General features: G+C 73.6%; 99 protein-coding genes (2 of these 99 running past the window's edge). 48 read left to right on the top strand and 51 right to left on the bottom strand.

Annotation, left to right across the window (positions count from 1 at the left end):
• The 5 genes from ACZ7LE_RS12120 to ACZ7LE_RS12140 form a co-directional block, all read left to right on the top strand.
• A protein-coding gene (locus ACZ7LE_RS12120; protein WP_470403522.1) for an MFS transporter crosses the window boundary here: on the top strand, nt 1-1,110 show its 3' portion. 348 nt of this gene lie to the left of the window's left edge; only the last 1,110 of its 1,458 coding nucleotides appear in the window; its start codon lies off the left edge, out of view; its stop codon occupies nt 1,108-1,110.
• Between the two features lie 86 nt (nt 1,111-1,196).
• Entirely contained in the window at nt 1,197-1,520 is a 324-nt protein-coding gene (locus ACZ7LE_RS12125; RefSeq protein ID WP_253837102.1) for a DUF2277 domain-containing protein, read from the top strand.
• A gap of 125 nt (nt 1,521-1,645) precedes the next feature.
• Nucleotides 1,646-3,013: a cystathionine beta-synthase gene (locus ACZ7LE_RS12130; protein WP_470403523.1), complete on the top strand. Its 1,368-nt coding sequence runs from the start codon at nt 1,646-1,648 to the stop codon at nt 3,011-3,013.
• Nucleotides 3,014-3,049: 36 nt separating this feature from the next.
• Nucleotides 3,050-4,213 (top strand): cystathionine gamma-synthase, encoded by a 1,164-nt coding sequence (locus ACZ7LE_RS12135; RefSeq protein WP_470403524.1) that lies wholly within the window; start codon nt 3,050-3,052, stop codon nt 4,211-4,213.
• A 109-nt stretch (nt 4,214-4,322) separates the two neighbouring features.
• Nucleotides 4,323-4,580, top strand: coding sequence for a hypothetical protein (locus tag ACZ7LE_RS12140; RefSeq protein WP_470404546.1), 258 nt, complete (start codon nt 4,323-4,325; stop codon nt 4,578-4,580).
• A 24-nt stretch (nt 4,581-4,604) separates the two neighbouring features.
• Here the strand turns inward: ACZ7LE_RS12140 and ACZ7LE_RS12145 are convergent, their stop codons facing one another.
• Entirely contained in the window at nt 4,605-4,850 is a 246-nt protein-coding gene (locus ACZ7LE_RS12145) for a hypothetical protein (protein ID WP_377230620.1), read from the bottom strand.
• A gap of 140 nt (nt 4,851-4,990) precedes the next feature.
• On the opposite strand from ACZ7LE_RS12145, the gene glgX reads away from it, so the two are divergent.
• The 3 genes from glgX to ACZ7LE_RS12160 all read left to right on the top strand — a co-directional run bounded on the left by glgX (nt 4,991) and on the right by ACZ7LE_RS12160 (nt 10,024).
• Nucleotides 4,991-7,141 (top strand): glycogen debranching protein GlgX, encoded by a 2,151-nt coding sequence (gene glgX, locus ACZ7LE_RS12150; protein ID WP_470403525.1) that lies wholly within the window; start codon nt 4,991-4,993, stop codon nt 7,139-7,141.
• A 70-nt stretch (nt 7,142-7,211) separates the two neighbouring features.
• Nucleotides 7,212-8,972, top strand: coding sequence for an alpha-amylase family protein (locus ACZ7LE_RS12155; RefSeq protein WP_470403526.1), 1,761 nt, complete (start codon nt 7,212-7,214; stop codon nt 8,970-8,972).
• A gap of 56 nt (nt 8,973-9,028) precedes the next feature.
• The gene (locus ACZ7LE_RS12160; RefSeq protein WP_470403527.1) at nt 9,029-10,024 is read left to right on the top strand and encodes a PPK2 family polyphosphate kinase; all 996 of its coding nucleotides are present in this window, start codon (nt 9,029-9,031) and stop codon (nt 10,022-10,024) included.
• 68 nt (nt 10,025-10,092) lie between these two features.
• On the opposite strand, the gene zapE is transcribed toward ACZ7LE_RS12160, so the two are convergent.
• The 6 genes from zapE to gndA form a co-directional block, all read right to left on the bottom strand.
• On the bottom strand, nt 10,093-11,154 hold the full coding sequence (gene zapE / locus ACZ7LE_RS12165) for a cell division protein ZapE (protein WP_470403528.1): 1,062 nt from the start codon (nt 11,152-11,154) through the stop codon (nt 10,093-10,095).
• A 63-nt stretch (nt 11,155-11,217) separates the two neighbouring features.
• The gene (locus ACZ7LE_RS12170; RefSeq protein WP_470403529.1) at nt 11,218-11,868 is read right to left on the bottom strand and encodes a hypothetical protein; all 651 of its coding nucleotides are present in this window, start codon (nt 11,866-11,868) and stop codon (nt 11,218-11,220) included.
• Between the two features lie 15 nt (nt 11,869-11,883).
• Complete coding sequence (locus tag ACZ7LE_RS12175) at nt 11,884-12,306, bottom strand: DUF805 domain-containing protein (protein WP_470403530.1); 423 nt, start codon at nt 12,304-12,306, stop codon at nt 11,884-11,886.
• Between the two features lie 5 nt (nt 12,307-12,311).
• On the bottom strand, nt 12,312-12,767 hold the full coding sequence (locus ACZ7LE_RS12180) for a DUF805 domain-containing protein (RefSeq protein ID WP_470403531.1): 456 nt from the start codon (nt 12,765-12,767) through the stop codon (nt 12,312-12,314).
• A gap of 197 nt (nt 12,768-12,964) precedes the next feature.
• A complete protein-coding gene (locus tag ACZ7LE_RS12185; protein ID WP_470403532.1) occupies nt 12,965-14,266 on the bottom strand; it encodes a carboxylate--amine ligase in 1,302 nt (433 codons plus the stop codon).
• Nucleotides 14,263-15,699 (bottom strand): NADP-dependent phosphogluconate dehydrogenase, encoded by a 1,437-nt coding sequence (gene gndA, locus ACZ7LE_RS12190; protein WP_470403533.1) that lies wholly within the window; start codon nt 15,697-15,699, stop codon nt 14,263-14,265. The genes ACZ7LE_RS12185 and gndA overlap by 4 nt, the downstream gene beginning before the upstream one ends.
• 167 nt (nt 15,700-15,866) lie before the next feature.
• On the opposite strand from gndA, the gene ACZ7LE_RS12195 reads away from it, so the two are divergent.
• The 7 genes from ACZ7LE_RS12195 (at nt 15,867) to ACZ7LE_RS12225 (ending at nt 25,910) form a co-directional block, all read left to right on the top strand.
• The gene (locus ACZ7LE_RS12195) at nt 15,867-16,535 is read left to right on the top strand and encodes a DUF3000 domain-containing protein (RefSeq protein ID WP_470403534.1); all 669 of its coding nucleotides are present in this window, start codon (nt 15,867-15,869) and stop codon (nt 16,533-16,535) included.
• On the top strand, nt 16,532-17,797 hold the full coding sequence (locus ACZ7LE_RS12200) for an HRDC domain-containing protein (protein WP_470403535.1): 1,266 nt from the start codon (nt 16,532-16,534) through the stop codon (nt 17,795-17,797). Before ACZ7LE_RS12195 ends, ACZ7LE_RS12200 begins: the two co-directional genes overlap by 4 nt.
• Before the next feature lie 33 nt (nt 17,798-17,830).
• Entirely contained in the window at nt 17,831-18,883 is a 1,053-nt protein-coding gene (locus tag ACZ7LE_RS12205; protein ID WP_470403536.1) for a lipid II:glycine glycyltransferase FemX, read from the top strand.
• Nucleotides 18,884-19,193: 310 nt separating this feature from the next.
• Nucleotides 19,194-20,444: a thiolase family protein gene (locus ACZ7LE_RS12210; RefSeq protein WP_470403537.1), complete on the top strand. Its 1,251-nt coding sequence runs from the start codon at nt 19,194-19,196 to the stop codon at nt 20,442-20,444.
• Between the two features lie 3 nt (nt 20,445-20,447).
• The gene (locus tag ACZ7LE_RS12215; RefSeq protein WP_470403538.1) at nt 20,448-22,601 is read left to right on the top strand and encodes a 3-hydroxyacyl-CoA dehydrogenase NAD-binding domain-containing protein; all 2,154 of its coding nucleotides are present in this window, start codon (nt 20,448-20,450) and stop codon (nt 22,599-22,601) included.
• A gap of 80 nt (nt 22,602-22,681) precedes the next feature.
• A complete protein-coding gene (locus tag ACZ7LE_RS12220) occupies nt 22,682-24,514 on the top strand; it encodes a potassium channel family protein (RefSeq protein ID WP_470403539.1) in 1,833 nt (610 codons plus the stop codon).
• 49 nt (nt 24,515-24,563) lie between these two features.
• Nucleotides 24,564-25,910, top strand: a complete 1,347-nt coding sequence (locus ACZ7LE_RS12225) for an APC family permease (RefSeq protein WP_470403540.1) — start codon at nt 24,564-24,566, stop codon at nt 25,908-25,910.
• On the opposite strand, the gene pdxR is transcribed toward ACZ7LE_RS12225, so the two are convergent.
• The gene (pdxR, locus tag ACZ7LE_RS12230) at nt 25,855-27,285 is read right to left on the bottom strand and encodes a MocR-like pyridoxine biosynthesis transcription factor PdxR (protein ID WP_470403541.1); all 1,431 of its coding nucleotides are present in this window, start codon (nt 27,283-27,285) and stop codon (nt 25,855-25,857) included. The genes ACZ7LE_RS12225 and pdxR overlap by 56 nt on opposite strands.
• 104 nt (nt 27,286-27,389) lie before the next feature.
• Here pdxR and ACZ7LE_RS12235 point away from each other — a divergent pair, with 104 nt between their 5' ends.
• Nucleotides 27,390-29,105: a tetratricopeptide repeat protein gene (locus ACZ7LE_RS12235; protein ID WP_470403542.1), complete on the top strand. Its 1,716-nt coding sequence runs from the start codon at nt 27,390-27,392 to the stop codon at nt 29,103-29,105.
• An 83-nt stretch (nt 29,106-29,188) separates the two neighbouring features.
• Nucleotides 29,189-29,821, top strand: coding sequence for a metallophosphoesterase (locus ACZ7LE_RS12240; RefSeq protein ID WP_470403543.1), 633 nt, complete (start codon nt 29,189-29,191; stop codon nt 29,819-29,821).
• 120 nt (nt 29,822-29,941) lie between these two features.
• Here the strand turns inward: ACZ7LE_RS12240 and ACZ7LE_RS12245 are convergent, their stop codons facing one another.
• Nucleotides 29,942-30,172 carry a helix-turn-helix domain-containing protein gene (locus ACZ7LE_RS12245; protein ID WP_470403544.1) on the bottom strand — a complete coding sequence of 77 codons (231 nt, stop codon included), beginning with the start codon at nt 30,170-30,172 and terminating at the stop codon, nt 29,942-29,944.
• 238 nt (nt 30,173-30,410) lie between these two features.
• Here ACZ7LE_RS12245 and ACZ7LE_RS12250 point away from each other — a divergent pair, with 238 nt between their 5' ends.
• Nucleotides 30,411-31,181, top strand: coding sequence for a class I SAM-dependent methyltransferase (locus ACZ7LE_RS12250; RefSeq protein WP_470403545.1), 771 nt, complete (start codon nt 30,411-30,413; stop codon nt 31,179-31,181).
• On the opposite strand, the gene ACZ7LE_RS12255 is transcribed toward ACZ7LE_RS12250, so the two are convergent.
• The 5 genes from ACZ7LE_RS12255 to ACZ7LE_RS12275 all read right to left on the bottom strand — a co-directional run bounded on the left by ACZ7LE_RS12255 (nt 31,182) and on the right by ACZ7LE_RS12275 (nt 38,575).
• Nucleotides 31,182-31,928, bottom strand: coding sequence for a metallophosphoesterase family protein (locus ACZ7LE_RS12255; RefSeq protein ID WP_470403546.1), 747 nt, complete (start codon nt 31,926-31,928; stop codon nt 31,182-31,184).
• Between the two features lie 31 nt (nt 31,929-31,959).
• Entirely contained in the window at nt 31,960-32,652 is a 693-nt protein-coding gene (locus ACZ7LE_RS12260; protein ID WP_470403547.1) for a hypothetical protein, read from the bottom strand.
• A gap of 77 nt (nt 32,653-32,729) precedes the next feature.
• The gene (locus tag ACZ7LE_RS12265; RefSeq protein ID WP_470403548.1) at nt 32,730-33,611 is read right to left on the bottom strand and encodes a hypothetical protein; all 882 of its coding nucleotides are present in this window, start codon (nt 33,609-33,611) and stop codon (nt 32,730-32,732) included.
• Nucleotides 33,612-33,747: 136 nt separating this feature from the next.
• On the bottom strand, nt 33,748-36,276 hold the full coding sequence (locus ACZ7LE_RS12270; RefSeq protein ID WP_470403549.1) for a tetratricopeptide repeat protein: 2,529 nt from the start codon (nt 36,274-36,276) through the stop codon (nt 33,748-33,750).
• Between the two features lie 79 nt (nt 36,277-36,355).
• A complete protein-coding gene (locus ACZ7LE_RS12275) occupies nt 36,356-38,575 on the bottom strand; it encodes a DEAD/DEAH box helicase (RefSeq protein ID WP_470403550.1) in 2,220 nt (739 codons plus the stop codon).
• 63 nt (nt 38,576-38,638) lie between these two features.
• Between ACZ7LE_RS12275 and ACZ7LE_RS12280 the strand changes: the two genes are divergently transcribed.
• Complete coding sequence (locus ACZ7LE_RS12280; protein WP_470403551.1) at nt 38,639-39,283, top strand: MSMEG_1061 family FMN-dependent PPOX-type flavoprotein; 645 nt, start codon at nt 38,639-38,641, stop codon at nt 39,281-39,283.
• 68 nt (nt 39,284-39,351) lie between these two features.
• On the top strand, nt 39,352-40,029 hold the full coding sequence (locus ACZ7LE_RS12285; protein ID WP_470403552.1) for a hypothetical protein: 678 nt from the start codon (nt 39,352-39,354) through the stop codon (nt 40,027-40,029).
• A 1-nt stretch (nt 40,030) separates the two neighbouring features.
• Here the strand turns inward: ACZ7LE_RS12285 and ACZ7LE_RS12290 are convergent, their stop codons facing one another.
• On the bottom strand, nt 40,031-40,711 hold the full coding sequence (locus ACZ7LE_RS12290) for a GNAT family N-acetyltransferase (protein WP_470403553.1): 681 nt from the start codon (nt 40,709-40,711) through the stop codon (nt 40,031-40,033).
• A 416-nt stretch (nt 40,712-41,127) separates the two neighbouring features.
• Here ACZ7LE_RS12290 and ACZ7LE_RS12295 point away from each other — a divergent pair, with 416 nt between their 5' ends.
• Complete coding sequence (locus tag ACZ7LE_RS12295) at nt 41,128-41,499, top strand: helix-turn-helix domain-containing protein (protein ID WP_470403554.1); 372 nt, start codon at nt 41,128-41,130, stop codon at nt 41,497-41,499.
• A 79-nt stretch (nt 41,500-41,578) separates the two neighbouring features.
• Here ACZ7LE_RS12295 and ACZ7LE_RS12300 read toward each other — a convergent pair whose 3' ends face one another.
• The gene (locus tag ACZ7LE_RS12300) at nt 41,579-42,670 is read right to left on the bottom strand and encodes a carboxylate-amine ligase (RefSeq protein WP_470403555.1); all 1,092 of its coding nucleotides are present in this window, start codon (nt 42,668-42,670) and stop codon (nt 41,579-41,581) included.
• 32 nt (nt 42,671-42,702) lie between these two features.
• Nucleotides 42,703-44,598, bottom strand: a complete 1,896-nt coding sequence (gene dxs, locus ACZ7LE_RS12305) for a 1-deoxy-D-xylulose-5-phosphate synthase (RefSeq protein ID WP_470403556.1) — start codon at nt 44,596-44,598, stop codon at nt 42,703-42,705.
• A 173-nt stretch (nt 44,599-44,771) separates the two neighbouring features.
• Here dxs and ACZ7LE_RS12310 point away from each other — a divergent pair, with 173 nt between their 5' ends.
• The gene (locus ACZ7LE_RS12310; protein ID WP_470404547.1) at nt 44,772-46,223 is read left to right on the top strand and encodes a GuaB1 family IMP dehydrogenase-related protein; all 1,452 of its coding nucleotides are present in this window, start codon (nt 44,772-44,774) and stop codon (nt 46,221-46,223) included.
• Nucleotides 46,224-46,245: 22 nt separating this feature from the next.
• On the opposite strand, the gene ACZ7LE_RS12315 is transcribed toward ACZ7LE_RS12310, so the two are convergent.
• Both ACZ7LE_RS12315 and ACZ7LE_RS12320 read right to left on the bottom strand, forming a co-directional pair.
• On the bottom strand, nt 46,246-48,345 hold the full coding sequence (locus ACZ7LE_RS12315) for a HelD family protein (RefSeq protein ID WP_470403557.1): 2,100 nt from the start codon (nt 48,343-48,345) through the stop codon (nt 46,246-46,248).
• Between the two features lie 104 nt (nt 48,346-48,449).
• Nucleotides 48,450-48,878 (bottom strand): DUF1801 domain-containing protein, encoded by a 429-nt coding sequence (locus ACZ7LE_RS12320; protein ID WP_470403558.1) that lies wholly within the window; start codon nt 48,876-48,878, stop codon nt 48,450-48,452.
• An 86-nt stretch (nt 48,879-48,964) separates the two neighbouring features.
• Between ACZ7LE_RS12320 and ACZ7LE_RS12325 the strand changes: the two genes are divergently transcribed.
• Nucleotides 48,965-49,855 (top strand): aminoglycoside phosphotransferase family protein, encoded by an 891-nt coding sequence (locus ACZ7LE_RS12325; RefSeq protein WP_470403559.1) that lies wholly within the window; start codon nt 48,965-48,967, stop codon nt 49,853-49,855.
• 13 nt (nt 49,856-49,868) lie between these two features.
• Here the strand turns inward: ACZ7LE_RS12325 and ACZ7LE_RS12330 are convergent, their stop codons facing one another.
• From ACZ7LE_RS12330 to ACZ7LE_RS12345, 4 genes are read right to left on the bottom strand one after another with little or no spacing between them, the layout of a single operon-like run.
• Nucleotides 49,869-50,801 (bottom strand): threonine/serine dehydratase, encoded by a 933-nt coding sequence (locus tag ACZ7LE_RS12330; protein ID WP_470403560.1) that lies wholly within the window; start codon nt 50,799-50,801, stop codon nt 49,869-49,871.
• A gap of 50 nt (nt 50,802-50,851) precedes the next feature.
• Nucleotides 50,852-51,538 (bottom strand): NUDIX hydrolase, encoded by a 687-nt coding sequence (locus tag ACZ7LE_RS12335; RefSeq protein WP_470403561.1) that lies wholly within the window; start codon nt 51,536-51,538, stop codon nt 50,852-50,854.
• 55 nt (nt 51,539-51,593) lie between these two features.
• Complete coding sequence (locus tag ACZ7LE_RS12340; protein WP_470403562.1) at nt 51,594-52,376, bottom strand: alpha/beta fold hydrolase; 783 nt, start codon at nt 52,374-52,376, stop codon at nt 51,594-51,596.
• Between the two features lie 51 nt (nt 52,377-52,427).
• A complete protein-coding gene (locus ACZ7LE_RS12345; protein ID WP_470403563.1) occupies nt 52,428-53,060 on the bottom strand; it encodes a TetR/AcrR family transcriptional regulator in 633 nt (210 codons plus the stop codon).
• 80 nt (nt 53,061-53,140) lie between these two features.
• Between ACZ7LE_RS12345 and ACZ7LE_RS12350 the strand changes: the two genes are divergently transcribed.
• The 6 genes from ACZ7LE_RS12350 (at nt 53,141) to ACZ7LE_RS12375 (ending at nt 63,168) form a co-directional block, all read left to right on the top strand.
• The gene (locus ACZ7LE_RS12350) at nt 53,141-54,082 is read left to right on the top strand and encodes an alpha/beta hydrolase (RefSeq protein WP_470403564.1); all 942 of its coding nucleotides are present in this window, start codon (nt 53,141-53,143) and stop codon (nt 54,080-54,082) included.
• Nucleotides 54,083-54,198: 116 nt separating this feature from the next.
• On the top strand, nt 54,199-54,816 hold the full coding sequence (locus ACZ7LE_RS12355; protein WP_470403565.1) for a hypothetical protein: 618 nt from the start codon (nt 54,199-54,201) through the stop codon (nt 54,814-54,816).
• Between the two features lie 353 nt (nt 54,817-55,169).
• Nucleotides 55,170-56,231, top strand: coding sequence for a multicopper oxidase domain-containing protein (locus tag ACZ7LE_RS12360; RefSeq protein ID WP_470403566.1), 1,062 nt, complete (start codon nt 55,170-55,172; stop codon nt 56,229-56,231).
• Between the two features lie 34 nt (nt 56,232-56,265).
• Entirely contained in the window at nt 56,266-60,246 is a 3,981-nt protein-coding gene (locus tag ACZ7LE_RS12365) for a ThuA domain-containing protein (RefSeq protein ID WP_470403567.1), read from the top strand.
• Between the two features lie 29 nt (nt 60,247-60,275).
• Nucleotides 60,276-62,162, top strand: coding sequence for a cupredoxin domain-containing protein (locus ACZ7LE_RS12370; RefSeq protein ID WP_470403568.1), 1,887 nt, complete (start codon nt 60,276-60,278; stop codon nt 62,160-62,162).
• Between the two features lie 118 nt (nt 62,163-62,280).
• Complete coding sequence (locus ACZ7LE_RS12375) at nt 62,281-63,168, top strand: arginase family protein (RefSeq protein WP_470403569.1); 888 nt, start codon at nt 62,281-62,283, stop codon at nt 63,166-63,168.
• 252 nt (nt 63,169-63,420) lie between these two features.
• Here ACZ7LE_RS12375 and acnA read toward each other — a convergent pair whose 3' ends face one another.
• The 4 genes from acnA to ACZ7LE_RS12395 form a co-directional block, all read right to left on the bottom strand.
• Nucleotides 63,421-66,165 (bottom strand): aconitate hydratase AcnA, encoded by a 2,745-nt coding sequence (acnA, locus tag ACZ7LE_RS12380; protein ID WP_470403570.1) that lies wholly within the window; start codon nt 66,163-66,165, stop codon nt 63,421-63,423.
• A gap of 131 nt (nt 66,166-66,296) precedes the next feature.
• Nucleotides 66,297-67,127 (bottom strand): SGNH/GDSL hydrolase family protein, encoded by an 831-nt coding sequence (locus ACZ7LE_RS12385; RefSeq protein WP_470403571.1) that lies wholly within the window; start codon nt 67,125-67,127, stop codon nt 66,297-66,299.
• 47 nt (nt 67,128-67,174) lie between these two features.
• A complete protein-coding gene (locus ACZ7LE_RS12390; protein ID WP_470403572.1) occupies nt 67,175-68,575 on the bottom strand; it encodes a class I SAM-dependent RNA methyltransferase in 1,401 nt (466 codons plus the stop codon).
• Nucleotides 68,576-68,647: 72 nt separating this feature from the next.
• Complete coding sequence (locus tag ACZ7LE_RS12395; RefSeq protein WP_470403573.1) at nt 68,648-70,645, bottom strand: APC family permease; 1,998 nt, start codon at nt 70,643-70,645, stop codon at nt 68,648-68,650.
• A 96-nt stretch (nt 70,646-70,741) separates the two neighbouring features.
• Here ACZ7LE_RS12395 and ACZ7LE_RS12400 point away from each other — a divergent pair, with 96 nt between their 5' ends.
• Entirely contained in the window at nt 70,742-71,395 is a 654-nt protein-coding gene (locus tag ACZ7LE_RS12400) for a potassium channel family protein (protein WP_470404548.1), read from the top strand.
• Nucleotides 71,395-72,060: a potassium channel family protein gene (locus ACZ7LE_RS12405; RefSeq protein ID WP_397396733.1), complete on the top strand. Its 666-nt coding sequence runs from the start codon at nt 71,395-71,397 to the stop codon at nt 72,058-72,060. Before ACZ7LE_RS12400 ends, ACZ7LE_RS12405 begins: the two co-directional genes overlap by 1 nt.
• A 1-nt stretch (nt 72,061) precedes the next feature.
• On the opposite strand, the gene ACZ7LE_RS12410 is transcribed toward ACZ7LE_RS12405, so the two are convergent.
• The 4 genes from ACZ7LE_RS12410 to dut form a co-directional block, all read right to left on the bottom strand.
• The gene (locus ACZ7LE_RS12410) at nt 72,062-72,799 is read right to left on the bottom strand and encodes a DUF3159 domain-containing protein (protein WP_470403574.1); all 738 of its coding nucleotides are present in this window, start codon (nt 72,797-72,799) and stop codon (nt 72,062-72,064) included.
• A gap of 5 nt (nt 72,800-72,804) precedes the next feature.
• Nucleotides 72,805-73,191 carry an OB-fold nucleic acid binding domain-containing protein gene (locus ACZ7LE_RS12415; protein WP_357476834.1) on the bottom strand — a complete coding sequence of 129 codons (387 nt, stop codon included), beginning with the start codon at nt 73,189-73,191 and terminating at the stop codon, nt 72,805-72,807.
• A gap of 15 nt (nt 73,192-73,206) precedes the next feature.
• A complete protein-coding gene (locus ACZ7LE_RS12420) occupies nt 73,207-73,932 on the bottom strand; it encodes a DUF3710 domain-containing protein (RefSeq protein WP_397396739.1) in 726 nt (241 codons plus the stop codon).
• Between the two features lie 125 nt (nt 73,933-74,057).
• Nucleotides 74,058-74,534 carry a dUTP diphosphatase gene (dut, locus tag ACZ7LE_RS12425; RefSeq protein ID WP_470403575.1) on the bottom strand — a complete coding sequence of 159 codons (477 nt, stop codon included), beginning with the start codon at nt 74,532-74,534 and terminating at the stop codon, nt 74,058-74,060.
• Between the two features lie 77 nt (nt 74,535-74,611).
• Between dut and ACZ7LE_RS12430 the strand changes: the two genes are divergently transcribed.
• Complete coding sequence (locus ACZ7LE_RS12430; protein ID WP_470403576.1) at nt 74,612-75,055, top strand: DUF3093 domain-containing protein; 444 nt, start codon at nt 74,612-74,614, stop codon at nt 75,053-75,055.
• Nucleotides 75,056-75,152: 97 nt separating this feature from the next.
• On the opposite strand, the gene ACZ7LE_RS12435 is transcribed toward ACZ7LE_RS12430, so the two are convergent.
• Together ACZ7LE_RS12435 and ACZ7LE_RS12440 are read right to left on the bottom strand one after the other, a co-directional pair.
• Nucleotides 75,153-75,452 (bottom strand): DUF4193 domain-containing protein, encoded by a 300-nt coding sequence (locus ACZ7LE_RS12435; RefSeq protein WP_020014531.1) that lies wholly within the window; start codon nt 75,450-75,452, stop codon nt 75,153-75,155.
• Between the two features lie 310 nt (nt 75,453-75,762).
• A complete protein-coding gene (locus ACZ7LE_RS12440) occupies nt 75,763-76,626 on the bottom strand; it encodes an inositol monophosphatase family protein (RefSeq protein ID WP_470403577.1) in 864 nt (287 codons plus the stop codon).
• 120 nt (nt 76,627-76,746) lie between these two features.
• On the opposite strand from ACZ7LE_RS12440, the gene sepH reads away from it, so the two are divergent.
• Nucleotides 76,747-77,925 (top strand): septation protein SepH, encoded by a 1,179-nt coding sequence (sepH, locus tag ACZ7LE_RS12445; protein WP_470403578.1) that lies wholly within the window; start codon nt 76,747-76,749, stop codon nt 77,923-77,925.
• Nucleotides 77,926-77,944: 19 nt separating this feature from the next.
• On the opposite strand, the gene ACZ7LE_RS12450 is transcribed toward sepH, so the two are convergent.
• Genes ACZ7LE_RS12450 through ACZ7LE_RS12460 form a run of 3 tightly spaced genes read right to left on the bottom strand, consistent with a single transcriptional unit; the run spans nt 77,945 to nt 80,380 of the window.
• Nucleotides 77,945-78,577, bottom strand: coding sequence for a thymidine kinase (locus ACZ7LE_RS12450; protein ID WP_285103576.1), 633 nt, complete (start codon nt 78,575-78,577; stop codon nt 77,945-77,947).
• A gap of 22 nt (nt 78,578-78,599) precedes the next feature.
• Nucleotides 78,600-79,805, bottom strand: a complete 1,206-nt coding sequence (locus tag ACZ7LE_RS12455; RefSeq protein ID WP_470403579.1) for an alkaline phosphatase family protein — start codon at nt 79,803-79,805, stop codon at nt 78,600-78,602.
• On the bottom strand, nt 79,802-80,380 hold the full coding sequence (locus ACZ7LE_RS12460) for a DUF5998 family protein (RefSeq protein ID WP_357476849.1): 579 nt from the start codon (nt 80,378-80,380) through the stop codon (nt 79,802-79,804). The genes ACZ7LE_RS12455 and ACZ7LE_RS12460 overlap by 4 nt, the downstream gene beginning before the upstream one ends.
• A gap of 124 nt (nt 80,381-80,504) precedes the next feature.
• Between ACZ7LE_RS12460 and ACZ7LE_RS12465 the strand changes: the two genes are divergently transcribed.
• A complete protein-coding gene (locus tag ACZ7LE_RS12465) occupies nt 80,505-80,834 on the top strand; it encodes a CU044_2847 family protein (protein ID WP_470403580.1) in 330 nt (109 codons plus the stop codon).
• Nucleotides 80,831-83,323 carry a substrate-binding domain-containing protein gene (locus tag ACZ7LE_RS12470; RefSeq protein WP_470403581.1) on the top strand — a complete coding sequence of 831 codons (2,493 nt, stop codon included), beginning with the start codon at nt 80,831-80,833 and terminating at the stop codon, nt 83,321-83,323. Before ACZ7LE_RS12465 ends, ACZ7LE_RS12470 begins: the two co-directional genes overlap by 4 nt.
• Before the next feature lie 4 nt (nt 83,324-83,327).
• Here ACZ7LE_RS12470 and ACZ7LE_RS12475 read toward each other — a convergent pair whose 3' ends face one another.
• Together ACZ7LE_RS12475 and ACZ7LE_RS12480 are read right to left on the bottom strand one after the other, a co-directional pair.
• A complete protein-coding gene (locus ACZ7LE_RS12475) occupies nt 83,328-86,129 on the bottom strand; it encodes a GNAT family N-acetyltransferase (protein WP_470403582.1) in 2,802 nt (933 codons plus the stop codon).
• Nucleotides 86,130-86,194: 65 nt separating this feature from the next.
• Nucleotides 86,195-86,650, bottom strand: coding sequence for a hypothetical protein (locus tag ACZ7LE_RS12480; RefSeq protein ID WP_397396757.1), 456 nt, complete (start codon nt 86,648-86,650; stop codon nt 86,195-86,197).
• A 175-nt stretch (nt 86,651-86,825) separates the two neighbouring features.
• On the opposite strand from ACZ7LE_RS12480, the gene ACZ7LE_RS12485 reads away from it, so the two are divergent.
• From ACZ7LE_RS12485 to ACZ7LE_RS12495, 3 genes are all read left to right on the top strand, one after another.
• Entirely contained in the window at nt 86,826-89,303 is a 2,478-nt protein-coding gene (locus ACZ7LE_RS12485; RefSeq protein ID WP_470403583.1) for a DNA gyrase/topoisomerase IV subunit A, read from the top strand.
• 89 nt (nt 89,304-89,392) lie between these two features.
• Complete coding sequence (locus ACZ7LE_RS12490; RefSeq protein WP_470403584.1) at nt 89,393-89,776, top strand: YciI family protein; 384 nt, start codon at nt 89,393-89,395, stop codon at nt 89,774-89,776.
• Between the two features lie 17 nt (nt 89,777-89,793).
• A complete protein-coding gene (locus tag ACZ7LE_RS12495) occupies nt 89,794-91,029 on the top strand; it encodes a DUF6596 domain-containing protein (protein WP_470403585.1) in 1,236 nt (411 codons plus the stop codon).
• Between the two features lie 10 nt (nt 91,030-91,039).
• On the opposite strand, the gene ACZ7LE_RS12500 is transcribed toward ACZ7LE_RS12495, so the two are convergent.
• On the bottom strand, nt 91,040-92,614 hold the full coding sequence (locus tag ACZ7LE_RS12500) for an HNH endonuclease signature motif containing protein (protein ID WP_470403586.1): 1,575 nt from the start codon (nt 92,612-92,614) through the stop codon (nt 91,040-91,042).
• Between the two features lie 300 nt (nt 92,615-92,914).
• Between ACZ7LE_RS12500 and ACZ7LE_RS12505 the strand changes: the two genes are divergently transcribed.
• Both ACZ7LE_RS12505 and ACZ7LE_RS12510 read left to right on the top strand, forming a co-directional pair.
• Complete coding sequence (locus ACZ7LE_RS12505) at nt 92,915-93,382, top strand: GNAT family N-acetyltransferase (protein ID WP_470403587.1); 468 nt, start codon at nt 92,915-92,917, stop codon at nt 93,380-93,382.
• Nucleotides 93,379-93,903 (top strand): O-acetyl-ADP-ribose deacetylase, encoded by a 525-nt coding sequence (locus ACZ7LE_RS12510; RefSeq protein ID WP_470403588.1) that lies wholly within the window; start codon nt 93,379-93,381, stop codon nt 93,901-93,903. Before ACZ7LE_RS12505 ends, ACZ7LE_RS12510 begins: the two co-directional genes overlap by 4 nt.
• Here the strand turns inward: ACZ7LE_RS12510 and ACZ7LE_RS12515 are convergent.
• From ACZ7LE_RS12515 to ACZ7LE_RS12525, 3 genes are read right to left on the bottom strand one after another with little or no spacing between them, the layout of a single operon-like run.
• Complete coding sequence (locus ACZ7LE_RS12515) at nt 93,893-94,582, bottom strand: HAD hydrolase-like protein (protein WP_470403589.1); 690 nt, start codon at nt 94,580-94,582, stop codon at nt 93,893-93,895. The genes ACZ7LE_RS12510 and ACZ7LE_RS12515 overlap by 11 nt on opposite strands.
• A gap of 20 nt (nt 94,583-94,602) precedes the next feature.
• Complete coding sequence (locus ACZ7LE_RS12520; protein ID WP_470403590.1) at nt 94,603-96,225, bottom strand: multicopper oxidase family protein; 1,623 nt, start codon at nt 96,223-96,225, stop codon at nt 94,603-94,605.
• Nucleotides 96,222-96,686 (bottom strand): hypothetical protein, encoded by a 465-nt coding sequence (locus tag ACZ7LE_RS12525; protein WP_470403591.1) that lies wholly within the window; start codon nt 96,684-96,686, stop codon nt 96,222-96,224. Before ACZ7LE_RS12525 ends, ACZ7LE_RS12520 begins: the two co-directional genes overlap by 4 nt.
• Before the next feature lie 131 nt (nt 96,687-96,817).
• Between ACZ7LE_RS12525 and ACZ7LE_RS12530 the strand changes: the two genes are divergently transcribed.
• Nucleotides 96,818-98,047, top strand: a complete 1,230-nt coding sequence (locus tag ACZ7LE_RS12530) for a sensor histidine kinase (RefSeq protein WP_470403592.1) — start codon at nt 96,818-96,820, stop codon at nt 98,045-98,047.
• 8 nt (nt 98,048-98,055) lie between these two features.
• Nucleotides 98,056-98,715 carry a response regulator transcription factor gene (locus tag ACZ7LE_RS12535; protein WP_470403593.1) on the top strand — a complete coding sequence of 220 codons (660 nt, stop codon included), beginning with the start codon at nt 98,056-98,058 and terminating at the stop codon, nt 98,713-98,715.
• A gap of 44 nt (nt 98,716-98,759) precedes the next feature.
• Here ACZ7LE_RS12535 and fgd read toward each other — a convergent pair whose 3' ends face one another.
• On the bottom strand, nt 98,760-99,761 hold the full coding sequence (gene fgd / locus ACZ7LE_RS12540) for a glucose-6-phosphate dehydrogenase (coenzyme-F420) (RefSeq protein WP_470403594.1): 1,002 nt from the start codon (nt 99,759-99,761) through the stop codon (nt 98,760-98,762).
• A 67-nt stretch (nt 99,762-99,828) separates the two neighbouring features.
• Entirely contained in the window at nt 99,829-101,052 is a 1,224-nt protein-coding gene (locus ACZ7LE_RS12545; protein WP_470403595.1) for an MFS transporter, read from the bottom strand.
• Between the two features lie 93 nt (nt 101,053-101,145).
• Here ACZ7LE_RS12545 and ACZ7LE_RS12550 point away from each other — a divergent pair, with 93 nt between their 5' ends.
• The 3 genes from ACZ7LE_RS12550 to ACZ7LE_RS12560 all read left to right on the top strand — a co-directional run bounded on the left by ACZ7LE_RS12550 (nt 101,146) and on the right by ACZ7LE_RS12560 (nt 104,290).
• A complete protein-coding gene (locus tag ACZ7LE_RS12550; protein ID WP_470403596.1) occupies nt 101,146-102,036 on the top strand; it encodes a LysR family transcriptional regulator in 891 nt (296 codons plus the stop codon).
• A 93-nt stretch (nt 102,037-102,129) separates the two neighbouring features.
• Nucleotides 102,130-103,668: a WXG100 family type VII secretion target gene (locus ACZ7LE_RS12555; protein WP_470403597.1), complete on the top strand. Its 1,539-nt coding sequence runs from the start codon at nt 102,130-102,132 to the stop codon at nt 103,666-103,668.
• A 28-nt stretch (nt 103,669-103,696) separates the two neighbouring features.
• Complete coding sequence (locus tag ACZ7LE_RS12560; protein WP_470403598.1) at nt 103,697-104,290, top strand: hypothetical protein; 594 nt, start codon at nt 103,697-103,699, stop codon at nt 104,288-104,290.
• On the opposite strand, the gene ACZ7LE_RS12565 is transcribed toward ACZ7LE_RS12560, so the two are convergent.
• Genes ACZ7LE_RS12565 through ACZ7LE_RS12575 form a run of 3 tightly spaced genes read right to left on the bottom strand, consistent with a single transcriptional unit; the run spans nt 104,287 to nt 108,798 of the window.
• Nucleotides 104,287-105,273 (bottom strand): hydroxymethylglutaryl-CoA lyase, encoded by a 987-nt coding sequence (locus ACZ7LE_RS12565; RefSeq protein WP_470403599.1) that lies wholly within the window; start codon nt 105,271-105,273, stop codon nt 104,287-104,289. The two genes, ACZ7LE_RS12560 and ACZ7LE_RS12565, sit on opposite strands and share 4 nt — an antisense overlap.
• Nucleotides 105,266-107,239, bottom strand: coding sequence for an acetyl/propionyl/methylcrotonyl-CoA carboxylase subunit alpha (locus ACZ7LE_RS12570; protein WP_470403600.1), 1,974 nt, complete (start codon nt 107,237-107,239; stop codon nt 105,266-105,268). Before ACZ7LE_RS12570 ends, ACZ7LE_RS12565 begins: the two co-directional genes overlap by 8 nt.
• Nucleotides 107,239-108,798: a carboxyl transferase domain-containing protein gene (locus tag ACZ7LE_RS12575; RefSeq protein ID WP_470403601.1), complete on the bottom strand. Its 1,560-nt coding sequence runs from the start codon at nt 108,796-108,798 to the stop codon at nt 107,239-107,241. The genes ACZ7LE_RS12570 and ACZ7LE_RS12575 overlap by 1 nt, the downstream gene beginning before the upstream one ends.
• A gap of 72 nt (nt 108,799-108,870) precedes the next feature.
• Here ACZ7LE_RS12575 and ACZ7LE_RS12580 point away from each other — a divergent pair, with 72 nt between their 5' ends.
• A complete protein-coding gene (locus ACZ7LE_RS12580; protein ID WP_470403602.1) occupies nt 108,871-109,458 on the top strand; it encodes a TetR/AcrR family transcriptional regulator in 588 nt (195 codons plus the stop codon).
• On the opposite strand, the gene ACZ7LE_RS12585 is transcribed toward ACZ7LE_RS12580, so the two are convergent.
• Nucleotides 109,424-110,599: an acyl-CoA dehydrogenase family protein gene (locus ACZ7LE_RS12585; RefSeq protein ID WP_470403603.1), complete on the bottom strand. Its 1,176-nt coding sequence runs from the start codon at nt 110,597-110,599 to the stop codon at nt 109,424-109,426. The two genes, ACZ7LE_RS12580 and ACZ7LE_RS12585, sit on opposite strands and share 35 nt — an antisense overlap.
• A gap of 60 nt (nt 110,600-110,659) precedes the next feature.
• Between ACZ7LE_RS12585 and ACZ7LE_RS12590 the strand changes: the two genes are divergently transcribed.
• Both ACZ7LE_RS12590 and ACZ7LE_RS12595 read left to right on the top strand, forming a co-directional pair.
• Nucleotides 110,660-111,442 carry an enoyl-CoA hydratase-related protein gene (locus ACZ7LE_RS12590; RefSeq protein ID WP_470403604.1) on the top strand — a complete coding sequence of 261 codons (783 nt, stop codon included), beginning with the start codon at nt 110,660-110,662 and terminating at the stop codon, nt 111,440-111,442.
• A gap of 184 nt (nt 111,443-111,626) precedes the next feature.
• On the top strand, nt 111,627-112,439 hold the full coding sequence (locus ACZ7LE_RS12595; RefSeq protein ID WP_470403605.1) for a TrmH family RNA methyltransferase: 813 nt from the start codon (nt 111,627-111,629) through the stop codon (nt 112,437-112,439).
• On the opposite strand, the gene ACZ7LE_RS12600 is transcribed toward ACZ7LE_RS12595, so the two are convergent.
• The 3 genes in view from ACZ7LE_RS12600 to ACZ7LE_RS12610 are tightly spaced (at most 26 nt apart) and all read right to left on the bottom strand, a layout consistent with a single transcriptional unit that may run on beyond the window.
• Nucleotides 112,436-113,566: a GNAT family N-acetyltransferase gene (locus ACZ7LE_RS12600; RefSeq protein ID WP_470403606.1), complete on the bottom strand. Its 1,131-nt coding sequence runs from the start codon at nt 113,564-113,566 to the stop codon at nt 112,436-112,438. The two genes, ACZ7LE_RS12595 and ACZ7LE_RS12600, sit on opposite strands and share 4 nt — an antisense overlap.
• 26 nt (nt 113,567-113,592) lie before the next feature.
• The gene (locus ACZ7LE_RS12605) at nt 113,593-114,693 is read right to left on the bottom strand and encodes a GNAT family N-acetyltransferase (RefSeq protein WP_470403607.1); all 1,101 of its coding nucleotides are present in this window, start codon (nt 114,691-114,693) and stop codon (nt 113,593-113,595) included.
• 9 nt (nt 114,694-114,702) lie between these two features.
• On the bottom strand, nt 114,703-114,868 hold the final stretch of the coding sequence (locus ACZ7LE_RS12610; protein ID WP_470403608.1) for a helix-turn-helix domain-containing protein. It continues 728 nt past the right edge of the window; 166 of the gene's 894 nt are visible here — the last part of the coding sequence; its start codon lies off the right edge, out of view — the gene reads right to left on this strand; it ends in the stop codon at nt 114,703-114,705.

Raw genomic sequence — 114,868 nt, forward strand, 5'->3', positions numbered from 1 at the left:
GTCACCGGCCGCGGCCTGCAGGGCCTGGCCACCGGGTTCATCCCGCTCGGCATCAGCATGCTGCACGACCTGCTGCCCAAGGAGCGCACCGCCGGCGCCATCTCCCTGATGAGCTCGTCGCTCGGCATCGGCGGCGCGCTCGGCCTGCCGTTCGCCGCCGCCGTCGCCGAGTTCGCGAGCTGGCGCATCCTGTTCTGGCTCATCGCCGTCTGCGCCGTCGTGGTCGGCGTCGTCGTCTGGCGGGCGATCCCCGCCCCGGCGACCGAGGCGAAGGTGCGCGCCCCGTTCGACTACGTGGGCGTGCTGGGCCTGGCCGCGGGCCTGGTGGCCCTGCTGCTGGCCGTCTCCAAGGGCGCCGAGTGGGGCTGGGCGAGCCCGCTGGTGCTCGGTCTGTTCGCCGGCTCCGTGGTGGTGCTCCTGGCCTGGGGCTGGTGGGAGCTGCGCACGCGCGACGCCCTGGTCGACCTGCGCACCACCGCACGCCCCGCCGTGCTGCTCACCAACGTGGCCTCGATCATGATCGGGTTCGCGATGTACGCGCAGTCCCTGATCCTGCCGCAGCTCATGCAGGCGCCGGCCGCGACCGGCTTCGGGCTGGGCCAGTCGATGCTGCAGATGGGCCTGTGGATGGCGCCGTCGGGCATCGCGATGACCCTCATGTCGCCGGTGGGCGCCAGCATCACCCGGGCCCGCGGGCCCAAGACGACGCTCGTCCTGGGGGCCCTGGTCATGGCGCTCGGCTACGGCCTGTCCACGCTGTTCATGGACACGCTCGTGGGCCTGTCGGTCACGGCGTTCGTCGCGGCGGCGGGCGTCGGCTTCGCCTACGGCGCGCTGCCCGCGATCATCCTCGGCTCCGTGCCCGCCTCCGAGAAGGCGGCGGCGAACGGCTTCAACGCCCTGATGCGCTCGATCGGCACCTCGGTGTCGGCCGCCGTGATCGGCGTGGTGCTGGCCCGGATGAGCACCACGTTCGGCGAGCACACGCTGCCCACCGAGGGCGGCTTCCGCGTAGCCCTGCTGCTCGGCTGCGGCATGGCGGTGGTGGCCGCGGCCATCGCCGCCACGGTCCCGGCCAAGGGGCTGCGCGAGACCTCCGGCGGGCACTGACCCGCAGGTCCTCGCCTCGGCCGTTCCGGTCGCGGGCCGGACGGCGCCCCCTCCCCCGGGGGCGCCGTCCGGCGTACGGTCTAAGCATGTGCCGAAACATCACCACGCTGCGCGGCCTCGAACCGGCCGCCACCGACGAGGAGATCACCGCCGCCGCGCTGCAGTTCGTGCGCAAGGTCACGGGCGTGACCAAGGTGAGCGACGCCACCCGCGACCCGGTGGAGCGCGCCACGGCGGAGATCGCGGACATCGTCACGCGCCTGCTCGACGAGCTGCCCGAACGTCGTCAGCCACCCAAGACCGTGCCGCCGCTGCGCCGCGCGGAGGTCCAGGCGCGCATCGCGCAGCGCATCAAGGACCGTGAGGAGCATGAGCGGATGCACGAGCTGGGCATCGCGCACTCGCACTGAGCGGCCCGCCCCGCTACAGTTGCGACGTGCTCGCACACCTCTCCTGTTGCTGTCACTGACACCCCACCCCGGTCCGTCAGTCCCCCGCGCGCGCCGTCGCACGCGCAGAACAGGAAGAGAAACAGGTGCAGTACGTCAATTCTGTCGTTGACCTTGTCGGCAACACCCCCCTGGTCCGGCTCAGCCACGTGACCGAGGGCGTGACCAGCGCGACCGTGCTCGTCAAGCTCGAGTACCTCAACCCCGGCGGCTCCTCGAAGGACCGCATCGCGGGCCGGATCATCGACGCCGCCGAGCGCGAGGGCAAGCTGCTGCCGGGCGGCACCATCGTGGAGCCCACGTCGGGCAACACGGGTGTGGGCCTGGCCCTGGTGGCGCAGCAGCGCGGCTACCGCTGCGTCTTCGTGCTGCCCGACAAGGTGGGCGAGGACAAGCGCAACGTGCTGACCGCCTACGGCGCCGAGGTCGTCGTCACGCCGACGGCGGTGGCGCCCGACAGCCCCGAGTCGTACTACTCGGTGAGCGACCGGCTGGTCCGCGAGATCCCCGGCGCCTTCAAGCCCGACCAGTACTCCAACCCGAACGGCCCCCGGTCGCACTACGAGACCACCGGCCCGGAGATCTGGCGGGACACCGACGGCCGCGTCACGCACTTCGTCGCCGGCGTCGGCACGGGCGGCACCATCACCGGCACCGGCCGCTACCTCCGCGAGGTCTCGGGCGACACGGTGCGCATCGTCGGCGCCGACCCCGAGGGGTCGGTCTACTCGGGCGGCACCGGCCGGCCCTACCTGGTCGAGGGCGTGGGCGAGGACTTCTGGCCCACCGCCTACGACCCGAGCGTGCCGCACGAGATCATCGCGGTGAGCGACGCCGAGTCGTTCGCGATGACCCGGCGCCTCGCCCGCGAGGAGGGCATCCTCGTGGGCGGCTCCAGCGGCATGGCCGTGGTCGCCGCCCTCAAGGCCGCGCGCGACCTGAGCGCCGACGACGTCGTGGTGGTCCTGCTGCCCGACGGCGGCCGCGGCTACCTCGGCAAGATCTTCAACGACACCTGGATGCGGTCCTACGGCTTCGCGCCCGCCATCGAGGACCACACCGTCGCGGACGTGCTGGCCGCCAAGGCCGACCGCACCCCGCCCCTGCTCTACGTGCACCAGACCGACACGGTGCGGGAGGCGATCGACCGGATGACCCGGTCCGGCGTCTCCCAGCTGCTCGTGCTGACCGCGGAACCGCCCGTGGTGCTCGGCGAGATCGCCGGCGCCGTGCACGAGGACGAGCTGCTCGACGGGGTGTTCGCCGGCAAGGCGAACCTGTCGGACGAGGTGGGTGGCCTGATCGGCCGGCCCCTGCAGCTCATCGGCGTCAACGAGCCGGTCGGGACGCTGCGCGCGGCCCTGGCCGACGAGACCGCACTGCTCGTGACCGACGGCGGCAAGGCCCTCGGCGTGGTCTCCCGCTCCGACCTGCTCGACTACCTCGCGGTCTGACCCGCACACACCCTTCGAAGAGAGACCTGACCTGCCATGACCGACGCCCGACCGAGCCGTTTCGACACGCTCGCCATCCACGCGGGACAGCACACCGACCCGACCACCGGCGACGCGATCCCCGCGATCCACGTCACCTCCACCTACGCCCAGGACGGCATCGGCGGGCTGCGCGGCGGGTACGAGTACTCGCGCGGCGGCAACCCCACCCGCACGGCCCTTCAGGAGCAGCTCGCCGCGATCGAGGGCGGCGCGCACGGCATCTCGTTCGCCTCCGGCCTGGCCGCCGAGGACGCCCTCCTGCGCGCCGTGGTCGCCCCCGGGGACCACGTGCTCGTGCCGAACGACGTGTACGGCGGCACGCACCGCCTGATCCGCACCGTGCACGGCAAGGCGGGCGTCGCGCACACGACCGTGGACACTGCCGACCTCGACGCCGTGCGCGCCGCCGTGCGGCCGGAGTCCAAGGTGCTGTGGGTGGAGACGCCGTCGAACCCGCTGATGAAGATCAGCGACATCCCCGCGCTGGCCGAGCTCGCGCACGAGCACGGCCTGCTGCTGGTGGTCGACAACACGTTCGCCTCCCCCGCCCTGCAGCGGCCCCTCGACCTGGGCGCCGACGTCGTGGTGCACTCCACGACCAAGTACCTCGGCGGGCACTCCGACGTCGTGGGCGGCGCCGTCGTCGTGGGGGCGGGGGCCGACGAGCTCGCGGAGCAGGTGCGCTACGTGCAGTTCGCCGCGGGCGCCGTCTCCAGCCCGTTCGACGCGTTCCTCACCACGCGCGGCATCAAGACGCTGTCGGTGCGCATGCAGCGGCACTCCGAGACGGCGCAGACGCTCGCCGAGCGCCTGGTGCACCACCCCGCCGTCGCCCGCGTGCTGTACCCGGGGCTGCCGGACCACCCGGGCCACAAGATCGCCGCCCACCAGATGACGCGGTTCGGCGGCATGATCTCGCTGGACCTCGCGGGCGGGGAGCAGGCCGCGCGCACGTTCGCCGAGTCGACCGAGGTGTTCCTGCTGGCCGAGTCGCTCGGCGGCGTGGAGTCGCTGGTCAACTACCCGAGCGAGATGACCCACGCGTCGGTGCGCGGCACGGAGGCCGAGGTCTCGCCGTCGATCGTCCGTCTGTCGGTCGGCCTGGAGGACGTGACGGACCTCCTGGACGACGTCCTGCAGGCCCTGGACCGCATCTGACCCACCCCCTTCGCTGAGTGCTGGGTATGTGCGGTCCCCAGGCCTTCCGGACCGCAGATACCCAGCACTCAGCGGCGCTTAGGGTGGGGGCGTGACCGAACATGCTCCCGTGAGCGCTGCGATGCACCGCGCCAAGGCGGACGCCCGCGCCTCCCACACCACCGTGGGACAGGTGCGGCACCTGCCGGGCGACCGCGAGGAGATCGACTGCGCCTGCGGCATGACGCTGACCAACGGGCCGCAGTGGTCGCTCGACGAGCACATCCGGCTGCACCGCGCGGAGGCGCGCTACCTGGCGCTGAGCGAGGTGGCGCCCGCGGGCATGCCGCGGCTCATCCCGGTGGACCCGGCGCGGCTGCCCCGCTGACGCCGCGCCCCCTCACGAGGGCCGTCAGAGCTCGTCGGGGTCGTCCCAGGACACGCCGCTGGACGAGCCCGAGATCGGGTCGAGCTCGCAGCCGGCGAGGTTGCGCGGGGCCTTGGAGACGTCACCGCCGCCGAGCAGGCCACGACGGGTGGCGACGCGGCGGGCGACCGGCGGCGCGATGTGGGCGTAAGAGGCGTTCGACTCGTCGATGAGGTCGGTCGGGACCGAATCGGCCGAGTCACTGGTGGGCTGGGGTTCCCCCGTGATCATGGTCCCATTCTCGCAGGAACTGGGGGTTCGCCGCATCCGCTTGGCACAGTATTTCGAATCCACGCCAAGCCTCCACGACCACGGCACGCCCACCACGAGATCTCCCCCCACGTCCCCCCGCGGGGTGTGATGATCGTCCGATGCAGACGTGGCCGGGCCGCCCCTACCCCCTCGGGGCGACGTTCGACGGTACGGGGACGAACTTCGCGCTCTACTCCTCCGTCGCACAACGGGTGGAGCTGTGCCTCCTGGCGGACGACGACACCGAGACGCGCGTCGAGGTCACCGAGACGGACGCGCACGTGTGGCACGTGTACCTGCCCGGCGTCGGGCCCGGGACGCGCTACGGGTACCGGGTGCACGGGCCGTACGACCCGGCGTCGGGCCACCGCTGCAACCCGGCCAAGCTCCTGCTGGACCCGTACGCCAAGGCCGTGGACGGCGACCTGGACGGCGACCCGTCCCTGTTCTCGTACCCCTTCGCGGACGTGGAGCAGGCCACCACGGGCACGACGCCGGACGCCGCCGACTCCCTGGGCCACACGATGGTCTCCGTGGTGGTCAACCCGTTCTTCGACTGGGGCCACGACCGCCCGCCGGCCACGCCGTACCACGAGACGGTGATCTACGAGGCGCACGTCAAGGGCCTGACGATGCGCCACCCCGACGTGCCCGACGAGCTGCGCGGCACCTACGCCGGGCTGGCCCACCCCGCGGTGATCGAGCACCTGCGCGACCTGGGCGTCACCGCGATCGAGCTCATGCCCGTGCACCAGTTCGTCACCGACCCGTCGCTGGCCGCCAAGGGCCTGACGAACTACTGGGGCTACAACACGATCGGGTTCTTCGCCCCGCACAACGGGTACGCCGGCTACGGCAGCCGCGGCCAGCAGGTCATGGAGTTCAAGGCCATGGTCAAGGCGATGCACGAGGCGGGCATCGAGGTGCTGCTCGACGTCGTCTACAACCACACCGCCGAGGGCAACCACCTGGGCCCCACCCTGGGCTTCCGCGGCATCGACAACGCCGCCTACTACCGCCTGGTCGACGGCGACGACGCGCACTACTTCGACACGACGGGCACCGGCAACTCGCTGCTCATGCGCTCCCCCGCCGTGCTGCAGCTCATCATGGACTCGCTGCGGTACTGGGTGGAGGAGATGCACGTCGACGGGTTCCGCTTCGACCTGGCGGCCACGCTCGCCCGCCAGTTCCACGAGGTCGACCGGCTGAGCGCCTTCTTCGACATCGTGCACCAGGACCCGGTGATCTCCCAGGTCAAGCTGATCGCCGAGCCGTGGGACCTGGGCGACGGCGGCTACCAGGTGGGCGGGTTCCCGCCGCTGTGGACCGAGTGGAACGGTCGGTACCGCGACACGGTGCGCGACTTCTGGCGCGGCGAGCCGGCCACCCTGCCGGAGTTCGCCTCCCGCCTGACCGGGTCCAGCGACCTGTACGAGCACAGCGGCCGGCTGCCGAGCGCGTCCATCAACTTCGTCACCGCGCACGACGGCTTCACGCTCGCCGACCTCACGGCGTACAACGAGAAGCACAACGAGGCCAACCGCGAGGACAACCAGGACGGCGAGAACCACAACCGGTCCTGGAACTGCGGCGCCGAGGGGCCCACGGACGACCCCGAGATCAAGGAGCTGCGCGCCCGGCAGCGCCGCAACCTGCTCGTGACGCTGATGCTGAGCCAGGGTGTGCCGATGATCGCGCACGGCGACGAGCTCGGCCGCACCCAGCAGGGCAACAACAACGCCTACTGCCAGGACAACGAGCTCACGTGGGTGGACTGGGGCGGCCCCGACGGCCTGGACGCCGAGCACGCGGCCCTCCTGGACTTCGCCCGGCAGGCCGTCCGGCTGCGCCGCGACCACCCGATCCTGCACCGCCGCCGGTTCTTCGACGGGAAGGTCTCGCCGAACGCCGCCGGCGGGCCGGCGGACGTCGAGTGGCTCGACCTGACGGGCGCCCGGATGGACGACACGGACTGGCAGCAGGCCTACGCCCGGACCGTCGCCGTCTTCCTCAACGGCGACGCGATCACGGAGACGGGGCGCCGCGGCGAGGCGGTGGTCGACGACTCCTTCCTGCTGCTGCTCAACGCCCATTTCGAGGCGCTGGACTTCACGTTGCCGCCCGCCGGCTACGGCGCGTCGTGGACCGTGGTCCTGGACACCGACGGCAGCGCCGAGCCGGGGACGACGCTCCAGGCGGGCACCGGTCTGTCCGTGACGGGTCGCAGCGTGGTCGTACTGACTCGCCCATCCGGAACACCGGGCTAGGCTGTCGGCCGTGACCGGACCGAGGAGTGGAACCGGAGGCAGCACACCACCGCCCCGCCCGGGCCCTGACATGCCCGTTCCCGGGCCCAGACCCGTGGTGTGGGCCCCGCGCGCCCGCATCATCGAGGTGCTCGTGCCGTACGACCCGTACGAGGAGCCCGAGCACATGCCGCTGCGCCTCGTGGGCGCCGGCGAGCCCGGGTACTGGGGCGCCGACAGCGTGCTCGGGCACGGCACCGACTACGGCTACTCCGTGGACGGCGGCCCCCTGCTGCCCGACCCGCGCAGCGTGTGGCTGCCGCAGGGCATCCACGGGCCCACCCGCGTCTTCGACCCGGCCTTCGAGTGGACCGACGGCACGTGGTCCCCGCCGGACCTCTCCACGAGCGTGCTCATGCACGTCGACATCGAGACCTTCACCCCCGCGGGTACCCTGGACGCCGCAGCCGAGCTGCTGCCCACGATCGCCGGCCTCGGCGTGCACGGCGTCGAGCTCGCGCCGGTCGCGGCCTTCGACCCGGCCCTCGGCCCCGCCCGCGGCGTGCGCCTGTACTCGGTGCACGAGCCGTACGGCGGCCCGCGGGCGCTGCAGCGCTTCGTCGACGCCGCCCACTCCGCCGGGCTCGCCGTCGTGCTCGACATCCCGTACCGCTGGGCCGTGGCCGACGAGCTCGGTCTGGAGGCCTACGGCCCCTACCTGACGGGCGGCGGCGGCCGCCCGCGCGTGGCCCGGACCGAGCTCGGCGACGCGGGCGAGTACGCCCTGCAGGCCATGCGCCCCCGGACCGGCCAGGTACCCCTGGACCGGCCGCGGACCGGCCCCATCCAGCTCCGCACCGGCCAGGTGCCCACGATCGGCACGCGGGCGGGCAAGGTGCCGTCGTCGCCGACCGTGCGGACCGACTACGTGGGCGACCGCATCAACCTCGACGGCAGCGGCAGCCGCGGCCCCCGGGACTTCCTCGTGGACGACGCGCGGCACTGGCTGCGCGAGTACCACGTGGACGGCCTGGTGCTCGACGTGGACGCGCTCGTGGACCGCTCCCCCACGCCCTTCCTCGGCGAGCTGGCCGACTACGTCGTCGGCCTGGGCGAGCAGCTCGAGCGCCGGTTCAGCCTGCTCGTGGACGGTCCGGGCCGGAGCGACCGGCTCACCACGATCCTGCTGCGCATCCTGTCCGGGCCGGGCAAGACCGAGGACATCCAGGCGCTGCAGATGCTCGCCGACCTGGTGCACCCGTCGGTGCGCCGCGCCACCCGCCAGAACGGCGGACGGCGCAGCCGGGTCCGGTCCGGTGCCAGCGTGGTGGAGGACATCACCCGGCTGCCCGCGGCGCAGCTCACGGTGCCGTGGGCCGGCGAGGAGAGCCCCGCGACGGCGCTGCTCGGGGTGGACGACGTCGACATCCGGGCCAGCGTGCTGGCCACCGTGATCCTCGCGGGCAACCCGCTGGTGCTCGACACGGTGCACGTGCCCGTGGTGCCGCGCAACGCCAACGAGCAGCGGCTCATGAGCTGGGCGCACGACCTCATCGCGATCCGCCTCGCGATCACCGACGAGCTGGACCTCCCCCTGGAGATCCGGACCACCGCCGACCGCTCGGTCGTCGCGGTGCTGCGCGGCAGCCTGGCGTTCGTGCTCAACACGGGACACGGCCTGGCCGCGCTGCGGCTCGGGAGCCTCCTGCGGCCCGCCGAGGGCGCCAGCCGGGCCCCGCTGCCCGGCGCGTTCCGGCTGGCCGCCGCGTGGGAACCGGGGGCGACCCGCCTGGTGGGCGACACCCTCACCGTCCCGCCCCGGATGACGGCCGTGCTGCGCGCGGACACCTGACCTGGGAACCTGGGTTCGGGGACCGGCACCGACCGGTCGCGCGAAGGAGGCGTCCGATGGCGAAGAAGCCGGGCAGGTCGACCGGAAAGCACGCGGGGAAGAGCGCGGGCAAGGCCCCGGGCAAGAGCGCGGGCAAGGGCGGCGGCAAGGGCGGCGGCAAGGCCGCCGGGAAGGACGCTGGGGAGTCCGCGCCGCCCCGGGAGCCGGGCGACCGGTGGGAGACGCCGGCGGCCGACGTCCTGCGCTGGGTGCGCGGCACCGACCTGAGCGCCCTGGACCAGGCCGGCACGCCCGGCTGGGCGGGCGACCGGGCCGACGGCGAGAAGCTCATGGCCACCCGCGGCGAGGAGCTCGCCGACCTGCAGGAGCGCCTCTTCGCGCACGGCCGCACCGGCGGTGACCGGTCCGTGCTGCTCGTGCTGCAGGGCCTGGACACCTCGGGCAAGGGCGGCATCGTGCGGCACGTGGTGGGCATGGTGGACCCGCAGGGCGTGATGCACCGCGGGTTCGGCGTGCCGACGCCGGAGGAGCAGCAGCACGACTACCTGTGGCGCATCCGCAACGCCCTGCCCCGCCCCGGCTACCTCGGGGTCTTCGACCGGTCGCACCACGAGCAGGTCCTGGTGGTCCGGGTGGACCGGCTGGAGCCGGTCCGGGTCTGGCGCAAGCACTTCGCCGAGCTGAACGCGTTCGAGGCCGAGGTCGCGGCGTCGGGCACCGCGATCGTGAAGGTGACGCTCGTCGTGTCGCCCGACGAGCAGAAGAAGCGTCTGGCCAAGCGGCTGGACCGGCCGGACAAGCACTGGAAGTACAACCCGAGCGACATCGACGTGCGGCTCAAGCTCCCGCAGTACCTGGCGGCCTACCAGGAGATGCTGGACCGCACCTCCACGAAGGAGGCGCCCTGGTACGTGGTGCCGGCCGACCGGAAGTGGTACGCCCGCCTGGCCGTCACCGAGCTGCTGACCGACGCCCTGCGGTCGCTGGACCTGGGCTGGCCGCCCGCCGACTTCGACGTGACGGCGGAGAAGGCGCGGCTCGCGGCGACGTGACGCCACTGGTCGTGCCCGTCCCCGCTGGTCGAGCCCACCCCCGCTGGTCGAGCTTGTCGAGACCCGGCTCAGTTCGGGCTCGGGACGAGCCTGCGCCCCTCCTCGGCCAGCGCGCCCAGCCGGGACAGCGCCCGGTAGTACTTCTTGCGGTACCCGCCGGCGAGCATCTCGTCGGTGAACAGGCCGCGGGTGTCCCCCGCGCCGGCCAGCAGCACGGGCACGTCACGGTCGTAGAGCCGGTCCACGAGCACCACGAGGCGCAGGGCGACGGCCTGCGCCGTCACCGGGTGCACGCCCGTGAGGGCGACCACCGAGACGCCGTCGAGCAGCGCGCCGTAGCGGCTGGGGTGCACGGTCGCGAGGTGCTCCAGCAGGTCGTCGAACGCGTCGAGCGTGGCGCCCGGGCGGTCGGCGGCCGCCGTCACCTCCTCGACGGTCAGCGGCTCGGGGTCGGTGACGACGTCGCGGTGGCGGTAGTCCTCGCCGTCGACCCGCAGCGTCTCGAAGCGGTCGGACAGCGCCTTGATCTCCCGCGCGAAGTCCTGGGCGGCGAACCGGCCCTCGCCGAGCGCGCCGGGCAGCGTGTTGGACGTCGCGGCCAGCGCCACGCCGCGGTCGGCCAGCTCGCGCATGAGGCGCGACATGAGGGTCGTGTCGCCCGCGTCGTCCAGCTCGAACTCGTCGATGCAGACCAGCTTCTTCGCGGCCAGCGCCTCGACGGTCGGGAGGAACCCGAGGGCCCCCACGAGGTTGGTGTACTCGACGAACGTGCCGTACGCGGCAGCACCCGACCCGAGGGCCTCGCCCACGGCGTGGGCCAGCGAGGTGAGCAGGTGCGTCTTGCCGACGCCGAAGCCGCCGTCGAGGTACACCGCCGGGGCCGGGCGGCGGCGCGCGAACAGGCCGCGCCGCGGGGCCGTGATCTCCTGCGCGATCTCCGTCAGGCGGGCCAGGGCGCGTCCCTGGCTGGGGTGCGCCGGGTTGGCGCGGTAGGTCGCGAACCGCGCGGCGGCGAAGTGCCGGGGCGGTACGAGGTCGGTGACGAGCCGGTCGACGGGGACCTGCGGCCGGACGGCGCTGAGGGCCTGGGTGGCCCGGGCGGTCTGGGTCTCGGTGGCGGGGGCTGTCACGAAGCAGAAGATTACCGGCGGCTCAGGTCACCGGGCGTGCCACGAGAGCAACGTCACACGCGGTCACACGTGCACGACGGCGGGCGCGCCGGGCTGGTCGAGCACCTCGCCGAGGGCGTGGACCACCTGGGCCGGGGTCCGCGTCTGGGCCGGGTCCTCGTTGCGGTCGTCGCCCGCGACGGCGTGGTCGATGACGAGCTCATGGAAGCGCACGGCAGCGGACGGCCGCTGCTCCGCCTCCAGCCGCAGCACCTGGACCAGCATCGCGAGCCCGGCCCCGGTCACGCTGATCACGCCGGACCCGGCCATGGCCTCGCGGGAGGCGGAGCCGTTGAGCACGACGTACGGGTCGCCGGGTTGCAGCAGCGGGACGAGCGCGCGGGCCGCGTCGAGGTGGGCGGTGAGGTGGGAGGCCAGCGTCGCGGTCCACCGCCCCGGGTCGTCGTCCAGCAGGGCGGCGCCCTTGTGCCAGCCGCCGATCGACGCCACGACCGCCCCCGGCAGCGGGACGCCGGCCCGGCCGCAGGCGGCGCGGACGGCGTCGGGCAGGTCGGCGAGGGTGTCGTACCGGACGGGGAGGACGCCGTCGGCGTCGGGCAGCGGGCTGCGGGCCGCGGCGAGCACCGCGCGCCCGTCGGCAGCCAGGCCTTGGGCGACCCGGCTGCCGACGTAGCCGCTGGCCCCGACCACGAGGACGGGGCGGGGACCGGTCATACGGCTCAGACTAGGTCAGAGCGCGACCGGCTGCGGCACGGCCCTCGGGTCCGGCCCGAACCGGTTGGGTCCGGGCTCACCCGGCAGGGCGAGCAGCACGACGACGATGATCCCGCCGACGAGCGGGACCAGGCACAGCAGGTAGAACCAGCCGGACTTCCCGGTGTCGTGCAGGCGCCGCACGCCCGCGGCGAGGAGCGGCACGAACGCACCGAGCGCGACGATCCCGACGAGGGCCGAGCCGATCGACCCGAGCACCCCCGGCTCCTGCGTGACCGGGTCCATCATGACCAGGGCCGGGATCAGGAGCGCCACGAAGATCACGGCGTTCACGATCGCGAGCGCGAGGTAGAAGAACCAGTACTCGGAGGCCCGGGCGCGGCCGGTGAAGTCGGCGTACCTGCGCAGGCAGGTCCGGACGGAGTCGACGATCGACACGTGGGTCAGACCGCGGCGGCCTGGTCGACGGCCTTGGGGTCGGGGCCGAACTGGTTCGGGCCCGGGGTGCCGGCGGAGGCGCCCCAGACGATCAGCAGGATGAAGTTGACGAACGGGATCAGCAGGAGGAACGCCAGGGCGCCCGACTTGCCGGTGTCGTGCAGGCGGCGGACGATCACGGCGAGCGTGGGCAGCAGCACCGCCAGGCCGACGAGCGCGACGACGACGTAGCCGACCGTCAGGGAGCCGGGCATGGCCGGCACGGTGGTGCTGCCGGCGTTGGCGGCCTCGATGACGGCCGTCCCGTACGCGGTGAGGCCCGGCACGATCAGGACCAGGTAGAGCACCGTCACGACGATCACGACGGCCAGGTAGAACCACCAGAACTCGGAGCGCCGGGCACGGCCGCTGAACGTGGCGTACTTCGACAGCACGGTCCGGATGGACTCGATGAACGACATCAGGAAAAAGCCTCTCTCACGGTTCTTACCGGAAATCTCCAGCAAGTGCGCACACAGTGTCCCGATCAGTCAATAAGTGCGCAAGGTTTAAATCCGGGCAGAAGTACCCATGGGTGAGAAAAGACCCCCGAACGTGTCAGACGCTCAGGTCCTCGGAGGGGCCTGAGCGTCTGACACGCCGGACGGAACCGCCGGGATCAGTAGCCCGTCGCGGTGGGCTCCGGGTAGTACTGCGCGTACTTGCGGCGGTAGTTCTGCGTGATCGCCTCGACGATGAGCCGGCGCTTGAGGCCGGAGTCGCCGTCGTACTTCAGCGGGTTGACCACGTCGCCGCTCGCCTTGAGCGCCTTGAGCCGGTGCTTCAGCTCGGGGTCGAGCACGTACTTGGACAGCAGGCCGAAGGGCACCACCGTGTACAGCACCTCGCGGACCGCCCGCACGGGGCGGATCGGCCGGTGCAGCACCCAGTCCTCGACCAGCACCCGGGCGACGTTGGCCCCGCCCGCCGTCACGTAGTAGTTGTTCCGGCCGATGCGGGGGTTCACCTCGAAGTACACGTGCTTGCCCGTGCGCGGGTCGAGCTTGTAGTCGAAGTTGGCGAATCCCACGTAGCCGGTCAGGTCGAGGAACCTGGTGGCCGCGTCCATGGCGTCGTCGTACGCCTCGACCAGGATCGCGGCCGGGATGCCGAGCGTGCCCGGCGTGTGCTCCTCCAGCAGCACCCGGCCCGTGGCCAGGAGCGTCACCTCGCCCGACGTGTCGCGGTACGCGGTCAGGGACCGCATCTGCGTCTCGTCGCCCGGGATGAACTCCTGCACCAGGAACGTGCCCGGGTAGTTGGCGTCGGCCAGGTGGCCCAGGATCACGTCGAGCTCCTCGCGGGAGTCGATGTGGTGGATCTTCGCCTTGCCGGGGAAGTCCACGTAGTACCACTCGGCGCTGTTGGACGGCTTGCCGACCACGGGGTACTGCAGGTCCACCGCGAGCGCCGGCACCGCGGCGCGGCCGCCCTCGGCCACCAGCTTGGCGACGTCGACCGGCACGGTGCGCGGCGTCGGGATGCCGAGCTGGTCGCAGACCTGTGCGAAGCCCTCCTTGCTGCTGACCTGCTCCAGGACCGGCAGCGACGGGTACGGCAGCACGTAGCCCGCCGCCTCCAGCCGCTCCCGGTTCAGGATGACGGTGCGCACGTGCCAGTCGGCGTTCGTCAGCAGCACCAGGGTCTTGTCCCGGTGCTGCTGGGCGATGCCCTCCAGGGTGGAGAGGAACACGTCGACGTCGTCCAGGCCGGGCACCACCACGTTCTCGGCGATCGCCGAGTCCTGCATGGCGCGCGTGGCCACCTTGGACAGCACGACGGCGTGCGTGCGGTACTGCTCGTGGAACGCACGCACCAGGGCGTACATCCCGACGTCGCCGCCGATCCCCACCACCAGCATCTCGGGAGCCGTCTGCTCCCCGCCGCCTACCGGTCCCTGCTCAGCGGGGAAACCCCTCACGCCTCGGCCTCCGTGCGGTCGCCGGACCACTCCGTGTGGAAGGTGCCCTCGCGGTCGACCCGCTTGTAGGTGTGGGCACCGAAGAAGTCGCGCTGCGCCTGCACCAGGGCGGCGGGGAGCCGCTCGGCGCGGACGCCGTCGTAGTACGCCAGGGACGAGGAGAACGCGGGCGTGGGCACGCCGTTCTGGGCCGCACCGGCGACGACGCGCCGCCAGGCGGGCAGGCCGCTCGCGACGGCGTCGGTGAAGTACGGGTCGGCGAGCAGCAGCGGCAGGTCCGCCTGGCGCTCGTAGGCCTCGGTGATGCGGTTCAGGAACCGGGCGCGGATGATGCAGCCGCCGCGCCAGATGCGGGCCATGGCGCCCCGGTCGATGTCCCAGCCGAACTCGGCGGCGGCCGCCGCGATCTGGTCGAAGCCCTGCGAGTAGGCGACGACCTTGGAGGCGTACAGGGCCTGGCGGACGTCCTCGATGAACGCGTCCCGGTCCTTGACCTCCCAGGCCTGCGCGTGGGCGGGCAGCGCGGCAAGACCGGCCGCACGCTGCGGCACGGAGCCGGACAGTGCGCGGGCGAACGTGGCCTCGGCGATGCCGGTGATGGGCACACCCAGGTCCAGGCCGTTCTGCACCGTCCAGCGGCCGGTGCCCTTCTGCTCGGCCTGGTCCAGCACGATGTCGACGAACGCCTTGCCCGTGTCCGCGTCCACGTGCTGCAGCACGTCGGCGGTGATCTCGATGAGGAACGACTCCAGGTCGCCCGTGTTCCACTGCGCGAAGATCTGCCCGATCTCCGCGGCCGAGGCACCCAGTCCCTGACGCAGCAGGTCGTAGGCCTCCGCGATGAGCTGCATGTCGGCGTACTCGATGCCGTTGTGCACCATCTTGACGAAGTGCCCGGCGCCGTCGGAGCCCACGTAGGTGCAGCACGGGGTGCCGTCCACCTTCGCGGAGATGTCCTCCAGGATGGGCCCGAGCGACTTGTACGACTCGCGCGTGCCGCCCGGCATGATGGACGGGCCGTTCAGCGCGCCCTCCTCGCCGCCGGAGACGCCGGTGCCGACGAAGTGCAGGCCGTGCTCCTTGAGGGCGGCCTCGCGCCGGATCGTGTCCGGGAAGTGGGCGTTGCCGGCGTCGACCACGATGTCGCCCTCCTCGAGGAGGGGCACCAGCTCGTCGATGACGGCGTCCGTGGGACCGCCGGCCTTGACCATGATGACCACCTTGCGCGGCCGCTCGAGCGACGCGACGAAGTCCGCCATGGACTCGCTCGGGACGAACTTGCCGTCGTCACCGTGCTCCGCGACCAGCGACTCGGTCTTCGCGTACGAACGGTTGTGGACCGCCACCGTGTATCCGTGACGTGCGAAGTTCCGCGCGAGGTTGCGACCCATCACCGCCAGCCCGGTGACGCCGATCTGTGCTGTGCCTGACACGTTCTTGCTCCTTCTGCAGTGGAAGACGGGCCGGCGCCCGCGATGCGCGCGCCGCGACCCGCTTGCCAGCCTAGTGCCCTGGCCCGCTTCGCCACCGCGCAGATCACGATCCGGCGTCAGCCGCGCGCCTCCCCGTGGCGGCGCCGCCACGGACGTACGGTGAAGTGGTGACCAGCGGCCCGCCCACCGGTGTTCCCGTCGACTTCGCAGCAGCCCTCGCTGACCTGCGCGGCGCGGCCCTGCGCGCCGAGGTACGCCTCACCGAGATCCCCGCCCCGCGCCGCGTGGCGCCGTTCAGCGTGGCGCTCTCGGGCGACGTCCTGCCGGGCGCGCCGCCGGGCCGGCGCGAGCCGGACCGGCCCGACGAGCACGACCACGACACCGACCCGCTCGCGACCGGCCGTTTCGTCGTGCTGCACGACCCCGCGGGCCAGGAGGCCTGGCACGGTACGTTCCGCGTGGTGACCCTGGTGCGGGCCACGCTGGAGCCCGAGATGGCGGCCGACCCGATGCTGGCCGACGTCGCCTGGTCCTGGGTGGGCGAGTGCCTGGAGTCCGCGGGACTGGTCCCGGGCACCGACACGCTGGCCGCCGGCGGCACGGTCACCCGCGTGCTGTCGCACAGCTACGGCGCCCTGGACGGCACGCCCGACGCCGTCGACCTGGAGATCCGTGCGTCGTGGACACCCGTCGACACCCGGCTGGGAACGCACCTGCGCGCCTGGGCCGCACTGCTCACCATGGCCGCGGGAGTGCCGCCGCTGCCCGAGGGCGTCGCGGCTCTCACCAGGCGTTTTACCGACCGATCCAGGCAACGCCATACGGTAGGCCCATGACCACCACGGAGCGAGGAGTCCCTGCGGAGACATCGACGCCCGTGCCGCCACCCGTCACCCCCCTGACCGAGCCCGCCGACGGGCTGCCCGATGTCGTGGCGACGCCGGGCGCGTTCGCACGCGTCGTCGAGGCGTTCGCCGCTGGCTCGGGTCCCGTGGCAGCCGACGCCGAGCGTGCCTCCGGGTACCGCTACGGGCAGGCGACGTACCTGGTCCAGGTACGGCGTGCCGGTGCGGGCACGGCACTGATCGATCCCGTCGGCGTGCCCGACCTGGGCGCGCTGGGCGAGGCAGTGGGCGACGCCGAGTTCGTGCTGCACGCCGCCTCCCAGGACCTGCCGGGACTCGCCGCGCACGGCCTGCACCCGGCCCGCGTCTTCGACACCGAGCTCGCGGCGCGGCTGCTCGGCATGGAGCGCGTGGGCCTGGCCGCCGTCGTGGCCGAGGTGCTCGGCCTGGGGCTGGCGAAGGAGCACTCCGCCGTCGACTGGTCCACCCGCCCGCTGCCGGAGGACTGGCTGCGCTACGCCGCCCTGGACGTCGAGGTGCTGGTCGAGCTGCGCGACCGGCTCGCCGAGCGCCTGGCGGCGGCCGGCAAGACGCAGTGGGCCGCGCAGGAGTTCGAGGCGGTGCGCACCGCCGCCCCGCCGACGCCGCGCGTCGACCCGTGGCGCCGCACCTCCGGCATGCACGTGCTGCGCAACCCACGCCAGGTCGCCGCCGTGCGGGCGATGTGGGCCGCCCGGGACGCCAGCGCCCAGGCGCGCGACATCTCGCCGGGCCGGGTGCTGCCCGACCGCGCGATCGTCGCGGCGGCCAAGGCCATGCCGAGGACGGCCGGCCAGCTCGTGCTGCTGCCCGAGTTCGCGGGCAAGGGCACCAAGCGCCGGGCCGCCTACTGGCAGAAGGCGATCGACGACGCCCGCGCCCTGCCCGACGCCGAGCTGCCGTCCGTGCGGGGCCCGCGCTCCGACGGCCCGCCGCCACCGCGCACCTGGGGCGACCGCGACGCCGTCGCCGCACGCCGCCTCACCCTCGCCCGGGAGCTCGTTGCCGCGCTGTCCGAGGAGCTGAGCATCCCGGTGGAGAACCTGCTGCAGCCCGACGCGCTGCGCCGGCTGTGCTGGACGCCGCCGACGCCCGCGGACGCCGCCGGGATCGCCGAGTTCCTGCGCGGACGCGGCGCCCGCGAGTGGCAGGTCGGGCTCCTGGCCGAGGGTCTGGAGCGGGCGTTCACGCAGGCCGCGCAGGAACCGGTGTGAAAGCCCCGCGCCGACCCCAGTAGAGTCGTCCCCATGCCAGCCCTGTCGGAGCCCATCACGCTCGCCGTCGACGTCGTCACCGATCCTTCGACCTGGGACCGCGAGGTGCTCGCCCTGGGCGGGCACCCGCTCCAGCTGTGGGGCTGGGGCGAGGTCAAGGCGGCCGGGAGCTGGCGCGCGCACCGGCTGCGCGTCACCGAGGACGGCTCGACCGTCGGCCTCGCGCAGCTCCTCGTGCGGCCGCTGCCGGCCCAGTTCAGGGCGCTGTCCTACGTGCCGCGCGGCCCCGTCGTCGCGCACCACGACGGCGAGACCGCCCAGGCGGTCTTCGGCGTGGGCGACACCGCGACCCGCAACGCCGTGACCAACACGGTGGTGGAGTGGGCGCGCGAGAACGTGGGCGGCGTCGGTATCACCATCGAGCCGGACTGGCCCGCGGGCACCCAGCTCGACCTGGCCGGACGGCGGTACGCGCCCAACCAGATCCTCATCCCGAGCACGCTGATCCTGGACCTGACCCGCCCGGCCGACGAGCTGCTGGCGGACATGCGCAAGTCCACGCGGTACGAGATCCGCAAGGGCTCGCGCGCCGGGCTGGACATCCGCCGGGTCACCGAGGACGCCGAGGTGCTGCGGGTGCTCGACGTGTACAAGGAGACCGCGCAGCGCGCCGGGTTCGCCATCCACGCCGACGAGTACTACCTGGACATCAACCGGCAGCTCGGCGACAAGTCGGTGCTGGTGGCCACCTACATCGACGACGTGCCGGTGTGCTTCGCGTGGTGCGTCAACTCCGCGAGCACCTCGTTCCTGCTGTACGGCGGCGGCAACGACGCCGGCCGCAAGGCGACGGCCACCGCGCCGACCTATTGGCGCACCGTTGAGATCGCCCGCGAGCAGGGCCTGGTGCGGTACGACATGAACGGCCTGCTCAACGACGGCATCAGCGACTTCAAGAAGAGCTTCGCCAAGCACACGGACGAGCTCGTGGGCTCGATCGACGTGTCGTTCTCGCGCTGGTACACCACCTGGAACAGCGCGCTGCCGACGGCCAAGAAGGTGGTCCGCAAGCTCCGCGGCAACTGAGGCGGGACGCGCGGCGGGCGGCGGGCGGCGCGTGCCGCCGCCAGGTCGGATGATCGGTAGAAGGTCAGGTGGTCGGCAGCTCGGGCTGCCGACCACCTGACCTTTTGCCGACCGCTCGGCCTTGCCCTGTCGCGCCCTGCCACACTCCGCCGCGCGCCCCGCCGCGCCGCGCGAGACCGCGTTTCAGAAACGCCCGGACCCGGTCTCAGATCGTGCGTGCTTTTTACCGGTACTCGCGGTAGCGTGTATCTCGATCCAGCGGCGTCGCTCATGGACGCCGCCGTCCCGAAAACCCCCAGGAGTTCTGCTGATGACCGCAGCCCCGGAAACACCGCGTGCCCGCCGCGCCGTACGCGACGTCGTCTTCGTCGACGGCGCCCGGACGCCGTTCGGCAAGGCCAAGCCCGACGGCATGTACGCGCAGACGCGTGCCGACGACCTGATCGTCAAGGTGGTGCGCGAGCTGCTGCGGCGGCACCCCGAGCTCCCCCCGGAGCGCATCGACGAGGTGGCGATCGCCGCCACCACGCAGCAGGGCGACCAGGGGCTCACCCTCGGCCGCACCGTGGGCATGCTGGCCGGCCTCCCCCAGTCCGTGCCGGGCTACGCCATCGACCGCATGTGCGCCGGCGCCATGACGGCCACCACGACCACGGCCGCGGGCATCGCGATGGGCGCCGCCGACGTCGTGATCGCGGGCGGCGTGGAGCACATGGGCCGCCACCCGATGGGCTTCGACGCCGACGTCAACCCCCGGTTCGTGGCCGAGAAGCTCGTGGACCCGCAGTCCCTGAACATGGGCGTCACCGCGGAGAACCTGCACGACAAGTTCCCGCAGCTCACCAAGGAGCGCACCGACCGGTTCGCCGTCGAGTCGCAGGCCAAGTACGCCAAGGCGCTGGCCAACGGGAACATCGACCCGGACCTGGTCCCCGTCGCCGTCCGCTCCGCGGAGCTGGGCTGGGGCCTGGCCACCGCCGACGAGCTGCCCCGCCCGGAGACCTCCTTCGAGTCCATCCAGGGCCTCAAGACGCCGTTCCGCCCGGGCGGCCGCGTCACCCCCGCGACGTCGTCCCCGCTGACCGACGGCGCCACGGCCGCGATCCTCGCCTCGGGCGACGTCGCCGCCGAGCTGGGCCTGCCCGCGAAGATGCGCCTGGTGTCGTACGGGTACGCCGGCGTGCCGCCGGAGATCATGGGCTACGGCCCCGTGCCGTCGACCGAGAAGGCGCTCAAGACCGCCGGCCTGACCATCGACGACATCGGCCTGTTCGAGCTGAACGAGGCGTTCGCCGTGCAGGTGCTGTCCTTCCTGGACCACTACGGCATCGCCGACGACGACCCGCGCGTGAACCCCTACGGCGGCGCGATCGCCATGGGCCACCCGCTGGCCAGCTCCGGCGTGCGCCTCATGACGCAGCTCGCCCGCCAGTTCGAGCAGCACCCCGAGGTCCGCTACGGCCTGACCGCCATGTGCGTGGGCCTGGGCCAGGGCGGCAGCGTCATCTGGGAGAACCCGCACCACGCCGACTACTCCGGCCACACGGACGAGGAGAACTGACCCGTGCCTGAGACCACCACCCCCAACGCTCCGGCGGAGCGCGTCACCCACTCGCTCGTCCGTGACGTGACCCTGCCCGGCGGCGCCGGCGTCCTCGCGCTGGTCACGCTCGACAACGGCCTGGACCACACCAAGCCGAACACGCTCGGGCCGGCCGGCATGGCCGAGCTCAAGGCGGCCCTGGAGGTCGTCCGCACCCGCGCCGAGGCTGGCGAGCTCGCCGCCGTCGGCGTGACCGGCAAGCCGTACTTCCTCGCAGCGGGCGCCGACCTCAAGGGCGTCACGTCCCTGAACGGCCACGCCGAGGCCGTCGAGCTGGGCCGCATGGGCCACGCCGCGTACACGATCCTGGGTGACCTGCGCGCCACCACGGGCGTGCCGACGTTCGCGTTCGTGAACGGCCTGGCGCTGGGCGGCGGCCTCGAGGTCGCCCTGAACTGCGACTACCGCACCGTGGCGTCCGACGCCGCCGCGCTCGGCCTGCCCGAGACCGGCATCGGCCTGGTGCCCGGCTGGGGCGGCGCCTACCTGGTGCCGCGCCTGGTCGGCGTGGAGAAGGCGATCGAGGTCATCCTCACCCGCCCGGCCGCGAACAAGCCGTTCAAGCCCGCCGAGGCGCTGCAGATCGGCCTGGTCGACGCGCAGTTCGACGCCGCCGACTTCCTGGAGCAGTCCATCATCTGGGCCGCCAAGGTGGTCACGGGCGAGATCGAGGTACCCCGTCGGGAGCTCGACCCGCAGCCCGTGTGGGATGCCGTCGTCGGGGCCGCGAAGGCCCAGCTCGACGCCGTGGTCGGCACCTCCCGCCCCGCCCCGGGCCGCGCGCTGGAGCTGATCGCCGCCGCACGGAACTCCTCGCGGACGGACGCGTTCGCGGCCGAGGACGAGGCCCTCGCGGACCTGATCATGTCCGACGAGATGCGCGCCAGCATCTACGCGTTCAACCTGGTGGGCGCCGGCAAGAAGCCCGTGGGCGCGCCGGACCCGCAGCTCGCGCGGCCGATCACCCGGGTCGGCGTCGTGGGCGCCGGCCTGATGGCCGCCCAGATGGCGTTCCTCTTCGCCCAGCGCCTCGGCGTGCCCGTCGTCATGCGCGACCTCGACCAGGAGCGCGTGGACAAGGGTCTGGCCTTCGTCCGCGAGACGGCCGAGAAGCTGGCCGGCCGCGGGCGCCTGACCCCGGAGGCCGCCACCCGCATCGTCTCCTCGGTGTCCGGCACCACGGACATCGGCGAGTTCGCCTCGTGCGACTTCGTCATCGAGGCCGTCACGGAGGTGATGGGGCTCAAGAAGAAGGTGTTCGCCGAGCTGGAGGGCGTCATCGCCCCCGAGACCATCCTGGCGACCAACACCTCGGCGCTGTCCGTCACCGAGATGGCGGCCGACCTGGCCCACCCGGAGCGCGTGGTCGGCATCCACTTCTTCAACCCCGTGGCCCAGATGCCGCTGGTCGAGGTGATCAACGCCGACAAGACGTCGCAGGAGGCCCTGGCCACGGCGTTCGCCGTCACCAAGAAGCTGCGCAAGACCGCGGTGCTGGCGGGCGACCGCCCGGGCTTCGTCGTCAACCGCCTGCTGCTGCTGGTGATGGGCAAGGTCATGGACGCCATCGAGAACGGCACGCCCGTCGACGTCGCGGACCGCGCGCTCGCGCCGCTCGGCTTCCCCATGCCGACGTTCGAGCTGCTGGACCTGGTCGGCCCCGCCGTGGGCCTGCACGTGCTCACCTCGCTGCGCGAGGACCTGGGCGACCGCATCCCGGCCTCCCCCGGGCTGCAGAAGCTCGTGGCCGACGGCACCCGCGTGGTGCTCGACGCGCCGGCCAAGGGCCTGCCCAAGCCCGTCGACCCGGCGATCCAGGCCGTGTTCGGCGAGGCCCTCGTCGCGGGCGAGACCGGCCACCACGGCCAGGTCGTGCTCGACGGCGACGGCGTGCTCGACGCGGTGCTCACCACCCTGACCACCGAGATCGGCCTCATGCTCGAGGAGGGCGTGGTGCCCGGGCCGCAGCAGATCGACCTCGCCATGATCCTCGGCGCCGGCTGGGGCTTCCACACGGGCGGCATCACGCCGTACCTGGACCGCACCGGCTACAGCGAGAAGGTCCTGGGCCGGCGGTTCCTGCCGGACGGCGTGGCGAACGTCCCCGCCAGCTAGCCGTACCGACCCGGGACCCTCCGACGGCGGGCACGCATCGTGCGTGCTCGGTGTCGGAGGGTCCCGCTACGCTCGCGCCCATGACGGATGCCACGTCGGGCACGAGAGCGCACTACGTCGTCGTCGGCGACGGTCCCCTCGCCTTCCGCCTCACCCGGGCGCTGAGCACGCGCTTCCGGGGCACGGTCACCGTGCTGGTGCCCGACCGCGCGTCGCGGTACGCCCAGGAGATGGCCGTGCTGGAGAGCGTGGACGTCCTCGGGGCCGAGCGCGTCGACGAGAAGGCCCTCCGGGCGGCGGGCGCCGACCGGGCCACCGCGGCCGCCCTCGTGGACCAGGACGACGGCGGCAACGTGGCCCTCGCGCTCCTGCTGCGCGAGACCTGGCCCGCGCTGCACGTCGTGGTCCGCATCTTCGACGAGTCGCTGGGCCGGCACCTGGAGCACGACCGCTGCACGGTCCTGTCGTCGTCGGCGTTCGCCGCCCCCGAGATCGTCGGCGCTGCGCTGCGGCGCCAGGTCCGGCTGCCGGTGCGGCACCGCCGCCTCGTCACCGTCTCGGACGAGGAACCGTCCCTGCCCACCCGCATGGTCCTGTTCGCGACCGACGGGGCCGACACGGTGGTGGCCCTGCCGAGCGAGCGCGAGCTGGCGGCGCTGACGCCCAAGGTGCTCCTGGCGGACGCCGGCGAGGGCGACGTGCTGCCCGAGGTCCGGGCGGAGCTGGAGCCCGACGAGGACGAGGTGGACCCGCACCGGCGCCGCCGGTTCGGCGAGTACCTGCGGACCCTGTCGCTCACGTCCGGCCGGAACCTCCTGCTCGCCGCCGGGGTGCTCCTGGTGGTGGTGCTCGTCGGGGCGGTGACGATCAAGCTCGCCACCGGAGCGTCGCTGCTCGGGGCGCTGTACGAGGCGGTGCTGCCCTCCCTGGCGGGCAGCGACCCCGACCACGACGCGCACCCGGTCGTGAAGGTCACGCAGGTGGCGCTGACGGTCGTGAGCGTCGCCGTCATCCCCTGGGTCACGGGTGTGGTGGTCGACGGCGTGGTGCGCACCCAGCGGCTGCTCGACACCGGCTCCCCGCTGCACGCGATGTCCGACCACGTGGTCGTCGTCGGCATGGGTGACCTCGGTACCCGCATCGTGCGCTCCCTGGACCGGCGCGGCGTGCCGGTGATCGCCGTCGACGTCGACGAGTCCGCCCGCGGCATCGCGGTGGCGCGCGCCCGGGACGTGCCGGTGGTGATCGGTGACGCCCGGCGGGCCACGACCCTGCGCGGCGCGTACGTCGGGGCCGCCCAGGCGATCGTCGTGGTCACGAGCGGCGGCGCCACGACCATCGGGATCAGCTTCGCGGCCCGCTCGATCCCCCGGGCCAAGGACGCGCCGCCGAGCCTGCGCACCGTCCTGCGGGTGTTCGACCGGGACCTGGCCCGGCGGATCCGGCGCGAGATCCCCGACTCGGTGGGGCTCAGCTCGTCGTTCCTGGCCGCGCCGTCCTTCGCGGCCGCGATGATCGGCCAGGAGGTCAAGGCCACCATCCCGTACCGGGACCGGGTGCTCGTCCTCGCCGAGATCCTGGTCGAGCGGGGCAGCGTCCTGGACGGCGCGCACAGCAGCGACGTCGGCCTCGACGAGGGCGGCGCCGCGAGCGGTGACGCGCCCGCGGCCGGGAGCCCGGACGCGGATCCGGACGGCGACGGGCCGCCCGCGCGCAGCCGCCTGCTCGCGGTCGACTCGGTGACCCACTCGAGCGGCGGGGGCGGGCGCATGTTCGAGCCGTCGCAGGGCCGCACGCTCAACCCGGGCGACCGGGTGTTCGTCATCGCGACCACCGCGGGCCTGCTCCACCTGCGCGACCTGGCGCGCGCCCCGGCGAGCCTGTCCACGGCGGCGAGCGGCCTGAACGACTGACCCGATATCGGACCGTTCGCCGGTCCACCGCGCGCCTAGGGTCAGGACCATGCAGAACGGTCTCAGCGTCCCCCAGGGCGCGGCGCTCACCCTCGGCGCCATGCTCGGCACCGGCGTCATCTCGCTCCCGGCCCTCGCGGCCGGCGTGGCCGGCCCGGCCTCGCTCGTGGCGTGGGCGGGTCTCGTGCTCCTGTCCGTCCCGCTCGCCACGACGTTCGCCGCCCTCGGCGCCCGCCACCCCGACGGCGGCGGCGTGGCCACCTACGCCCGGCTCGCGTTCGGCGAGCGGGCGTCCACCATGGTCGGCTGGGCGTTCTACGCGACCATCCCGGTGGGCGCGCCCGCCGCGGCGGGCTTCGCGGGCGCCTACGTCGCGGACGCGACCGGCGGCGGGGCCGGCACCGCCCTGGTCACGACGGTGGCCATCATCGCGGTGTGCGCCGTCATGAACTGGTTCGACCTGCGCGTCTCCGGCACGGCACAGCTCGTCATCGCGGGCTCGGTGGCGCTGCTGCTGGCCGTGGCCGTGGTGGTGGCCCTGCCGCACGCCCAGCCGGGCAACCTCACGCCGTTCGCCCCGCACGGGTGGGGCGCGGTCGGCTCGGCGGCGGCGCTGCTGGTCTGGGCGTTCGCCGGCTGGGAGATCCTGGGCTCGCTGTCCGCCGAGTACCGCCACCCGTCCCGGGACATCCCGCGGGCCACGGCCATCGCCGTGGCCGTGGTCGGCGTGCTGTACCTCGGCGTCGCGTTCGCCACGGTCGCGGTGCTCGGCCCCACCCCGGGCCCGGCGCCGCTGTCCGACCTGCTGGTGCTCGGGTTCGGCGAGCACGCCCGGCCGGTCACCACGGTGGTGGCGGTGCTGCTGACCGTGGGCGCCATCAACGTCTACTTCGCGGGCGGCAGCCGGATGGGCGCGGCCCTCGCGCGGGACGGCGCCCTGCCGGGCTGGCTCGCGAGCGCGCCGGGCCGCACGCCGCGCCGCTCCCTGGCCCTCATCACGGTCGTCGCGCTCGGCACGACAGCGGTGCTCGCCGCGACGCACCAGTCCACCGACGCGATCCTGCTCATGGCGACCGCGACCTTCTCCCTGCTCTACGTGGTGGGGACCGCGGCGGCGCTGCGGCTGCTGCCCCGCTGGGGCATCGCCTGGTGGTGCGCGGCCGTGTCGCTGGTGGCCGCGCTCGGCCTGCTCGTGATGACCGGGGCGCACATGACCGGGCCCGTGGTCGCCGCCCTCGGCGGGCTCGCCTGGACGGCCTGGCGCCGGCGCCGGGCGCGGGTCACGGCAGCCGCCGCGGCGTCTGCCATCCCGCGCGACGGGACACCGGTCGCGGCACCCGTCACGGCTCCAGCAGGCGACCCAGAGCCTGGATGCCTGGCCGGATCGAGCTCGTGACCGCGGCACCGATGCCGAGCACGAGGCCGTCCCGGTGCGGACCGGTCGCGAAGGAGGCCAGCGAGTCCAGCGCGACGGACTTCCGCAGGGCCCGGGCCACCAGCGCGGTCGAGGTCAGCGGGGCGGCGTCGGCGAGGTAGGCCGCGGCGTGCAGGCCCGCCGCCGCCGGGACCGGCTCGACCGGCAGCCCGGCCAGCGCGTCCAGGAGGATCTCGGTCCGCTCCGCGTAGACCGCCGACGCCTTGCGGACGTGCCGGGCCAGCAGGCCGTCGTCGATGAGGCGCGCGAGCGCGCCCTGCACGTGCACGGCCCCGTGCCCGTCGGTGAGCTGGCGCGCGGCGAGCAGCGCCTCGCGCAGCGACGGCGGCGCCACCAGGTAGCCCACCCGCAGGCCCGGCAGCAGCGACTTCGAGAACGTGCCCACGTAGACCACACGGCCGTCCCGGTCCAGGGCCTGCAGGGACTCGAGCGGCCGGCGGGCGCGGCGGAACTCGCTGTCGTAGTCGTCCTCGATCACCGCGGCGTCGTGCCGCGCGGCGTGCGCCAGGAGGGCGCGACGCCGGGCGAGCGACAGCGGCATGCCGAGCGGGAACTGGTGCGACGGCGTGGTGTAGACCAGCCGGGCACGCGGCGGGATCTCGTCGACGACCAGGCCCTCGGCGTCGACCGGCACGGGCACCACCCGCGCCCCGTGCAGCGCGAACAGCTCCCGGGCCTCGGGATACCCCGGGTCCTCGACGGCGACGACGTCCCCCGGTTCGAGCAGCACGCGCGCCACCAGGTCGAGGGCCTGCTGGGCGCCGGTGGTCGCGAGGACGTCGTCGGGCCCGGCGCTGACCCCGCGGGCCCCCGACACGTAGCGGGCCACGGCCGCGCGGAACCGAGGCAGGCCCGCCGGGCCGGCGTAGGAGCCTGCCGCGGCCCCGCCCGCGCGCGACTCGGCCGCCAGCAGTCGCCGCCAGGTGTCGAACGGGAAGAGGCTCGCGTCCGGGATGCCCACCCGGAAGTCGTGGGCGGGGGGCGGCACGTCGCCGCTGGCGGGCTGCACGGTCCACCGCCAGCCCGCGCGCGGCCGCAGCACGCCGGGGCTGCGCCGCCGGGCGGGCACCGCGTCGCGCGCGGCCGCGGTCGCGAACGTCCCGGCGCCGGTCCGCGTCTCCAGGAAGCCCTCCGCGACGAGGCGCTCGTACGCCGTGGCGACGCTGGCGCGCGAGACGCCGAGGTCCCGCGCGAGGTCGCGCGTCGACGGCAGCCGCTCCCCCGCCGGCACGCGGCCCGTGGTGAGCGCGGCGTGCAGGGCGCGATAGATCGCGTCGGTACGTCCGGTCCGGTTGCTGAGATCGACGGCGAGGTCCACCTGCCGATCATGGCTCATCGGGCGGTCCGGCTCGTCACAGTTCGGACTCAGCGAACAAATCACCCGGCCAACCAGTCGTTTTCGGGCTTTTCGCCCGGCGGTCGGCCCTAGCATCCCGGCGTATGAGCACCGATACCGCACCGGAGAGGGCCTCGGACGAGGACCCGTCCGGCGCGACGTCCGAAGAGCCCGACACGACCGACGAGACCGTCTCCGAGCTGCTGACCGAGGCGGCGGCGCGGGCCGCGGTCCCGGGGGCGGCGGTCCCGGGGGCGGCACCGGCCGCGGCTTCGTCCGCTCCGTCGTCCGAGACGTCCTCCGGCGCGACGCCCGAGGGGACGCCCGGGGCGGACGAGCCCGGCGGCCCGACCGGTGCGCCCGACGAGCCCGCGGACCCGGGCGACCTGCCGCCGTCGGCCCGCCCGCTGACCGCCGCGCTGCTCAACCTCAGCGGCCTCGGGCTGGGTTACCTGCACCTGCGGGCGTGGGTCCGCCTGGCCGTCGCGCTGGCGGCGACCGCGGGGCTCGCCTGGGTCGCACTGCCGATCGGGCGCGACCCGATCGCCGTCTGGTGGGCGGTGGGTCACGTGGGCGCGCTCGCCCTGTTCGCGCTGGACGCCGCGCTCCTCGCCCGACGGCGGGCACGACGCGCGACCCGGCGCCGGACGGTCTGGACGCCCCGCACCGCCGGCCGGGTCGCCTGGGCGACGCTCGCCGTCGTGCCGCTGCTCTTCGCCGGCTACGTGGTGACGCAGCACGAGGTGCTGGAGGAGTACCTCGCCTACGACCTCGACCAGGCTCAGGAGAGCCTGCAGGGCGCCGGCTCGGTGTTCGGGCCGTTCCGGGAGGAGTACGACGGCGCGTACGCGACGTACGTGCGGACGGTGGAGGAGCACCCCGGCACGCGCGCCGCCGACCGGGTCCCCGGGCTCGTCGACGACCTGTACGCGCAGGCCAAGGGCAAGGACGCGTGCAACGCGCTGACCGTGGTACGGCACTTCGCCGAGCCGGGCACCCCCGGACCGCTCCAGGGTGTCGCCGAGGCCGACGTGCCGGGCGCCCTGCACGACTGCGGCATGCGCTCCGCCGACCTCGGCCAGTTCCCCACCGCGAAGAAGTACCTCACCGAGCTCCTGGCGGACCACCCGGTGAGCGACCCGGCCGCCGCGCTGCCCGGCGACCTGGAGAAGTGGCGGGACGGGCTGCTCAAGGACCTGGCCGGCAAGGACGGCTGCGACGACACCGTGCACGTGACGGGGTCGACGGGCTTTCTCGCGGGTTTCGACTCGGGCAAGGTCAGCGCCCTGGCGGACAAGGCGCGCAAGCAGGTGCCGGCCGGGCTGCTGAGGTGCGGTGTGCAGCAGCTCGAGCGCAGGCAGTACGCGGCGTCGGCCCAGAACCTGGCCGGCCTGCTCGAGTCCTACCCGAGGGCCAAGGAGGCCGAGTACGCCGAGCGGGTCCAGATCGCCGCGGGCATCGCCCTGGTGGACCCCAAGGCGGGCGTCAAGGTGCCGGCCCGCGACGAGCCCGAGGGCACGATCACGCTGACCGTCTACAACTACAGCCCCGACGAGTTCGAGATGGTCTACACCGGGCCCGCGACCGGCGTCGTCGCCATCGAGGCGTGCGACGACTGCGAGTACATCCCGGAGGGTGACGACCCCGAGTGCAGCGCCTACTCGCTGACGCACCCGAGCACGACGGTCACCCTCCCGAAGGGCGACTACATCACGGCCACCCGCGCGGACGGCATCGTGCAGGGCTGGCTCGGCAACGAGGTCGACAAGGTGAGCTACACCGCCAGCGGCGGGCTCTGCACCTGGACCTATGAACACTGACCGCTGACGGCCGCGCCGGCCGGTCCCGTGCCGTCGAATTGGAGTTCCCTCGGCGGCACGGGACCGGTTGAATACGTTCCGACATGACTACGTACTACACGTCCGACCTGCACTTCGGGCATCTCAACATCATCCGGTTCTGCGACCGCCCGTTTCCCGGCGTGGGCGCCATGGACGCCCGGCTCGTGCAGCTCTGGAACGAGACCGTCACCGAGGACGACACGGTGTGGGTGCTGGGGGACGTCGCGCTCGGTGCCCTCGACGAGTCCCTCGCCAACATCGGGCGACTGGCGGGGCACAAGGTCCTCGTGCCCGGCAACCACGACCGCTGCTGGGAGGGCGAGCGCGCGCTGCGCAAGGGCGAGCCCGAGGCGCGTGAGCGGCGTCGGACGAAGGAGCGTGAGCGCTACCTGGCGGCGGGCTTCGCCGAGATCCACGACCGGCCGGAGCCGGTCACGTCGGACGGCCACACCTTCGAGCTGTCCCACTTCCCCTTCGAGGGCGACTCGCACGGCGAGGACCGGTTCGTCGAGTACCGGCCGGCGGACCGGGGCGGCTGGGTGGTGCACGGCCACGTGCACGACACCTGGCGGCAGCGGGGCCGGCAGATCAACGTCGGCGTCGACGCGTGGGGCGGCCGACCGGTCGCGGCCGCCACGATCGCGGACCTGATCGCCGAGGGGCCCCGCGACCTGGAGCCGCTGGCCTGGACATGACAAGAGCGCACGTTCGCAGGTGATGAACGTGCGCTCAGGCGTCAGGTGCGCGGCATCGCAGGTTCGCGGCCCACGCACTGCGTCAGCGGATACGCCAGGGCGTCGTCCGCGACGCGGGGGTCATGCGGATACGAGAGACTCCGCGTCGCGGTGTTCCCGGTTGAACTTGTACGACTCGATCTCCGCCGCGCTGAACATCAGGTCTGCACCCACCATGTGGTAGTCGATCTCACCGGCCTCGAGCAGGTCGATGACGTGCAGCTTCGAGACTCCCAGCAACCGCGCGGCTTCGAGCGTGGTGAGGTCCTCGTGCGGGCTGTCGGCTTCTGCTTCCAATGTGATTTCGTTCACACAGCCAGTCTTGCGCGTTCGGGTGCCCGGAGTCCAGTCGAATCGGTGCGAGTTTCGATATCGGCCGGTGATTCTTTTCTCCACGAACAGCCGAAGGGTGGAGATCGCTCACCTGCGTGAAAGCGGGCGTCGCCAAGTTGTGACACCATAAGCGCCATTCGGCCGAGCAGAATTTCCGATTCGGCGTTTTCCAGTCAACTGTCGGATCGAAACGATCCATCGCGCACGAGGGGGATGGATGGCGACGCCGTCCGCAGTGCCCGTACTGATTCCGTCTGCCAATGGCGCACCTCCCGACCTGTGGCACATTCTTGATATCAATCGTGCCGCGTACGACATGCTCGCAGGGACATATCAGGGGACGACCCGGAGCCGTCAAGAGAACGCCAAGAAATGGCTGGTCCAGCGGCTGCCAGGAACCACTGCAACCAGTCGACCGACAGCCTTGGACATCGGCTGCGCGGACGGTACCCACTCACGTGTGCTCTCCTCGCTCGGATATGACGTCACCGGCATCGACTTCTCGGAGCGGATGATCTCCGCCGCCCGCAGGCTCGCTGCCGACCCGACCCTCCCGAACAAGCCGCACTTCCTGCACGGGGAGTTTCTGGCAGGCCAGTACGTCGACACCGCGGGGCGGGACGTGCACCTCGACGGCACTCAGTTCGACCTCGTTCTCGCCACGGCCTTCGTCCATCTCTTCCCGGAGGAGTACGACGAGGACGCCGTGCACAAGGTGCTTGCCCACGTGGCACCGCGGGGCTCCGCGCTGATATCGACGACTGCCTCGGAGTCGCCTTGGCGGGGCCTGGAGACAAAGACGGGAGCCGATGGGCTCACCACCCAGCGCTGGAGGAACCGCTACACGCTCGAGCACTTCGTGTGGCTCGTCCGCAGAGCCGCCCGTGACATCTATGGCGCCAGGGTGTCAGTGCGGCCTTGGGTGATCTTCGACCCGGACTCTGACGAGAAGCAGTGGGTTGACATCTCTGTCACCCGTCTCGCCTGATCACACCTGTTGCACGCCGCGGTAGACAGCGGTGCGAAGCTCCACGGCGTACGGTTCGAGCGCCGGCATCTCCAGCCGTGTCGCAGCAGCGATCTCGGCCTCGACGTCGTACGGCACTCGTACGAACTGCAGGCCGAACGGCGCCTGGCCGAGCTCGTCCATGACCCCCTCGAGGATCGCGTAGCTCGGGACTGGTTCGTCCAGGGGGTTTCCGACGCTCCCGACGTTGAAAAGGGTCCGTCCCCGATCGATCTCGACGAAGGCGTCATGAATGTCGCCGTAACCGACTATCGAGGGCTTGTCCCCGCTTCCCGTCATGGGGGTGTTGCTGAACATGCCAAGAAACTCCTCCGCGGTGTGACGTGCGTGAACGCGCACATGCGGACTTGTCGCGGAAGCGTGGAACAACCTGATGCGGCGCCCGCTGATCAACAGGTCGTGGCTCAGCGGTAGCGCGCGCAACCAGTCACGCTGGTCCTGGCGCAGCTCGTCGCGCCACCAGATCATCTCGGGTGACGACTCGTCCTCCCACACCGGCAGGTGATCGTCCCAGTTGCCGCGGATGTTGACGTCGCAGGCCTTGTCGCACCGGTCGACGACCTCGCTCCCCCGCGGCCCCTTACCCACGAGATCGCCGAGGTTGATGATCCGCTCAATTCCGCGTGACGCGATGTCGTCGAGCACCGCGTCGAGGGCAGTCACGTTGCCATGGACGTCGCTGATCAGGGCAATTCGCTCCAAAGACACGCTCTGGATCGTCCCACACCTGGGCCGGACGTCACGTCTCGAGCCGATATCCGAGCAGGCGGTCAACCTCACGCAGAACGTGTGACACATAGGGGCGATTGCCTCGCGGGCTGTCGAACCCCGAGGCAACCAGGCGAACCCAGGCCGGTCGACGACGAAATACGTGGAACTCGATATAGCCCTTCGGCTGCTCGGACCAGGGGTCGGCTATGGTCGCACTGTGCTGCACCCAGGCCTTGTAGGTGTGCACCCTGACAGCCCCGGGCAGATCATCGGCGTCGAGCAGGTCGACCAGGGCCAACAGCTTGGCGTGGGCTCTCTTTGCGCGCACGACGAAGGCGAGCTCGTCGTAGAAGTCGTTCATCAGCTCATGGAGCCGTCTCTGCCTGGACAACCACTCGGGATCGACCATGACGAAGTCGACGCGCACACCGCGACCGACAGCCTCCACGATGTGGTCCACCTCCATGGTGACCCCCGTCAGGCCGACGCCGAAGCAGAGCACCCGCTCATTCGCCGCACCCCACACCTCCCGCAGATCGGTCTCCCGGCTGTAGTCACCGCCGACCGCCTCGATGCCTCGCATCCTGCGCCGCTCCTCGTCCCGGCGACGCGAGGACTCGATCAGCTCGCGGTACACCCAGAGCGGCGCCACCACCACGACCACCGCCGTCATGCAGTAGACGATGACGCGCGCCGCCTGCTCGGGTACGACGTCCGGCACGAACGTCAGAGCAAGGTTCGACGCTATCCCGAGCGCCACGACAACCAGGCCGCCCCGAGCCCACACTCCGCGTTCCGTCACAGGACCGTCTCCGGACGCCCGCCCTCCTCGCCGAGCACGACGCCCTCGTCGCCCGGCCCCAGGGCGGGCGGCCGCCGCTGACCGGGCACTGGATGCCCCACCGCGAGCGCGAGCGAGTGCAGCACGTGCTGCAGGATCGGCGGGTTCAGGTCGTCGTCGCCGTCGTACTGCTTCAGCCCGATGCCGAGGCGCTCGATCGACTTGCGGTAGAGGTGGAACTCCACGTAGCCGGAGGCCTCGGGCGTGCCGGGGTCCCGGATCGAGCCGCTGTACTGGACGGTGGTCCGGTAGGTGTGGATGTTCAGCTGGCCCCTTCCGGCCTCGTTGATCTGCCGGGCGAGTCCCTCCAGCCGGTCGTGCGCCTGGAGCACCTGGCCGATGAACGCCTCGTCCCGGTCGTAGTACCCGTCGATGGTCGCGGCGATGGCCGGGTGGTCCACGAGCCACTCCGGGTCCACCTTGATGACGTCGACGTCCACCCCACGGTTGACCATCGCCCAGATCAGGTTGGGGTCGCGTGCGACGCTCGTCATGCCGAAGCCGAACACGACGACCTGGCGGCGTGCCGACCGCCAGATGTCGAGCGACGCGTTCCGGTGCTCGCGGTCCGCGCTGACCCATTCGATACCGCGGTACTGGCGCAGCTCGTCGACGAGCCGGGCCCGCTCCAGCTCGGCCTCGCGCTGCACGCGCTGGCGTGCGGCGAAGGTCTGCTCGAACAGGTAGACGACGGCTATGACTCCCGTCGCCACGGCCGTGGTCCAGACGATGGCGACCGTCACGCGGTGCGGCATCACGTCGGGAACGAACGTGAGTGCGAGGTTCGACATCGCGCCGAGCGCGACGACCAGCAGACTTCCCCGTGCCCAGTTCTGCATGTGGACCACCCCCAGGGCTCGCGCACAACGACCTGGTCCTTTTCCTTCGATGCTAAGGCAACGGATTGGTCAAGTCTACATATTTACGAAACATCAGTTTCGTATGGCGCGTCCCCGGTACGGTCTTGCCACACCCCTAGGCCGCGACCAGTCCCCCGAGCTCCAGCGCCTCGGCCCGCGCCCGCCGCGCCTCGTCGAACCGCTCCTGGTCGTGGAGCGCGAGCGCCAGGGTCCGCAGCGCCTCCACGAGACGCGGGCGGTACTTTGCGGCGTTCTCGGCCAGGAGCTCCCGCAGCAGGGCGACGGCCTCGCGCACCAGCTCGACCGCCTCGTCGCCGAGCCGGAGGACGGCGAGGAGCGCGCCCAGGTTGCTCAGCGACTGGGCGAGCCGGGCCCGGTACCGGTGCGGGTCGGCGTCGGCCAGGCCGCGCCACGTCCTGGTCGCCTCGTGCTCGGCGTCGAGCGCCTCCTGCGACCGGTGCAGCCGGGAGTGGGTGACGCCGAGGGCCGACAGCGCCTCGGCCAGCTCGGGGACGTACCGCCCCGGGTCCTCCGCGGCGAGTCGCCGCAGCACCTCGACGGCCTCCTGCTGGAGCTCGCGCCCCTCCTCCCACCGGCCCGCGTCGGAAAGCCGGACGCTCAGCGCCTGGAGGGAGCGGGCGAGGTCCGCCAGGTAGCGACCCGGGTTCTCCTGGGCGGTCCGCCGGCGGACGGCGACGGCGTCCATGAGGTGCGCCGTCGCGTCGCCGGTCCGGCCCAGCGCGGTGAGCACACTCCCCAGCGCCTCCAGCGCGTCGCCGAGGCCGGGCAGGTGCGCGTCGGGGGCGACCGCGACCAGGCGGCGCCGGAGCTCCAGCGCCTCCTCGGCGGGGGCCTGCGCCTCCGCGCCCCGGTCCAGCTCCAGCAGCCGGCGCGCCACCTCGGTGAGCGAGCGGGCCAGGGGCGCGGCGCACCGCTCGGGGCCGCGGCGGGCGAGCTCGCGCCACAGCGCGACCGCCTCGCGGCTCGGCCCGAGCGCGACCAGCGGCTGCCCCAGCTCGGCACGCGTCGCCGCCGCGGCCGTCTCCGCGGCGGCCAGGTCGAACGCGACCGCGTCCGGGTGGTCCGCCGCGACCAGGCGGAGCAGGCACCCGGCCTCCTCCTGGCAGGGCAGCGCGTCGGCCGGGCGGCCCTGGGCGGCGCAGGTGGCGCCGAGGTGCGCCAGCACGGCCGCCAGCCGGGGCCGGTACCGCCGCGGGTCGGACTGGGCCGCCTCGCGGAGCAGGCCGGCCGCCTCCCGCTCGTACGGTTCGGCGTCGGCGGCCCGGCCCACGTCGCCCAGCGCGAGACCGGCGTCGGCCAGGGCGTCGGCGCGGCGCGCGACGTCGTCGCGGCCGGTGGCGGCGAGCGTGCGCAGCGCGACCTCGGCGCGCAGCTCGCCGAGCGTGAGCGACGGGCGCGGGAGGACCCCCGTGACGGTGCGCAGCGTGTCGGCGTCCGCGGGGAGCGCGGCGACCGCCGCACCGAGCAGGTCGAGGGCGGCGTCGAGGTCGCCGGTGCGTCCGTCGAGGCGGTCCACGACGATCCCGGCCGTGCGCAGCGCCGCCCGGCGGACCGCGGGCGTGCCGGCCCCGGACAGGCACGCGCCGAGCAGCTCGGGCACGTCGGTGAGCTCCGCGAGCAGGTGGGGGTCCACCAGGCGGGCCGGCAGCGCCCGCTGCGGGTCCAGGTCGAGCAGCCACCGGCCGACGTCGTGCTCCGCGCCCGGCCGCAAGCCCGGCAGGACGGCGGCGACGCGACGCACGAGGCGCTCCGCCGTGTCCGCCGTCCGCACGCCGGTCAGGGTGGCCGTGGCGACGAGACCGTCCAGTGCCTCCGGCAGGAGGCCCGCCTCGCCGAGCAGCCCGGCCTCCTCGGCGGAGCGGTACCAGGTCCAGCGCTCGTGCTCCAGCAGCTCGTCGAGGGCGTCGGAGACGTCGACGGGCACCGGGCCGCCCTGACCCCGCGCCTGCGCGCGCAGGACGGCGCACAGCGCGGCCGCCTGCAGGTCGAGCATCCGGGCGCCACCCGGGACCGAGGCCACCGAGACCTGCGGCGCGCGCAGCCCCAGGGCGTCCGCGTACGGCTCGACTAAGGCCGCCACGACCCGCGCGTCGACCTGCCCGGGCAGCACCGCGGCGGGGAGGTCCTCCCGCGCCCGGCCGGCCTCCAGCAGCACGCGGACGGCCAGGTCGGTCGCCGCGAGCCGGTCGAACCACGGGCCCGCGCCCCGCGCGACCAGCACGATGCGCAGGGCGCCGTTGCGGCCCCGGGCGGCGTCGGCCAGCAGGGCGGCCAGCGCCGGCCCGCGCGTGTCGGCGTCGTCGACCAGCAGGAGGGCCGGTGCGCCGTCGGGGACGGCGGCCAGGGCGCGCGGCTCGGCGCCGTCGGGCACGTTCAGGCAGGTCCAGCCGGCGCGGGCCATGTGCTGGGCGAGCTCGCGGGCGAGCCGGGTCTTGCCCACCCCGCCCGGGCCGGTGACCAGCCGGACCCCCACCGGTTCGGGGCTGGTGCACCACACGACGAGCGAGGCGTGCTCGGCGCGCCGGCCGACGAACGGCACGACGTGTCGTTCCGGCACGAGCAGCCGTCCGGGCGACATCGTGTGCGCGAGCGCCGTACGGCGGCGTGGCGACAACGTGGACACACCGTCAGTGAACCCCAATCCCACCCGAAGCGGTTATCACACCGAAATGGGCGGGCACGGGGCATCTCGTGGTGCGGCGTCAGGGTGCGTCGCGCAGCCGCTCCTGCTCCTCGGCGAGGATGGTGCGCGACAGCGTGGCCTCGGACGACGCGGCCTCCGCCGGCGCGGCCACGTCGACCGCGGACGGCGAGGCGTCGGTGATCTCGGACTGCCGCGCGAACTCCTCGAACAGCGCCGACTTGGACCCGAGGATCTCCATCATCCGCTGGTCCACGGACTGCTCGACCAGGAGCCGGTGCACCTGGACGGTGCGGGTCTGGCCCATGCGGTGGGCGCGCGCCACGGCCTGCGCCTCGATGGTGGGCTTGACCTGCGGCTCGCAGAAGATGACGACGCTCGCGGCCTGCACGTTGAGCCCCACTCCCCCGGCGGTGATCTGGCTGACCAGCACCGACGGTCCACCCGGAGTCGACAGCGCGTCCACCATCGTCTGCCGCTCCGGCACGGGCACCGACCCGGTCAGCGGCCCGACGGCGAGGTCGCCGAGCAGGTCCATGACCTGCTGAAGGACCGACAGGAAGTAGGAGAAGACGATGACGCGGCGGCCGGCGTCGACCGCCTCGGTGACGAGCTCGCGCAGGCGGACCAGCTTGGCCGAGTCGTCGGCCGCGGAGACGGCGAACGCGGCGCGGCGCATCTTCATGAAGTTCCCGGCGAGCACGGCGTCGCGGTAGGCGGCGCCGTCGACCGGGCCGAACTGCTCCCACTCCTCGACCTGCACCATCTCGGGCAGCTCGGTGAGCACGTCCTCCTGGTTGCGGCGCAGGTAGGCGGGCGCGACGATCCGGCGGAACGCCTTGGCTCCCGAGAGCCCGGCGTTGGGGTCGAGCTGGCCCGCCACCTCCGGCTGCAGGTAGCCCACCATGTTCTTGAACTCGGCGACCTTGTTCTCCATCGGGGTGCCGGACAGGAACAGGACGCGGTCGGACCGGTCGGCCCACCGCCGTACCTCGCGGCCGCGCAGCGTCTCGGGGTTCTTCACGTAGTGGGCCTCGTCCACGACCAGGAGCGCGGGCCGCAGGTCGTAGGGCAGGTCGAGCCGGCCGAGGACCTCGAAGGTCGTGACGGCCACGCCGCCGTCGGTCACCCAGCGCGCCGCGGCCTGCTCCCGGTCGGTGCCGTGCAGCACCACGGCCCGCAGGTCGGAGTGCTGCTCCACCTCGCGCTTCCAGTTGGTGACGACGCTCGCGGGGCACACCACCAGCACGTGCGTGCCGCCCGTCGCCACCAGGTGCGCGGCCACCGCGATGGACTGCATGGTCTTGCCCAGCCCCATCTCGTCGCCGAGGATGGTGCGCCGCTGCACCAGCGCGTACTTCGCGCCGAACTGCTGGTAGCCGCGCAGGTTGGCCCGCAGCAGGGTCCGGTCCAGGGGTTGCGCCTCGACGCGCCGCACGACGTCGGCGGGCAGGCCGCCCTCCGCGGCCTCGTGGTCGTCGCCCAGGTCCGCGACCTGCGAGAGCAGCCCGTAGTACTCGGCGGACCGCGCCTCGAAGTCGGCCCACACCTCGCCACCCTCCGGCGGCTGCCCGACGGCGGCGCGCACCGCCCGCGCGTCGTCGGTCAGGCGCGCGGCCTCCACCTGCTCCGCGAGCGCCGAGACCGCCGCGAGGGCGGCGGCCTTCCGGTCGGCGGGCGCGACGAGCCGGCGCCAGACGCTGGTGGCGAGGCGGGCGGGCTCGAGGTGCGCGGGCACGACGTCGGCCACGCGGCGGGCCTCGTCGAGGTGCCGGTGCCGGGCGTCGGTGGCCAGGCCGAACGCGTACAGGGACTGGACGAGCACGGTGGCGTACGGGTCGTCGGGGTCGACGTCGATGCGGAAGCGCAGGTCGGCGTCGACCTCGTCGGCGAGCTCGCGGGCGGCGGAGGTGGCGAGCTTTGCGGTGCCCGCGCCGATGCCGGCCTCCACCAGCCGGTCGGTCCCCGCGACGAGCACCTGGGTGACGTGCTGGTAGCCGGCCTTCTCCAGGACGGCGACGCGCAGCTTCTTGCGCCGCTCCTCCAGCGCCGTGACGGGGACTGTGCGCAGGTCGGCGTGGACGCGGACCTCACGGGTCGCCGTGTACGCGTCGCGCACGCGCTCGCGCAGGCCGAGGTCGGCGGTGGTGAGCAGCCGGGCGTCGTCGAGCAGGGACTCGGCCTGCTCCAGGACGCGGCGGGCCGCGCGTGCCTTCCACGGCCGCGGCGGGCCGGCGGCGGGGGCTGGTGCAGGGCTGGGGAGGGTCGTCTGCTCGGTCATGGCGCTGCGAGCGTACCCGGATGGTCTGACATGCCCCATTTACGACGGGTCTAGGTTGGGGGCATGACCAACGAGCAGAGCAAGTTCGGCGGGACGCCCGTCACGACGGTCGAGGAGCTCCGCGAGATCATCCCGCCGCCGCTGGGCGCCGCGGCGGGCAAGGTCCGCCCGGCCCTGCACGAGCTGGACCGGCAGTGGCTCCAGGACGCGCCCCTGTGCCTGGTCGCGACGTCGGACGCCGCGGGCAACCTCGACGTCTCACCGAAGGGCGACCCGGCCGGGTCGCTGGTGCGGGTGCTGGACGACCGCACGATCGCGATCCCCGAGCGTCCCGGGAACCGGCGCACCGACGGCTTCCTGAACGTGCTGGCCAACCCGCACGTCGGCCTGATCTTCGTGATCCCCGGCCGCGGGGACACGCTGCGCGTGAACGGCCGGGCCCGTCTCGTGCGCGACGCGCCCTACCTCGCCGACCTCCAGGTGCACCGCAACGTGCCGGTGCTCGCGCTGGAGGTGGACGTCGACGAGGTGTTCCACCACTGCTCCAAGGCGTTCCTGCGCTCGAAGACCTGGGACCCCGTGACATGGGGGCAGGAGTCGGTACCCCGCCGCGCGGTCATCTCGCGGACCCTGGAACGCAAGGACGCCAGCCTCGCGGAGCTCGACGCGTACTACGGCCCGGGGTACGCCGAGACCATCTACGGCTGAGCGCCCGGGCCGGGGTGAACTTCGCGGCTCTGGTTGGCAGTCCCCGGGCACGGAGGGACGATGCGAACATGTCCGCGCCTCCTCCGGAACAGCCCGCACCCGGCCCTACCCCGCCGCAGCCCGCGCCGGGCGGGGGCCGGCCCTACCCCGCCCCACGACCGCGGCGGACCGGCCCCAAGGTGCTCACGTTCACTGCGATCGGCGTCCTGCTGGTGGGTGTGATCGTGGCCGTGGTGGGCTTCGCGGGGGCCGCCCGGGGCATCGTCGAGCTGGTGCCGACGGACCTCGTCACCAGCGAGGGGACGGCCGGCAGCGACGCGCTCGCCCTGGGACCGTCCACCACGCCCGTGGCCTTCGACGTCCAGGAGCGGGGCGCCTACCTCGTCCTCGAGGTCTCGCAGGACTCGTCGACCAGCCTGCCCACCTCGTCGGTGGGCGCCCAGGGACCGAGCGGCCCGGTGCGCATCAGCCGGCCGGACCAGTCCGGCTCCCTGGAGGTCAACGGCTGGACGGTGCACCCCGTCGGGGTGCTGGTCCCCGACGAGGAGGGTACACACGCGATCGTCGTCGACCCGCGGGTCGCGACCGACGACGTGAGCATCGCCGTGAGCGGCCCGTACAACGCGGAGAGCGTGGCCGGGATCGGCGGCAGCGGACTCGTCCTCCTGCTCGGCCTCCTCATCGGGGGGCTGGGCTTCCTGCTGCTGATCGGCGGCATCATCTGGTGGGCGCTCGCCAAGAAGTAGGTCACGCCGGCGTGGCCGGCCCCTGCTCCGCCATCCCGAGCATCGCCCGGACCGGGGCCACACCCGCGAGCGTGACGTCGGGCCGGTGCAGGTCCGGGCGCGCCACCCACAGGTCGCGGGTCATCCGGTAGCGGTTCTCCGTGGCCGCCGTGCCCTGCCGGTCCACGCGCGCGACGCCGTTCGGCGCGTAGCCGAGCGACCGCGTCACGCCGTTGGACTCCGGGTTGTCGTCGAACGCCTCGGTCGTGGCGACGGCGGCGTCGAACCCCTCGAACAGCAGGTGCAGCGCCATCAGCCGCATGCGCTTGCCGAGGCCCTGGCCGTGGTGGGCCAGGCCGAGCCACGAACCGGTCCCGGCGGAGCGGGTCGCGGTGAACGCCGTGGCCGCCACGCTCTGGACGCCCACGGGCTCGCCGTCGCGGAACACGGCGAGCTCGAGCGCCCAGGCCTGGGGTGACGCCTTGCCGCGTGACGCCCAGTGGTACTGCAGGAAGCCGCGACGCACCTCGTCCGGCTCGCCGAGGTTCCACGGGACGAGGAACGGGCTCCGCCCCGGCGGATGGACACCCGCCACGGCGACGTCGGCCAGGCGGACGAGCTCGGCGTCGTCGGGCAGGCGCAGCTCGAGGTCGCCGCTGGTGACCCGGAGCCCGAACGGCGGGAAGGCTGTGGCGAGATCCATCGCCCGACCGTTCCAGGTCACGCCGCGCGCGGGCAACCTGAAAACCGGGACGCGGGCCCGGCCCCGGGAGGCCGGGGCAGCACCATCTCGGGCGTGTCGCGGAGCCGACGGCGTGTCGCGGGGGGGGCAAGCTGCACCCGGACGAGGGGTGTCGGTTTCGGTGAACTTCGGCCGTCGGGGGCCCGCGGAATCCACCTCAGCCGAACAGTCCACCCGAGCCGAACTTGCCGGGGCTGGGATGTACGGGGTTCAGCCGGCCCGACACCCCTCACCCGGGTGTGCATCACCACCGGGCGCGGTCACTCGCGGCCTCCGATCCCGGCACCGGCCGTCCCAGGCGACGCCCGTTCCGCACCACAGCCGGTCGACCCTGTGGACAGGCTTCACGCACGCACGTCGCCGGGCAGGCTGGTCGCATGGCACGCACCAACTACGACCCGCTCGACCGCGACCCGCTCTTCGACGGCACCCTCGACCCCGATCTCGACGACGACGTCGACGCTCCCGTCGTCACCCCGCGACGCGCTCCGACCCTCTACCTCGACGGCCTGGCGCTGGTGTGCGCGGCCGCCGTCCGGTTCGAGGCCGCACGACGGGGCCTCAGCCAGCGGCAGATCGCCGCAGAGGTCGGGCTGTCGCGGGCCGCCGTCTCCGAGCGGTTCCGCGGTCGGACCGCCTGGACGCTGGACCAGGTCGGCATGCTCGCCCAGCTCTTCGGCTGCGACGTCGCCGTGCTGGTCACCGAACCGCGCAAGCCGGCGCGGGAGCTGGCCGGGAACTACGGCTGAGCCCCGCTCACTCCACCCCGCTCACTCCACCCCCGGTCACTGCACCCCGCTCACTCCACCCCCGGTCACTGCACCCCGCTCACTCCAGGGTGGCGTCCGCCGCGTGCAACGCCACCGCGCCGAGGTCGCCGTCGGCCTGGGCCGCCCAGGCGTGCTGGCGCGACGCGCCGTTGCCCCGGGCCCAGAGCCCGCCGAGCAGCTCGGTCACGGTGTCGAGGTCGCCGAGGTCCACGAGGACGTCGCGGACGTGCTCCACGAGCGCGCCCACGACGTCGTGCGCCGGTGCCGGCCGCCAGGTCCGCGGGTCCACGAGGTCGCCGGAGAGCCCCGAGCGGCCCGCCCGCCAGAGCGCCGTGCGCAGGATCTCGACGGGCGGTTCGGGCGGCGGCTCGCCGGACGCCGCGGCGCGCGCCGCCGTCTCCACGAGGCCCCGCGTTAGCGCGGCCAGCAGCGTCGCCGTGTCGGCCGAGAGGCACACGTCGGCGACCCGGATCTCGACGGTCGGGTAACGCGCCGATAGGCGGGCGTCGAAGTAGACCATCCCCTGGTCGAGGATGGTGCCCGTCGCGACGAGACCCGCGACGGCGGCGTGGTACGCCTCCGGCGTCCCGAATGTCCGGGTCGGACCCGCCGTGGGCCAGCGCGACCAGACCTGCGAGCGGAAGCTCGCGTAGCCGGAGTCGTCGCCCATCCAGTACGGCGAGTTCGCCGACAGCGCCAGGAGCGGCGCGAGCCACGGCCCGATGCGGTCGAGCACGGCGACGCCCTCGGCGTCGTCGGCCACGGAGACGTGCACGTGGCAGCCGCTGGTGAGCTGCTCACGGGCCGTCAGGCCGAACTCGGCGCGCGCCTGGAGGTAGCGGAGCTTGCCGACCGTCGTCCCGGCGAACGCGAGCGGCGACGTGCCGAGGGCCGCGATCCGCGCGTCGTGCCGCTCGGCGGCGGCCTGGGCCCCGGCCCGGCCCTCACGGATCGCAGCGGCGACGTCCTCCAGCGTCGAGCGCGGCGGCGTGGCCGTCTCGATCTGCTCCTCCATGAACTCGTGCTCCAGCGGGCCGTCATCCGGCTCCGCCGTCCCCAGCACGTCCTGGGCGCGCGCGATCGGCCGGCCGTCGTGCCCCACGAGCATGAGCTCTTCCTCGACGCCGACGGTGCGCCTGCTCGCCGTCACCGCACCTGTCGCAGCGCCCGTCACAGTGCTCGTCACAGCAGGGCGAGCGCCGCGAGGGCGTCCCGGGTGGCGTCCGCCGCCGTCATGCGCTGCGCCCGGACGATGTGGTCACGGCTCGCGTGGTCCAGGAACTGGACCGGGAGGCCCATGTGCACCTGGGGCGTGCCGATGCCCTGCTCCCCCGCGCGTTGCGCCAGCATGTCGCCGACGCCGCCGTCGACCACGCCGTCCTCGACCGTGACCACCAGGTCGTGCTCGCCGCAGAGCTTGACCAGGTTCTCCGGCACGGGCAGCACCCACGTCGGGGAGGCCACGGTGGCCTCGACGCCGTGGGCCGCGAGCGCCGCGCCGGTCTCCATGGCGCAGGCCGCCATGGAGCCCACGCCGACGACGAGCACCTTGCGGGTCACCGTGGCCTGGGCGCGGTTCGCGTCCGGGGAGAACCGGCCCACGACGTCCACGCCGTCGAGCTCCTCGACCGCGGGGATGTCGTCGCCGACCGCGCCCTTCGGGTAGCGAACCACGGTGGGCGCGTCGTCGACGTCGACGGCGGCGCGCAGGGCGGCGCGCAGGGTCGTCTCGTCGCGGGGTGCGGCCAGGCGCAGGCCGGGCACGATGCGCAGCATCGCCATGTCCCACATGCCGTTGTGGCTGGCGCCGTCGTCGCCGGTGATGCCGGCGCGGTCCAGGACGAAGGTGACGCCGGCCTTGTGCAGGGCGACGTCCATGAGGACCTGGTCGAACGCGCGGTTCAGGAACGTGGCGTAGACGGCGACGACGGGGTGCAGCCCGGCGTAGGCCATGCCGGCGGCCGACGTCGCGGCGTGCTGCTCGGCGATGCCGACGTCGAAGGTGCGCTCGGGGAACTGCTCCTGGAAGGGCGCGAGGCCCACGGGGTGCAGCATGGCGGCGGTGATGGCGACGACGTCGGACCGGCGGCGGCCGATCTTGACGATCTCGTCGGCGAAGACCTTGGTCCAGCCGAACCGGCTGGCGGCGACGGGCAGCCCGGTCTCGGGGTGGATGACGCCGACGGCGTGGAACCGGTCGGCGATGTCGTCCTCGGCGGGCTTGTAGCCGCGGCCCTTCTCGGTGATGGCGTGCACGATCACGGGGCGGCCGTACGCCTTGGCGCGGCCGAGCGCGCGCTCGAGCGCCTCGGTGTCGTGGCCGTCGACGGGCCCGATGTACTTGATGCCCAGGTCCTCGAACAGGCCCTGCGGGGCGACGACGTCCTTGAGGCCCTTCTTCAGGCCGTGCAGCCAGCGCCACGCGAAGCGGCCGGGCGCACCGGAGCGGTGCAGGGCGCGCGTGCCCCAGCTCAGGAAGGCCTCGTACCCGCGCGTGGTGCGCAGGGTGTCGAGGTGGTTGGCGAGCCCGCCGATGGTCGGTGAGTAGGACCGGCCGTTGTCGTTGACGACCACGACGAGCTTGCGGTCCCGGCTCTCGGCGATGTTGTTCAGCGCCTCCCAGGCCATGCCGCCCGTGAGGGCGCCGTCGCCGATGACGGCCACGACGTGGTCGTCCTTGCCGCGCACCTGGTTGGCCTTGGCGATGCCGTCGGCCCAGGACAGGGCGGTGGAGGCGTGGGAGTTCTCCACGACGTCGTGCTCGGACTCCGCGCGGCTCGGGTAGCCGGACATGCCGCCGCGCTTGCGCAGGTCGGAGAAGTCGTGGCGGCCGGTCAGGAGCTTGTGCACGTAGGACTGGTGGCCGGTGTCGAACACGAGGGTGTCGCGCGGCGAGTCGAAGACCCGGTGCAGGGCGATGGTCAGCTCGACGACACCGAGGTTGGGGCCGAGGTGCCCGCCGGTGCGCGAGACGCTGTCCACCAGGAAGCGGCGGATCTCCTCGGCCAGCTCCGGCATCTGCCCGGGCGTCAGCGCCCGGACGTCCTCGGGCGAACGGATGTCGCTCAGCAAGCCCATGCGCGTCCTTTCGTCGTGCCCGGTGAGGGGCGAATCGGGGCCCCACTCTAAGGGGAACCGACCACTCCACTGTGCCACGACAGGGGTGCCTCCCGTGCCTGTCTCCGATACCTCCACAACGATGTGGCCGGACTCATAGGCACAGGCAGGCAAACTCTTTACTCTTGGTGAACGTGCGATTCCTCGACGAGCAGGCTCCGGCAACCGACCTCACCTATGGCGACGTGTTCCTCGTCCCGTCACGCTCGGACGTCACGTCGCGGTTCGACGTCGACCTCGCGTCCGACGACGGCACCGGCACCACCATCCCCGTCGTCGTCGCGAACATGACCGCGGTGGCCGGCCGGCGCATGGCCGAGACGGTCGCGCGGCGCGGCGGTATCGCGATCATCCCGCAGGACGTCCCGGCCGACGTCGTGGCCGGCGTGGTCGCGGACGTCAAGGCCAAGGACCCCGTCATCGAGACGCCGGTGGTGGTCGCCCCGCAGGACACCGTGCACAGCGTGCTGACCCTGCTGGGCAAGCGTTCGCACGGCGCCGCCGTCGTGGTGCAGGACGACCGGCCCGTGGGCGTCGTGACCGAGTCCGACTGCGCCGACGTGGACCGGTTCACCCGGGTGTCCGAGGTGATGTCCGCCGAGCCACTGCTGCTTCAGGCCGCCCTGCTGGACGGCCCGGGCGGGCTGGAGGCGGCGTTCGACGTGCTGCACTCCGCACGGCTCGACCTCGCGCCCGTGGTCCGCGACGGCCTCCTGGCCGGGGTGCTGACCCGCAAGGGCGCGCTGCGGTCCTCGATCTACTCCCCCGCGCTGGACGCGGCGGGCAGCCTGCGCGTCGGCGCGGCGGTGGGCATCAACGGCGACGTCGCCGCCAAGGCCAAGGACCTGCTCGCCGCGGGTGTGGACGTGCTCGTGGTCGACACCGCGCACGGCCACCAGACCAAGATGCTCGCCGCCCTGGAGGCCGTGCGGTCCGTCGACCCGGACGTGCCCGTCGTGGCCGGCAACGTGGTCACGGCCGACGGCGTGCGCGACCTCGTGGCGGCCGGCGCCGACATCCTCAAGGTCGGCGTGGGCCCGGGCGCCATGTGCACCACCCGCATGCAGACCGGCGTGGGGCGGCCGCAGTTCTCCGCCGTCCTGGAGTGCGCGGCCGCCGCACGCGAGCTCGGCAAGCACGTCTGGGCCGACGGCGGGGTGCGCCACCCCCGCGACGTCGCCCTCGCGCTGGCCGCCGGCGCGTCGCAGGTGATGGTCGGCTCCTGGTTCGCCGGCACGTACGAGTCGCCGGGCGACCTGAAGGACGACGGCACGGGCCGGCTCTACAAGGACTCGTTCGGCATGGCCTCGGCCCGGGCCGTCGCCGCGCGCACCGCCGGGAGCGGATCGGCGTTCGCCCGGGCGCGCAAGGCCCTGTACGAGGAGGGCATCTCGACCGGCAAGATGTACCTCGACCCGGCCCGGCCCGGCGTCGAGGACCTGCTGGACGAGATCACCTCCGGCCTGCGCTCCTCGTGCACCTATGCCGGGGCCCGGTCGCTCGCCGAGTTCTCCGAGCGCGCCGTCGTCGGCATCCAGTCGGCCGCCGGCTACCAGGAGGGCATGCCGGTCGCGACGAGCTGGTGAGCGGCCCGGCTGCGCCTCCGGCTCAGACGACGCCGACGACGACGAGGTTGCGCGTCGGGCGCGTCAGCGCCACGTAGAGGTCGCGCTCCCCGCCCGGCCGCGCGGCGGTGATCCCGTCGGGGTCGGCGACCACCACGGCGTCGAACTCCAGGCCGCGGACCTGGGAGACGGGCACCACGCGCACCCCGGTGCCGTCCAGCGCACCGGCGACCTCGGACACCCGCGCGTCCGCGGCGACGACGGCCACCAGGTCGTCCGGCGCTGCGACGGTGAGCGCCTCCGCCTCCCGCACGACGGCGGCGACCAGCTCGCCGGGCGCTGCCGTGACGCGCCGGGGCTCGTCGCCGTGCCGCACCGCCCGGGTGGGCGCCTGGTCGGGGGCGATCCGGGCGAGCAGCGGCGCCGCGACGTCCAGCACCTCGGCGGTGGTGCGGTAGCAGACGGTCAGGGTGCGCACGTCGGCGCGCCGGGCCAGGTCGGCGCCCAGGGCGTCGGCCCACGAGGCCGCCCCGGTCGCCGGCCCGGCCTGCGCCAGGTCGCCGACCACGGTCATCGAGCGGCCCGGGCACCGGCGCAGCACCGAGCGCCACTGCATCGCCGTCAGCTCCTGCGCCTCGTCCACCACCACGTGCCCGTAGATCCGGGCGGGCGGGCCGTCGAGCAGGTGCTCGGCCTCGTCCAGCAGGGGCAGGTGCGCCGCGGTCCAGGCCGGGGTACCGCCGTCGGACGGCGTGCGCCCGGGGTCGGCCAGCCGGGAGTCCGACAGCCCGGGGTCCGTCAGCTCGGGGTGCGCGTCCAACAGGTCCAGCACCACGTCCTGGGCCACCAGGTGCGGCCAGGCGTCCTCGACCGCCCGCTCCAGGGCCACGTCCTCGGCGAGCTCGGCCTGCAGCGCGCCCGGGTCCAGCTCGGCCACGGCGGCGGCGTGCCCGAACCTGCCGCCGTCGTCGGGGGCGAAGCCGAGGCGCGCCAGGTCGCCGGCCGCCGCCTTGTCGACGTCCACGCCACCGGTGAGCACCTCGATGTCCTCGTCCAGCTTGGCGAGGAACACGCGGGCGCGCGCCTGCACCTCGTCGGCCACCCACTCCACGACGAGGTCCTTGAACAGCGCCCGGGCCTGGTTGTGCGGCAGGCCGGTGCCGCCGGCGGTCTCGCGCGCCTCGGCGAGCGCGTGCTCGTCCAGCGTGACCGGGTCGCCGTCGACCAGCACGGTCAGGGTGCCGGACGGCGCCTGGTGGTCCCGCACGATCTGGGCCAGCTCGTCGGCCAGCCGGGCGTCGCCGGCGGCCCGGCGCAGCTCGTGACCCGCGGCCGCGGGCTCGGCCAGGCCGAGGGCGTCCGCCACCAGGCGGTCGGCGGTGCTCATCGCCACGTCGTTCTCGCCGAGGGAGGGCAGCACCTCCGCGATGTAGTCGAGGAACCTGGTGCCCGGGCCGAGCACGAGGACGCCGTCGGTCCGCGCCTCGTCGAAACCCGCCAGGACGTACGCGGCGCGGTGCAGCGCGACCACGGTCTTGCCCGTGCCCGGGCCGCCCTCGACGACGGTGACGCCGCGGTGCGGGGAGCGGATGATCGCGTCCTGCTCGGCCTGGAGCGTGGCCACGACGTCGCGCATGCGGCCGGTGCGGCGGGCGCTGATGGCCTCCAGCAGCGGCCCGTCCCCGACGACGTCGTGCGGCCCCGGCTCGGTGCCGTCCAGGATCTCGTCGCTCACGCGGGACACCCGGCGGCCGTCCAGGGCCAGGTGCCGGCGGCGGCGCAGGCCCATCGGGTGGGCGGCGGTGGCGGCGTAGAACGGGCGCGCGGCCTCGGCCCGCCAGTCGACGAGGAGCTGGTCGTCGCCGTCGCTCAGCCCGGTGCGGCCGATGTGCAGCGTGCGCCCGTCCTGGCCGTCGATCCGGCCGAAGCAGAGGTGGTGCTCGGCGGCGCCCAGGGTGCGGGCGCGCCGGCCCAGCATGGCCACCCGCACCTCGCGCGTGTAGGCCTCGGCCGGGTCCGTCGACGAGGCGCGGACGGCGTCGTCGAGGTCGACGCGCACGCGCTCGGTCTCGCGGTCGAGCCGGGCGTACAGGGCGTCGACGTACTGCTGCTCGGCGGACTGCTCGGTCTGGCGTGGCTGCACCGGGTCTCCTCGTTGTCGGAACCTGGTGTCAACGCGATCGTGCCGCAGAACGTTCCCGGGGGTGCACCGCGCTCGGGCGTGCCGCGCGGCTCAGGGCTCCCGGTTCAGGATTCCCGCGCCCGCTGCCCGAACGTCCCGGCGGTGACCGTCGCCCACGACCGGCGCAGGATGTCCTCCAGCACCGCGAGGTCGACCTGCCCGAGGTCCTTCAGGTACAGGCAGCCGACGCCGGTGGTGTGCGGGCCGAGCCGGGCCAGCAGCTCCGCGTACGCGCCGACGCCGTCCGGCAGGTAGATGGTGCTGGCGGCCTTGCGCGGCGCGAAGCTCGCGGCGGGTGCGTCCCCGGAGTGCCCGGTGGGGTACTCGTAGTGGTACTCGCCGAAGCCGACGACCGACGTGCCGAACATCCGCGGCGCCTGCCCCGTGACCCGTTCCATGAGGTCGCGCAGCGTCTGCGCGTCGCGACGCCGGACGGCGGGCGTCACGGCGTCGAGGTACGCGGCGGGGTCGGCGTCGGTCCACGTGGTCGGCATCGCCCCAGTATCCCGTTCGCCACGGCGCACCGCACCGCACCGATAGGGTGAACGGTTCCGCCGTCCCACCAGCGAAGGAGTCCCCCGTGGTCGCCGCCGACCTCGACGTCACCGTCGACCTCGCCCGGTCCCTCCTGGCCGAGCAGCACCCCGACCTCGCCGACCGGTCCCTGGAGCTGGTCGCGAACGGCTGGGACAACGTGATGCTCCGGCTGGGCGACGACCTCGCCGTGCGCCTGCCCCGACGCGAGCTCGGGGCGCAGCTCCTGTGCAACGAGCACCGGGTGCTCCCCCTGCTCGCGCCCCGGCTGCCCGTCGCCGTCCCGGACCCGGTCCGCGTCGGTACGCCCAGCGCGGCGCTCGGCTACCCGTGGCCGTGGGGCGTCGTGCGGTGGGCCGACGGCGTCGCGGCCGCGACCGTCCCCGCGGCGCGGCGCACCCCCTGGGCCGAGCACCTGGCCCGCGTGTTCGTGGCACTGCACCGGCCGGCTCCGGCCGACGCCCCCGAGAACTCCTTCCGCGGGGTCCCGGTCGCGGCGCGGGACGCGGCGTTCGAGAAGCGCGTCGCGCTCCTGCCGGAACGGGTGCGGCCGCGCGCCCGCGAGATCTGGGCCGACGCCCTGGCGGCGCCCGTCTTCGACGGCACCCCCGTGTGGCTGCACGGCGACCCGCACCCGGCCAACCTCGTGGCCGACGGCGACCGCCTCTCGGCCGTCATCGACTTCGGGGACGTGACCAGCGGCGACCCGGCCTCCGACCTCGGCACCGTGTGGCTCACCTTCGACGCGGAGGGCCGCGAGCGCTTCCGGGCCGTGGTGGACGCCGAGGCGCGCGACGGCCGCGGCTGGGACGCCGGGATGTGGCGCCGCGCGCAGGGCTGGGCCGTGCTCTACGCCGCGATCTGCTTCGCGTACCCCGACACCCACCCGGTCATGGTGGGCGTCGGGGAGCACGCGGTGGAGCAGCTCCTCGGCTGACCCCGCCGGGCCCTCAGAACTGCACGGCCGTGGTGTTCGCCCCGCAGACCAGCACCGCGACCCGCTCCCCCGGCTCGGGCACGTAGGTCCCGGACAGCAGCGCGGCGAGCGCCGTCGCGCCGCCCGGCTCGGCCACGACACGGGCCGCCTCCCACAGGGAGAGCTGGGCGGAGGCGATGGCCTCGTCGCTGACCAGCACGGACTGCGCCACGAACTGCTGGGCCAGCGGGAACATGAGCCCGCCCACCTGCTTCGGCGCGAGCGAGTCGGCGGCGATCCCCTCGGTGGGCGCGTCCACCGGCTCGCCCGCCGCGAGCGCCCGGTGCAGCGTGGGCGCGCCCTCGGGCTCCACGGCCACGACCTTGACGTCGCCGCGGAACCAGGCGGCGATGCCGCCGATCAGCCCGCCGCCGCCCACGGCGACCAGGAGGGTGTCGAGGTCGGGCAGGTCCTGGGCGATCTCCAGGCCGAGCGTGCCCTGTCCGATCAGCGTGGCCGGCTGGTCGTAGGCGTGCACGGTCATGGCCCCGGTTCCGGCGACGAACTCCTCGCTCGCGGCCAGCGCGTCGGCGTACCGGTCGCCGCCCACGACGAGCTTGGCGCCGTAGCCGCGGATGCGCTCGGCCTTGGCCGGGGAGGTCACGCTCGGCACGAAGATGGTCGCGGGGATGCCGAGCCGGGCCGCGGCGTAGGCGACGGCGGCGCCGTGGTTGCCGCCCGAGGCGGCGACCACGCCGGCGTCGGGCACCTGGCGGGTCAGCAGGCTGGTGAACGCGCCACGTGCCTTGAACGAGCCCGAGTGCTGGAGGCACTCGAGCTTGAGCGCGACGGGCTGCGCCGGCCGGCCGAAGTCGGCCAGGTCGACCTCCAGCACGGGGGTGCGGCGCACGTGCGGGCGGATCAGGGCCTCCGCGGCGCGGATCGCGTCCCGGGTCACCTCGGTCATCGGTCTCTCTCCTCGGGCATCGGACTCGGACTCGGACTCGGACTCGGACGTCATGAGATTCCCAGTTCCCGGTCGCGGTCCCAGGCCTCGGTCCACCCGAGCTGGTCGAACATGGCGTCCAGGATCCCGGCGGTGAACCCCCACACGAGGTGCGTCAGGTCGCCGTCGTGCACGTGGAAGCCGGGGCCGCGCCAGGTCTGGTTGCCGCGGCGCAGCACGGTGGTGAACCGGTTGGCGGGGTCGAGCAGGTCGGCCACGGGGGCGCGGAAGACGTGCGCGGACTCGGCGACGTCGACCACGCGCACCGGCGTGGGCCGGGCCCACCAGCCGAGCACGGGCGTGACCACGTGGTTGCTGACGGGCATGGGCAGCTCGCCGAACGCGCCGAGCACCTCGACGCCGGAGGCGTCCAGGCCGGTCTCCTCGACGGCCTCGCGCAGGGCCGCCGCGACGGCGTCCTCGCCGTCGTCGGCGCGGCCGCCCGGGAAGGCGACCTGCCCGGCGTGGCTGCGCAGCGTCGCGGCGCGCGCCAGCAGCAGGACGTCGAGGTCGGCGGGCACCGCGAGGTCGTGGTCGTCGCGCTCGGTCGCGAGGTCGTCGAGCACGCCGAACAGCACGAGGACGGAGGCCGGGCGCGCGCCGCCGGTGAAGTCGCCGCGCGCGTGCCGCCACGGGCCCTCGAAGCCCCGCTCGGCGAGGGCGACCAGCTGCTTGCGCGCGGATGCGGAGGAGCTCACCGACCGACCTTAACCCCGGCCGCGGACCCTCCCGGACGCGCGCCGGGGGAACGGGTCACCAGAGGAACGACCGCACGGCCGTCGCCACGGCCGACGGCCGCTCCCGGTGCACGGCGTGCCCGGCGCCCACCACGACGCGCGCCCGCACGCTCGGGTTGCGGATCATCAGCTCGACGCCGGTGCGGGGCTGGAACAGCGCGCCGCGGGCGGGGTCGGCGCCCAGCACGAGCGTCGGGACGGTCAGGCGGGTGACGACGGCGGTGTGCCGCCAGGGTGCGTTGTCGCGCAGGGTGTGCGCCACGGCCGCGGCGTCGGCGGCCTTCGCGGCGGCGGCCACGGCCGCCGCGTCCCTCCGGTCCCAGGCCGCGTGCGCGCCCTGCACCGACCGGGTCGACGGCGGGTTCGTGGCGTCCCGGATCTCCGCCTCGGCGACGGCCTCGAACCGGTCCTCCTCGACGTCGAGCGCGGGGTCGAGCAGCACGAGCCGGCGGGTGAACCGCCGGTCGGCGTCGGCGGCCAGCGCGCCGAGCAGGCCGCCCAGGCTGTGCCCCACCACGAGGTCCCAGCCGGAGCCCAGCGCGCGGACGTCGGCGACGTGGTCGGCGAGCAGGTAGGAGTCGGCCCGGGGGCTGGCCCCGTGCCCGCGCAGGTCCGGGGCCACGACCTCGTAGCCGTCGTCGGCGAGGGTCTCGGCGAGCCGCCACCAGGTGGCCCCGGCGGACACGATACCGTGCAGGAGCAGCGCCCGGCCCGGGCCGGCGCCCCATCTGGTCGTGACGAGCTCGACGGCCGCGGGTGGTTGGGAGGTGCCGCCGGGAACTTCCTGCCACATCGCCATGAACAGAGGGTAACGACGGTATGTATACGGGTTTGAAACAATTGAACGTTTCTACCGTAATGCGGCGAGATCAGCGCCGCGCGCCGCCAGCACGCCGCGCACCCCTTCGATCGTCCGGGCGTAGACGCCGTCGTCGCCGAACAGCAGCGACCTGTCGTTCGCGGCGTAGAGCAGCGCGTCGATCTCGAACACGACCTGAGGCGCGTCGGTCTCCGGGGCCAGCTCGCCGGCGGCGACCGCGAGCCGCACCTGGTGCTCCAGGTAGGACTCCCAGGACCGCTGCGCGGCGACGACGGCGTCCCGCACTGCGCCGTCGCGCATGTCGAACTCGATCTCGACCGTGCGGAAGAAGCACCCGCCGCGGAACACCCGCGCCCGCGAGTACTCGGTCCAGGCCCGTACCAGCGCCCAGACCCGGTCCAGGCCGCGGGCGGCGGACCGCGCCGGGACCACGACGTGCTCCGTGTAGATCTCGGCCGCCCGCTCCACGGCGGCGAGCTGCAGCTGCTCCTTGGACCCGAACAGCCCGGCGATCGCGCTCTTGTTGACGGGGGCCGACGCCGCCAGCGCGCCGAAGGACAGCGCGTCCAGCCCGCGCACGGACGCCTCCTGGACGGCGTCGTCCAGCACGGCGCGGCGCGTACGGTCGCCGCGCAGGCGGCGCAGATCGGTCGGCGAGCTCACGAAAGAGAGTGTACGACCGTTCGCTCATTGGATAGTGTGCGAACGTCCGTACAGATACTTCTCGCCTCCCGGAGGTCCCCGTGCCCCAGACCCAGCACGCAGCCCGCGCCCTGTTCCGCACCCTCGGCCGCGTCGCGCCGCCGGCCGCCCTGGCGCTCGGCGCGGCCACCTACTGGCGGGTCGGCGCACCGGCCCCGGTCCGGCCCGCCGACCAGGCCGTCCACGACTCGGCGCGGCGCACCGCGATCGAGCACCGCCCGACGTTCCGCCACGGCCGGGACGGCCGCCTCGGCGCGGGCGGGACCGCCACGGTCGCCACCTACTCCTGGGGCGACCCGGGCGCGCCCGCGGTCCTGCTGGTCCACGGCTGGCGCTCCCGCGCGTCGGCATTCGGGCGCGTCATCGAGGACCTCACCGCAGCGGGCCTCCGGGTCGTCGCGTACGACGCGCCGGGCCACGGGGCCTCCGGCGGGCAGCGGCGCACCGGGCTCGACGACCTGGCCGTCATCCGCCGGCTGTCCGACGCCGAGGACGCGCCGTGGGCCGGCGTCGTCGGCCACTCGCTCGGGGTGCTCGGCGCGGGCATCGCGTTGCACGAGGGCGTCCGGGCCGAGCGGTTCGTCGCGATCTCCGGCCTCACCTCGGTCCGGGTCACGACCGACTGCTTCGTCCGGCAGGCCGGGCTCCCCTGGGCGCTGCGCGACGCCTTCGCGAGCGCCGTCCAGCGGCACGGGCTGCCCGACCACCCGGGCGTCATCGAGCGCTTCGACCTGGTGCGGCACACCGTCCCCGCCTCCGTACCGACCCTCTGGCTGCACGACGACGGCGACCGGGTGAACCCGCACCACCTGTCGGTCCAGCTCCACGAGGCACATGCGGGCTCGAGCGAGCTGTTCACCACCACCGGGCTCGGGCACAACAAGATCCTCGGCGACCGGGCGGTCCGGTCCAGGGTCCTCGACCACCTCGCGGCGCCGGCCCGCACCGATCGCGTGCCGGCCCACCGGCCGCCCGCGCGGTGAACGCCGCGTGAACTCCTGCCGACATCACCAGACGGATACCGGAAACCTTCTCTGACCTGCAAAGACGTCGTACCCTGCTGTCCGGTTTATACCCATTTCAAACCGGAGGTACGACGATGGAGCACACGAGCGACGGCGCCCTCGCAGCGACGGTGGTCAGCGTCCTGGCGGCCCTCTGGTTCGCCTGGACCGTGCGACACTCCGGGCCGTGGTCCCGACTCCTGCCCGTGGCGGGCGTGGTGCTCGCCGTCGTCGTCGCGGCGCTCGGCGCCCTGGTCGCGGCCCGCGCCTGGCCCGACGGCAGCGTGGTGACCGGCCGGGTCGTGAGCATCTACGTGGCGGCGCTCCTCGTGCACGGCGGCCTGACCCGGCTGTGCACCGGCATGATCGCGAGCAGGTACCGCAGGGCGCGGGCCGCCGCCAAGGACGCGGACAAGGCCGGCGTGACCACCGGCAAGTCCCGGCTGCACGTGATCCCGACGGTCGTGGCGGTGTCCACGGCGATCCAGGTGGGCGTCGTCGCGAACACGCTTGCCGTGCCGAACCTGTACCTCGGCGCCGCGGCCGGGCTCGCGGCCGCGCTCCTCGCCTGGCCGCTCGGCTGGATCCTCCGCCTGGTCACCCGGCCGCGCGGCCACCGCTCCACCGCCGCGCTCGCGCACCCGCTGACGGGCCTGCTGACGGGGACCACCCTGGTCGCGACCGCGGCGTGGCTGCTGCTCGCGCTCGCCTGAGGCGGCTCGACCCGCCACGACCCGCCCCACTCCGACCCACCGAAATCTTTGCTTGGTCGCATAGACGAATCCTGTCGCCGTTTGTCCACCTTTTGCTTGACAGTCGGCATAAGTCCTCCTATGTTCGGGAAGTCACCCGGTGGAGTACGTCCTGCCACGGGGGCGTGGCCGCCGTCGCCGACGACCACGTGACGCACCCCTGGAGGGAACGACGATGAGGTCCACCTTCGTGACAACGCTGTCACTCACCGCGTCGACGCCACCGGCCTCGCGCGCCTGAGCCCGTCCCCTCCCGCACTTCTGTCTCGCCGGGACGGCACTCCCGCCTGCCCGACGGTGTCGAACGGAGACCCATGCCCGAGAACAGCACTGACGCCCCAACCCAGTCCGGCGGCGTGTCCCGCCGCTCGATCCTGACCGGTACCCTCGCCGGGCTCATGGCGCCGACGGCGGCGCTGGCGCTCGGCTCCGACTCGGCCGCCGCCGTGTCCACGGCGGCCCTGGGCACGACCCGGCACATCACCGTGTACGCCGAGGCGCTGCCCGGCGGCCAGTACGGCTACGGGCTCACGCCCGGGAAGGCCACCATCCCCGGCCCGGTGCTGGAGATGTGGGAGGGCGACACCCTCCAGGTCGAGCTCGTGAACACCACCGACAAGCGCCTGTCGATCCACCCGCACGGCGTGGACTACGCGACCGACTCGGACGGCAGCCCCTTCAACGACTCGTTCAACGAGCCCGGCGAGACCCGCACCTACGTCTGGAAGAGCCACAAGCCGAAGCAGCGCACCGACGGCACCTGGATGGCAGGCTCCGCGGGCTACTGGCACTACCACGACCACGCGATGGGCGGGGAGCACGGCACCCCCGGGCTCCGCGCGGGCCTGTACGGCGCCCTCGTGGTGCGGCGCGCGGGCGACACGCTGCCCGACCGCCAGCACACCGTCGTGTTCAACGACATGACGATCAACAACAAGGTCGCGCCCGACACCCCGATGCTGGAGGCGAACAAGGGCGAGAAGGTCGAGTTCATCGCGATCGGCCACGGGGACCAGCTCCACACGTTCCACGTGCACGCGCACCGCTGGGCGGACAACCGCACCGGCTACCTGACCGGCCCCGACGATCCCACCCGGGTGATCGACACCCGCGACCTCAACCCCGGCTCCTCGTTCGGGTTCCAGGTCGTGGCGGGCGAGGGCGTGGGCGCGGGCGCGTGGATGTACCACTGCCACGTCCAGTTCCACTCGGACGGCGGCATGGCCGGGATCTTCCTGGTGCGCAACGCCGACGGCAGCATGCCCGCCGGCGCCCAGGCGGCGATCGACCGGTTCCACGAGCACGGCGGCCACACGATGAGCGACATGTCCGCCACCGAGACCGAGACCGGAGCGGCGGCCCATGCCGGCCACTGACCCCTACTCCCCGTTCACGCGCAAAGGAGCAGTGATGGAACGAACCCGAAGAGGCATCATCGCCGCGGTGGCCGGCGCCGCCCTCGTCGCCACGATGTCGACGACGCCGGCCGCGGCCCAGCGGAGCGCCACGGCGGTCGACACCGCCGTCGGGACCGCCCCGGCGGCCGCCGTACCCGTGGCCACCGCCACGACGGCCGCGGCCGAGCCCACCGTGCTCGTGTTCCACGGCGCGGCCGCCGACCAGGCCGACCCGGTCGCCGTCGCGACCCGGACCATCCGGGAGCTCGGCGCCGAGAACGGCTTCACGGTGCACACGGCCAGCGACCCGAAGGTGTTCACGGCCAAGAACCTCGCGGAGTACCGCGGGGTCGTCTTCCTGTCCGCCGAGGGCGTCGAGCTGAGCACCGCGCAGGAGGACGCGCTCAAGGCCTACGTGCAGGGCGGCGGCGGGTTCCTCGGCGTCCGCGACGCCGCGCGGGCCCAGGCCCGCTCGCAGTGGTTCACGGGCCTGATCGGCACGCGGCCCGCGGGCAACCTGCCCGACCCGCTGCCGGTGGCGAGCGCCACCGCGAGCGCCGAGAACCCGCCGAACGAGGTGGCCGCCAACCTGATCGACGGCGACTCCCGCACCAAGTGGCTGGCGTTCGAGCCGACGGCGTGGATCGAGCTCGAGCTGGCGGAGCCGCTCGCGGCCGCCCGGTACGCGCTCACCTCGGCCAACGACTCCGAGGGCCGCGACCCGCAGGACTGGACGCTGCAGGGCTCCACGGACGGTGAGACCTGGACCGACCTGGACACGCGGGAGGGCGAGGACTTCCCGGACCGGTTCGTCACGAACGACTACGAGCTCGACAACGACGTGGCCTACCAGCACTACCGGCTGGACATCACGGCGAACGCGGGCGAGGACCTCACCCAGCTCGCCGAGATCCAGCTCTTCGACACCTCGGGCGAGGAGGAGCCGGACCCCGAGGTGCCGGTGCAGGAGGCGACGGTGAACGTCGTCGACCGCGCGCACCCCGCCAACGACGGGCTGCCCCTGAACTGGACCCGTGCGGACCGGTGGCTCAACTGGTCGCCGAACCCGATCGGCGAGGTGCACACGGTGGCGCAGGTGCAGGAGTGGGACTACGACCCGGGCGAGGCCGCGAACGGCGCCTTCCACCCGATCTCGTGGTGCCGCGACTACGACGGCGGCCGCTCGTTCTACACCGGCATGGGCGGCACCGCGGAGAGCTACGCGGAGGAGGGCTTCCGTGACCACCTGCTCGGCGGCCTGCTCTGGGCGGCGGGCATGGTGCGCGGCGACTGCCAGGCGACCATCGCGGCGAACTACGAGACCGAGCGGCTGACCGCGCAGAACACCGCGGGCACGCTCGACCAGATCGGTGAGCCGCACGGGCTCACGGTCGCGCCCGACGGCGGCGTCTTCTACGTCGGCAAGGGCGCGTGCCCGTCCGGCCCGATCGTCTCGTGGGACGACCCGAACGTGGGGCTGGGCTGCGGCACGATCCACCGCTGGGACCCCGAGGCGGGCGAGACCAAGCTGCTGACCACGCTCGACGTGATGGGCAACCGCGGCAGTGGCAGCGAGCTGGTCAAGAACGAGGAGGGTCTGCTCGGCATCACGCTGGACCCGGACTTCGAGGACAACCACTGGATCTACGCCTACTGGATGCCGCACGAGTCGATCGACGTCGAGCGGCGCGTGGGCCAGCGCACGGTCTCGCGCTTCACCTATGACGCGGCGGCCGACACGATCGACCAGTCCACCCGCAAGGACCTGCTGCACTGGGAGACGCAGATCCACAGCTGCTGCCACGCGGGCGGCGGCATGGACTTCGACAACGACGGCAACCTGTACATCGGGTCCGGCGACAGCAACTCCTCGGGCGGGTCGAACGGCTACTCCGGCAACAACTGGACGCAGGAGTTCGCGGGCCTCTCGTTCCAGGACGCGCGCCGCACGGCCGGCAACACGAACGACCTGAACGGCAAGATCCTGCGGATCCACCCGGAGGACGACGGCACGTTCACGATCCCCGAGGGCAACCTGTTCCCCGAGGCGGACGACCCGGGTGACAAGACGCGCCCGGAGATCTACGTGATGGGCGTGCGGAACATCTCGCGCCTGGCCTACGACAAGAAGAACGACTGGCTGACGGCGGCCTGGGTGGGACCGGACGCGGGTGCGCCGGACCCGGAGCTCGGGCCGGCGAAGTACGAGACCGCGACCATCATCACCTCGGCGGGCAACCAGGGCTGGCCCTACTGCATGGGTAACCGGCAGCCCTACCGCGACCGCAGCAACGAGGACGCCACGGTGCTGACCGGCTGGTACGACTGCGACCACCCGAAGAACACCTCGCCGCGCAACACCGGCCTGGTGGACCTGCCGCCCGTGCGCGACAACATGATCTGGTACTCCCCGAGCGGCGGCGGCCCGGTCTTCCCGAAGGGTGAGAACGGCATCCCGTCGTACGTCGACGAGGAGGCCACCTACACGATGCCGTACCTGCGGGGTGGCGGTCAGGCCGTGATGGACGGTCCCACGTACCACCGGTCCGAGGTGGACACCGACAGCGGCGTCGCCTGGCCCGCGTACTGGGACAACAAGTGGTTCATCGGCGACCAGTCGAACGCGAGCAACCGGATCGCCGTCACGGTGAACCCGGACACGGTGGAGGAGGCCGGTCCCCCGGTCTTCGCCGAGGACCTGCGCAAGATCATCCAGGGCGGCGCGGGCAACGAGCAGGTGCAGAGCTGGATGGACGCCAAGTTCGGTCCGGACGGCGCCCTGTACCTGCTGGACTACGCGGGCGGCTTCTTCTCGCTGCACCCCAACCAGAAGCTCGTCCGGATCAGCTACACGGGCGGTGCTCCGACCCCGGTGCCGGCCGCGTCCGGCGCCAGCGTGCAGAGCTCCCCGCTGACCGTCGCCTTCACGGGTGACCGCTCGGGCGGCGTCTCCTACGCCTGGGACTTCGGGGACGGGAGCACCTCGACCGAGGCCAACCCGCGGCACACCTACGCCCGCGTGGGCAGCTACGACGCCACGCTGACGGTGACCTACGCCGACGGCGAGACGTCCACGGTCGAGGTCGCCGCCGAGACCACCTGCACCATCCCGGACGACCGGGGCACCGTGTTCCTGGGTGACAAGGACAGCGGCGTCACCAACGACGACCTGGGCGGCTGCACGATCAACGACCTGATCGAGGACGAGCGGGAGTGGGACACGAACGGCCGGTTCGTCAACCACGTCACGGCCGTGGCCGACCAGCTCCGGGCCGACAAGGTCATCACGGTCGCCGAGCGCAAGAAGCTGATCAGCACGGCGAAGTCGTCCGGTGTGGGCGCCGAGGGCAGCACCGGGTACCGGTGGCTGTTCGACGGCACGGCCGAGCAGCTCGCCAACTGGCGGCAGGCCCCGGGCGGCAAGTTCGACCTGAAGGACGACGGGTCGATCCTGGCCACCGGCGGGCTCGGCATGCTCTGGCACCCGGGTGAGGAGCTCGGCGACTTCTCGCTGAAGCTGGAGTTCAAGGACGTCGCGCCGGAGGGACGGTTCGCCAACAGCGGCGTCTTCACGCGGTTCCCCGACCCGCGGGTGGCACGTGACGACCGGCCCGAGTGCGGGCAGGGCACCGACGCCGAGGCCTGGGTGGCGATCTACTGCGGCCACGAGATCCAGCTCTACGACGGCCCCACGGGCGAGGTCCAGAAGACGGGTTCGGTGTACAACTTCGACCCCAACACCCTGGAGCAGGCCCGGACCACCCCGAAGGGCGAGTGGAACACCTACGAGATCCAGGTGGTCGGCCAGCAGTACACGATCATCCGCAACGGCGAGGTGATCAACGAGTTCGAGAACTCGCCGGGCAAGCAGTCCTCGCGCGCCGGCGACCCGCCGACCGACCTGCGGCAGTTCCTGCGCGGCTTCATCGGTCTGCAGAACCACAGCGACGCGGACGCCATGGAGTTCCGCAACATCCGGGTGCGTGACCTGTGACCAGGCCCGCGAAGACGAGAGGAACACCCATGCGACACAGGCTGTCCCGCCTGCTGGCGGTGGCGGCGGTCGGCGCCCTCGTGGCGCTGCCGCTGGCACCCGCCACGGCCGACGAGATCACCACGGTCAAGCCCGTCGCCGACGTCGCGCCGGACCGGGCCGCCGGCCAGGCGAGCGCGGCCGAGGCCCAGGCCGACCAGGTGCTGACCTTCACCGCGAGCGCGAGCGTCTCGGCGTACGCGTCCGCACCCACGACGGCGGCCGCCGGGCCGACCACCATCGTGTTCGAGAACAGCACCGCGACCGGCAACAACATCGGGATGTCCCACACCCTGACGTTCGACACCGGCACCCCGGGCTACAACCAGGACGTCACCCTCGACATCCTGGCCAACCCCCTGGACGCCAACGGCGGCCGCTACGAGGCCGAGGTCAACCTGACCCCGGGCACGTACCGGTACTTCTGCGCGATCCCGGGGCACGGCACCATGGTGGGCGAGCTCGTGGTCACCGAGGGCGGCGGCGGTGACGACACCACCGCTCCCACGGTGACGGCGGACGTCGCCGGGGACCAGGACGACGAGGGCGCCTACATCGGTTCCGCGAGCGTGAGCCTCGCGGCCGACGACGGCGACGGCTCGGGCGTCGAGTCCGTCGAGTACGACCTGGACGGGGCCGGGTACACCCCGTACACCGCCCCCGTCGTCCTCGACGAGCCCGGCACCTACATGCTGGAGTACCGGGCCACCGACGTGGCGGGCAACGTCTCCGAGCCGGAGATGCTGCACGTCACGGTCGTCGCCCCCGACGGCGAGGACACCACGCCGCCGGTGGTCACCGCCGAGGTGACCGGGGACCTCGACGCGGACGGCGCCTACATCGGGTCCGGGACCCTGAACCTCACGGCCAGGGACCCCGGATCGGGTGTGGCGGGCATCGAGTACGACCTCGACGGGGCCGGCTGGGCGGCGTACACCACGCCCGTCGTCGTCGACACCCCGGGCGAGCACACCGTGGCCTACCGGGCCACGGACCGGTCCGGCAACGTCTCGGAGCCGGGTTCGGCCACGTTCACCGTGGTCGAGGCACCCCCGGTGGACGAGACCGCGCCGACCGTCACGACCCAGGTGACGGGCGAGCAGGACGACGACGGCGCGTACGTCGCGTCGGCGACGGTCGCGATCCTGGCCGAGGACGCCGGGTCGGGCGTCGAGTCCGTCGAGTACGACCTGGACGGCGACGGCTGGACGGCCTACACGGAGCCCGTGGTCGTGGACGTGACCGGCGCGCACACCCTGCGCTACCGGGCCACCGACGCGGCCGGCAACACGTCCGAGCCCGGGAGCGTGGACCTGGTCGTGGTGGACGGGCAGGACCCGCCGGACACCACGCAGCCCATCGCGTCCGCCCAGGTGGACGGCGACCAGGACGACGAGGGTGCCTACCTCGGGTCCGCGACGGTCACCATCACCGCCCGGGACGACGAGTCGGGGGTGGCGTTCATCGAGTACGCGCTCGACGACACCGCCTTCCGGGAGTACACCGGCGCCGTGGAGGTCACGGAGCCCGGGTCGCACGCGTTCGCGTACCGGGCCACCGACAACGCGGGCAACGTGACCCGGACCGGCACCCTGCGGTTCGACGTCGCACGCGGCGCGATCGATGCCTGCCCCGTCTCCGACGAGCGCCCCACGGTGATCGTCGGGAACAAGGACAGCAAGGTGACCAACTACGACACCGGCAACGGGTGCACGGTCGCCGACCTGGTCGACGCGGACGGCGGGTGGGTCAGCCACAGCGCGTTCGTGAGCCACGTGACCCAGGTCGCCGACCAGCTCGACGACGCCGACGTGCTGACCGCGCAGGAGGTGACGAAGCTGGTCCGGGCTGCCCGCCAGTCCGACGTCGGGCGGTAGCACCCGCCCGGCAGGACAGGCACGACCCTGAGACGGAGCGGACCGTCTGCCCCCGGGCAGGCGGTCCGCTCCGCCGTTCTCCCTGGTGTGCCGCACCTGCCCCGGGCACACTGGTCGCATGGCGTCCACGGCCGGTTGGGCAGTTGTCGGTGTACCGTCCAGCGCCGCGGCGCACTCCCGCGGGCTGGAGAAGGCCCCGGCCGCCCTGCGCGCAGCCGGGCTGCTCGACGCCCTGGCGGCCGCCGGCGTCGACGTCCGGGACGACGGCGACCTGCCGACCGCGACGTGGCGCGCGCACCGCGCGCCGGGCGAACCCAACGACGTCGGCCGCGTGATCGACGGCCTGCGCGGTGTGCGGCGGCGCGTCGACGCGGTCCTGGCCCGGGGCGAGCGGGCCCTCGTGCTCGGCGGGGAGTGCACGGTCGCCCTCGGGGTGGTCGACGCCGTCGCGGAGCGGCACCCCGACGTGGCCCTCGTGTACGTGGACGGCGGCCAGGACCTCCAGCTCCCGCCCGACCATCCCGACGAGCCGATCCTCGACTCGATGGGCGTGGCCCACCTTCTCGACCTGCCCGGCGCCTGGCCACCGCTCGCCGCGGCCGGTCACCGGCGCCCCCTGCTGACCGCCGACCGGCTCGTCTACCTCGGGTACTCCGACGACGAGGAGGACGTCCACGGACTCGTCCCCGCGGTGCGCATCCCCGCCGCGCAAGTGCTCGCCGACCCGGAGGACGCCGCCCGGCGCGCCCTCGCCGCCGTGGGCGGCACCCCGTTCGTGCTGCACCTCGACGTCGACGTGCTCGACTTCCTGACCCTCCCCGTGGCCGACGTCCCGACGTACGGCCGCGGCCTGGTCCCGGCCACGCTGGACCGCGCGCTGCGCACCCTCGCCGCCGACCCGGGCCTGCGGGCCATGACGTGCGTCGAGGTCAACCCCGACCACGCGGACGAGGCGGGCCTGCGCGGCGTCGTCCGGCTGCTGGCGGGGGCGCTCGCCGTCTCCTGAGCCCGGGAACGACGGCGCCCCGCCCCTCCGCGAGGAGGGACGGGGCGCCGTCGGTCGGTCAGCTCAGGAGGCCAAGCTCTGCCTTCTGTCGCCTGAGCCTGCGGTTCCACTCCGGGCGGGTGCCTCGTACCTCGGCCCCCACCCTGCGCTGCACCTCGAACTCAGGCTCTCCTTGTTGGTCGCCTGAGCCTGCGGTTCCGCTCCGGGCGCGTGCCTCGTACCTCGGCCCCCACCCTGCGCTGCACCTCCGGCTCAGGCGACGAGCGACCGGAGCACGTACTGCAGGATGCCGCCGTTGCGGTAGTAGTCGGCCTCGCCCGGGGTGTCGATGCGGACCACGGCGTCGAACTCGACCTGCGAGCCGTCGCCCTTGGTCGCCGTGACCTTGACCGTCTCGGGCGTGACGCCCTCGTTCAGCGCGGTCACGCCGGTGACGTCGAACGTCTCCGTGCCGTCCAGGCCCAGCGATTCGGCGTTCTGGCCGGCCGGGAACTGCAGCGGCAGCACGCCCATGCCGATGAGGTTGGAGCGGTGGATCCGCTCGAAGCTCTCGGTGATGACGGCCTTGACGCCCAGCAGCGCGGTGCCCTTGGCGGCCCAGTCGCGCGAGGAACCGGAGCCGTACTCCTTGCCGCCGAGCACCACGAGCGGGGTGCCGGCCGCGGCGTAGTCCTGCGCGGCGTCGTAGATCGTGTCCTGCGCGTTCTTCACGAAGTTGAAGGTGAAGCCACCCTCGACGTCGTTCAGGAGCTGGTTGCGCAGGCGGATGTTCGCGAACGTGCCGCGGATCATGACCTCGTGGTTACCGCGGCGCGAGCCGTAGGAGTTGAAGTCGCGACGGCCCACGCCGTGGTCGGCGAGGTACTTGCCCGCCGGGCTGTCCGGCTTGATGGAGCCGGCCGGGCTGATGTGGTCGGTCGTGACCGAGTCGCCGAGCTTGGCCAGCACGCGGGCGCCGGAGAAGTCGGTGACGGGCTCCGGCGTCATGCCCATGCCGTCGAAGTACGGGGGCTTGCGCACGTAGGTGGACTCGCTGTCCCAGGCGAAGGTGTCGCCCTCGGGCGTCTCCAGCGCGGCCCAGCGCTCGTCGCCCTTGAAGACGTCGGCGTAGTCCGACTCGAACATCTTGCGGTCGATCGAGGACTCGATGGTCGCCTGGACCTCGTCCGGCGACGGCCAGATGTCGCGCAGGAACACGGGGTTGCCGGCCTCGTCGCGGCCCAGCGGGTCGTGCTCGAAGTCGAACTCCATGGTGCCGGCCAGGGCGTACGCGATGACCAGCGGCGGGGACGCCAGGTAGTTCATCTTGACGTCCGGGTTGATGCGGCCCTCGAAGTTGCGGTTGCCCGACAGCACCGAGACGACCGACAGGTCGTGCTCGTTGACGGCCTCGGAGACCTTCTCGTCCAGCGGGCCGGAGTTGCCGATGCAGGTGGCGCAGCCGTAGCCCACCAGGTGGAAGCCCAGCTTCTCGAGGTACGGCCAGAGGCCGGCCTTCTCGTAGTAGTTGGTCACGACCTGCGAGCCCGGCGCCATGGAGGTCTTGACCCACGGCTTGGACACGAGGCCCTTCTCGACGGCGTTCTTGGCGAGCAGCGCCGCGGCGAGCATGACCGACGGGTTCGACGTGTTGGTGCAGGACGTGATCGAGGCGATCGCGACCGCGCCGTGGAACAGCTCGAACTCCTTGCCGTCGCTGTTCGTGACGTGCACGTGCTTGCGGCCGTTGGGCGTGATGGCCGGCGAGTCGGACGCGGGGAACGACTCCTTCTCGGCCTCGTCGACCTGGTCCAGGACGTCGGGCGCGTAGGTGGGCAGGTCACGCGTGAACGCGGCCTTGGCGTTCGTCAGCTCGATGCGGTCCTGCGGGCGCTTCGGCCCGGCGATCGAGGGCACGACCGTGGACAGGTCGAGCTCGAGGTACTCGGAGAAGACCGGCTCCGCCGAGTCGGCGTCGAGCCAGAGGCCCTGCTCCTTGGCGTACGCCTCGACCAGGGCGAGCTGCTCCTCGGAGCGGCCCGTCAGGCGCAGGTAGTCGACCGTGACCGAGTCGATCGGGAAGATCGCGGCCGTCGAGCCGAACTCCGGCGACATGTTGCCGATGGTGGCGCGGTTCGCGAGCGGCACCTGGGCCACGCCCTCGCCGTAGAACTCGACGAACTTGCCGACCACACCGTGCTGGCGCAGCATCTGCGTGATCGTGAGCACGACGTCGGTGGCCGTCACGGCCGCCGGGATCGAGCCGCTCAGCTTGAAGCCGACGACGCGCGGGATGAGCATCGAGACGGGCTGGCCGAGCATCGCGGCCTCGGCCTCGATGCCGCCGACGCCCCAGCCCAGCACGCCCAGGCCGTTGACCATCGTGGTGTGGGAGTCGGTGCCGACGCAGGTGTCGGGGTAGGCGCGCAGCGCACCGTTCACCTCGCGGGTCATGACCGTGCGGGCCAGGTACTCGATGTTGACCTGGTGCACGATGCCGGTACCCGGCGGGACGACCTTGAAGTCGTCGAACGCCGTCTGGCCCCAGCGCAGGAACTGGTAGCGCTCGTGGTTGCGCTGGTACTCGAACTCGACGTTGCGCTGGAAGGCGTCGGCGCGGCCGGCGACGTCGATCTGCACGGAGTGGTCGATGACCATCTCGGCGGGGGCCAGCGGGTTGATCTTCGTGGCGTCGCCGCCGAGCGCGGCGACGGCCTCACGCATCGTGGCGAGGTCCACGACGCAGGGCACGCCGGTGAAGTCCTGCATGATCACGCGCGCCGGCGTGAACTGGATCTCGGTGTCGGGCTGCGCGTCCGGGTCCCAGGACGCGAGGGCACGCACGTGGTCGGCGGTGATGTTCGCGCCGTCCTCGGTGCGCAGGAGGTTCTCGGCGAGGATCTTCAGCGAGTACGGGAGGCGCTCCACGCCCTCGACCGCGCTGAGCCGGAAGATCTCGTAGGACTTGCCGGAGACCTCCAGCGTTCCCTTTGATCCGAACGTGTCCACGGTGCTCACTCGGGCTCCTTCTGCGGGGCTGACGGTGCGTCGGCTCTCACAGGCGCGGTCATCGCGCGAAGGAGCCGCCGCATGGGTTCCAGGGGGCTTCACCCAGCCTAGGCCGGGCTGCTGGAGCCAGCATAACGCATTTATCTTGACGTCAAGATATCTGCCGGGTGGGCGCCCGTCTCCTCCTGCTCGGCCGCGGGCGCCTGGAGCGTCCGGACGACCCGCCGGGCGATCGCGGCGTTGCCCGCGTCGGTCGTGTGGATCCCGTCCTCGTGCACCAGGCGGCCCTGGACGATGTTGGGGTCCAGCAGCGACACGTACGTGGCCTCCGCCGCGGCCGCCGCGGCCCGCACGGCGCTGTCCAGGGCGCGCGCCTCCAGGCCGACCGCCCAGGGGGTGGAGGGCCCGACCGACACGATCTCGGCGTCCGGGAAGCGCCGCTCGGCCAGAGCGTACGTGTCCGCCACGGCCGCGAAGACCGGCCCGGGCTCGGCCTGCAGGTCCTTGAAGTCGTTCTGCCCGCCGGCGATCACCACGATGTCCACGCTCCCGCGCGGCACGGACCGGAGCTGGGCGGGGTAGTTGAGCTTGTCCAGCTCGGGGTTGCCCTTGACGAACCCGGTGCCGCCGTCGGCCACGTTGAGCTCGCGCCAGCCCATCTTCTCGGACACGAGCGTGCTCCACCGCAGCTCGGGCGACGTCGCGCCCTGACCCACCGTGTAGGAGTCGCCGACGAAGAGGGCCACCGGCTCCTTCTCGGCCACCGGGGACGGCGACACGGACGGGGACGGGGACGGCGACCCGGCGTCGGCCCAGACCTTCGGCGCGCCCCGCGGCGCGGGCACCGAGGCCCCGCCCGGACCGCCCACGGCGATGCCGCCGGCCCCCAGGACCATGCCCACCAGCACGGCGACGGCGAACGCCGCCACCACCGACACGGCGATCCCGCCGCTCACCAGCCACCGCTTCACGGTGCGCATCCTATGCGCACTGACCTGGGGCTTCGTCCATCGTCCGGTCAGCCCTGCCGGTCCAGCACCGCGACGGCCTCCACATGGTGGGTGTGCGGGAACAGGTCGAACGCGCGCACGCCCGTCAGCGCGTACCCGTGCGCCGCGAGGTAGCCGACGTCGCGCGCGAGCGCCGCCGGGTCGCAGGCGACGTAGACCACGCGGCGGGGCTCGCGGGCCGCGATCGCGTCCACCACGGCTCGTCCGGCGCCCGAGCGGGGCGGGTCCAGCACCACGACGTCCGCGGCGGGCACGTCGGCCTCGCCCGGCCCGCCCGCGAGCACCCGGTCCACGGCGCCCAGCTGCAGCTCCACCTGGGCGTACGCGTGCGCGTTGCGGCGGGCGTCCTTCACGGCGCGCTCGTCGCCCTCGACGGCGACCACCCGGCCCTCGGGCCCGACGGCGTCCGCCAGCGGGAGCGTGAACAGACCGGCGCCGGAGTACAGGTCCAGCACGGTCGCCCCGGCCAGCTCCCCCGCGCTCGCGCCGGCGGCGTCCAGCACGGCGCCCGTCAGCACGGCCGGAGCCTCGCGGTGCACCTGCCAGAACCCGTCGGCGGCCACGCGGTAGCGATGGGTGCCCCACGGGCCGGTCACGACCTCCGTCACGGCGCGGCGGGCGTTGGGCCGGGAGTCCGGCCGGCCGCGGCGCCACGGCTCGCCGTCCACCAGCAGCACCGGGTCACCCTCGGACGGCGCGACGAGCTCCAGCCGGGTGCCCGGCGTCCAGGTGCGGGTGAACACGTCCTCGGCCACCGCGAACGCGGCCAGCTCGGCGGAGGCCAGCGGCATCTTCTTCAGCGCGACGACGTCGTGCGAGCGGTGCTTGCGCATGCCCGCGTGGCCCCCGGCGTCAGCCACCAGGTCGATCCGGGTGCGGTGGTGCAGGCCGCGGCGCTCGTCGTCGCCGGGCGCCGCCTCGACCGTGACGTGCTCGGCGAGCCAGTCGGCGTCGATGCGCGCCAGGCGCTGGAGCTGCTCGACGAGCACGGCCGTCTTCCAGCGGCGCTGCGCGGGCAGGGCGACGTGGGACAACTCGCCGCCGCCCACGCCGTCGGCCCCGGCGGCGGGCCACAGGGGCTCGACGCGGTCGGGAGACGCCTGGAGCACCTCGACGGCGTCGGCGCGCCAGAAGGTCGGGCCGCCCTCGGTGACGCGGGCGCGGACCCGCTCCCCCGGCAGGGTGTGGCGCACGAACACGACGCGGCCGTCCAGGCGGGCCACGCAGTGGCCGCCGTGGGCCACGGGGCCGACCTCCAGCTCGAACTCCTGCCCCACCTCCGGCCCCGGGGCGGCGTCGCTCACGCGCCGCGCGCGGCCGGGCCGCGGGGAACGCTGGGGACGACGGCGCGGGCGGCCGCCCTGCTCGGGGTCTGCGGGCGCGGTGCGACGGTCGGGGTTGCGGGGCATGTGCTCAAGTATCGCCCACGGCCCGCCCGGACCCGGCCTGTCACCGGCGCGGCTGCGTCACATCCTGCGGCGTCACATCCGGCGGCCGCGCAGGAAGGCGTCACCCTCCAGGCCGGTCTGCCCGCGGGTCGAGGCGAGCTGCCACGGCACGGACGCCACCACGACGCCGGGCGTGAACAGCAGGCTGCCCTTGAGCCGGAGCGCCGACTGGTTGTGCAGGAGCTGCTCCCACCAGTGCCCGACCACGTACTCCGGGATGTAGACGATCACGAGGTCGCGCGGCGACTCGCGGTGCACGGACCGCACGTACTTGACCACCGGGCGGGTGATCTCGCGGAACGGCGAGTCCAGGATGCGCAGCGGGACGGGCAGGTCGAGGGCCTCCCACTCGGCGGTGAGCTTCTCGACGTCCTCGCGGTCCACGCCCACGCTGACGGCCTCCAGCACGCTGGGCCGCGCGGCCCGCGCGTAGGCCAGGGCGCGCATGGTCGGCTTGTGCACCTTGGAGACCAGCACGACGGCGTGCACGCGGCTCGGCAGCGCCCGCGCCGCGGACACGTCGTCGAGCTCCAGCTCGTCGCGCACGCGGTCGTAGTGCTTGCGGATGGCGCGCATGAGCACGTACAGCACGGTCATCGCCAGGATGGCGATCCAGGCGCCGTGCGTGAACTTGGTGAGCAGCACGATGATCAGCACGATGCCGGTCAGTCCGAACCCGACGCCGTTGACCAGCCGCGAGCGCTTCATCTGGCTGCGCGCCGCGGGGTCGGGCTCGGTGCGCAGCCCGCGCGTCCAGTGCCGCAGCATGCCGAGCTGGGACAGCGTGAAGGAGACGAACACGCCCACGATGTAGAGCTGGATGAGCCGGGTGACCTCGGCGTCGAACACCACGATCAGCACGATCGCCGCGACGGCGAGGGTGATGATGCCGTTGGAGAACGCGAGCCGGTCGCCGCGGGTGTGGAGCTGGCGCGGCAGGTAGCCGTCGCGGCCGAGGATCGAGCCGAGCACGGGGAACCCGTTGAACGCCGTGTTCGCGGCCAGCACCAGGATGAGGCCCGTCACGGCGGAGACCGCGTAGAAGGCCGGCGGGAAGCCCGAGAAGACCGCCTCGGCGAGCTGGCCGATCACCGGGATCTGCACGTAGTGGTCCGAGACGGGCTGGCCGTTCAGCGTGAGCTGCTCGTGCGGGTCCTCCGCGAACTGGACGCCCGTGGCCTGGGCCAGGAAGAGGATCGACATGATCATCGTCGCGGAGATGGTGCCGAGCAGCAGCAGCGTGGTGGCGGCGTTGCGCGACTTGGGCTTGCGGAACGCCGGCACGCCGTTGCTGATGGCCTCGACGCCGGTCAGGGCGGCGCAGCCGGACGCGAACGCCCGGGCCAGCAGGAACGCGCCCGCGATGCCCACCAGGCCCTGGTCGAAGGCGGCCTCGGCGGACAGCTCGAACTCCGCGCTCTGGGCCTGGGGCAGCGTGCCGGAGAAGAAGCGGAACGCGCCCGTGACGATGAGGGCCCCGATGATCGCCATGTAGCAGTAGGTCGGGATGGCGAACGCCGTGCCCGACTCCTTGACCCCGCGCAGGTTGACCAGGGTGAGCAGCACCACCGCGATGACGGCGGCGAGCGCCTCGTGCCCGCGCAGCCCGGGGATGGCGGCCGAGGCGTACTGGGCCGCCGACGAGATCGACACGGCCACGGTGAGCACGTAGTCCACCAGCAGCGCGGAGGCGACGCCGATGCCCGCCGACGGGCCGAGGTTGGTCGTGGCGACCTCGTAGTCGCCGCCGCCCGAGGGGTAGGCGTGCACGTTCTGCCGGTAGGACGCCACCACGATGAGCAGCACCACGACCACGGCAAGACCGACCCAGGGCGACAACGTCAGGGCCGCGATACCCGCTAGGGACAGGGTCAGCAGGATCTCGTCCGGGGCGTACGCCACCGACGAGAGCGCGTCCGATGCGAACACCGGCAGCGCGATGCGTTTGGGCAGCAGCGTGTGCCCCAAGCTCTCGCTGCGCATGGGGCGGCCGACCAGAAGTCGTTTGGCCGCATCGACGATGTCCGACACGTTGGAAGACTCTATGCCCGTCGATGGCCTCCGGCGCACCCGGCGCACCATCGTCACCCCCGGCGCGGTAGCGTTCCGTCCGTGCACTTTGTCATCATGGGCTGCGGCCGCGTCGGCTCCAGCCTCGCCCAGGAGATCGAGGGCCGCGGGCACTCCGTCGCCGTCATCGACCAGAACCCGGACGCGTTCCGGCGTCTGCCCGCGGACTTCTCCGGCAAGAAGGTGACCGGGGTGGGCTTCGACCGCGACACGCTCGTGCAGGCGGGGATCGAGGACACGTACGCGTTCGCGGCGGTGTCCGACGGCGACAACTCCAACATCCTGTCCGCGCGCGTGGTCCGGGAGACGTACGGGGTCGACAACGTCGTGGCCCGGATCTACGACCCGCACCGCGCCGAGATCTACCAGCGGCTCGGCATCCCAACCGTCGCGACCGTGCGCTGGACGGCGGACCAGGTGCTGCGCCGCATGCTGCCGCTGGGCTTCGTCGACGAGTACCGCGACCCGTCCGGCACGGTCCGGCTCGCGCAGATCGACTACCACCGGCGGTGGGTCGGCCGCCCCGTGCTCAACATCGAGGCCGCCACGGGGGCGCGGGTCGCCTTCGTGACCCGCTACTCGTCGGCGATCCTGCCGACGCCCGACATCGTGCTCCAGGAGAACGACGTGCTCCACCTGCTCATGGCGGCCGACCGGTCCGCCGAGATCGAGCGGATCCTCACCGCCGCGCCGACCGCCGAGGAGGACTGATGCGCGTCGTCATCGCCGGGGCCGGTTCCGTGGGCCGCTCGATCGCCCGCGAGCTGCTGAGCCACGAGCACGAGGTCACCCTCATCGACAAGAACCCGGCGGCCATGCGGGTCTCGCAGGTCCCCGAGGCGGAGTGGGTTCTGGCGGACGCGTGCGAGCTGCCCGCGCTGGAGGCGTCCGAGCTGGAGCAGGCCGACGTCGTCGTGGGCGCCACCGGCGACGACAAGGTGAACCTGGTGTTCTCCCTGCTGGGCAAGACGGAGTTCGGGGTGCCGCGCACCGTCGCGCGCGTGAACAACCCGAAGAACGAGTGGATGTTCGACCAGTCCTGGGGCGTGGACGTCGCCGTCTCGACCCCGCGCATCATGACCGCGATGGTCGAGGAGGCCGTGGCCGTCGGCGACCTCGTGAAGATCTTCAGCTTCAGCCAGTCGCGTGCCGACATCCTGGAGCTGACGCTGCCCGCCGACTCGCGGGTCGCGGGGACGCGCGTGGGCCAGGTCGTGTGGCCGGCGGACGTCACGCTCTCGACGATCGTGCGTGACGGCCGCCCGCTGGTGCCGAGCCCGGACGACACCCTGGAGGCCGGCGACGAGCTGCTGCTGGTCGCCGGCTCGGACGCCGACACGGACGCGCTGCAGAAGCTGCTGGTCCCGAAGGGCTAGCTCAGGCCGTGGCCTTCGGCCGGCGCACGACGTACCAGGTCAGGTACAGCACGAGCGCCCAGAGCGGCACGCCGAGCAGCAGGTGGAACGTGCCCAGCCAGGCCACGTCGCCCGCGAAGTAGAGGGGCGTCTTGACCGCCAGGCGCAGGGCGAACAGCCCCACCCAGAGCCAGGTGGCGATCGAGTACATGCGCATCTTGGCCGGGTCGGACCGCCAGGCGGTCAGCGCGGCGAAGGCCGAGGGCTGGTCGTCCGGGCGGTCCGCGTCGGCCTTCACGGCCTCCGGCGTCAGGCCGGCGCGCAGCGCCTCCACCACGTAGCCGACGGCGGGGCGGCGCGCGAGGATCGTGCCGAGCAGCACCACGAGGTAGCCGGCGTTGAGCAGCAGGCCGCCCGCGTAGTAGTCCTCCGCGTCGCCGGACGTCCAGGCCCACACCACGCCGACGGCGATGCCGAGCAGGCCGCCGAGCGCCTGCGTGACCGGCGTGCGCTGCACCAGGCGCGCCACGACGAGCACCAGGGCGGCGACCACCGACGCGATCAACGGGACGGTCAGGTCGTTCGTGATCACGAACGCGACCACGAACACCAGGCCGGGCAGCACCGCCTCGACCAGGCCGCGCACCCCGCCCACGGCCTGCGCGGCCGAGAACTCGTCGCCGGCCAGGGCGCGCATGCCGCGCGCGGGGGTCTCTGCGGAAGGCTGCGGGGGCACGTCAGGACGTGCGGGATCGCTCATGGGGGCTATTGTGCCTCGCCCGGGCGGGGCCTCAGCTCGTACCGCGGGTTGAACATGGTGCGCCGCCCGTCGACGTCGCAGACCATGCCCTCGACCCGGATCCGGCGGCCCGGCTCGATGCCCTCGATGGTGCGACGGCCGAGCCACACGAGGTCGAGCGCGCCGGAGCCGTCGAACAGCTCCGCCTCCAGGGTGGGCACGCCCTCGCGCGGGCGCAGCACGACCGAGCGCAGCACGCCCGCGACCTTGCCCCGGGAACGGGTCGGCACGGACGTGACCGCCGCGCAGCCGATGTTCTTGGAGGCGTCCGCGCGTTCCGCGGTGTCGCTGACCTCCTCGTTCGAGGCCAGCGTCGCCGCGATGCGGGAGGCGAGTGCCGAACGGAGTCCCATCAGTGGTTCACCTCGTCAGCCGATCTGGGTGATCTCGGGGCCGCGACGCAACGGGTTGAAGTCCGACATCTGCGGCGTGGCGCCCTGGGGACCGGCCGGCTCCTGCGCCGGCTGTGCACCATCCTTGCGCGCCGACTTCGGCAGCGCCAGGGGCAGCAGGTCGCGCGGCGGGCGCGGGCTCTGGTCCCGCACCACGACGATGTTCGCGAACACGGACTCCAGCGGCTTGGCCGCCTCGGCGTCCAGCGCCGCGCGCCCCGCGAGCACGCCGCGGATGAACCAGCGGGGCCCGTCCACGCCCACGAACCGCGCCGGCCGCTGGCCGGGCTGCCCGTCGGGGCCCGTCACGGGCATGCGCACCAGCAGCTCACGGCCGAACACGCCGGGCACGTCGTCCACGATGCCGCCCTGCCCGCTGACGGACTGCGCGATCTCGTGCCGGATCTCGTCCCAGATGCCCTCGGTGCGCGGCGCGGCGAACGCCTGGATCTGGAGGTTGGACCCCTCCAGCGCGGCCGTCACCCCGGTGACCTTCTGCGTCTTCTTGTCGATCTCCATGCGGAGCTCGAGACCGGGCATCACCGGCAGCCAGATGGCGCCGAGGTCGACCCGGGGGCCCATCTCGTCCACCTGGGACCGGTCGAAGGGTCCGTGGGGCCGCTTCTGCTGCTCGGCCTCCACCGACGCCCACTCGACCGAGGCGGGCTCATCCGCCGTACCTCGTCGGCTGAACAGACCCACAGCCACACTCCTTCGTCGTTCGTCGATTGCTCGCCTCACCCGGGCGCGCGCATTACCGCGCCGGGCGGCGTTATCCGCTCGTTACTTACAGCCTAGACCTGTCCGGCGCCGAACTGGACACGCGTTCAGCGCCCGGCGAAACCGCCGCTGGAGCCGAAGCCGCCGTCGCCCCGGTGCGAACCGGGCAGGGTCTGCGCGGGCACGAACCGCGCGCGCTCGACCTTCTGGATCACGAGCTGCGCCACCCGGTCGCCCCGGACCAGCTTCACGGCCTGCGTCGTGTCGGTGTTCAGCAGCGTGACCTTGATCTCGCCGCGGTAGCCCGCGTCCACGGTGCCCGGCGCGTTCACGATGGTCACGCCGTGCTTCGTCGCGAGACCCGAGCGGGGGTGCACGAACGCCGCGTAGCCGTCCGGCAGCGCGATCGAGACCCCGGTGGGCACCAGCACCCGCCCCTGCGGCGGGATCTCGACGTCGACCGTGGTCACCAGGTCGGCGCCGGCGTCACCGGGATGCGCGTAGGCGGGGACGGGAACGTCGTCCAGGAGGCGGATGAGCACGTCGACCGTGCTGCCGTCGTGAGCTGGCTCAGGGGTGGGCACGCCGGAAGAGTACGCCACCTGGGCCCGCGCCGCCGCAAGAGTGCCGGGGCACAGCCGGGGGCTGGGATGATGTGTCCATGACGGCGACCACCCTCACCTTCCACGAGCGTCTCCTGCCCGGTCCCGGTGGCTGGCTCGGCACGGTCGGTCTGGGCGCCATCGCGGCGATCGCGCTGTGGCCCGTGCACGCGGCCGCGGCGGTCACGGTCGGGCTCCTGGTGTGCATCGGGTCGGCGGTCGCCCTGGCCGTGACGTCGCCCGTCGTGGAGGTGTCCGACGGCGTCCTGCGCGCCGGGAGCGCCCGGATCCCGGTCGCGCTGCTCGGCGCGGCACAGGCCCTGGACGTGGCCGCGATGCGGCACGAGCTGGGCCCCGGCCTGGACGCGCGCGCCTACGTCTGCCTGCGCGCGTGGGCACGCACCGGGGTGCGGGTCGCGGTCGACGACCCGGCAGACCCCACCCCCTACTGGCTCGTCTCCACGCGGCGCCCGGAGCTGCTGGTCAAGGCGCTGACGAACTAGCGGCGTCCCGGGCCCCGCCCCGGGCCCGGGTACGACGAAGGCTGCCATGCGCCGCATGACAGCCCGGTCGTGTCGTCAGTGCCGAAGGCCTGGTGGATCAGGCGGCGCACTCCGTGCAGATCATCTGGCCGGCCTTCTCGTAGGCCAGCTGGCTGCGGTGGTGCACCAGGAAGCAGCTCGAACACGTGAACTCGTCCGCCTGACGCGGCAGCACCCGTACTGCGAGCTCCTCGCCCGACAGGTCGGCGCCCGGGAGCTCGAAGCCCTCGGCCGCTTCTGTCTCGTCCTCGTCCACAACGCCCGAGGACTTGTCAGAACGACGTGCCTGCAGCTCCTGGATCGAGTCCTGCTCGACATCCTCGTCGTTCTTACGTGGGGCGTCGTAGTCAGTTGCCATGTGGTGTTCTCCGTCGGTAGGTGGTCGCGCCGGAAGGGTTCGGGACATCCGGGGTTCGACGCCGCCCCGGCCGGGACACCGCAAGCACCGTCGAACAGCGACCGCAAGCGGGTGTACGCGCAGATAATGCACACGGCCCCGGTTTTGTTCCCGAGTCGGCCCACGGATTGTGCACCATTTCTGTCAGGCGCGCTACATCTACCGGTGTAACCCCGGTCACGTACGCTCTGACCTGCAACAACGGCCCGTTTTCGGCCTTTTGACCCTGGTCAACGGTGACCGCTCTTGCACGGGTGTGTCATAAAAAAGATCACCCGCGGACGGCGCTCCCGGCACCGTCCGCGTCCGCCGCCTCGAGGATCTCGGCGAGCTGCGCCACGAGCTCCCGCGGGCCCGCGACGGTCATCGCGTTCCCGGCGGGCCGGCCGCGCAGACCGGTCACGACGGCGCCCGCCTCGGTGGCCACGATGACGCCCGCCGCCATGTCCCACGGGTTCAGGCCGCGCTCGTAGTACAGGTCGAGCGAGCCGTCCGCGAGGAGGCACAGGTCGATCGCGGCGGAGCCGAGCCGCCGGATGTCCCGGATCCGGGGCAGCACCTGCGCCAGGACCTGGGCCTGCTCGGTCCGGCGCGCGGCGTCGTACCCGAAGCCCGTACCCACCAGGGACGTGCTCAGGGAGGCCGGGGCGCCCGACCGGATCGGCACGCCGTCGCGCGTGGCGCCCTCGCCCAGCCCGGCCGACCAGGTGCGCCCGTCGGCGACGCTGTGCACGCACCCGGCCAGCACGGTCCACGACGCGGGCTCCGGCGGACCCGCCACGACCGCCACCGACACGGCCCAGGACGCCACCCCGTACAGGTAGTTCACGGTGCCGTCGATCGGGTCGAGCACCCAGGTCAGCCCGCTGGTGCCGGGCACGTCGTCGCCCTCCTCGCCCAGGATCGCGTCGTCCGGGCGCTCCGCGGCGATCATCTCGCGCAGCAGCTCCTCCGAGGCGCGGTCCATGACCGTGACGGGGTCCACGTCGCTCGACTTGGTCGCGGCCACCTCGACCCGCTCGGGTCTGCCCTCCCGCACGAGGGTCCCGGCGGCCGTCGCGAGGCGGACGGCGAGGTCGCGGAGGGCGGTGACGGTGACGCCGTCGGGCAGCGCGTGCGGTGCGGGTGAGATCACGCGCCCATCCTGCCGCACCCGCCGGCGGGCTACGATCCGGCGGCACACCGACGCGCCTGCGCCGCGCCGCCCCCGCTCGGTGGCAGGCTCGGCACACAGGACTACCCCGGGAGGACTGGCATGGACGAGCTGGAGCTGGTGAGGCTGCACGAGGACGGTGAACGCCTCGTCCTCGCCGCACGCGACGGCACCCAGAGCACCCTGCCGATCACCGACGCCCTGCGCGCCGCCCTCCGTGGCGACCGTCCGCGCATGGAGTCGATCCGCGCCCAGGAGGAGTCCACCCTGCGTCCGCGCGAGATCCAGGCGCGCCTGCGCGCGGGCGAGACCTGCGAGGCCCTCGCCGAGGCCTCGGGCCTGCCCGTCGAGCACGTGCGGCGCTTCGAGTACCCCGTCATCTCCGAGCGCGAGCACGCGATCTCCCGCGTGCGCGCCAAGGCCGTGCTGAACGACGACGACACCGCCACCACGCTCGGCGAGGTCGCCGACGAGCGCCTGCGCTCGCGCGGCGTGCGGCCCGACGACGCGCGGTGGACCGCCACCCGGGAGGGCACCCACCCCTGGATCGTCCGGGTCGAGTTCACTGCGGGCGAGCGGCCGCGGGAGGGCCGCTGGTCTCTCGAGCCGCGCGGCGGCTTCGTCACGGCGCTCGACGACGAGGCGCGCTGGCTCGGCCTCCCCGAGGACGACGAGGGCCCGGCCCTCGCCGGCGTCGCCACCCTGCCGCCGCAGCGGCTCGGCGCACGCGGCTCCCGGCCGGCCCCGCCCGAGCCCGACGACACGGACCTGCTGCTGGACAACCTCTCCGAGCGGCGCGGCCAGCGGCCCTCTCGGCGTTCCGCGCCCGACGTCGGGCCGCCCGACCTGCTGGAGCTCGACCACCTGGACGGCGGGCCGGCTGGTCCGGGCTCGGCGGCGAGCCCGGACGAGCCCGACGAGTCCTCCGCGCCGGAGCCGGCGGCTGCCGTCGTCGACATCGGCGCGCGCCGGGGCGGGTCCCGCCCACGGATGCCGTCCGTCAAGGTGCCGGACTCCCCCGCCGACCTCGAGTGGGAGGGGCCGAGCCAGTGGGAGATCCCGGGGCCGGTGCCGGCTCCTGGTCCGGCGTCGTCCCCGCCGTCGGACCAGGAGGAGCGGCCCGCGCCGGAACCCGAGCCCGCCGCGGTCCCGGAGCCGGCGAACGTGCCGGACAAGGAGCCGGCGGCCGCCAAGCGGCCCGCGCCCAAGCGCGGCCGCAAGTCCCGCGCGCAGGTGCCGAGCTGGGACGAGATCGTGTTCGGGTCGCGCCCGGAGGTCTAGCGCCTGCGGACCGGCCGGCCTAGCCCCAGAGGGACTCGTCCGCCGACCGGCGGCGCGCGGTGAGCGCCGTCATGCGGCGCATGTGGTGGCGGCGGCACAGCACCTCGTACGCGACCTCGGCGAGGCCGACGTCGCCGATCACCACCTGCTCGCCCTCGGTGACCATGATGCCGTCCACGGTGCGCGCGTTGTGCGTGGCCCGCGCGCCGCACCAGCACAGCGACTGCACCTGGAGCAGCTCGACGCGGTCGGCGAGCTCGATGAGGCGGGCCGAGCCGGGGAAGAGCCGGGTGCGGAAGTCGGTGGTGATGCCGAAGGCGAAGATGTCGATCTCCGTCTCGTCCACGAGCCGGGCGAGCTGCTCCACCTGCGCGGGCGAGTAGAACTGCGCCTCGTCGCACACCAGGTAGTCGACGGCCTCGCCGCCCGCGCGGCGGCCGCTGATCTCGACCCAGAAGTCGGTGTCGTCGGTCACCTCGACGGCCGCGACCTCCAGGCCCAGCCTGCTGGAGACCCGGTCCGCGCCCGCCCGGTCGCCCCGGCTGAAGATGAGCCCCTCGCGCCCGCGGGCGCGGAAGTTGTGGTCGGTCTGCAGGGCGAGGGTGGACTTGCCGGAGTCCATGGTCCCGGAGAAGAAGACGAGCTGGGCCACGAGAGCCTCCTTGCGTTACGGCTCAGGCGAGGGCGGTCAGGAACGGCACGAGCATCTCGTGCGGCGTGAGGGAGCCGTGCACGCCCGGCAGCGCCCGCGCGTTCGCGGAGTGCACCCGGGAGTCGACGACGGTGGCGGCGCCGGTCATCGCCACCACGACGTCCCCGATCGCGGGCAGCACGTGCTCGGCGACCGGCCCGAACCAGCCGCCGGCCACCGCCTGCTCCCGCAGCACGACCAGCGCGTGGTCGCCCAGCCGCTCGGCCCACCGGGCCGCGACGTCGGCCGGGTCGGTGCCCACCTCGGTGTAGACGTGCAGGGCGCGCGGCTCGCCGCCCACCAAGGCCACGCCGGGGTGCAGGGCCGGGTCGGTCGCGACGTCCCACTGCGTGGTCAGGTCGGCCGTGATCTGGCCGTGGTCGGCCGTGACCAGCACGAGCGTGCCGCGCGGCACGCTGCGCAGCAGGCGGCGCAGCTCCTGGTCGGTGGCCTCGAGCACGTCGCCCCACTGCCAGGAGTCCCAGCCGAAGCCGTGGCCGGTCTTGTCGACGTCGCCCTGGTACAGGTACACGAGGCTCTGCCCGGTGCCCGCCGGGTCGACAGGTCGGCGCAGCGCCGCGACGGTGGCGTCCACGCGCTGCTCGAACGTCTCCGCGGCCACGTGCACGGGGCCGCGCAGCGCGGCCTGGCTCATGCCGGAACCCGCGAACTTCCGCGGGCCGGGGGCCACCACCCGCGTACCGGCGGCGGCGAGCGTCTCCAGGACCGTGGGCTCGCGCTGCACGTCGGCGGGGTCGCCGAGGTCACGCCACTGCACCACCGCGGCCAGCTTCCCCGTCTCGGGGTTGCGCTGCGTGTAGCCGAGCATGCCCGTCCGGCCCGGGGCGGTGCCGGTCCCCAGGATGCTCAGGCCCGCCGCCGTGGTCGACGGGAAGCTGGAGGTGAGCGTGGCGGCGGCCTCGTCCCGCTCGCGCAGGAGGCCACGCAGGAACGGCGCGTGGCCCCCGCGCTCGGCGAGGTTGCGGAGGCCGAGCCCGTCCACCAGCACGACGACGACGCGGTCGGCGTCGGGCAGGCCGAGGGCCGCGCGGCAGCCGGCCGCCGTCAGGCCCGTGGCCGTGGTGAGGTCGTGGCCCAGGGCGCCCGCGGCGGCGGGCAGCACGGCAGCGAGGCTGGTCGTGTCGTAGGACGGCGCGACCAGGCCCTCGGGGAGGTGCGGTGCGCTCACGCAGACGTGGCCCGGGACAGCGCCCGGGCGAAGTCGACGGCCGCCCGGACGGCGGCGTCGCCCTCGGCCTCGCCGGAGACGCGGACCACCACGTCGTCCGGCGTCACCTGGCCGGTCAGGCCGTGGTCGGCCGTGCAGTTCGGGTCCACGCAGGAGGCCGGCTCCAGGTCGACGCGCGAGACCGCACCCCAGCCCACGGCCAGCGTCACCTCACGCGTGGCCCCGCGCTGCGGGTACTGCGCCGGGTCCGCGATCACGTGGGTGAGCGCCACCGAGCGGATCTCGCGCACCGGCACCACCTCGGTGGTGGCGGACGCCGAGCCGGACCGCGCCGGGTCCTCCCCCGTGTGGTCGTCGACGTGCGCGGTGACCAGGCGGGTCGGGGTCAGCACGAGGACCGTGAGGTGGCGGCGCACCTCCGAGTCGAAGGTGGTCTCGGCCTGCACGAGGTGGGCCACCACCTCCTCGCCGGCCAGGGCCACGTCGAGCACGTCCGCGACGAGCTCCGGGTAGTAGCCGGCCCGGTGCAGGTGGGCGGTCAGGTCGTCACGGGCATCGGTAGGGGCATGGGGCACGAGAGGAATCATCCCATCCACGCGGAGGTCAGGTCCACATGATGCGAATGCCCAGGTAGACGAGACGGAAGCGCCGGTCGCCACTACAGTCTTCCCCAAACCACGCGGCGGAGGCATTTCGGACATGTCCAGTCAGATCCAGGTCATCGAGATGCCGTTGGACGACGGCGACTCGTTCCTCGTCGAGGTCGCCCGGCCCGTCACCGAGGAGCTCGTCCCCGCGGCCCGGCCCGGGGCGGTCGTCGGCCGCGCCGGCGCGACCCTCGACGCCGCGCTGGACGAGCTGCGCCCGGTGCTCGGGACGCTCGCCGGCTGGGCACGGTCGGCCGGTCCGGACACGGCGGAGGTCGAGTTCGGCCTCAAGCTCACCGCCGGCTCGTCGGTGGTCGTCTCGAGCGGATCGGCCGAGGTGAACTTCACCGTCCGGCTCACGTGGTCGGGCGGGGACCGATGACTGACCGCAACGCCGCGTTGGTCGACATCGGCGGCACGGACGGCCGGGTCGGCATCGGGTTCGCCGTCGGACCACGCACGGTGGTCACGTGCCACCACGTCCTGCGTGCGCTGCCCGGCGTGGTCGCGGAGGGCTCCGAGATCGCCGTGACGTTCCATGCGGACCGCCGCACTCGCGTGGCCCGCGTCGTCGTGGACGACGCCCACGAGGACGTGGCAGTGCTGCGGGTCCCCCGCAGCGCACGCATGCCGGGCGGCCTGACCGTGCTGCGCCTGGTCGACTGGCGGGACCGCGCTCAGGTGGACGTCTACGGCTATCCCGAGCACCGCGCCGACGGGGCGTGGAACCACTCCCTGGTCGCCGGGCGCGTCGGCCGCGACCGCCTGCAGCTCGACTCGACCAGCGGCGTCCCTCTCCAGCAGGGCTTCAGCGGCGGCCCCGTCATCGTGCCCCAGACCCTGGACGTCATGGGCATGCTCGTGGAGACGGTCGCCACGGGCGCGCACGGCGACGCCCTGGCGGTCCCCTCCGACGTCATCCGCGGGCTGCTCCCGGCCGCCACGATGCTCGACCGGGTCGGGCCGTGGCTGCTGCGGCTCGGCACCGGCCTCGCCCGGCTCGTGCGCCGGCTCTGGAAGCCGGCGGCCGTCGTCGCCGCGGTGGCGGTGGTCGGAGCGGTCGTCGCGCTGGTGCTCCCGGGTCGCGGCCTGCCGTGGGTCTCCGGAGACTGCGTGGTGGTGAACACCACGGTGTCCACGGAGAAGGACGAGCTGGTCGCGGAGCTCGCCCAGGACTTCGAGGACAGCCACGGCGTGGGACAGCGGTGCGTCGACGTGCGGGTCACCGGGCTGACCTCCGGGGTGGCCGCCGCCGCGCTCGCCGACGACTGGGAGTCCGTCGACGCCGCGGTCACCGCCGGGAACCGGCCCGACGTCTGGCTGCCGACGTCGAGCATGTCGGTGGACCAGGTGGCCGCCGAGCGGCCGGAAGCGGTGGCCGACGGCGACCGGCTCGGCTCCGTGACCAGCAGCGTCCTCGCGATCGCCGTGCCGGCGGCGGACCGGGACGAGCTGTTCCCCGAGGGCGAGGAGGACTGGGCCCGGCTGAGCGAGCTGTCGGGGGACACGGCGTTCGTCCTCGGCCGCGACAACCCGCACAACTCGTCGTCCGGGCTCGCCGCCACGGTCGCCACCTACTACGCGGGGATGTCGGCCGCGGGGCACGCCGAGGTGCTCACCCCGGAGCCGGACTGGGCGCAGGTCGCCGGTCTCGTCGACGACACCGAGGTGGGCAGCTTCGTGCACGACGTGGAGCAGTCGGTCCAGCGCTACGGGCTCGAGGCGACCGGGTTCATGCGGGAGATCTACGACGAGGGGCAGGCGAACGGCGTCGACGGCGAGCGCCCGCTGAACGCCGTCGTCGTCCAGGAGCAGCTCATCCACCTGTACAACTGCAACGTGCCCGAGGGGGCGCAGATCGAGGAGCTGCGCTGCGACGACCCGCCCGATCTCCGCCTGACCGCGGTGTACCCGACGGAGGGGTCCCTCGCGCTGGACCACCCGTTCGTCCTCCTCGAGCAGGGGGACCCGGACGTGCGGGCGGCCGCCAAGGCCTTCTACGCGTACCTGACCGGGACGGACGCCCAGGCGAAGTTCGTCGAGCTCGGCTTCCGCGACGCGGACGAGCCCGCTCGGCCCACCGCACTCCTCGAGGAGACGCTCGGGATCCGGGCCGGCCAGGAGCAGAAGCTGCTCCCCGCGCCCCCGGCCGACGTGCTGGACACGATGCTGGACACCTGGGTGGGGATCCAGCGGCGGGCGAACGTGACGCTCGTGGTCGACGTCTCCGGCTCGATGGGCGACTCCGCGGGCGCGGGCGGCCCGAGCAAGCTGGAGCTCGCGCAGGACGCGGCGAACCTCGGGATCGGCATGCTGACCCCCGCGGACCGGCTGGGGATCACGGTGTTCTCCGACGATGTACGGAGCGCCCTGCCGGCCACCGACCAGGCGGCGGCCGGCGCGCTGCCCGGGTGCGCGGCGGACCGGACCGGCGGCTGCGTCGACGCGGACTGCGCGGAGGCGCCCGCCCCCGAGCTGCGCACGTGCGTGGTCGACGCGCTGCGGGCGGACGGCAACACCGCGCTGTACGGCGCCGTGACCACGGCCTTCGACCAGGCGCACGACCTGCACGAGGCCGACCGGATCAACGCCGTGGTGGTGCTGAGCGACGGCGAGGAGACCAAGGACCCCGGCGGCCTCGGCGACCTGCTGACGCACCTGCGGGATCCCGCCCTGAACAACGACGACCACCGCGTGCAGGTGTACACGGTGGCCTACGGCGCCGACGCGGCCAGTGCCACGGGGGCGCTCCAGGAGATCGCCACGGCCTCCGGCGGCGCGTTCTACGACGCGACGAGTGCGCAGGACATCGGGGAGGTCATGACGGACGTGTTCGCCAACTTCGGGGGCGACCCGGCGCAGCAGGAGTAGGGGCTCAGCCCGGCAGCGCCCGGCGCAGGGCGTCTGTGCGGCGCTCGGCGGGGCGCAGCCGGATCGTCGCGTGCAGCACGGAGGCGCCGCGCTCCGCGACGGCCACCGGGTACAGCTCGACGGACGCGAGCTCGGGCAGGTCCTCGGCCATGACCGAGACGCGGGCGAGCACGTCCTCCAGCGCGGCGACGTCGGCGGCCGGGGCGCCCTGGTACCCGAACAGGCGCGGGGCCGCGCGCACGCCGCGCACCATCCGGGCCACGTCCACGTCGGTCAGCGGCGGCACGCCGTGGGTCACGTCGTCGAGCAGGTCGACGGCGTCGCCCGCCACGCCGAACGAGACCACGGGCCCGAACAGCTCGTCCTCCACCGACCGCACCACGCAGGCCACGCCCGTGGGCGCCATGGCCTGCACCTCCAGCACCGGGTCGGGGGCGGGCAGCAGGGCGGACGCCGCGGCGAGCATGCGCTCGGCGTCCTCGGTCAGGTCCTCGGCGTCGGCGATGTCGAGGCGCACCCCGCCCAGGTCGGCGCGGTGCCGCAGCGCGGGCGAGGCGATCTTGAGCGCCACGGGCCAGCCCAGCTCCTGCGCGGCAGCCACCGCCTCCTGCGGCGTCCGCACGCTGCGGGAACCCCACAGGGTCAGGCCGTAGCAGGCGAGCAGCTCGGTCGCGGCCCCCTGGTCGAGGACCGTGCCGTCGGGATGCTGGCTCAACAGGGACTCGACGAGCGTGCGCGCCTGGGTGCGGGCCACGCCGTCGGACACGCCCTCCCGCAGGGCCGGGCGCACCGGGGCGCCGTGGTCCTGGGTGCGCCACCGCGCGTAGCGCACCACCTCCCCGAGGGCCCAGACGGCGTCCTCGGGGGTGGAGAAGGCGGGCAGGCGCACCTCGCGCCCGTCGTGGCTCGCCGCGAGCTCGTCGGGCATGCCGTGCAGGCCCAGCGCGCTGACGACGGTGGTGCGGCCCGTGCGGGCCGCGGCCTCGGCCACGGCGCGGGCCATCGCCTCGGTGCGCGGCAGCACCACGGGCACGGACACCATGACGACGGCGTCGCACGCGTCCGGCGCGTAGAGTGCGTCGACGGCGGCGGCGATCTCGTCGTCGGGTGCCCCCGCCGACAGCGACTCCGGCGGCCCGACGACGGTCAGGCCCGCGGCCGCGACGGCGTCCGCCACGAGCGCCGCGAGCGACGGCGAGCTGGCGAGGATGCCCACCCGGCCGCCCGCCGGGAGCGGCTGGTGCGCCAGCACCTGCGCGACGTCCATGAGCTGGTGCGTGTTCTCCGCGCGGATCACGCCGGACTGCCGCAGCACCTCGTCGAGCATCCGGCGCGGGGCGCGCGTGGCGCGCACGGTGTGCCCGGGCGGCACCACGCTGCCGTGCCGCCCGGCCACGACCACGACCACGGGCTTGACCTGCGCGAGGCGGCGGGCGATGCGCGAGAACTTGCGCGGGTTGCCGAGCGTCTCCAGGTACAGGCACACGACGTCGGTGTGCGGGTCGTCCTGCCAGTACTGCATGACGTCGTTGCCCGACACGTCCGCCCGGTGCCCCGCGGAGACCAGCGTGGACAGGCCCAGACCGCGCCGCTTGACGGTCTCGGCGGCGGTGACGGCGGTCGGCGCGCTCTGGCTGAACAGGCCCACGCGCCCCGGGTGCGGGGCGGTCAGGGCGAGGCTCGCGCGCAGGCGTGCGCCCGGCACGTTGGTGAGCAGGCCGTAGCTCGCCGGGCCCACCACGCGCATGCCCTCGCCGTGCGCGGTGCGCAGCAGCTCGCGGCGGCGGGCCACGCCGGCGGGCCCGGCCTCGGCCCAGCCCGCCGAGAGCACGACGACGCCGTGGGCGCCCGTGCCGCGCAGGCGGCGGACGGCGTCGATCACCTCGTCGGGCGGGGCGGCGACGACGGCGAGGTCGACGGTGCTCAGGCCGTCGGCGCTGCCATCGCTGCTGCTCGCCGGGGCGAGGTCCGCCCAGGTCACGTCGTCGCCGAGCACCAGGAGCTCGGTGTCGCCGGGGTCGGCGGCGTGGGCCTCGCGGACGCGGACGACGAGCAGCTCGTCGATCGTGGTGTCGTCGGCGGACTGGCCGGTGCCCGCGGGGCCGACCAGGAGGACCCGCCGGGCCGAGAGCAGGCCCTGCATGGAGCGGGCCTCGGTGCGGTGCTCGCGGTCGGCCATCACCTCGCGGGACCGGTCCGTGGGGTCGAGGTCGACCGAGACGGTCACCACGCCGTCGTCCAGGTGCTGCTCGACGTCGTAGCCCGCCTCGCGGAACACACCCAGCATGGCGCGGTTCTGCGGCAGCACCTCGGCGATGAAGCGGTGCACGCCCCGCTCGCGCGCCGCCGCGGCGATGTGCTCCAGGAGGACCGAGCCGAGGCCCTGGCCCTGGAGCGCGTCCGCGATGTTGAACGCGACCTCGGCGGTGCGGCGCCCCGGCTGGTCGTCGGTCACGTCGTAGCGCGTGACACCGACGATGTCCTCGCGGCTCGCGCCGTCGTCGTCCGTACCCGGCCGGACCGCGACGAGCGCGGCCCGGCGCACGTGGTCCACCGTGACGAGCTGGGTGAGCAGCCGCTCCGGGATCCGCTGCAGCGCGGCGAAGAACCGCAGGTACGTGGAGCGCTCGGACTGGGCCATCTGGAAGCGCTGGAGCGCGTCGGCGTCCTCCGGCCGGATGGGGCGCACGTGCGCGGTCGAGCCGTCGCGCAGCACCACGTCGGCCTCCCACTCGACCGGGTAGCCGGTCGCGTAGGGCGAGCGCACCGTGCCCACCTTCCGGTCGGCCCGTTCTGGCTGGTCCACGGGACAAGGCTAACGACCCGGCGGAAGCGCGGCCGCACGCGGCCCCGTGGGCGTCGGCAGACCGGTCAGCCCACGAGGACCATGCCCACGAGCAGCATCACGGCGAAGCCCACGAGCACGAGGCGCTGGCGCCGGTTGGGGCCCGACGCCGTCAGGATCGCCGCGACCGCGGGACCCGCCGCGAGCAGCAGCCACGCGCCGACCGACGGCGCCACGTTCGCGGCGACGGCGGCGACCGCGACGACCACCAGGCCGTGCACCACGCCGAGCCCGACCCGCATGGCGACCACGATGTGCAGCACCGCCGCGAGGATCGCCAGGCCCGCCCACATGGTGATGCCCTGCTCCAGGCAGCCCCACTCCTGCTGGGCGCAGCGCCACGACTGCATCCACCACGTGACCAGGGCGCCGAGCACCAGGACGGGCACCACGCTGAGCCCGACCACGCCGTAGGCGAGGCCGATCCTGGCGAGCCAGCCCGGAACGGTCGTTGACCTGCTGACCAGCGGCAATTCGGGCATACCTGAATACTGCCAGGTACGACGAGGTCTGTGCACACGGCTCGGCGATGACCTGGTGAGACGTCCGTGAAGAGCCTCGTGCGCGGAGGGCGTGTGCGCGGCCTGGAGTGTGGGTGGCGCGAGGTACGGTTTGCCTGTCCCCGTCCAGCCCCAGAGCCCAGGAGCCCCACGAACCATGGCGCGCAAGCCGTCGCAGCCGCTCGACGAGAGCGAGATCCACGAGAAGGTCGTGGACATCGACGTCGCCTCGGAGATGGAGGCCTCGTTCCTCGAGTACGCCTACTCCGTCATCTACTCGCGGGCGCTTCCCGACGCACGTGACGGCCTCAAGCCGGTGCAGCGACGCATCCTGTACATGATGTCGGACATGGGGCTGCGGCCCGACCGCGCGCACGTGAAGTCGTCGCGCGTGGTGGGCGAGGTGATGGGAAAGCTGCACCCCCACGGTGACGCCCCGATCTACGACGCGCTCGTGCGCCTGGCGCAGGACTTCTCGCTGCGGCTCCCGCTCGTGGACGGGCACGGCAACTTCGGCTCGCTCGACGACGGCCCCGCCGCCCCGCGGTACACCGAGGCGCGGCTCGCCGCACCGTCGATGGCGATGACCACGGGACTCGACGAGAACGTCGTGGACTTCGTGCCGAACTACGACAACAAGCTCACCCAGCCCGAGGTGCTGCCCGCCGCGATCCCGAACCTGCTGGTCAACGGCGCGTCCGGCATCGCCGTCGGCATGGCCACGAACATGGCGCCGCACAACCTCGTCGAGGTCGTCTCGGCGGCGCAGCACCTGATCAAGAACCCCGAGGCCACGCTGGAGGACCTGCAGCGGTTCGTGCCCGGGCCCGACCTGCCCACGGGCGGCAAGATCGTCGGGCTGGAGGGCGTGCGCGACGGTTACCGCACCGGCCGCGGCAGCTTCCGCACCCGCGCCACCGCGCGGATCGAGAACGTGACGCCGCGCCGCAAGGGCATCGTCGTCACCGAGCTGCCGTACCTGGTGGGCCCGGAGAAGGTGATCGAGAAGATCGCCGACGGCGTCAAGGCCAAGCGCATCCAGGGCGTGACCAACGTCCAGGACCTCACCGACCGCACGCACGGGCTGCGCCTCGTGATCGAGGTCAAGACCGGGTTCGACCCGGACGCCGTGCTGGAGCAGCTCTACCGCGTCACGCCGCTCGAGGACTCGTTCGGCATCAACAACGTGGCCCTCGTCGACGGCCAGCCGCGCACGCTCGGCCTGCTCGAGATGCTGCGGGTCTGGGTGGACCACCGCATCTCCGTGGTCCGGCGCCGCTCGCAGTACCGCCTCGACAAGCGACTGGAGCGGCTGCACCTGGTGGACGGCCTGCTCATCGCGATCGTCGACATCGACGAGGTCATCCAGGTCATCCGCTCGTCCGACGACGCCGCCATCGCGCGCGACCGGCTGCGCGAGATCTTCGACCTGTCCGAGCCGCAGGCCTCCTACATCCTCGACCTGCAGCTGCGCCGCCTGACCAAATTCTCCCGCATCGAGCTGGAGAAGGAGGCCGAGGAGCTGCGCCGCGAGATCGCGGAGCTGGAGCAGATCCTCGGCGACGAGAAGCTGCTGCGCCGCCTCGTGAGCACCGAGATGGGCGAGGTGGCCAAGACCTACGGCACGCCGCGCCGCACCGTGCTGCTCGACGCCGCGGGCGGGTCCGTCGGCTCCGTGGCCGTGGCCCCCGCGAACGGGCGCAAGAAGAACGTCGAACCGATCGACCTGCAGATCAAGGACCAGCCCACCCGCGTGGTGCTGTCGGCCACGGGCCTGCTGGCGCGGCTCCCCGACGACGTCCCCGTGCCGCGCGACGGCAACCGCGCCGCGCACGACGCCCTGCGGGGCGACGCCGCAGCGTCCACCCGCGGGCACGTGGGCCTGGTGACGTCCGCCGGCCGCATGCTGCGCATCTCCGTGCTCGACCTGCCCTCGCTCCCGCCGACGGACGGCGCGCCGTCGCTGTCGGGCGGCATCCCGGTCAGCGAGCTCGTGGAGCTGGAGCGCGGCGAGAGCGTGCTGGCCGTGACGGGGCTCGGCGCCGACGCGCCGACCGTCGCCGTCGGGACCGCACAGGGCACCGTCAAGCGGGTCGCGCCGTCCGACGCCCCGGCCAAGGGCGACGAGTGGCCCGTCATCGCGCTCAAGGACGGCGACACCGTGGTGGGCGCCGCCGTCGTCGCCGACGACGACGAGCTGGTCTTCGTGGCCGACGACACCTCGCTGCTGCACTTCCCCGCCTCGTCCGTGCGCCCGCAGGGTCGCGCGGCCGGCGGCATGGCGGGCATCAAGCTCGCCGAGGGCGGGCGGGCCGTGTTCTTCGGCGCGGTCCCGGCCGGGGTCGACGCGACCGTCGTGACGATCGCCGGCGCGGGTGACGCGCTGCCGGGCATCGAGCCGGGCGCGGGCAAGGTGACGCCGTTCGCGCTGTACCCGGGCAAGGGCCGGGCGACCGGCGGCGTCCGGTCGCAGCGGCTCCTGAAGGGTGAGGACGGCCTCATCCTGGCCTGGGTCGGTGCCACTCCCCCGCGCGCGCTCGGCGCCGGCGGCCAGCCCGTCGACCTGCCCGAGGTGGACCAGCGCCGGGACGGCTCCGGGACGCCGATCGCGGTGCCGGTCGCGGTCATCGGGTGATCTCGGGAAAGTAGTTCAGTGGGGGTGTCGATTCCGGCGCGGCTCGCCCGTCCAAGGCGTGTCAACATCCCACGAACGAGGAGCACGTCATGACCGACACCTGGGTCTTCCTGATCCGCGAGAACGACTGGGACTCGGACGCGTACCTCCCGGAGAACCTGCGCGGGCAGAACCGCCAGGACCTCTCCGAGGACATGGCCGCCCACGAGCGCTTCAGCGAGGCCGTGGCCGCCCTGGGCGTGAAGATCACCGGCGGCGACGCCCTGCAGAACGCGAAGTACGGCGGGTTCGTCGCCGTCGGCAAGGACGGCGGCGAACCCGTGTACACGGACGCGCCGTTCACCGACACCAACGAGGTGATCACCGGCTTCTACCGGGTCGAGTGCGACGAGGCCACGGCTCGCAAGATCGCGGCGCTCGTCCCGAGCGGCAACGTGGTCGAGTGGCGCAAGGTCATGAGCTTCGGTTCCTGACCGACGGACTCCGACCTGTGATCGACCCCGCGGCGTTCCGCACCGCCTGGCCCCAGGTGGTGCGGTCGCTCGCGGTGACCACACGCAGCCTGGACCACGGCGAGGAATACGCCGCCGAGGCGTTCGCGCGCGCCGCGGCGCAGCCTGACGGTGCGATCGACGACCTGGTGGGCTGGTGCGTGCAGGTCGGCCGGCGCACCTGGCTCGACACGTTGCGCCACCAGGGGGTGTTCGACCGGATCCAGCCCCAGCTCGCCCGCCCGGAGGTGGCCGACGTGAACCCGCCGCACGCCCCGGGCGACGAGCTGGACGACCGCCTCGCGCTGCTGTTCGTCGCCTGCGACGACGCGCTCGCGCCCGGCGCCCAGCTCGTGCTGGCGATGCGCGTGGTCTGCGGGCTCACGATCCGGCAGATCGCGGGACACCTCGGCATCGCCGAGGCGACCGCGGCCGCCCGGCTCACCCGCGCCAAGTCGGCGCTGGCCCGGGCGCGCGGCGAGTTCGCCGTGCCCGACCTGCCCGCGCGCGCGGTGCGGCTGCCCGTCGTGCTCGCCTGCGTGGCCGGATTGTTCACCGTGGGCCAGCGGGAAGAGCTGCAGCCCGCGGACGCGACGCAGGACCCTGCTCGTGACGCTCTGACGCTCGCCGAGGCTCTGGTCGCGGAGTACCCGGACGACCCCGAGGTGCTCGGCCTGCGCGCGGTCTGCCGGCTCGGCCTGGCCCGGCGCCCCGGCCGGGTGCGCGACGGGGTGGCGCTCCCCCTCGACGAGGTGGACCGGTCGGCGTGGGACCGGCGGCTGCTGCGCGCCGGGCTCGACGACGCCGCGGTCGCGCTCACGTGGTCGACGTCCCCCGAAACCTCAGACTCGCCCGGCCGCTTCGTGCTGGAAGCCGCGATCTCCGGCGTGCACGCCACGGCACCGGACACCGCCGGCACGGACTGGCCACGACTGGCCCAGCTCTACGACGCACTGGCGGACACCTGGCCGTCCCCGGCAACGCGTGTCGCCCGATTGGTGGTGCTCGGCCGGCTCGCGTTGCACGACGGCGGTGACCTCGCCCCGGTCGAGCGCGAGCTCGAGGCGTTGGTCGCGGACGGCCCGCCGTACGCCGCCCGCGACGCGAGCCTCACGCTCGCCGACCTGGCCCGCCGGACCGGCCGCACCGACGAGGCCGCCGGCCGGTACCGCGAGCTGCTCGACGTGGTGCCCGAAGGCCCGCTGCGCGAGTTCTGCCGCCGGTACGCGGGGTGACTCTGTCTGCTCAGAACGGCGGGTGGTCAGGGCTGTGCGGGCTCGTCGGACCGGCGGATCCGGCCGGCGTCGCACCGGTCATGGCCGTGGTGTTCCGGCGTGGCGGGCGTCGGCCGGTCACGGACTCCAGCGTGAGGTCGTAGCTCGAGTCAGGGTCGACGTCGTCGAGCTCCACGTGGGTGTCCAGCACCGTAGGCGGGCGCCTGTGCACGCGGCCTGAGGGCGAGGTCCAGGTCGTCATCCCGCTGCCGGCGTCCCGGACGACACCCCATCCTCCGTGCGTCTTCAACAGATGGTGTCGTCGGCACAGAGGCTGCAGGTTGTCGGCGCGGGTCTGCCCAGGCGTGCCGAGCGGCAGCATCGCGGGGTCGAGATCATGGTCGAAGGACACGATGTGGTCCAGGTCGTCCCGGTCTGCAGGATGCTCACAGTGCGGAAACGCGCAGGTTCCGTCGCGCGCGACCACCGCCTGTCGCAGCACCTTCCCCGGTCTGTACGACGCGGTGGAGTAGTCGGTCAGCACCCCGGTCAACGGGTCGGTGACCAGGCGCTCCCAGGTCGCGTCAGCTGCGATCCGACCGGCCAGGTCCGCGGGAACGGGCCCGAAGCCCTCCAGCTCTCCGGGTGCGTCGTCCGGGCCCAGCAGCGCGGTGGCCGGGACCGTGACCCGCACGACCGGCCGGGTCGGGGTGACCCGCACGACCTGGACGGGCGCACGTCCGCCGCACACGCAGTCGTGCGCGCCGGCTGCCGAGCCGTTGGAACCATCCGCACCCGCCTCGGCACCGGCCATCTCACCGACCTCCGTGAACCGGTCGGCGGGCACCAGGCGACCGGTCACGATGCCGGTCAGGCAGTCGGCGCGGAGCTGACCCAGGTCACGGTCCTCGCCTGCGACCCGCTGGAACTGGTGCGCCATGTCGTCGATCACGTTCCACACCGCTGCGGCGTCGGCGGCCGGCAGGTAGGCGGACAGCCAGCCCATGTCGTTCTCCGCCCGGTCGAGCTGGACGTTGCGGCGCTGCGCGGCGATCCGAGCCGTCTCGGCGGATCCGTGCCGCGACTTCGCGAACGCGAGCAGCTTCGACCGCAGCCACCGCCACGTGCGGAACGGTGCCTGTGGCAGGTACCGCGTGATCGCCTCGGCGCGTTCCTCCGTGGTGAGCTGCACGGCGGACCGCAGCAGCGTGTGCGCCTTCTTCACGTCGATCTGCCCGGCGGTCAGGGCCGTGATCACGGTGGGATGGTCGATACCCGACTCGCCGCGCACCACGACCTCCGACGCCTCCGTCCCTGTGACCACCAGCTCGCCCGTCACCTGCGCGACCAGGGAGCTGTGCGCCAGCGGGCTGGTCTCCCTGCGCGCCCGCTCGCCCACCGTCAAGGCCTGGAGGCCGGCGGCCCAGGACTGCAGCCGCCCGCACGCGACCACCAGGTCGCCCAGCGCGTCGTCAGGCAGGTCGAGCAGCAGACCTGCCTCCGGGTCCGTGATCCTCCCCACCACCCGGGCCAGCTCCGCACCCACCGCGCCGGTCAGCGCGGCCCGCACCCGATCGACCGGCCAGGCCGGCAGTCCTTCCCCCACGACCGGTCCCGGGGGGGCCTCGTCCTCCAAGAGCGCAGAGCCCATAACCCTGTACTTCCGTCCGTCGTCCATGCCAGCACCTCCCTGAGCCACACACGCTACCGCGACACTCCAACACTGAGGACGCTTGTTCGAAGTTAGCCTGTCCGAACGCTTGCCTGCCCCGTCTTCTGCCGGCCGCGTAAGATCCGGCACGCAGCACGCCCACCGCGTATCGCCTGCGCGCCGGCCGATCGGACACGTTCGGAGCCCAGGAAATCCCCTCAGCCGATGTCGGTGTCCAGTGGTTGACTCCAGCGCATGACCGACGACCCGCCCTACGAGTTCTCCGCCGACCCCACCCGCATCGACGCGCACCGCGTGCACGAGCTCGTCTCGCGCCACACCTACTGGGCGAAGGACCGCCCGCGCGACGTGATGGACGCCGCCATCGCCGGCTCCCGGCCCTACGGCGTCTACCGGCGGGACACGGGCGAGCAGGTCGGGTTCGCCCGCGTGGTGACCGACGGCGCGACGTTCGCGTGGCTCGCGGACGTCATCGTCGACCCGGACCTGCGCGGGCAGGGCATCGGCAAGCTGCTGGTCGCGGGCGTCGTCGCCGAGCTCGACGAGATCGGCGGACTGCGCCGCACGATCCTCGCGACGGCCGACGCCCACGGGCTGTACGAGCAGTTCGGGTGGACACCGGTCACCGAGGAGTACAAATGGATGGAACGCCCCGGCAGCGCCGCGGGGGCGCCGGCACGTCAACCGGGAGCAGCCACATGAGCCTGTCCGTCGAGATCGGTGACCTCACGCGCGTCGAGGCCGACGCCGTCGTCAACGCCGCCAACTCCCTGCTCCTGGGCGGCGGCGGGGTCGACGGCGCGATCCACGCCGCCGCCGGACCCCGCCTCCTGGAGGCCTGCAGGCGGCTCCGGAACACGACGCACCGCGACGGCCTGGCCGTCGGCGACGCCGTCGCCACCCCCGCGTTCGACCTGCCCGCGTCCTGGGTGATCCACACGGTCGGGCCGAACCTCCACCGCGGTCAGGACGACCCGGCCCTGCTCGCATCGTGCTTCGCGCGGTCGCTCGACGTCGCCGCCGAGCTCGACCTGCGGTCGGTCGCCTTCCCCGCGGTGAGCGCGGGCGCGTACGGCTGGCCGGTGTCCGACGTCGCGCGCATCGCCGTGGTGACCACCCGGAACTGGCTCGCCGAGCACTCCGAGGCGGACCTGCAGGACGTGCGGTTCGTCGTGATCGACGAACGTGTCCAGCGGGCGTTCGACGACGTGCTCAGCTCGTGAGCAGCTTGCGCAGCTCCTCCGGCGTGGTCGCGATCGCCGCGGCGCCCGCTGCCTCCAGCTCCCCGGGCGCGGCGTAACCCCAGGTCACACCCACGGTCGCGACGCCGTGGTGGGCGGCCGCGTGCACGTCGTGCTCGCGGTCACCCACCATGACGACCTGAGCGGCGTCGGCCCCGAGCGCCAACGCGTGCGCCACGGCCCGCTCCACCACGACCTCCTTGCCCTGCACCAGGCCGGCCGTCTCGGCGGCCGCGCCGTGCACGCCGTCCAGCCCGCCCTCGAGGTAACCGTCCAGCCCGAAGTGCTCCACGATCTGCCGGGCGTAGTGCTCGGGCTTGGCCGTCGCGACCAGGAGGGTCAGCCCGGACGCCCGGAGCTCCGCGAGCGCCTCCGGCATGCCGGGGATCACCGAGTTGTCGAACATGCCGTGCACCTCGTAGTCGCTCCGGTAGGCGGTGATCACGGCGTCGGCGTCGGCGTCGGACAGGCCGACCCGGGTCATGCTCGCCCCCAGGGGCGGGCCCACGAAGGTGCGCAGCACCGCGTCGGAGGGGACGTCGAAGCCGGCGTTCGTGAAGCCGGTGCGCAGCGAGGCGATGATGCCGGGCGCCGAGTCGGTGAGGGTGCCGTCGAGGTCGAGCAGGACGTGCGTGGTGCGGGAGGGGAGCGAGAGAGTCACGGCACGAGCGTCGCACAGGTTCAGTGGTGCCCCGCGTGCGCGTCCGCGCCCGGCACGTACCGGGGCCCTGTTCCGGAGGCGGGGGCAGGCCCGCCCCCGCCGTCCTGCCCGCCCCCGCCGTCGTGCCCGCTCCCGCCGTCGTGCCCGCTCCCGTGGTGCTCCGGCACGGTCCCCGGCTCCTGCCCCGGTCCGACGACGACGAACTGCCCCATCATTCCCGCGTCCTCGTGCAGCAGCATGTGGCAGTGGAACATGTAGGGCACGTCCGGGTCGGTGTAGTCGTCGAACCGCATGAGCAGCCGGTAGGTGCGCTGCGGCTCCAGGTACACGGTGTCCTTGGGCCCGGCGAGCTCCGGGGGCGGCGGGTCGCCGTCGACCGACAGGATGCGGAACTGGACGTCGTGCACGTGGAAGCTGTGCGGCATCGGCACGATGCTGCGCACCTCCCACACCTCGGTGTCGCCGACGGTGGCGGCCTCGTCGATGCGGCCCATGTCCATGGTCCGCCCGTTGATGCGCCGGTCGTCGAGCTCGAACTCGCGCGTGACGGCGACGTCGGACTCCCGCAGTGCATCGGCGGTGGCGTGGGCGGACGGCGTCCAGGCGGGCTCGGGCGCCGGCGTGAGCCGGTCGGCGGCGCGTAGCTCCAGCACGTCGAACGCGTCGTTGCCGCCCATCGCGAACGGGACGACGACGCCGCCCAGGTCGGCCTCGAACGAGTGCAGGCGGGTGGTCTCCCCCGGCGCCATGCGCACGACGACCTCGGCGCGCTCGCCGGGCGCGAGCCGCACCTGCTCGAGCCGGACCGGCGCGTCGAGCAGCCCGCCGTCGGTCGCGACCAGGTCCATCTGCCGGTCCGGGAAGCCGAGCTGGTAGGTGCGCGCGGTCGACCCGTTGAGCAGGCGCAGGCGCACCCGCTCGGTGGTCACCTCGTGGTACGCGCCCCGCGTGCCGTTGGCCAGGACGATCCCGCCGAGTGTGCCGGGTTCGCTGCCGTTGTCCTCCAGCTCGAGCTGGCCGTCGTCGTCGAGGATCTTGTCCTGCACGATCACCGGCACGTCGTCGACGCCGTACTCCTGCGGCAGGTCGGCGCCGCGGGACGCGTCGTCGTCGAGGAGGAAAAGGCCCGCCAGGCCGCGGTAGACGTGCTTCTCCGTGGCGCCGTGCGGGTGCGGGTGGTACCAGAGGGTGGCGGCGGGCTGATCGATCCGCCAGGTCGGGCGCCAGGTGGCGCCCGGCTCGACCTTCTGGTGCGGCCCGCCGTCCATGGCGGCGGGCAGGTGCATGCCGTGCCAGTGCACGCTGGTCAGCTCGGTCAGGTCGTTGGTGACCTCGACGGCGACACGTTCGCCGCGTTCGGCGCGCAGGGTCGGCCCCAGGTAGGAGCCGTCGAAGCCCCAGGTGCGGGTCTCGACGCCGGGTACCAGCTCGGTGGTGCCCTCCTGCGCGGTGAGCGAGAAGACGCGCGTGCCGTCCACGACCCGCGACGGCGCCAGGGGCGGGATCGCGAGCTCGTTCGTGAACTCGACCTCGTCCACCGGGGTGACCGAGCCGGGGACCAGGGCGCAGCCGGCGAGCGCGAGCAGCGGGACCGCGAGCGCCGCGAGGCGCGCGGCCGGGCGGCGGGCGCCGGCGCGCCTCATCGGGCACCCCCGCGCAGGCGCTGCACGCCCGCGGCGACGAGGCCGGCGAGTGCGCCCCACAGGGTGTCGAAGGCCAGGGCCGGGACGAGGGTCCATGCCGGCCCACCGCCGGGGCCGAAGCCGGAGAGCACCGGGACGAGCGTGCCGATCACGGTGGCGACCAGCCCGTAGGCCAGGCCGGTCAGGGTCAGGGTGAGCACGGGGCGGGGTACGCGGCCCAGCCCGACGACGCCGATCCAGACGGCGGCGGTGAGGCCGATGATCGTCAGTGCCCGGGGTGCGCCGGTGCCGAGCGCGCCCGTCAGGCCGGTGAGCGGCCAGAGCAGGGCCAGCGCGGAGAGGCCCGCGACGAGCGTCCAGGAGACCGTGCCGGGGCGGGGCGCCGACGCCGGGCGTGCGAGGGGTGGCTGGGCCGGCGTGGGTTCGGACGGCGGCTGCCCGGGATGGTGTGGTGAGGTCATGCCCCGACGGTGCCCGCCGGGCCCGCCCCGCCACATCGGCCCGGGAGCGTCTCTGGGTGTCGCCCGGAGGCGACACGACCCTGAGACCGTGGTCTGATGCCTCAGGGGCGGGCCGTCCGTAGGGTGTCGGTGTGCCCGAGCAGAGCGACGTCCCGCGGTCCGTCGACCCACGCCTGGCCGTCGACCCACGCGTGACGGTCGACCCACGGATCACCGTGGACCCACGCGTCGTCGACGTCGCCCTGGCGATCGCCATGGCGCTGGTGGTCGCGGTCGTGATCGCCGCGGATCCGGACGCGGCGCGGCACGCGGGGCCGGGGGCGTACCTGTTCGCGGTGGGTTTCGGGGCGCTGGTGCTGCTGCGGCGTCGGATGCCGCGCACGATGGTGGTGCTCACCGTGCTGGGCGTCTTCGCCTACTACACGTTCCAGTTCGCGCCGATCGGCATGGCGCTGCCCGCGGTCGCGGCGCTGTACTCGGCGGCGGAGATGCGCCGGACCGGCTGGGCGGTCGGCGGGGGCGCCGTGCTGGTCGCCGTCGCGACCTACTACCGGGTGACGGGCACCGAGGAGGAGTACCTGACGCCGTACGACCTGGTCACGAACCTCGCGCTGGTCGCGGCGGCGATCGCGCTGGGCGTCGCGGTGCGGCTCTCGCGGGAGGCGCGCGTGCACGAGGCGCACGAGGCCGAGCAGCGGCTGCAGGCGGAGCGGCTGCGCATCGCGCGGGACCTGCACGACGTGGTGGGGCACAACCTGTCCGTGATCGCCCTGCACTCGGGCGTCGCCGCGGAGGCGGTGGGGCGGGACGACGACGCCGCCCGGGGCGCGCTGCACCACGTCCGGGAGGCGACGTCGGGCACGCTGCGCGAGCTGCGCTCGACGGTGCGGGTGCTGCGCGCGCCGGTGGGTGCCTCCGCGGGTCCGCCAAGACCGGGAGCCGCACCGCCCGGGGCTGCGGCGCCGGAGGTCACGCCGACCGGCCTGGGCGGTGTCGACGCGCTGGCGGCGTCGGCCCGGGCGGCGGGCCTCGCGGTCGACGTCACGCTCGACGTGCCGCCCGGCACGCTCGACGGCGCGATCGGCGCCGCCGCCTACCGGATCGTCCAGGAGTCGCTGACCAACGTGCTGCGGCACGCGGGCGCCGCGCGCGTGGCGGTGTCCGCGCGGGTCGACGGCGACCGCCTCGCCCTGCGGGTCTCCGACGACGGCCGGGGTGCCGGGCGCGACGTCGTCGCCGGGTCCGGCATCTCGGGGATGCGCGAGCGGGCGACCCTGCTCGGTGGCACCCTGACCACGGGTGACGCCCCGGACGGCGGTTTCCTCGTCGTCGCCGACCTGCCCCTGCGACTGGAAGGTTGAGACCGGCCATGATCCGGATCGTGCTGGTGGACGACCAGGAGCTCGTGCGCGCGGGCCTGCGGGCCCTCGCGGAGAGCGACGGCGACATCACGGTGGTCGGTGAGGCCGCCGACGGGCTCGCGGGGGTCTCGCGGGTGCGGGAGCTGCGCCCCGACGTGGTGCTGATGGACATCCGGATGCCCCGCCTGGACGGTCTGGCCGCGACCCGGGAGATCGTCGCGGACCCCGCGCTGGCGGGCACCCGGGTGCTGGTCCTGACCACGTTCGACGAGGACGAGCACGTGTTCGAGGCCGTCCGGTCGGGCGCGGCCGGCTACCTGCTCAAGGACGTGGCCCCGGCCGAGCTGCGGCGCGCCGTTCGTGTGGTCGCGGCGGGCGACGCGCTGCTCGACCCGGCCGTGACCGCCACGGTGCTGCGCGCCGTCGCCGCCGGACCGGCGCCCCGGACCGGCGCCGACGACCGCCTGGCCGCGCTGACCGAGCGCGAGCGCGAGGTGCTGCAGCAGCTCGGCCGCGGGCTGACGAACGACGAGATCGCCGCCGAGCTCTACCTCAGCCCGGCCACCGCCCGCACCTACGTGAGCCGGCTGCTCGCCAAGCTCGGCGCGCGCGACCGGGCCGCCCTGGTGATCCTGGCGTACGAGACGGGCCTGGTCCGGACGCCCTGAGAGACGACAACCCCGAGGGACAGGGCGTCCGGACCGGGGAGGTGTCAGAGCGCCCGGAGCCGCGGCAGCACGTCCTCGCCGAACTGCGTGAGGAACCGCTCCTGGTCGTGGCCGGGGCCGTGCACCACGAGGTGGTTGAGCCCGGCGTCGACGTACGGCTTGATCATCGCGACGGCCTCGTCCGGGTCGGACGCGACGATCCAGCGCTTGGCGACCTGGTCGATCGGCAGCTCGTCGGCGAGCTGCTCCATCTCGGTGGCCGAGGTGACGCTGTGCTTCTGCTCCGGCGTGAGCGACAGGGGTGCCCAGAACCGGGTGTTCTCCAGCGCGGCGGCGGGGTCGCGGTCGTAGGAGATCTTGATCTCGATCATCTTGTCGACGTCGGCCACGTCGCGCTCCGCCTTGGCCGCGCCCTCGGCGACCGCGGGCAGCAGCTTCTCCGTGTACAGGTCCATGCCCTTGCCGGACGTGCAGATGAAGCCGTCACCCGCGCGTCCCGCGTACTTCGCCACGAGGGGTCCGCCGGCCGCGATGTACACGGGTACGGGGCTGACGGGCCGGTCGTAGATGTTGGCGCCGACCAGCTCGTAGTAGTCGCCCTTGAAGTCGACCGAGTCCTCGGTCCACAGGGCGCGCATGAGCTGCACGGCCTCGCGCAGGCGGGCGAACCGCTCCTTGAACTCGGGCCACTCCATGCCGGAGACGGCGGTCTCGTTGAGGGCCTCGCCCGTGCCGACGCCGAGGATGATCCGGTTCTCGGTGAGCAGCGCGAGCGTGGCGAACTGCTGCGCGATCACCGCGGGGTTGTACCGGAACGTGGGGGTCAGCACGCTCGTGCCGAGCTGGATGCGGGAGGTGCGCTCCCCCGCGGCGGCGAGCCAGGCGAGGGCCGACGGCGCGTGACCCCCCTCGTGCCGCCACGGCAGGAAATGGTCGGAGACCATCGCGCTGTCCAGTCCCACCTCCTCGGCGCGTACTGCGAGCTCAACCAGCTCGCGCGGCCCGAACTGCTCGGCGGACGCCTTGTACCCGATCTTCAGAGTCACGGTTGCGACCCTACGCTCGTTCGCCCGGGGAGGTGGGCGGGCGTCGCGCAGATCACAGAGCCGCTGGTCAGGAACGACGCATCGCGGTCGCGGCCCACCCGCCGGCGAGCGCGACGAGCACGACGAAGACGCCGAGGACCAGCGGGGCCGGCAGGTAGACCAGGCCGACGCCGACCGCGAGCACGGGGACCACCAGCCCGGCGTAGCCCACGAGGAACACGAGCGCGAGCGCCTCGGCTCGTTCCGCCGGCGGGACGAGCGCCGCCGTCCGGCCCAGGGCCGCCTTGAAGAGCAGGCCCGCGCCGCCGCCGGCGAGCAGGCCGCCGGTCAGGAAGAGCGCCGTCGACGGCAGCACGACGCCGCCGAAGAGCGCCGCCGGGCCCACGATCATCAAGACCGTCGCCGCGCGCAGCTGGCGGGCCGGGGAGACGGCGGCGACGAGGGACTGGCCGAGCGCCCCGGCCAGGAAGGGCGTGGCCGCGACGACGCCGGTGACCACCAGCGACGTCTGCCCCAGCTCGTCGTGCACGAACGACGCCGCGACGGAGCTGAACAGGCCGAACACGGCGAATGCCGTGAACGCGCCGACGGCGTTGGCCACGAACGGGCGCCGGGCCTCGGGGCCGATCGCGACCCGCTGCGGGCGGTAGGGCCGCAGGCCCGGGCGGTGCAGCACCGTCTCGGGCACCAGCAGCGTGCCCACCAGGAGCAGCACCAGCACCCCGGCGAACACCGCGTACGGCAGCACCAGCGGCTCCGCGGACGGCTCGGCGATCAGCCCCGACAGGAGCGGGCCGAGCCCCAGCCCGCCGAGGTTCGCGACGGTCGCGACCACCGCGGCCCGGCCGGGCGCGGGGCGGGACCGGCCGGCGTCGAGCTCGGCGAGGTAGGCGGTCGCCGTGGCCGTCAGCGCGCCGATCCCGATGCCGGAGACGAGCCGGGCCACGACGAGTCCGGCCAGGTCGTCCCGGGCCAGGAAGATCACCGCGGCCAGGAGCTCCAGGCCCGCGGCGAGCAGGACCAGCGGGCGCCGTCCGACCCGGTCGCTCAGGTGACCCACGAAGAAGAGGCTCGCCACGACGCCCACCGCGTACGCGGCGAAGATGACGGTGACCGTGAACGGCCCGTACCCGTCGCGGGCCACGTACAGCGGGTACAGCGGGGTCGGCACGGTGGAGAACGCCATGAGCAGCAGGAAGGTCAGTCCGATGACCCAGAACCCGGCGCCGTGGCGGCCGGGTCCCGGCCTGACGGGCGCGGCGGGCGCGGGGAGGGTCTGCGTGTTCGTCACCCCAGCAGTCTGCGCCGCCCCCATTGATCAGGACAAGCGAATCATTCCGATGCGGTCGATCGCCGATCGCGATAGATCTGCGAGGATCGGACCATGGACACCCGGCACCTGGAGTACTTCATCGCCGTCGCGGAGGAGGGCAGCTTCACGCGCGCCGCGCACCGGCTGCAGACCGTCCAGTCGGCCGTCTCGGCGGGCGTGCGCACGCTGGAGCGCGAGGTGCACGCGACGCTGTTCGTCCGCTCCACCCGCCGGGTCGAGCTGTCGGACGCCGGCCGCGCCCTGCTGCCCGAGGCCCGGGCCGCCGTCGAGTCCCTGGACCGCGTCTACGACGTCGTGGCCGCCGCCGAGAGCGGCCTGCGGGGACGCCTACGCCTCGGGGTGTTCGCCAACACCGACATGCTCGACATCCCGGCGCTCGCCGGGCGGTTCCACCAGCTCTACCCGGGCGTCGCGCTCAGCGTCGTGGCCTCCCCCACCGGTTCGACGGGCCTGGTGGACGACGTCCGGGCGGGCCGCCTCGACGTCGCGATCACCGGCCTGCCCCCGGGGGACCTCGTGGGCCTGCGCTCGCACGAGCTGCTGGCCGACGAGTTCGTCGCGGTGGTGCCCCAGGCCCACGAGCTCGCCTCCCGCGCCGTCCTCTCCCTCGACGAGCTCGTCGGGGAGCCGTTCGTCGACGGCCCACCCGGATTCGGCAACCGGGTGATCATCGAGCGCGAGCTCGCCACGCGCGGCCTGCGCCGCACGGTCGTGGTCGAGAGCCCCGACATGAGCCTGGTGGCCGCGTTCGTCGCGGCGGGGCTCGGGGTGGCCGCCGTGCCCCGCATGGTGCTGCGTCCCGCGCCGGGCGCCGTGCTCCGGCCGCTCGACACGTCGCTCGCGTTCTCGATGCGGTCCGTCAGCCGGCCCCGCACGACACGGCCCGTCGAGGCGGCGCTGGCCCTGCTGCACGGCGTCGCCGTCCGCAGCCCGACGGTGTGAGGGGACGGGAGGGCCTCAGGGCAGTTCTCCCCATGGCGGCCCCGGCCGGGTACCGCTAGGTTCGCCTCGGCCGACCGAGAGCGGGGAGAACCGATGGGTGAGGTCTGGGGCTCCGACGTCGCCCAGCTGCGCATTCTCGCGACCACGATGCGGGACCGGACGCAGGCGCTGGAGACCATGCGGGCCCTGGTGGACTCCCTGATCGACGACCTCGACTGGTTCGGCCCCAGCGGTCAGCAGTTCCGCGCGGAGTGGTCGGACACGCACCGCGGCGGCCTGACCGCGGCCATCGACTCCCTGGTGCAGGCGGGCAACGCCCTGGACCGGAACGCCGACGACCAGGAGCGCACCAGCGCCGACGCCGGGCTCGCGGGCGGCGCGGCGGGACCGAGCGGGACGACGGGAACGAGCGGTGCCGGGGCCGGCACCACCGGGGCCGTCGCCCAGGCACCCGCCGCTCCCCCGGTGCCCACGCTCAGCCCCGACGAGTACACGGAGCTCTCGGCGGCGGAACGGAAGGACTGGCTGGCCACGGCGAGCGACGAGCAGATCGCCGCCCTCCTGGCCGCCATGGAGGCGCAGGGCCTGTACCCCGGGCCGGACGCCGGCCCGGTGGCCAACGCGCACTGGACCCGGCAGGCCGCCCAGGACGCCGGCATCGACTACCGCTCGTGGGACCCGCGCCTCGGGGCCGAGGCGAACCGCGGGAACATCGAGGCCGTCTACGAGTACTACGCCGACCTCTACCTGGACAACCCCGACCTGCAGTGGGCCGGGATGGCCGCGATGATCGGGCCGTCCTTCGCGGCCGGGTTCCTCGACCTGGCCCTGATGCGCGACGTCGCGCAGGGCGTCGAGGTCGGCGGCGAGGTGCTCCAGCACCTGCCGGGCGGGCTCGCCCAGGGTGCCCTGATCGAGCAGGTCGCGGGGATGACGGACGACGAGCTGCGGTTCTACGAGACGACGTTCCTGTCGATGCAGCAGGAGATCTTCCGGGACCAGGCGTCCATGCACGCCGCCTACGAGCACGGCGGCATGGCGGAGATCCAGCGGATGTACGAGTCCGGTGCGATCAACGAGCGGACGTACGACGCCTGGGAGGACGTCGCGTCGGGCGATCCGGAGCGCGTCACCGAGGGCAACGTCGAGATGCTGCGCCGGGAGCAGCAGGAGATCATCGCGGACGACTACGACGCCATGCGGAACCACCCGGTCACGGGCGAGGCGATGACCTACATGATGACGGTGGTCGGCGAGGCGTCCATCCCGGGCGCTGTCACGTTCGCCGAGTACGACCCGCTGCAGGTCACCGTGGAGACACCCGGGCCGGAGCGGATCGGCATCCCGTTCACGCCCCTCTCCACCGACAACCCGCTGCAGGGCTCGGTCACCGTCACGACCCCGCTCCCGGACGGCAACATCGCCGACGTCGGGCAGCGCTGGGACTACATCACGGCCGACACGCTCCCCGCGTACCAGGAGCTGCTGCGGGACGACCCGGGCCGCGCCCAGGAGATCCTGCGGACCGACGTGTCGGACCGCATCGAGGAGTACCGGCTGACCAACCCCGACCGGCTGGGCCGCATCGTGGACCGGCTGGCGACGAACTGGGGCGTCGATGTCGACCAGTGACGTCCGGCGGCGTGACAGGGTGGGGGCCATGTCCGTACGACACGTGGTCCTCGCGGTGGGCGCGGCCCTCGCCCTCACGGTGACGGCCGGCTGCACCGTGACCGTCGGCGGGGCGGACGACGACGGCGTGGAGCTCTTCGGAGAGGGGAACAGCATGCAGTGGGACCTGACACGACCGCTCGACGCGGAGACGCTTGGGCTGCCGGCGGACCAGATGGTGATCGTCACCGTGCCCGAGGACGCCACCGTGAGCCTGACGCTCCCCACCGGCACCTGGTCCGGGAGCACCGAGGAGATGACGGTGACCACGCGGCACGGCTACGTGGACTCCGTCGACCTGTTCTGGACCGAGGCCGACGGGCAAGCTGCTGCCGACCGGATGGTGGCCGACGCCGGGCTCCTCGGCGTCGACGCCGCACAGGTCGCGCAGTGGGCCGGGACCGCGCAGTGGGCCGAGACCGCCGACACCAACGAGACGCGCGCGAAGGACAACTACAACGGGTCGAACGGCGAGGTCTCCACCTCGATCCGGCCCAGCATGGCTGTCGGCGAGGGTGTGGGCACCCCCGTCCGGCTCTGGTACACGTTCTACGTCCGGGACGTCGTCGAGACCGCCGGTTAGTCCCCGCCGCCGGCCAGCGCCCGGTACGTCCGGCTCGTCAGCTCGTGGTCGAGGTTCGGCTCCAGCCACGCGCTGGTCTCCACCACCCGCGACAGCGACACCCCCGTGGTGATCCCGAGCCCGTCCAGCATCCACAGCAGGTCCTCCGTGGCGAGGTTGCCCGTGGCCGACTCCGCGTACGGGCACCCGCCCAGGCCCCCGGCCGACGTGTCGAACGTGGTGACCCCGTGCCGCAGCGCGGCCGCGACGTTGCCGAGCGCCTGCCCGTAGGTGTCGTGGGCGTGCAGGGCCAGCACGTCGTCGGGCAGGCCGGCGGCGTTCAGCGCGTCCAGCAGCGCGACGACGTGCCCCGGCGTCCCGACGCCGATCGTGTCCCCCAGGGAGAGCTGCTCCGCGCCCAGGTCCATCAGCCGCCTGCCCGCGGTGACCACCTGCTCCAGCGGGACGTCGCCCTCCCACGGGTCGCCGAAGCACATGGAGACGTACGCCCGCACCCGCATCCCCGCGGCGCGCGCCCGCGTCATGACCGGCTCGAACATCGCGTACTGCTCGTCCAGGGACCGGTTCAGGTTCCGGCGCGCGAAGGTGTCGGTGGCGCTGGCGAAGACCGCGATGTGCCGCAGCCCCAGGTCGTACGCGCGCTCCAGGCCGCGCTCGTTCGGCACGAGCACCGGCAGGTCGCGGGCGCGGTCACCGAGCCGGTCCACCAGCAGGCCCAGCACCTCGGCGGCGTCGGCGAGCTGCGGCACCCAGCGGGGGTGCACCAGGCTCGTGGCCTCGACGTACGGCAGGCCGGCGTCGAGCAGCCGCTCGACCAGGTCCACCTTGACCGCGGTCGGGACCACCGCCTTCTCGTTCTGCAGGCCGTCGCGCGGCCCCACCTCGTAGACGGTCACGCGCTCCGGCAGGGCCGGGTCGCGCACCACCTGCGGACGGCGGTACTCGCGGGGCGCAGACCCAGGCACCGGCTCAGGCTCAGGCATCGGCCACCTCCATGACGAACAGCACCTGCCGCGCCGCGACCTGCTCCCCGGCGGCGGCACGGACCCGCACCACGCCGTCGGACGGCGCCACGAGCGCCACCTCCATCTTCATCGCCTCCAGCACACCGAGCGCCTGCCCGGCGGTCACCACGTCGCCGTCGCGCACCTCCACGCGGGCCAGGGCGCCGGGCATGGCGGCCACCACGACGCCGTCGGACAGGTCGGACTCGGCCGCTCGGGAGCCGCCCGGCCGGGCGAACCGGAAGGTGTGCCCGCGCGTGCTCACCTCCACGGACCTCGGCCCGACGTCGACCACGAACCGGGCGGTCACACCGTCCAGCTCCAGCAGGTGCGGACCGTCGGCGCCGTCCGAGCTGCCCCCGGCACCGCCCACCGCCCGGCACGACGTCGGCGGCTCGCCGTCGCGCCGCACCTCGCCCCGGGCGACGCTCACGCGGAGCACCGCGTCGTCCAGCTCGACCCACGTGTCGGCGGGCGGGCCGCCGAGGCGCCAGCCGTCGCCGCCGTCGCGCACCGCGGCGGAGGCCACCGCCCAGGCGGCCGCGACCAGGGCCGGCCCCGGGTCCGGCGCGGACAGCGGGTGGGTGTCCAGCCAGGCGGTGTGGACCTCGCCGTCGCGGAACGCGCCGGAGTCAGCGAGCGCCCGCACGAACCCGGTGTTGGTCACCAGGCCGCCGATCGCGGTGTCGTCGAGGGCGTCGACCAGCGCGCGCCGGGCGGCCTCGCGGTCGGGGCCGCGCGCGATGATCTTGCCGACCATGGGGTCGTAGGCGGCGGGGACGACGGTGCCGTCCTCCAGCCCGGCCTCGACCCGGATGGTGGTGGGGCCGGTCGTGGCGGGCCAGCGGACGCGGGTGGCGGTGCCGGCCTGCGGCAGGAATCCGCCGAAGGCGTCCTCGGCGTAGATGCGGGCCTCGATGGCGTGCCCGGTGACGGTGACGTCGTCCTGGGTGTAGCCGAGGGGTTCGCCGGCGGCGACGCGGAGCTGCTGCTCGACGAGGTCGATGCGCTCGCCGTGGACGCGCACGACCTCCTCGGTGACGGGGTGCTCGACCTGGAGGCGGGTGTTCATCTCGAGGAACCAGGCGCCGCTGCCGGGCGTAGCCCCCTCCTCCACGAGGAACTCGGCGGTGCCGACCCCGGTGTAGCCGACCTCGCGGGCGAGGTTCACGGCCCAGGTGTGCAGCCATTCGCGCAGCAGGGGGTCCAGCCCCGGTGCCGGCGCTTCCTCCAGCACCTTCTGGTGGCGGCGCTGCGCGGAGCAGTCGCGCTCGTGCAGGTGCAGCACGGTGCCGTGCTCGTCGGCGATGACCTGCACCTCGACGTGCCGACCGCGTTCGACGTAGCGCTCCAGGAGCAGGGTGTCGTCGCCGAACGCGGCGGCGGCCTCGCGCCCGGCGGCCGCGATGGCGGCGGCGAGCTCGTCCTCGCCGCGCACGATCCGCATGCCCTTGCCGCCGCCGCCGGCGGCGGCCTTGACCAGGACCGGGTAGGTGCGGTTGCCCTGCATGGCGAACCATCCGCCACCCCTGACGTTGCCGAGCACATGCAGCACCGGCACGCCCGCCTTCCGGGCGACCTGGTGTGCCGTGTCCTTGCGGGCCATGGCGTCCATCGCCGCGGGCGGCGGGCCCACCCAGGTGAGCCCGGCGCCGAGGACGGCGCGGGCGAACTCGGCCTGCTCGGACAGGAACCCGTAGCCGGGGTGGACGGCGTCGGCGCCGGTCTCCTTGGCGGCGGCGAGCAGCGCGGGGATCGACAAGTAGGACTCGGTGGCGGGCGTGGGGCCGATGCGGACGGCGACGTCGGCGGCGCGGGTGTGCGGGGCGCCGGTGTCGGCGTCGGAGTGGACGGCGACGGTGCGCAGCCCGAGGCGGCGGGCGGTGCGGATGATCCGCAGGGCGATCTCGCCGCGGTTGGCGATCAGGAGGGTGTGCATCGTCATCACATCCGGAAGATGCCGTAGGAGGGTTCGGGGATCGGGGCGCCGGCCGTGGCAGCCAGGCCGAGGGCCAGGACGCGGCGGGTGTCGGCGGGGTCGATCACGCCGTCGTCCCACAGGCGGGCCGTGGCGTAGTAGGGGTTGCCCTGGGTCTCGTACTGGGCGCGGATCGGGGCCTTGAAGGCCTCGACGTCTTCCGTGGGGGCGTCGGCGAGGTCCTTGCGCACGGTGGCCAGGACGGACGCGGCCTGCTCGCCGCCCATGACGGAGATGCGGGCGCCGGGCCACATCCACAGGAACCGGGGGTCGTAGGCGCGGCCGCTCATGCCGTAGTTGCCGGCGCCGAACGAGCCGCCGAGCACCACGGTGAACCGGGGCACGGAGGTGCAGGCCACGGCGGTGACGAGCTTGGCGCCGTCCTTGGCGATGCCGCGGTGCTCGTACTCCTTGCCGACCATGAACCCGGCGATGTTCTGCAGGAACACGAGCGGGATGCGCCGCTGGTCGCAGAGCTGCACGAAGTGCGCGCCCTTGAGCGCGGACTCGGAGAACAGGATGCCGTTGTTGGCGACGATCCCGACCTGGTAGCCGTCGATCCGCGCGAACCCGCACACGAGCGTCTCGCCGTAGCGGGCCTTGAACTCGGCGAGCTGGGAGCCGTCGACGATCCGGCGGATCACGTCGCGCACGTCGTACGGGGTGCGTGGGTCGGCGGGGACGTCGTACAGCCCGTCGGGGTCCAGCTCGGGCTCCTCGGACGGTACGCGGTCGAGCACCTGCCCGGGCGCCGGAGTGGTGCCGATGATCTCGCGCACGATGCGCAGGGCGTGGGCGTCGTCGTCGGCCAGGTGGTCCGCGACGCCGGACGTGGTGGTGTGCAAGATGCCGCCGCCCAGCTCCTCGGCCGTGACGACCTCGCCCGTGGCGGCCTGCACGAGGGGCGGGCCGCCGAGGAAGATCGTGCCCTGGTCGCGCACGATGACGGCCTCGTCGCTCATCGCGGGCACGTACGCGCCGCCCGCGGTGCACGACCCCATGACGGCGGCGACCTGCGGGATGCCCCGGGCCGAGAGGTTGGCCTGGTTGTAGAAGATGCGCCCGAAGTGCTCGCGGTCGGGGAACACCTCGTCCTGCATGGGCAGGTACGCGCCGCCGGAGTCCACGAGGTAGACGCACGGCAGGTGGTTCTCCGCCGCGATCTGCTGGGCGCGCAGGTGCTTCTTGACGGTGACCGGGTAGTACGTGCCGCCCTTGACGGTGGCGTCGTTGGCGACGACCACGCACTGGCGGCCGGCGATGCGGCCGATCCCGGTGACGATGCCCGCGCTGGGCACCGCCCACTGCCCGCCGTACATGTCGTAGGCCGCCAGGGCCCCGATCTCGAGGAACGGGCTGCCCGGGTCGAGCAGCCGGTCCACCCGGTCGCGGGCGAGCAGCTTGCCGCGCCCGGTGTGGCGGGCGCGCGCCTCGGGCGAGCCGCCCTGGCGCACGCGCGCCAGCCGCTCGCGCAGCTGCGCGGTCAGGGTGCGCAGATCCGGTCCAACGCCGACGTCGGTGGTCATGTGCCGCAGCATAGTCCGCTGGTTAATGATCGTTAACCCCTCGTTCCGGCAGGTCGCTCCTAGACTGCTCCGGTGACCCCGCGCAGGCAGCAGATCCTGAGCACGGCGGCCGACCTGTTCGCCGCCCGTGGCTTCCACGGCGTCTCCATGGGAGACATCGGCGCGGCCGTCGGTGTCTCCGGCCCCGCCCTCTACAAACACTTCGCGGGCAAGGAGGACATCCTCGGGCAGTGCCTCCTGCACGCCTCCGACCAGCTCCTGGCCGGGGCGCGGGAGCTGCTGTCCGAGGACGGCGTGCCCGCCGGGCGGCCCGACGGCGCCCTCGCCGCCCTGATCGCCCGGCACGCCGACTTCGCGCTCGACAACCCCGCCCTCATCGTGATCCAGGAACGCGAGTGGGGCGCGCTGGGCGCCGACGCCCGCGCGCAGGTGCGGGAGCACCAGCTCGCGTACATCGACGTCTGGACCGATGCGCTGCGCCCCCTGCGCCCCGACCTCGGCGGCACGGAGGCCCGGGCCGCCGTGCAGGCCGCGTTCGGCCTGCTCAACTCGACGCCGCACAGCGCACGCATCGGACGCGCGGCCATGCGGGCCCTCCTGACCCGCATGGCGCGCGCCGCCCTGCTCACTCCACCGGCAGGCCCAGACCCCGCGCGATGAGCATGCGCTGCAGCTCGGACGTCCCCTCGCCGATCTCCAGCACCTTCGCGTCCCGGTAGAAGCGGGCGATCGGCCCGTCCTCCATGACGCCGTAGCCGCCGAAGACCTGCGCCGCAATGCGCGTGGCCGTCACGGCGGACTCCGTGGCGTAGAGCTTGGCGACCGAGGAGGCCCGCCGGAACTCGTCCAGCGGCGCGCCCGAGTCCTTCAGCGCCGCGGCCCGGTAGGTGAGCGCGCGGCTGGCCTGGAGCATGACCTCGACGTCGGCGATCTGGAACGCGACGCCCTGCTTGCGGCCGATCGGCCCGCCGAACGTGGGGCGCACGCCGGCGTGCTCCACCGCTAGCTCCAGCATGGCCTGGATGCAGCCGGTCGCGAGCGCCGCGACGGCCACCCGCCCCGTGTTCAGGCAGATCATGAGCTGCTTGAACCCGTTGCCGCGCTCCCCCAGGAGGTTGGCCTCGGGCACGCGCACGTCCTCGAACCGCAGGGCGTGGGTGTCGCAGGAGCGCCAGCTCATCTTGTCGTGCAGGGGTTCGACGACGTACCCCGGGGTGTCGGTGGGCACGATGATCGCGCTGAGCTCCGGGCTGCCGTCCGGCCGGGTGCCGGTGCGCGCCGCGACGGTGCAGACGCTGGTGATGGGCGTGCCGGAGTTGGTGATGAACTGCTTGGCGCCGTTGATCACCCACTCGCCGTCGACGAGCTCCGCGGTGGTGGTCATGGCGTTGGCGTCGCTGCCCGCGCCGGGTTCCGTCAGGCCGAACGCGCCCAGGCGCCGTCCGGCGACCAGGTCGGGCAGCCAGGTCTTCTTCTGCTCCTCGGTGCCGTAGGCCAGCAGCGTGCCGACGCCGAGGCCGACGCCGGCCCCGAGCGTGATGCCGACGGACTGGTCCACGCGGCCGATCTCCTCGACGGCGATGCAGAGGCCGGTGAGCCCGAGCCCGGACCCTCCGCACTCCTCCGGGGTGGTCAGGCCGAACAGGCCCAGGTCACCCATCTGGTGCACCACCTCGACGGGCAGGCGACTCTCCCTGTCCCATCGGGCGATGTGGGGCGCGATCTCGCGGTCGGCATAGTCACGTACCGCGTCCCGGAGCTTGGTGTGCTCCGGGTTCTCTGGTGTATGCATGTTGCGCATGTCACAGAGGTTAACCACCATTAACCTCACAGCGCCAGGCCCCACCCGGAGGACTTCTCGATGACCACCCTCAGTCAGGTCGCCTACGACGTCGTAGCGCTCGACCGACCCGACGCCGCACCCGACGCGCCGCCCGTCCCGTACGCCCGGATCACGCTCGACGCGCCCCGACGGCGCAACGCCCTGTCGCTCGCCCTCCTGGACGAGCTGCGGGCCGCCCTGGACCGCGCCGCGCACGACGAGGTGCACGCGGTGGTGCTGGCCGCCAGCGGCCCGGCGTTCTGCTCCGGGGCCGACCTCACCGAGGCCCTGGCCGAGGGCATGACCGTCTCCGCGCGCCGGCTGGCCGACGTGCTGCGCGACCTGCTCGCGCTGCCCCAGCCCGTCGTGGCGCGCGTGCACGGGCCGGTGCGGGCCGGGGGCATCGGGCTGGTCGCCGCGTGCGACGTCGTGGTCAGCGCCGACCAGATCACCTACGCCTTCACCGAGGCCCGCCTCGCGCTCGCGCCCGCCGTCATCTCGCTCGCGGTGCTGCCGCGGATGACGCCGCGCGCCGCGCAGCGCACGTTCCTGACCGGCGCGCCGTTCACCGCGGCCGAGGCGGCGCAGTGGGGGCTGGTGACCAGCGCGGTGCCGGCCGACGGTCTCGACGCGGAGGTGGACGCCGTCCTCGAAGGTCTGGCCGCCGCCGACCCGCAGGGCCTGGCCGCGACGAAGGAGCTGCTCAACGCGGACGTGCTGGCTCGCTTCGACGCGCACGTGGACGACGTGGTGGCCTCGTCGGCGGACCTGTTCGCCTCGCCGCGGGCGCGGGCGGCGATGGAGAAGCTGCTGGCGCGGTGAGCCGCGGGGCGACTCCACGAATCCGGGGTGTGTTGCGCTGCGTGGACAATGTCTACGCAGAGCAACCGACCTCGATCGCGTACACGTTCCCCGGCACCCTTCCGGCACGGCTGCTCGGCCCGGGCGGGGCCCCGCGGCGGTGTCGGCTGCGACGACGTCGGCCGTGACGGTGTTGGATGGGGGCGTGGCTACCCGGATCTCCCAGCGCAACGCACGCTTCCAGCAGCTGACGACCCTCGTGACGAACCGCAACAAGCGGCACCGCGCGGGCGAGTTCCTGGTGCAGGGCGTGCGGCCGATCACGATGGCCGTCGAGCACGGCTGGGAGGTGCGCGCCCTGCTGTACGACGGCGAGCGCCACCTCTCGCGCTGGGCGCGGGACCTGCTCGCGGCGCACCCGGACGTGGAGCACGTGCGGATGGCGCCCGACCTGCTGGCGGAGCTCGCCGAGAAGGAGGACGCCGAGCTGCTCGCCGTGCTGGCGATGCGGCCCGACGACCTGGACCGCATCGAGGCCGGGTCCGACTTCCTCGGGGTCGTGTTCGACCGGCCCACGCAGCCGGGCAACATCGGCGCCGTCGTGCGGTCGGCCGACGCGTTCGGCGCGCACGGCGTGATCACCACGGGGCACGCCGCCGACGCCTACGACCCCAAGTCCGTGCGCGCGAGCACGGGGTCGTTCTTCGCGATGCCGGTGGTGCGCTCCCCCTCCACGGCGGAGGTCATGGACTGGGTGACGGCGCGCCGGGCCGCCGGGCTGCCCGTGGTCGTCGTGGCCACGGACGAGCACGGCGACGCCGACGTCTCCGCCTACGACCTGACCCAGCCCGTCCTGCTGCTGGTGGGCAACGAGACCACGGGCCTGACCCAGTCGTGGCGGGACGCCGCGGACGTGACGCTCAGCATCCCGATGACGGGCTCCGCGAGCTCGCTCAACGCCGCGAACGCGGCGACGGTGGTGCTCTACGAGGCCCGCCGCCAGCGCCTGGCGCGCTAGAGCTCGATCGACAGCATGCGCGAGCCCGTCGTCTTGGTGTAGCCCAGGCTCGCGTACAGGCCGTGCGCCCCGCTCGGGTTCGCGGTGTCGACGTCGAGCGCGGCGTACTCCATGCCGTCGGCGGCGAAGGCCCGCATGCCCGCCGCGAGCGCCGCCAGCGCCGCCTTGCGGCCCCGGTAGGCGCGGCGCGCGCCGAGGATGTCGGTGTAGCCGAACGAGTACCCGCGCACGGCGAAGTCCTCGGGGTAGCGCCCGGCCAGCTCGTAGCCCACCACGAGGGGTTCGCCGGCCCGCAGCGCGGCGGCGGTCTCGGGGTCGGTGTCGGGCGAGGCCAGGAGCGCGTCGACGTCGGGGGCGTCGTCGACCACGAGGAAGGACCACTGCGGCGCGAAGCCGGCGCGCTCGGCCCACTGCTCGCGGGTCTGCGGCTGGCTGCCCCAGTGGTCGCGGAACGCGTCGTTGTGCGCGAGGCGTGAGGCCTCGTCGTACGCCTCGGACCAGGGCACGAGCCGCAGGGAGCCGGACAGCGCGACCTCGGGCACGGGCGCGGCGTCGGGCCCGGTCAGGGGCCGCGCCAGGTCGGAGTAGTAGCGGCGCACCTCCATGCCGGCCCGCTCGTAGAGGTGGATCTTGCTGACCGGCCCGTTGTCCTCGGCGAAGATCGCGATGCGGGCGGGCACGTCCTTGCCCGACTCGGCGAGCAGCTGCCGGGCGCGGCCGATCGACCAGGCCAGCACCTCGCGGCCGATGCCCTCGCCGCGGCGGTCGGGGTGCACGCCGCCCCAGGTGAAGGCCCGCACCGTGGTGACGTCGCCGGGCGGGCTGACGACGTAACCCCAGGCCACGAGGGCGCCGTCGGCGTCGAAGCCGAGCAGGGAGTCGCGGGTCATGTCGCGCCAGGTGCCGTCGAAGATCTCCTCGATCTCCTCGGCGGTCTCGACGTACGGTTCGGCGTCGGCGCGGGCGATGTGGTTGCGCAGGGCGAGCCACACGGGCACGTCCGCGCGGGTGGCGGGCCGCCAGGTCAGGCCGCCCGCGGTGGGCACGGTCACGGTCTCCGGCGCGGCGGCGCGTTCGGCGATCGGCGCGAGGGCGGTCGGGGCAGGGTCGTCGGTCTCGGTGGTCATGGTGCGTCCTTCAGGTTCGGGGTGGTTCAGAGCTCGATGGAGTACAGGGTGGAGCCGTCGCTCTTGGTGTAGCCCAGCCGGGCGTACAGGGCGGGCGCGCCGGTCGGGTTGTCGGTGTCGACGTCGAGCTCGGCGTGCTGCATGCCGTCGTCGGCGTAGACGCGCAGGGCGTGGGTGAGCAGCGCGACGGCGATGCGGCGGCCGCGGTAGGCGCGGCGCACGCCCAGGAGCTCGGTGTACCCGGCGGTGTAGCCCTGCGTGGCCCAGTCGTGCTCGAAGCGCTCGGCCCGGTGCAGCCCGACGACGTACGGCGTGCCGGGCGCGACCGTGGTGTCCCCGGGCTGCTCGTGCTCGGAGCCCGGGTAGCGGACCGACTCGTCGACCACCAGGAACGACCACTGCGGCGCGAACGCGCTGCGGTACGCGCGCCAGGACTCGGGGGTGCGCGGCTGGCTGCCCCAGTGGTCCCGGAACGCGTCGTTGCGGGCCAGGCGGGCGGCGTCGTCCAGGGCGTCGGTCCAGGGCACCAGGCGCAGCGGGGGTTCGAGACCCATCGTGGGCACCGGCGTGCTGAGGTCGCGCAGCAGGTTGGCGTAGTAGCGCACGGGCTCGAACCCGCCGGCGCGCAGCAGGTCGCGCTTCTCGTCGGGGTCGGTGTCGACGACGTGCGCGGAGATCCGCGCGGGCAGCCCGGCCAGCCGGGGGTCGCCGTCGTGGGCCGCGAGCGCCTGCCGGGCGCGGCCGGTCGCCCAGGCGAGCAGCTGCGTGCCGATGCCCTCGCCGCGGCGGGTGGGGTGGACGCCGCCGGACAGCGAGACGCGCAGGGTGGTGGCGCCGTCGGTGGGGAACCGTTCGGCGTGGGCCCAGGCGAGCGGCGTGCCGTCGGCGTCGCGGCCCAGGAGGGTGTCCGCGGCGTCGAAGGCCGGGGCGCCGAAGGTCTCGGTGACCTCGTCGGCGGACGTGAACCAGTCCCGTCCGTCAGCCTCGTGGACCGTGTGCATGAGCGCGGTCAGCGCGGGCACGTCCGCCGGCGTCCAGGGGCGCCAGGTGAGGCCGCCCGCGGTCGGGGGCGTCAGGACGGACGGTGCGGCGGCGCGGTCGCCGATGGTGGCGCGCACGGGTGACATGCCGCCACGCTAGGCGACCCGGGTGCGGTCTTCCACGGGATTTACGCTCGCCGCCGCCGGAAGCGCGCTCGCGGACGCGAGGAGGGCCAGCTTGTCGGCGTCGTCGGACCCGGTGTCCGGGTGGTAGACGACGAGCATCAGGTGCTCGGCGCCGCCGATGCCGAGCCGCTCCCGG

This window comes from Promicromonospora sp. NPDC110617, from assembly GCF_055598465.1.

Excerpts from the sequence above, each read along its gene's own strand:
- ACZ7LE_RS12365 (WP_470403567.1), top strand. The coding sequence starts at position 56,266 with ATGGAACGAACCCGAAGAGGCATCATCGCCGCGGTGGCCGGCGCCGCC.
- ACZ7LE_RS12200 (WP_470403535.1), top strand. The coding sequence starts at position 16,532 with ATGACCACCACGGAGCGAGGAGTCCCTGCGGAGACATCGACGCCCGTG.
- glgX (WP_470403525.1), top strand. The coding sequence starts at position 4,991 with ATGCAGACGTGGCCGGGCCGCCCCTACCCCCTCGGGGCGACGTTCGAC.
- ACZ7LE_RS12430 (WP_470403576.1), top strand. The coding sequence starts at position 74,612 with ATGACGGCGACCACCCTCACCTTCCACGAGCGTCTCCTGCCCGGTCCC.
- ACZ7LE_RS12340 (WP_470403562.1), bottom strand. The coding sequence starts at position 52,376 with ATGGCGATGTGGCAGGAAGTTCCCGGCGGCACCTCCCAACCACCCGCG.
- ACZ7LE_RS12470 (WP_470403581.1), top strand. The coding sequence starts at position 80,831 with ATGACTGACCGCAACGCCGCGTTGGTCGACATCGGCGGCACGGACGGC.
- ACZ7LE_RS12590 (WP_470403604.1), top strand. The coding sequence starts at position 110,660 with ATGACCACCCTCAGTCAGGTCGCCTACGACGTCGTAGCGCTCGACCGA.
- ACZ7LE_RS12405 (WP_397396733.1), top strand. The coding sequence starts at position 71,395 with ATGCGCGTCGTCATCGCCGGGGCCGGTTCCGTGGGCCGCTCGATCGCC.
- ACZ7LE_RS12220 (WP_470403539.1), top strand. The coding sequence starts at position 22,682 with ATGACGGATGCCACGTCGGGCACGAGAGCGCACTACGTCGTCGTCGGC.
- sepH (WP_470403578.1), top strand. The coding sequence starts at position 76,747 with ATGGACGAGCTGGAGCTGGTGAGGCTGCACGAGGACGGTGAACGCCTC.
- ACZ7LE_RS12170 (WP_470403529.1), bottom strand. The coding sequence starts at position 11,868 with ATGACCGGTCCCCGCCCCGTCCTCGTGGTCGGGGCCAGCGGCTACGTC.
- ACZ7LE_RS12355 (WP_470403565.1), top strand. The coding sequence starts at position 54,199 with ATGGAGCACACGAGCGACGGCGCCCTCGCAGCGACGGTGGTCAGCGTC.
- ACZ7LE_RS12535 (WP_470403593.1), top strand. The coding sequence starts at position 98,056 with ATGATCCGGATCGTGCTGGTGGACGACCAGGAGCTCGTGCGCGCGGGC.
- ACZ7LE_RS12330 (WP_470403560.1), bottom strand. The coding sequence starts at position 50,801 with ATGACCGAGGTGACCCGGGACGCGATCCGCGCCGCGGAGGCCCTGATC.
- ACZ7LE_RS12555 (WP_470403597.1), top strand. The coding sequence starts at position 102,130 with ATGGGTGAGGTCTGGGGCTCCGACGTCGCCCAGCTGCGCATTCTCGCG.
- ACZ7LE_RS12585 (WP_470403603.1), bottom strand. The coding sequence starts at position 110,599 with ATGCGCAACATGCATACACCAGAGAACCCGGAGCACACCAAGCTCCGG.
- ACZ7LE_RS12205 (WP_470403536.1), top strand. The coding sequence starts at position 17,831 with ATGCCAGCCCTGTCGGAGCCCATCACGCTCGCCGTCGACGTCGTCACC.
- ACZ7LE_RS12290 (WP_470403553.1), bottom strand. The coding sequence starts at position 40,711 with ATGGATCTCGCCACAGCCTTCCCGCCGTTCGGGCTCCGGGTCACCAGC.
- ACZ7LE_RS12275 (WP_470403550.1), bottom strand. The coding sequence starts at position 38,575 with ATGACCGAGCAGACGACCCTCCCCAGCCCTGCACCAGCCCCCGCCGCC.
- ACZ7LE_RS12400 (WP_470404548.1), top strand. The coding sequence starts at position 70,742 with ATGGGCTGCGGCCGCGTCGGCTCCAGCCTCGCCCAGGAGATCGAGGGC.
- ACZ7LE_RS12295 (WP_470403554.1), top strand. The coding sequence starts at position 41,128 with ATGGCACGCACCAACTACGACCCGCTCGACCGCGACCCGCTCTTCGAC.
- ACZ7LE_RS12225 (WP_470403540.1), top strand. The coding sequence starts at position 24,564 with ATGCAGAACGGTCTCAGCGTCCCCCAGGGCGCGGCGCTCACCCTCGGC.
- ACZ7LE_RS12285 (WP_470403552.1), top strand. The coding sequence starts at position 39,352 with ATGTCCGCGCCTCCTCCGGAACAGCCCGCACCCGGCCCTACCCCGCCG.
- ACZ7LE_RS12575 (WP_470403601.1), bottom strand. The coding sequence starts at position 108,798 with ATGACCACCGACGTCGGCGTTGGACCGGATCTGCGCACCCTGACCGCG.
- ACZ7LE_RS12510 (WP_470403588.1), top strand. The coding sequence starts at position 93,379 with ATGAGCCTGTCCGTCGAGATCGGTGACCTCACGCGCGTCGAGGCCGAC.
- ACZ7LE_RS12235 (WP_470403542.1), top strand. The coding sequence starts at position 27,390 with ATGAGCACCGATACCGCACCGGAGAGGGCCTCGGACGAGGACCCGTCC.
- ACZ7LE_RS12145 (WP_377230620.1), bottom strand. The coding sequence starts at position 4,850 with ATGATCACGGGGGAACCCCAGCCCACCAGTGACTCGGCCGATTCGGTC.
- ACZ7LE_RS12280 (WP_470403551.1), top strand. The coding sequence starts at position 38,639 with ATGACCAACGAGCAGAGCAAGTTCGGCGGGACGCCCGTCACGACGGTC.
- ACZ7LE_RS12465 (WP_470403580.1), top strand. The coding sequence starts at position 80,505 with ATGTCCAGTCAGATCCAGGTCATCGAGATGCCGTTGGACGACGGCGAC.
- ACZ7LE_RS12180 (WP_470403531.1), bottom strand. The coding sequence starts at position 12,767 with ATGTCGTTCATCGAGTCCATCCGGACCGTGCTGTCGAAGTACGCCACG.
- ACZ7LE_RS12600 (WP_470403606.1), bottom strand. The coding sequence starts at position 113,566 with ATGACCACCGAGACCGACGACCCTGCCCCGACCGCCCTCGCGCCGATC.
- ACZ7LE_RS12550 (WP_470403596.1), top strand. The coding sequence starts at position 101,146 with ATGGACACCCGGCACCTGGAGTACTTCATCGCCGTCGCGGAGGAGGGC.
- ACZ7LE_RS12570 (WP_470403600.1), bottom strand. The coding sequence starts at position 107,239 with ATGACGATGCACACCCTCCTGATCGCCAACCGCGGCGAGATCGCCCTG.
- ACZ7LE_RS12250 (WP_470403545.1), top strand. The coding sequence starts at position 30,411 with ATGGCGACGCCGTCCGCAGTGCCCGTACTGATTCCGTCTGCCAATGGC.
- ACZ7LE_RS12480 (WP_397396757.1), bottom strand. The coding sequence starts at position 86,650 with ATGCCCGAATTGCCGCTGGTCAGCAGGTCAACGACCGTTCCGGGCTGG.
- pdxR (WP_470403541.1), bottom strand. The coding sequence starts at position 27,285 with ATGAGCCATGATCGGCAGGTGGACCTCGCCGTCGATCTCAGCAACCGG.
- ACZ7LE_RS12520 (WP_470403590.1), bottom strand. The coding sequence starts at position 96,225 with ATGAGGCGCGCCGGCGCCCGCCGCCCGGCCGCGCGCCTCGCGGCGCTC.
- ACZ7LE_RS12265 (WP_470403548.1), bottom strand. The coding sequence starts at position 33,611 with ATGCAGAACTGGGCACGGGGAAGTCTGCTGGTCGTCGCGCTCGGCGCG.
- ACZ7LE_RS12505 (WP_470403587.1), top strand. The coding sequence starts at position 92,915 with ATGACCGACGACCCGCCCTACGAGTTCTCCGCCGACCCCACCCGCATC.
- ACZ7LE_RS12565 (WP_470403599.1), bottom strand. The coding sequence starts at position 105,273 with ATGCCTGAGCCTGAGCCGGTGCCTGGGTCTGCGCCCCGCGAGTACCGC.
- ACZ7LE_RS12160 (WP_470403527.1), top strand. The coding sequence starts at position 9,029 with ATGGCGAAGAAGCCGGGCAGGTCGACCGGAAAGCACGCGGGGAAGAGC.
- ACZ7LE_RS12605 (WP_470403607.1), bottom strand. The coding sequence starts at position 114,693 with ATGTCACCCGTGCGCGCCACCATCGGCGACCGCGCCGCCGCACCGTCC.
- dxs (WP_470403556.1), bottom strand. The coding sequence starts at position 44,598 with ATGGGCTTGCTGAGCGACATCCGTTCGCCCGAGGACGTCCGGGCGCTG.
- ACZ7LE_RS12485 (WP_470403583.1), top strand. The coding sequence starts at position 86,826 with ATGGCGCGCAAGCCGTCGCAGCCGCTCGACGAGAGCGAGATCCACGAG.
- ACZ7LE_RS12210 (WP_470403537.1), top strand. The coding sequence starts at position 19,194 with ATGACCGCAGCCCCGGAAACACCGCGTGCCCGCCGCGCCGTACGCGAC.
- ACZ7LE_RS12155 (WP_470403526.1), top strand. The coding sequence starts at position 7,212 with ATGCCCGTTCCCGGGCCCAGACCCGTGGTGTGGGCCCCGCGCGCCCGC.
- ACZ7LE_RS12390 (WP_470403572.1), bottom strand. The coding sequence starts at position 68,575 with ATGCCCCGCAACCCCGACCGTCGCACCGCGCCCGCAGACCCCGAGCAG.
- ACZ7LE_RS12370 (WP_470403568.1), top strand. The coding sequence starts at position 60,276 with ATGCGACACAGGCTGTCCCGCCTGCTGGCGGTGGCGGCGGTCGGCGCC.
- ACZ7LE_RS12125 (WP_253837102.1), top strand. The coding sequence starts at position 1,197 with ATGTGCCGAAACATCACCACGCTGCGCGGCCTCGAACCGGCCGCCACC.
- ACZ7LE_RS12410 (WP_470403574.1), bottom strand. The coding sequence starts at position 72,799 with ATGAGCGATCCCGCACGTCCTGACGTGCCCCCGCAGCCTTCCGCAGAG.
- ACZ7LE_RS12525 (WP_470403591.1), bottom strand. The coding sequence starts at position 96,686 with ATGACCTCACCACACCATCCCGGGCAGCCGCCGTCCGAACCCACGCCG.
- ACZ7LE_RS12320 (WP_470403558.1), bottom strand. The coding sequence starts at position 48,878 with ATGCCGACCACGTGGACCGACGCCGACCCCGCCGCGTACCTCGACGCC.
- ACZ7LE_RS12490 (WP_470403584.1), top strand. The coding sequence starts at position 89,393 with ATGACCGACACCTGGGTCTTCCTGATCCGCGAGAACGACTGGGACTCG.
- ACZ7LE_RS12435 (WP_020014531.1), bottom strand. The coding sequence starts at position 75,452 with ATGGCAACTGACTACGACGCCCCACGTAAGAACGACGAGGATGTCGAG.
- ACZ7LE_RS12240 (WP_470403543.1), top strand. The coding sequence starts at position 29,189 with ATGACTACGTACTACACGTCCGACCTGCACTTCGGGCATCTCAACATC.
- ACZ7LE_RS12415 (WP_357476834.1), bottom strand. The coding sequence starts at position 73,191 with ATGGGACTCCGTTCGGCACTCGCCTCCCGCATCGCGGCGACGCTGGCC.
- ACZ7LE_RS12560 (WP_470403598.1), top strand. The coding sequence starts at position 103,697 with ATGTCCGTACGACACGTGGTCCTCGCGGTGGGCGCGGCCCTCGCCCTC.
- ACZ7LE_RS12360 (WP_470403566.1), top strand. The coding sequence starts at position 55,170 with ATGCCCGAGAACAGCACTGACGCCCCAACCCAGTCCGGCGGCGTGTCC.
- ACZ7LE_RS12375 (WP_470403569.1), top strand. The coding sequence starts at position 62,281 with ATGGCGTCCACGGCCGGTTGGGCAGTTGTCGGTGTACCGTCCAGCGCC.
- ACZ7LE_RS12135 (WP_470403524.1), top strand. The coding sequence starts at position 3,050 with ATGACCGACGCCCGACCGAGCCGTTTCGACACGCTCGCCATCCACGCG.